Source organism: Pseudomonas sp. GW821-FHT11G12 (assembly GCF_058808055.1).
Window position 1 is genome coordinate 113,255 of the sequence record NZ_JBXARH010000010.1, and the last position, 114,384, is coordinate 227,638.

The 114,384-nt window shown below is 58.8% G+C and carries 103 protein-coding genes and 1 pseudogene (2 of these 104 only partly in view); 37 read left to right on the plus strand and 67 right to left on the minus strand.

Features of this window, described 5'->3' with window-relative positions; translation table 11 throughout:
- The 3 genes in view from AC1RR7_RS25275 to AC1RR7_RS25285 are tightly spaced (at most 31 nt apart) and all read right to left on the minus strand, a layout consistent with a single transcriptional unit that may run on beyond the window.
- Positions 1–430, minus strand: the beginning of a protein-coding gene (locus AC1RR7_RS25275) for a 5'-nucleotidase (RefSeq protein ID WP_096821066.1). 476 nt of this gene lie to the left of the window's left edge; the window shows 430 of its 906 coding nt (coding positions 1–430); it begins with the start codon at positions 428–430; its stop codon lies beyond the left edge, outside the window.
- Positions 431–461: 31 nt separating this feature from the next.
- A complete protein-coding gene (locus AC1RR7_RS25280; RefSeq protein ID WP_493066389.1) occupies positions 462–1,415 on the minus strand; it encodes a putative 2-dehydropantoate 2-reductase in 954 nt (317 codons plus the stop codon).
- Positions 1,415–1,801 carry a thioredoxin family protein gene (locus AC1RR7_RS25285; RefSeq protein ID WP_273535608.1) on the minus strand — a complete coding sequence of 129 codons (387 nt, stop codon included), beginning with the start codon at positions 1,799–1,801 and terminating at the stop codon, positions 1,415–1,417. Before AC1RR7_RS25285 ends, AC1RR7_RS25280 begins: the two co-directional genes overlap by 1 nt.
- On the opposite strand from AC1RR7_RS25285, the gene AC1RR7_RS25290 reads away from it, so the two are divergent.
- On the plus strand, positions 1,800–2,228 hold the full coding sequence (locus tag AC1RR7_RS25290) for a PilZ domain-containing protein (protein WP_085730573.1): 429 nt from the start codon (positions 1,800–1,802) through the stop codon (positions 2,226–2,228). The genes AC1RR7_RS25285 and AC1RR7_RS25290 overlap by 2 nt on opposite strands.
- A 145-nt stretch (positions 2,229–2,373) precedes the next feature.
- Entirely contained in the window at positions 2,374–3,450 is a 1,077-nt protein-coding gene (locus tag AC1RR7_RS25295) for a 3-deoxy-7-phosphoheptulonate synthase (protein WP_042560279.1), read from the plus strand.
- Between the two features lie 70 nt (positions 3,451–3,520).
- On the opposite strand, the gene AC1RR7_RS25300 is transcribed toward AC1RR7_RS25295, so the two are convergent.
- The gene (locus AC1RR7_RS25300) at positions 3,521–3,802 is read right to left on the minus strand and encodes a GNAT family N-acetyltransferase (protein WP_007955658.1); all 282 of its coding nucleotides are present in this window, start codon (positions 3,800–3,802) and stop codon (positions 3,521–3,523) included.
- A 637-nt stretch (positions 3,803–4,439) separates the two neighbouring features.
- On the opposite strand from AC1RR7_RS25300, the gene oprI reads away from it, so the two are divergent.
- Positions 4,440–4,691, plus strand: coding sequence for an outer membrane lipoprotei OprI (gene oprI, locus AC1RR7_RS25305; protein WP_003183784.1), 252 nt, complete (start codon positions 4,440–4,442; stop codon positions 4,689–4,691).
- 123 nt (positions 4,692–4,814) lie between these two features.
- Here oprI and AC1RR7_RS25310 read toward each other — a convergent pair whose 3' ends face one another.
- From AC1RR7_RS25310 to AC1RR7_RS25320, 3 genes and pseudogenes are all read right to left on the minus strand, one after another.
- The gene (locus AC1RR7_RS25310; protein WP_096821063.1) at positions 4,815–5,786 is read right to left on the minus strand and encodes a L,D-transpeptidase family protein; all 972 of its coding nucleotides are present in this window, start codon (positions 5,784–5,786) and stop codon (positions 4,815–4,817) included.
- Between the two features lie 150 nt (positions 5,787–5,936).
- A complete protein-coding gene (locus tag AC1RR7_RS25315; protein ID WP_007955656.1) occupies positions 5,937–6,230 on the minus strand; it encodes a hypothetical protein in 294 nt (97 codons plus the stop codon).
- A 57-nt stretch (positions 6,231–6,287) separates the two neighbouring features.
- A pseudogene (locus AC1RR7_RS25320) lies at positions 6,288–6,434 on the minus strand (arylesterase); the annotation flags it as partial.
- Between the two features lie 150 nt (positions 6,435–6,584).
- Here AC1RR7_RS25320 and hxsA2 point away from each other — a divergent pair.
- The 4 genes from hxsA2 (at position 6,585) to hxsC (ending at position 9,780) form a co-directional block, all read left to right on the plus strand.
- A complete protein-coding gene (hxsA2, locus tag AC1RR7_RS25325; protein ID WP_081493573.1) occupies positions 6,585–6,869 on the plus strand; it encodes a His-Xaa-Ser repeat protein HxsA2 in 285 nt (94 codons plus the stop codon).
- A 1-nt stretch (position 6,870) separates the two neighbouring features.
- The gene (locus tag AC1RR7_RS25330; RefSeq protein WP_493158665.1) at positions 6,871–7,173 is read left to right on the plus strand and encodes a His-Xaa-Ser system protein HsxD; all 303 of its coding nucleotides are present in this window, start codon (positions 6,871–6,873) and stop codon (positions 7,171–7,173) included.
- A gap of 97 nt (positions 7,174–7,270) precedes the next feature.
- Positions 7,271–8,623, plus strand: a complete 1,353-nt coding sequence (hxsB, locus tag AC1RR7_RS25335) for a His-Xaa-Ser system radical SAM maturase HxsB (RefSeq protein WP_238553833.1) — start codon at positions 7,271–7,273, stop codon at positions 8,621–8,623.
- Positions 8,617–9,780 carry a His-Xaa-Ser system radical SAM maturase HxsC gene (gene hxsC, locus AC1RR7_RS25340; protein WP_493158666.1) on the plus strand — a complete coding sequence of 388 codons (1,164 nt, stop codon included), beginning with the start codon at positions 8,617–8,619 and terminating at the stop codon, positions 9,778–9,780. The genes hxsB and hxsC overlap by 7 nt, the downstream gene beginning before the upstream one ends.
- Positions 9,781–9,804: 24 nt before the next feature.
- Here hxsC and AC1RR7_RS25345 read toward each other — a convergent pair whose 3' ends face one another.
- On the minus strand, positions 9,805–10,410 hold the full coding sequence (locus tag AC1RR7_RS25345; protein WP_096821062.1) for an arylesterase: 606 nt from the start codon (positions 10,408–10,410) through the stop codon (positions 9,805–9,807).
- 10 nt (positions 10,411–10,420) lie between these two features.
- On the opposite strand from AC1RR7_RS25345, the gene AC1RR7_RS25350 reads away from it, so the two are divergent.
- The 3 genes from AC1RR7_RS25350 to greB are packed head-to-tail and all read left to right on the plus strand — an operon-like array spanning position 10,421 to position 14,140.
- The gene (locus AC1RR7_RS25350; protein ID WP_085710774.1) at positions 10,421–11,104 is read left to right on the plus strand and encodes an ABC transporter ATP-binding protein; all 684 of its coding nucleotides are present in this window, start codon (positions 10,421–10,423) and stop codon (positions 11,102–11,104) included.
- Entirely contained in the window at positions 11,104–13,608 is a 2,505-nt protein-coding gene (locus AC1RR7_RS25355; protein WP_493158667.1) for an ABC transporter permease, read from the plus strand. The genes AC1RR7_RS25350 and AC1RR7_RS25355 overlap by 1 nt, the downstream gene beginning before the upstream one ends.
- A gap of 34 nt (positions 13,609–13,642) precedes the next feature.
- Complete coding sequence (gene greB / locus AC1RR7_RS25360; protein ID WP_003226818.1) at positions 13,643–14,140, plus strand: transcription elongation factor GreB; 498 nt, start codon at positions 13,643–13,645, stop codon at positions 14,138–14,140.
- Between the two features lie 3 nt (positions 14,141–14,143).
- Here the strand turns inward: greB and AC1RR7_RS25365 are convergent, their stop codons facing one another.
- The 3 genes from AC1RR7_RS25365 to AC1RR7_RS25375 all read right to left on the minus strand — a co-directional run bounded on the left by AC1RR7_RS25365 (position 14,144) and on the right by AC1RR7_RS25375 (position 16,667).
- A complete protein-coding gene (locus AC1RR7_RS25365) occupies positions 14,144–14,452 on the minus strand; it encodes a hypothetical protein (protein WP_096821060.1) in 309 nt (102 codons plus the stop codon).
- Positions 14,453–14,703: 251 nt separating this feature from the next.
- Complete coding sequence (locus AC1RR7_RS25370; RefSeq protein ID WP_096821059.1) at positions 14,704–15,138, minus strand: DoxX family protein; 435 nt, start codon at positions 15,136–15,138, stop codon at positions 14,704–14,706.
- Positions 15,139–15,245: 107 nt separating this feature from the next.
- Positions 15,246–16,667 (minus strand): MltF family protein, encoded by a 1,422-nt coding sequence (locus tag AC1RR7_RS25375; protein WP_493158668.1) that lies wholly within the window; start codon positions 16,665–16,667, stop codon positions 15,246–15,248.
- A 236-nt stretch (positions 16,668–16,903) separates the two neighbouring features.
- On the opposite strand from AC1RR7_RS25375, the gene AC1RR7_RS25380 reads away from it, so the two are divergent.
- The 3 genes from AC1RR7_RS25380 (at position 16,904) to AC1RR7_RS25390 (ending at position 19,783) form a co-directional block, all read left to right on the plus strand.
- Positions 16,904–17,710, plus strand: coding sequence for a TatD family hydrolase (locus tag AC1RR7_RS25380; RefSeq protein ID WP_493158669.1), 807 nt, complete (start codon positions 16,904–16,906; stop codon positions 17,708–17,710).
- A 109-nt stretch (positions 17,711–17,819) separates the two neighbouring features.
- The gene (locus AC1RR7_RS25385) at positions 17,820–19,298 is read left to right on the plus strand and encodes a methyl-accepting chemotaxis protein (RefSeq protein WP_096821056.1); all 1,479 of its coding nucleotides are present in this window, start codon (positions 17,820–17,822) and stop codon (positions 19,296–19,298) included.
- A gap of 119 nt (positions 19,299–19,417) precedes the next feature.
- Entirely contained in the window at positions 19,418–19,783 is a 366-nt protein-coding gene (locus AC1RR7_RS25390; RefSeq protein ID WP_085730565.1) for an Mpo1-like protein, read from the plus strand.
- A 1-nt stretch (position 19,784) separates the two neighbouring features.
- Here the strand turns inward: AC1RR7_RS25390 and AC1RR7_RS25395 are convergent, their stop codons facing one another.
- The 3 genes from AC1RR7_RS25395 to AC1RR7_RS25405 form a co-directional block, all read right to left on the minus strand.
- Entirely contained in the window at positions 19,785–20,579 is a 795-nt protein-coding gene (locus AC1RR7_RS25395) for an acyl-CoA thioesterase (RefSeq protein ID WP_192558646.1), read from the minus strand.
- A gap of 120 nt (positions 20,580–20,699) precedes the next feature.
- A complete protein-coding gene (locus AC1RR7_RS25400; protein WP_493158670.1) occupies positions 20,700–21,467 on the minus strand; it encodes a CHAD domain-containing protein in 768 nt (255 codons plus the stop codon).
- Positions 21,468–21,544: 77 nt separating this feature from the next.
- Entirely contained in the window at positions 21,545–21,823 is a 279-nt protein-coding gene (locus AC1RR7_RS25405) for a hypothetical protein (protein WP_096821053.1), read from the minus strand.
- Between the two features lie 217 nt (positions 21,824–22,040).
- Here AC1RR7_RS25405 and AC1RR7_RS25410 point away from each other — a divergent pair, with 217 nt between their 5' ends.
- Positions 22,041–23,078: a patatin-like phospholipase family protein gene (locus AC1RR7_RS25410; RefSeq protein WP_096821052.1), complete on the plus strand. Its 1,038-nt coding sequence runs from the start codon at positions 22,041–22,043 to the stop codon at positions 23,076–23,078.
- On the opposite strand, the gene AC1RR7_RS25415 is transcribed toward AC1RR7_RS25410, so the two are convergent.
- The 6 genes from AC1RR7_RS25415 to kdpF are packed head-to-tail and all read right to left on the minus strand — an operon-like array spanning position 23,075 to position 30,974.
- Entirely contained in the window at positions 23,075–23,773 is a 699-nt protein-coding gene (locus AC1RR7_RS25415) for a response regulator (RefSeq protein WP_102620456.1), read from the minus strand. The genes AC1RR7_RS25410 and AC1RR7_RS25415 overlap by 4 nt on opposite strands.
- Positions 23,774–23,821: 48 nt before the next feature.
- Positions 23,822–26,473 carry a DUF4118 domain-containing protein gene (locus AC1RR7_RS25420; RefSeq protein WP_493158671.1) on the minus strand — a complete coding sequence of 884 codons (2,652 nt, stop codon included), beginning with the start codon at positions 26,471–26,473 and terminating at the stop codon, positions 23,822–23,824.
- Between the two features lie 28 nt (positions 26,474–26,501).
- Positions 26,502–27,047, minus strand: a complete 546-nt coding sequence (kdpC, locus tag AC1RR7_RS25425; RefSeq protein ID WP_096821049.1) for a potassium-transporting ATPase subunit KdpC — start codon at positions 27,045–27,047, stop codon at positions 26,502–26,504.
- Positions 27,048–27,104: 57 nt separating this feature from the next.
- A complete protein-coding gene (kdpB, locus tag AC1RR7_RS25430) occupies positions 27,105–29,171 on the minus strand; it encodes a potassium-transporting ATPase subunit KdpB (RefSeq protein WP_096821048.1) in 2,067 nt (688 codons plus the stop codon).
- A 10-nt stretch (positions 29,172–29,181) separates the two neighbouring features.
- Complete coding sequence (gene kdpA / locus AC1RR7_RS25435; protein WP_096821047.1) at positions 29,182–30,876, minus strand: potassium-transporting ATPase subunit KdpA; 1,695 nt, start codon at positions 30,874–30,876, stop codon at positions 29,182–29,184.
- 8 nt (positions 30,877–30,884) lie between these two features.
- Positions 30,885–30,974 (minus strand): K(+)-transporting ATPase subunit F, encoded by a 90-nt coding sequence (kdpF, locus tag AC1RR7_RS25440; protein WP_007899818.1) that lies wholly within the window; start codon positions 30,972–30,974, stop codon positions 30,885–30,887.
- A gap of 303 nt (positions 30,975–31,277) precedes the next feature.
- Between kdpF and eat the strand changes: the two genes are divergently transcribed.
- The gene (gene eat / locus AC1RR7_RS25445) at positions 31,278–32,642 is read left to right on the plus strand and encodes an ethanolamine permease (protein WP_102620459.1); all 1,365 of its coding nucleotides are present in this window, start codon (positions 31,278–31,280) and stop codon (positions 32,640–32,642) included.
- Between the two features lie 130 nt (positions 32,643–32,772).
- On the plus strand, positions 32,773–32,940 hold the full coding sequence (locus AC1RR7_RS25450) for a DUF2897 family protein (RefSeq protein ID WP_102620460.1): 168 nt from the start codon (positions 32,773–32,775) through the stop codon (positions 32,938–32,940).
- A 46-nt stretch (positions 32,941–32,986) separates the two neighbouring features.
- Here the strand turns inward: AC1RR7_RS25450 and AC1RR7_RS25455 are convergent, their stop codons facing one another.
- Entirely contained in the window at positions 32,987–33,838 is an 852-nt protein-coding gene (locus tag AC1RR7_RS25455) for an urea carboxylase-associated family protein (protein ID WP_493158672.1), read from the minus strand.
- 175 nt (positions 33,839–34,013) lie between these two features.
- On the opposite strand from AC1RR7_RS25455, the gene AC1RR7_RS25460 reads away from it, so the two are divergent.
- A complete protein-coding gene (locus AC1RR7_RS25460) occupies positions 34,014–34,571 on the plus strand; it encodes a TetR/AcrR family transcriptional regulator (protein WP_102620461.1) in 558 nt (185 codons plus the stop codon).
- Here AC1RR7_RS25460 and fabF read toward each other — a convergent pair.
- From fabF to AC1RR7_RS25485, 5 genes are all read right to left on the minus strand, one after another.
- The gene (gene fabF, locus AC1RR7_RS25465; protein ID WP_493158673.1) at positions 34,568–35,842 is read right to left on the minus strand and encodes a beta-ketoacyl-ACP synthase II; all 1,275 of its coding nucleotides are present in this window, start codon (positions 35,840–35,842) and stop codon (positions 34,568–34,570) included. The two genes, AC1RR7_RS25460 and fabF, sit on opposite strands and share 4 nt — an antisense overlap.
- 32 nt (positions 35,843–35,874) lie before the next feature.
- Positions 35,875–36,669: an SDR family NAD(P)-dependent oxidoreductase gene (locus AC1RR7_RS25470; RefSeq protein ID WP_102620463.1), complete on the minus strand. Its 795-nt coding sequence runs from the start codon at positions 36,667–36,669 to the stop codon at positions 35,875–35,877.
- Between the two features lie 217 nt (positions 36,670–36,886).
- Positions 36,887–37,222 carry a ComEA family DNA-binding protein gene (locus AC1RR7_RS25475; protein WP_493158674.1) on the minus strand — a complete coding sequence of 112 codons (336 nt, stop codon included), beginning with the start codon at positions 37,220–37,222 and terminating at the stop codon, positions 36,887–36,889.
- Positions 37,223–37,332: 110 nt separating this feature from the next.
- Positions 37,333–39,327: a polysaccharide biosynthesis protein gene (locus tag AC1RR7_RS25480; protein ID WP_102620465.1), complete on the minus strand. Its 1,995-nt coding sequence runs from the start codon at positions 39,325–39,327 to the stop codon at positions 37,333–37,335.
- An 88-nt stretch (positions 39,328–39,415) separates the two neighbouring features.
- Positions 39,416–40,444, minus strand: coding sequence for an MraY family glycosyltransferase (locus AC1RR7_RS25485; RefSeq protein ID WP_102620466.1), 1,029 nt, complete (start codon positions 40,442–40,444; stop codon positions 39,416–39,418).
- Between the two features lie 730 nt (positions 40,445–41,174).
- Between AC1RR7_RS25485 and AC1RR7_RS25490 the strand changes: the two genes are divergently transcribed.
- Genes AC1RR7_RS25490 through AC1RR7_RS25515 form a run of 6 tightly spaced genes read left to right on the plus strand, consistent with a single transcriptional unit; the run spans position 41,175 to position 46,385 of the window.
- Positions 41,175–41,954: an ABC transporter permease gene (locus AC1RR7_RS25490; protein WP_102620467.1), complete on the plus strand. Its 780-nt coding sequence runs from the start codon at positions 41,175–41,177 to the stop codon at positions 41,952–41,954.
- 5 nt (positions 41,955–41,959) lie between these two features.
- Complete coding sequence (locus AC1RR7_RS25495; protein ID WP_173861324.1) at positions 41,960–42,703, plus strand: ABC transporter ATP-binding protein; 744 nt, start codon at positions 41,960–41,962, stop codon at positions 42,701–42,703.
- Between the two features lie 4 nt (positions 42,704–42,707).
- Entirely contained in the window at positions 42,708–43,844 is a 1,137-nt protein-coding gene (locus tag AC1RR7_RS25500; RefSeq protein WP_102620469.1) for a DegT/DnrJ/EryC1/StrS family aminotransferase, read from the plus strand.
- A gap of 2 nt (positions 43,845–43,846) precedes the next feature.
- Positions 43,847–44,668, plus strand: a complete 822-nt coding sequence (locus tag AC1RR7_RS25505) for an NAD-dependent epimerase/dehydratase family protein (protein ID WP_493158675.1) — start codon at positions 43,847–43,849, stop codon at positions 44,666–44,668.
- 8 nt (positions 44,669–44,676) lie between these two features.
- Positions 44,677–45,657 (plus strand): ATP-grasp domain-containing protein, encoded by a 981-nt coding sequence (locus AC1RR7_RS25510; protein ID WP_493158676.1) that lies wholly within the window; start codon positions 44,677–44,679, stop codon positions 45,655–45,657.
- A 41-nt stretch (positions 45,658–45,698) separates the two neighbouring features.
- Positions 45,699–46,385 (plus strand): metallophosphoesterase family protein, encoded by a 687-nt coding sequence (locus AC1RR7_RS25515; protein WP_493158677.1) that lies wholly within the window; start codon positions 45,699–45,701, stop codon positions 46,383–46,385.
- 131 nt (positions 46,386–46,516) lie between these two features.
- Here AC1RR7_RS25515 and AC1RR7_RS25520 read toward each other — a convergent pair whose 3' ends face one another.
- From AC1RR7_RS25520 to mtnA, 21 genes are all read right to left on the minus strand, one after another.
- On the minus strand, positions 46,517–47,677 hold the full coding sequence (locus tag AC1RR7_RS25520; RefSeq protein WP_493158678.1) for an acyltransferase family protein: 1,161 nt from the start codon (positions 47,675–47,677) through the stop codon (positions 46,517–46,519).
- A gap of 336 nt (positions 47,678–48,013) precedes the next feature.
- On the minus strand, positions 48,014–48,865 hold the full coding sequence (locus tag AC1RR7_RS25525; protein WP_493158679.1) for a class I SAM-dependent methyltransferase: 852 nt from the start codon (positions 48,863–48,865) through the stop codon (positions 48,014–48,016).
- 107 nt (positions 48,866–48,972) lie between these two features.
- A complete protein-coding gene (locus AC1RR7_RS25530; RefSeq protein ID WP_493158680.1) occupies positions 48,973–49,893 on the minus strand; it encodes a glycosyltransferase family 2 protein in 921 nt (306 codons plus the stop codon).
- Between the two features lie 78 nt (positions 49,894–49,971).
- Complete coding sequence (locus AC1RR7_RS25535) at positions 49,972–51,306, minus strand: glycosyltransferase (protein WP_146013085.1); 1,335 nt, start codon at positions 51,304–51,306, stop codon at positions 49,972–49,974.
- The gene (locus AC1RR7_RS25540) at positions 51,303–52,559 is read right to left on the minus strand and encodes a glycosyltransferase family protein (RefSeq protein WP_102620476.1); all 1,257 of its coding nucleotides are present in this window, start codon (positions 52,557–52,559) and stop codon (positions 51,303–51,305) included. The genes AC1RR7_RS25535 and AC1RR7_RS25540 overlap by 4 nt, the downstream gene beginning before the upstream one ends.
- Before the next feature lie 180 nt (positions 52,560–52,739).
- Positions 52,740–53,711 carry a UDP-glucose 4-epimerase family protein gene (locus tag AC1RR7_RS25545; protein WP_102620477.1) on the minus strand — a complete coding sequence of 324 codons (972 nt, stop codon included), beginning with the start codon at positions 53,709–53,711 and terminating at the stop codon, positions 52,740–52,742.
- A gap of 5 nt (positions 53,712–53,716) precedes the next feature.
- Positions 53,717–54,637, minus strand: coding sequence for a glycosyltransferase (locus tag AC1RR7_RS25550; RefSeq protein ID WP_273538234.1), 921 nt, complete (start codon positions 54,635–54,637; stop codon positions 53,717–53,719).
- Between the two features lie 55 nt (positions 54,638–54,692).
- The gene (rfbA, locus tag AC1RR7_RS25555) at positions 54,693–55,583 is read right to left on the minus strand and encodes a glucose-1-phosphate thymidylyltransferase RfbA (RefSeq protein WP_102620479.1); all 891 of its coding nucleotides are present in this window, start codon (positions 55,581–55,583) and stop codon (positions 54,693–54,695) included.
- Positions 55,580–56,473: a dTDP-4-dehydrorhamnose reductase gene (gene rfbD, locus AC1RR7_RS25560; RefSeq protein WP_114884651.1), complete on the minus strand. Its 894-nt coding sequence runs from the start codon at positions 56,471–56,473 to the stop codon at positions 55,580–55,582. The genes rfbA and rfbD overlap by 4 nt, the downstream gene beginning before the upstream one ends.
- Positions 56,470–57,546, minus strand: coding sequence for a dTDP-glucose 4,6-dehydratase (rfbB, locus tag AC1RR7_RS25565; RefSeq protein WP_493158681.1), 1,077 nt, complete (start codon positions 57,544–57,546; stop codon positions 56,470–56,472). Before rfbB ends, rfbD begins: the two co-directional genes overlap by 4 nt.
- A 226-nt stretch (positions 57,547–57,772) precedes the next feature.
- Positions 57,773–58,012: a lipopolysaccharide assembly protein LapA domain-containing protein gene (locus AC1RR7_RS25570; RefSeq protein WP_102620482.1), complete on the minus strand. Its 240-nt coding sequence runs from the start codon at positions 58,010–58,012 to the stop codon at positions 57,773–57,775.
- A 27-nt stretch (positions 58,013–58,039) separates the two neighbouring features.
- Positions 58,040–58,336 (minus strand): integration host factor subunit beta, encoded by a 297-nt coding sequence (gene ihfB, locus AC1RR7_RS25575; RefSeq protein ID WP_003189779.1) that lies wholly within the window; start codon positions 58,334–58,336, stop codon positions 58,040–58,042.
- A gap of 153 nt (positions 58,337–58,489) precedes the next feature.
- A complete protein-coding gene (locus tag AC1RR7_RS25580) occupies positions 58,490–58,768 on the minus strand; it encodes a hypothetical protein (RefSeq protein WP_102620483.1) in 279 nt (92 codons plus the stop codon).
- A gap of 207 nt (positions 58,769–58,975) precedes the next feature.
- Complete coding sequence (rpsA, locus tag AC1RR7_RS25585; RefSeq protein WP_007950918.1) at positions 58,976–60,661, minus strand: 30S ribosomal protein S1; 1,686 nt, start codon at positions 60,659–60,661, stop codon at positions 58,976–58,978.
- A gap of 120 nt (positions 60,662–60,781) precedes the next feature.
- Positions 60,782–61,471 carry a (d)CMP kinase gene (gene cmk, locus AC1RR7_RS25590; protein ID WP_007950916.1) on the minus strand — a complete coding sequence of 230 codons (690 nt, stop codon included), beginning with the start codon at positions 61,469–61,471 and terminating at the stop codon, positions 60,782–60,784.
- Positions 61,468–63,675: a bifunctional prephenate dehydrogenase/3-phosphoshikimate 1-carboxyvinyltransferase gene (locus tag AC1RR7_RS25595; protein ID WP_493158719.1), complete on the minus strand. Its 2,208-nt coding sequence runs from the start codon at positions 63,673–63,675 to the stop codon at positions 61,468–61,470. Before AC1RR7_RS25595 ends, cmk begins: the two co-directional genes overlap by 4 nt.
- Before the next feature lie 28 nt (positions 63,676–63,703).
- A complete protein-coding gene (hisC, locus tag AC1RR7_RS25600) occupies positions 63,704–64,816 on the minus strand; it encodes a histidinol-phosphate transaminase (RefSeq protein ID WP_007950914.1) in 1,113 nt (370 codons plus the stop codon).
- 12 nt (positions 64,817–64,828) lie between these two features.
- Entirely contained in the window at positions 64,829–65,923 is a 1,095-nt protein-coding gene (pheA, locus tag AC1RR7_RS25605; protein WP_007950913.1) for a prephenate dehydratase, read from the minus strand.
- Positions 65,923–67,008: a 3-phosphoserine/phosphohydroxythreonine transaminase gene (gene serC, locus AC1RR7_RS25610; protein WP_096821019.1), complete on the minus strand. Its 1,086-nt coding sequence runs from the start codon at positions 67,006–67,008 to the stop codon at positions 65,923–65,925. The genes pheA and serC overlap by 1 nt, the downstream gene beginning before the upstream one ends.
- 64 nt (positions 67,009–67,072) lie before the next feature.
- The gene (gene gyrA, locus AC1RR7_RS25615; protein ID WP_096821018.1) at positions 67,073–69,856 is read right to left on the minus strand and encodes a DNA gyrase subunit A; all 2,784 of its coding nucleotides are present in this window, start codon (positions 69,854–69,856) and stop codon (positions 67,073–67,075) included.
- A gap of 424 nt (positions 69,857–70,280) precedes the next feature.
- Complete coding sequence (gene mtnA, locus AC1RR7_RS25620) at positions 70,281–71,357, minus strand: S-methyl-5-thioribose-1-phosphate isomerase (RefSeq protein WP_102620487.1); 1,077 nt, start codon at positions 71,355–71,357, stop codon at positions 70,281–70,283.
- A 108-nt stretch (positions 71,358–71,465) separates the two neighbouring features.
- Between mtnA and AC1RR7_RS25625 the strand changes: the two genes are divergently transcribed.
- The 5 genes from AC1RR7_RS25625 to AC1RR7_RS25645 all read left to right on the plus strand — a co-directional run bounded on the left by AC1RR7_RS25625 (position 71,466) and on the right by AC1RR7_RS25645 (position 76,329).
- Positions 71,466–72,800 (plus strand): TRZ/ATZ family hydrolase, encoded by a 1,335-nt coding sequence (locus tag AC1RR7_RS25625; RefSeq protein WP_493158682.1) that lies wholly within the window; start codon positions 71,466–71,468, stop codon positions 72,798–72,800.
- Between the two features lie 57 nt (positions 72,801–72,857).
- The gene (gene ubiG, locus AC1RR7_RS25630) at positions 72,858–73,556 is read left to right on the plus strand and encodes a bifunctional 2-polyprenyl-6-hydroxyphenol methylase/3-demethylubiquinol 3-O-methyltransferase UbiG (RefSeq protein WP_007950906.1); all 699 of its coding nucleotides are present in this window, start codon (positions 72,858–72,860) and stop codon (positions 73,554–73,556) included.
- Between the two features lie 4 nt (positions 73,557–73,560).
- Positions 73,561–74,232 (plus strand): N-acetylmuramic acid 6-phosphate phosphatase MupP, encoded by a 672-nt coding sequence (gene mupP, locus AC1RR7_RS25635; protein ID WP_169431383.1) that lies wholly within the window; start codon positions 73,561–73,563, stop codon positions 74,230–74,232.
- Between the two features lie 67 nt (positions 74,233–74,299).
- Positions 74,300–75,040, plus strand: a complete 741-nt coding sequence (locus tag AC1RR7_RS25640) for a YciK family oxidoreductase (protein WP_007950904.1) — start codon at positions 74,300–74,302, stop codon at positions 75,038–75,040.
- Between the two features lie 362 nt (positions 75,041–75,402).
- On the plus strand, positions 75,403–76,329 hold the full coding sequence (locus tag AC1RR7_RS25645; protein ID WP_096821014.1) for a GGDEF domain-containing protein: 927 nt from the start codon (positions 75,403–75,405) through the stop codon (positions 76,327–76,329).
- A 65-nt stretch (positions 76,330–76,394) separates the two neighbouring features.
- Here AC1RR7_RS25645 and AC1RR7_RS25650 read toward each other — a convergent pair whose 3' ends face one another.
- Positions 76,395–77,156 carry an iron-containing redox enzyme family protein gene (locus AC1RR7_RS25650; RefSeq protein WP_219737125.1) on the minus strand — a complete coding sequence of 254 codons (762 nt, stop codon included), beginning with the start codon at positions 77,154–77,156 and terminating at the stop codon, positions 76,395–76,397.
- A 79-nt stretch (positions 77,157–77,235) separates the two neighbouring features.
- Positions 77,236–79,698, minus strand: coding sequence for an EAL domain-containing protein (locus AC1RR7_RS25655; RefSeq protein WP_493158683.1), 2,463 nt, complete (start codon positions 79,696–79,698; stop codon positions 77,236–77,238).
- Between the two features lie 217 nt (positions 79,699–79,915).
- Here AC1RR7_RS25655 and AC1RR7_RS25660 point away from each other — a divergent pair, with 217 nt between their 5' ends.
- Entirely contained in the window at positions 79,916–84,064 is a 4,149-nt protein-coding gene (locus AC1RR7_RS25660) for a hypothetical protein (protein ID WP_493158684.1), read from the plus strand.
- A 4-nt stretch (positions 84,065–84,068) separates the two neighbouring features.
- Here the strand turns inward: AC1RR7_RS25660 and AC1RR7_RS25665 are convergent, their stop codons facing one another.
- The 5 genes from AC1RR7_RS25665 to AC1RR7_RS25685 form a co-directional block, all read right to left on the minus strand.
- Positions 84,069–85,886, minus strand: a complete 1,818-nt coding sequence (locus AC1RR7_RS25665) for an ABC transporter ATP-binding protein (protein ID WP_192558670.1) — start codon at positions 85,884–85,886, stop codon at positions 84,069–84,071.
- Complete coding sequence (locus AC1RR7_RS25670; RefSeq protein WP_172829544.1) at positions 85,879–86,481, minus strand: DsbA family protein; 603 nt, start codon at positions 86,479–86,481, stop codon at positions 85,879–85,881. Before AC1RR7_RS25670 ends, AC1RR7_RS25665 begins: the two co-directional genes overlap by 8 nt.
- 35 nt (positions 86,482–86,516) lie before the next feature.
- Complete coding sequence (gene trhO, locus AC1RR7_RS25675) at positions 86,517–87,458, minus strand: oxygen-dependent tRNA uridine(34) hydroxylase TrhO (protein ID WP_096821010.1); 942 nt, start codon at positions 87,456–87,458, stop codon at positions 86,517–86,519.
- Between the two features lie 102 nt (positions 87,459–87,560).
- Positions 87,561–87,860, minus strand: a complete 300-nt coding sequence (locus AC1RR7_RS25680) for a BolA family protein (protein ID WP_065257175.1) — start codon at positions 87,858–87,860, stop codon at positions 87,561–87,563.
- A 12-nt stretch (positions 87,861–87,872) separates the two neighbouring features.
- On the minus strand, positions 87,873–88,391 hold the full coding sequence (locus tag AC1RR7_RS25685) for a DUF2059 domain-containing protein (protein WP_096821008.1): 519 nt from the start codon (positions 88,389–88,391) through the stop codon (positions 87,873–87,875).
- Positions 88,392–88,584: 193 nt separating this feature from the next.
- Here AC1RR7_RS25685 and AC1RR7_RS25690 point away from each other — a divergent pair, with 193 nt between their 5' ends.
- Positions 88,585–89,979, plus strand: coding sequence for a class II fumarate hydratase (locus AC1RR7_RS25690; RefSeq protein ID WP_192558672.1), 1,395 nt, complete (start codon positions 88,585–88,587; stop codon positions 89,977–89,979).
- Positions 89,980–90,016: 37 nt separating this feature from the next.
- Here AC1RR7_RS25690 and AC1RR7_RS25695 read toward each other — a convergent pair whose 3' ends face one another.
- The gene (locus AC1RR7_RS25695; protein ID WP_096821006.1) at positions 90,017–90,976 is read right to left on the minus strand and encodes a DMT family transporter; all 960 of its coding nucleotides are present in this window, start codon (positions 90,974–90,976) and stop codon (positions 90,017–90,019) included.
- 210 nt (positions 90,977–91,186) lie between these two features.
- Here AC1RR7_RS25695 and AC1RR7_RS25700 point away from each other — a divergent pair, with 210 nt between their 5' ends.
- The gene (locus AC1RR7_RS25700; protein ID WP_493158685.1) at positions 91,187–91,387 is read left to right on the plus strand and encodes a DUF6316 family protein; all 201 of its coding nucleotides are present in this window, start codon (positions 91,187–91,189) and stop codon (positions 91,385–91,387) included.
- Here AC1RR7_RS25700 and AC1RR7_RS25705 read toward each other — a convergent pair.
- A complete protein-coding gene (locus AC1RR7_RS25705) occupies positions 91,384–92,568 on the minus strand; it encodes a thiolase family protein (RefSeq protein WP_493158686.1) in 1,185 nt (394 codons plus the stop codon). The two genes, AC1RR7_RS25700 and AC1RR7_RS25705, sit on opposite strands and share 4 nt — an antisense overlap.
- 101 nt (positions 92,569–92,669) lie before the next feature.
- Positions 92,670–94,184 (minus strand): polyphosphate:AMP phosphotransferase, encoded by a 1,515-nt coding sequence (pap, locus tag AC1RR7_RS25710; RefSeq protein ID WP_493158687.1) that lies wholly within the window; start codon positions 94,182–94,184, stop codon positions 92,670–92,672.
- Positions 94,185–94,357: 173 nt separating this feature from the next.
- Between pap and mnmC the strand changes: the two genes are divergently transcribed.
- Positions 94,358–96,337 (plus strand): bifunctional tRNA (5-methylaminomethyl-2-thiouridine)(34)-methyltransferase MnmC2/FAD-dependent 5-carboxymethylaminomethyl-2-thiouridine(34) oxidoreductase MnmC1, encoded by a 1,980-nt coding sequence (gene mnmC / locus AC1RR7_RS25715; protein WP_493158688.1) that lies wholly within the window; start codon positions 94,358–94,360, stop codon positions 96,335–96,337.
- A gap of 18 nt (positions 96,338–96,355) precedes the next feature.
- Here mnmC and AC1RR7_RS25720 read toward each other — a convergent pair whose 3' ends face one another.
- Entirely contained in the window at positions 96,356–101,188 is a 4,833-nt protein-coding gene (locus AC1RR7_RS25720; RefSeq protein ID WP_493158689.1) for an NEL-type E3 ubiquitin ligase domain-containing protein, read from the minus strand.
- A gap of 298 nt (positions 101,189–101,486) precedes the next feature.
- On the opposite strand from AC1RR7_RS25720, the gene AC1RR7_RS25725 reads away from it, so the two are divergent.
- From AC1RR7_RS25725 to AC1RR7_RS25740, 4 genes are all read left to right on the plus strand, one after another.
- Positions 101,487–103,259 carry an N-acetylglutaminylglutamine amidotransferase gene (locus AC1RR7_RS25725; protein ID WP_493158690.1) on the plus strand — a complete coding sequence of 591 codons (1,773 nt, stop codon included), beginning with the start codon at positions 101,487–101,489 and terminating at the stop codon, positions 103,257–103,259.
- 3 nt (positions 103,260–103,262) lie between these two features.
- Entirely contained in the window at positions 103,263–105,008 is a 1,746-nt protein-coding gene (ngg, locus tag AC1RR7_RS25730; RefSeq protein ID WP_493158691.1) for an N-acetylglutaminylglutamine synthetase, read from the plus strand.
- Positions 105,009–105,069: 61 nt separating this feature from the next.
- Entirely contained in the window at positions 105,070–106,260 is a 1,191-nt protein-coding gene (locus AC1RR7_RS25735) for an osmoprotectant NAGGN system M42 family peptidase (protein WP_096820998.1), read from the plus strand.
- Positions 106,261–106,319: 59 nt separating this feature from the next.
- Positions 106,320–106,547, plus strand: a complete 228-nt coding sequence (locus AC1RR7_RS25740; RefSeq protein ID WP_003236706.1) for a YheU family protein — start codon at positions 106,320–106,322, stop codon at positions 106,545–106,547.
- A 5-nt stretch (positions 106,548–106,552) separates the two neighbouring features.
- On the opposite strand, the gene csrA is transcribed toward AC1RR7_RS25740, so the two are convergent.
- The 3 genes from csrA to AC1RR7_RS25755 all read right to left on the minus strand — a co-directional run bounded on the left by csrA (position 106,553) and on the right by AC1RR7_RS25755 (position 108,086).
- Positions 106,553–106,738, minus strand: a complete 186-nt coding sequence (csrA, locus tag AC1RR7_RS25745; protein ID WP_102620500.1) for a carbon storage regulator CsrA — start codon at positions 106,736–106,738, stop codon at positions 106,553–106,555.
- A gap of 136 nt (positions 106,739–106,874) precedes the next feature.
- Entirely contained in the window at positions 106,875–107,207 is a 333-nt protein-coding gene (locus AC1RR7_RS25750) for a YnfA family protein (RefSeq protein ID WP_085710895.1), read from the minus strand.
- A gap of 63 nt (positions 107,208–107,270) precedes the next feature.
- Positions 107,271–108,086 (minus strand): SDR family oxidoreductase, encoded by an 816-nt coding sequence (locus AC1RR7_RS25755; protein ID WP_102620501.1) that lies wholly within the window; start codon positions 108,084–108,086, stop codon positions 107,271–107,273.
- A 256-nt stretch (positions 108,087–108,342) separates the two neighbouring features.
- Between AC1RR7_RS25755 and AC1RR7_RS25760 the strand changes: the two genes are divergently transcribed.
- A complete protein-coding gene (locus AC1RR7_RS25760; RefSeq protein ID WP_169432680.1) occupies positions 108,343–108,501 on the plus strand; it encodes a DUF3309 family protein in 159 nt (52 codons plus the stop codon).
- Positions 108,502–108,560: 59 nt separating this feature from the next.
- Here the strand turns inward: AC1RR7_RS25760 and AC1RR7_RS25765 are convergent, their stop codons facing one another.
- The 6 genes from AC1RR7_RS25765 to AC1RR7_RS25790 form a co-directional block, all read right to left on the minus strand.
- Positions 108,561–110,654: an LTA synthase family protein gene (locus AC1RR7_RS25765; RefSeq protein ID WP_102620503.1), complete on the minus strand. Its 2,094-nt coding sequence runs from the start codon at positions 110,652–110,654 to the stop codon at positions 108,561–108,563.
- Between the two features lie 314 nt (positions 110,655–110,968).
- Positions 110,969–111,574 carry an START domain-containing protein gene (locus AC1RR7_RS25770; protein WP_085704686.1) on the minus strand — a complete coding sequence of 202 codons (606 nt, stop codon included), beginning with the start codon at positions 111,572–111,574 and terminating at the stop codon, positions 110,969–110,971.
- Between the two features lie 41 nt (positions 111,575–111,615).
- Complete coding sequence (locus AC1RR7_RS25775) at positions 111,616–111,870, minus strand: YkgJ family cysteine cluster protein (RefSeq protein WP_102620504.1); 255 nt, start codon at positions 111,868–111,870, stop codon at positions 111,616–111,618.
- A gap of 166 nt (positions 111,871–112,036) precedes the next feature.
- Positions 112,037–112,513 carry a translation initiation factor 2 gene (locus tag AC1RR7_RS25780; protein ID WP_096820993.1) on the minus strand — a complete coding sequence of 159 codons (477 nt, stop codon included), beginning with the start codon at positions 112,511–112,513 and terminating at the stop codon, positions 112,037–112,039.
- 78 nt (positions 112,514–112,591) lie between these two features.
- A complete protein-coding gene (locus AC1RR7_RS25785) occupies positions 112,592–114,031 on the minus strand; it encodes an aminotransferase-like domain-containing protein (protein ID WP_096820992.1) in 1,440 nt (479 codons plus the stop codon).
- Between the two features lie 200 nt (positions 114,032–114,231).
- On the minus strand, positions 114,232–114,384 hold the final stretch of the coding sequence (locus AC1RR7_RS25790; protein WP_249482814.1) for an OmpA family protein. It continues 660 nt past the right edge of the window; 153 of the gene's 813 nt are visible here — the last part of the coding sequence; its start codon lies beyond the right edge, outside the window; its stop codon occupies positions 114,232–114,234.

A 114,384-nucleotide genomic window follows, 5' to 3' on the forward strand; every position in this document is an offset into this window, starting at 1 on the left:
GAATGGTCGCCGCCGCAAAGCCGTTATCCAGCGCCGAACGCACGTCTTCAGCATGGGTAGAAAGAAACAGGTCGCAACCGAACGCTTTGAGATAGGGATAAGGACTGCGCCCGCCGACAAATGCCGCGCGGGAAATCGCCAAGCCGTAATGATCGATCGAGTTGAACACCCGCAGGCCGGTGTCGGCACTGTTGCGCGACACCAGAATCACCTCGACCCGGGCACGGCCGAGGCGACTGTTGAGGTTGAGCAGTTTTTCCACCAGCGGAAAGGCATCGCCCGGCGCGAGGATTTCGTCTTCGTGCTCGATCTGATATTGCCGATAGGCTTCGACGCCGCTCGACAGATACACCTTGTGACTCTCGCTCAGGTCGAACAGGGCACGGGACGAAATCGCCAGCACCAGTTTGTCATCGATGTTCTTGGCCATGCCTTCCCCCAAATCCCCTCAAGAAACCGACTCAGGTGTTACGCCGGTCGATGAAACGCAAATTGCGGTACAACGCTTCGATGCGCGGCAGCTCGCAACCTGCCGCTTTTGCCGCTGCCAAGGGTCGAGCGTAGATGGCGTCCAGTTCCAGCGGTCGTTTGTGCAGAAAATCGTGGTACATGCTCGGCCAATAGTCGGGCATTTTCTCGGTCATCATGAACAGGTACTCGGCGTAACCGGGCGGCATGTCATGACCACAGGCTTTGGCGCCCTGCACCACTTCGGCCATCAACGCCTGAATCAGTATGCGGCTGTCGGCATCGGCCATCAGCGGCGTGGTGCTCGCACCGAGCAACACCGAAAGACCATTGTAGGGAATGTTCCAGACCAGTTTCTGCCAGCGCGCCTGATGCAGGTTCGGCATGGCCTGGGAGTCGATGCCCGCAGTGCGGAACAGTCCGACGCCCTCCTCGACGATCGCCATGCGCGCCGCATCATCGGCTGCCGGACCGCTGTGATAACCCACGTTCACCGCCCCCAGCGCCTGATGAGTGATGTGGCCCGGGCCTTCCCGGTGAACGCAGATCAGGCACAAGCCGCCCAGCAAGTGGAGTGAATCGGGCAGCAATGCGCGAAGACTGTCCTCGACGTCCAGGCCGTTCTGCAGCACCAGCACTTTCGCGTCGGGTTTGGCCGCTTGAATGATCGACGGCGCCAGCCCGGCATTGCTGGTGGTCTTGGCGCCGACCAGCAACCAGTCACAGGGCGGCATGTCTTCAGCCGAGGAATAGGCCTGCACCGGATTCAGCGTCAGCGTGCCGTGAACCGCACTGTCCACCTGCAAACCACGTTCGGCGACGGCGGAAAACTCGCTGCGCAGTAAAAAGTGCACATCGAACCCGGCCCGGGCCAGCATCAAGCCGTAAAACCCTCCAATTGCGCCGGTACCGATAATCCCCACGACCGGTCTGTTCACTGCTCCCATCACGGCAACTCCTCTGCAATTCGACCCAGCGCCTGGGCCACGGCTGCGTTCAGCTCCGTGGCATTCAAGCGCGCGTGTACTGCCCCAAAGAACTCGCCGTCGCGCACCACGAACAGCGCCGGCAAATGAAAGACCTGATAACGCTCGACCAGCCCGCCGTTGTTGCCAGCGTCGATCCAGCACACGCGATCGACCGCCAGATCGAACCCTGGCAACACCTCGCGGGCATAGCGGCAGCTGGCGCAGCCGACACTGGTGAAAATCACCAGCGAAATGCCGTTCATCGCCAGCAGCCGTTGGTCGGCGTCGAAATCGGTCAGTTCCGATTCGAACACTATACTGGGGGAAACAATGTCAAATGGCCGACACAGGGAGTCTGTGCTCATGGGACGGTTTATTCCTCATCCGGATGATGTGCCCGTCGAATTAACGTTGCTCAAACCTGAGTGCATTTCGCGGCAACAGCTGCACACTATCAGCCTCGGCGGCATCGCTTGCAATTACCACCGCGCCTGGCGTCATGGCACCGCGCTGCAAGTGCGCATGCCCACACTCAATGCCGACTTCGCCTATCCGGGCTATGTGGCCTGGTGCTTGCGCCGTAAAAAAGGTTATCTGGTGGGCATTGCGTTCACCGACGAACAGACGCTGTTCAGCGCGCGAATGGGTGAGCAGGTGTGTCAGATCGAGCGTTATTGCCGAATCAACGATGCCCACGATGACCTGCAGGATATCCAGGCGCGAGCGCTGCAATGGGTCGAGCAGCACGCCGAAGAGTTCTCCCACGACAGCGTTCGCAAGGCTTTTGCGTAACCAGAGCTGGACTGAACAGTTACTTGCCCATTGTCTAGCAGGCGTCTAACGCGATAAGGTTCGGCTCCCCGACGCGCTTAAATCTGCTGTGCTCCGCCGCGCGGGGATCGCTGGCGGCCGGCACCCGTGACCTGACGAGTAAACGATGGCTGATTTACCGATCAACGACCTAAACGTCGCCTCCAACGAGACACTGATCACTCCCGATCAGCTCAAGCGTGATATCCCTCTGAGCGACGCTGCCCTGCGCACCGTCACCAAGGGTCGCGAAGTCATCCGCAACATTCTCGATGGCACCGACCACCGTCTGTTCGTGGTCATCGGGCCTTGCTCGATCCACGACATCAAGGCTGCCCACGAGTACGCCGAGCGCCTGAAGGTGTTGGCGGCGGAAGTGTCGGACACCTTGTATCTGGTCATGCGCGTGTACTTCGAAAAACCGCGGACCACCGTCGGCTGGAAAGGCCTGATCAACGACCCGTACCTGGATGACTCGTTCAAGATCCAGGACGGTCTGCACATCGGTCGCCAGTTGCTGCTGGACCTGGCCGAGAAAGGCCTGCCGACCGCCACCGAAGCCCTCGACCCGATCTCCCCGCAGTACCTGCAGGATCTGATCAGTTGGTCGGCCATCGGCGCCCGCACCACCGAATCCCAGACCCACCGTGAGATGGCTTCCGGCCTGTCCTCGGCGGTCGGTTTCAAGAACGGCACCGACGGCGGCCTGACCGTGGCGATCAACGCCTTGCAGTCAGTCTCCAGCCCGCACCGTTTCCTGGGTATCAACCAGGAAGGTGGCGTGTCGATCGTCACCACCAAGGGCAACGCCTACGGTCACGTGGTATTGCGCGGCGGCAACGGCAAGCCGAACTACGACTCGGTCAGCGTTGCCCTGTGCGAACAGGCGCTGAACAAGGCGAAGATCAAGCCGAACATCATGGTCGATTGCAGCCACGCCAACTCCAACAAGGATCCGGCCCTGCAACCTCTGGTGATGGAGAACGTCGCCAACCAGATCCTCGAAGGCAACCAGTCGATCATCGGCCTGATGGTCGAGAGCCACCTGAACTGGGGTTGCCAGGCGATTCCGAAAGACCTCGCCGACCTGCAATACGGCGTCTCGATCACCGATGCCTGCATCGACTGGTCGGCCACCGAAAACACCTTGCGCAGCATGCACGCCAAGCTCAAGGATGTGCTGCCGAAACGTCAGCGCAGCTGATAGCCGTTTCGCAGGCATAAAAAAACGCCGGGCATTGCCCGGCGTTTTTGTGTGTGCGGTGTGAGGTCAGTCAGATCTTGGCGGTGCGCCGCTGATGACGCTCCATGTAGCGCTCCACGTAGGAGCACGACGGAATCACCGTGTAGCCCATTTCATCGGCGTACTGCAGCGCCCGTTCGGTCAGGGCTGCCGCGATGCCTCGGCCACGCAATGCGTTGGGCACGAAGGTGCGATAGATATCCAGGGTCTGTTTCCCCAGATCCATATAGGTCAGGTAGGCACGATGACCGTCCACATTGGTCTCGAACTGATGACCAGCCTGGTCATGGTGGATGGACAACGCCTCGCTCATCACTACTCCTCGCGGGTCTCGAATTCTGACCCCTACCTTACCGATGTTTTCCCGGCGAAGGAACATCTACGCCACCCCGTGCCTGATGGACACCGAGAAGAACTGCACCGATCTCGCGCAACCCGAGCACGTATCAAATAGTAGGCACCAATGGCGAAAATGCTCAAGGCGCACTCGTCATCGTGCTGATTGACGGGGCAGCTCCGGTGGACTCAGGGCCGGTTCGGGAGACGCTCGTCCCGAGCCGAAAGGCTGAACATCGCCGGATGTTGAGACTTAAGACGTGCCTGGTTTTTTAAAGTCACCTGAACATGGACAAAGATAGGTGAGACGCTGCACAAAAACGCAACAAAAGTGTGGACGAATCCATATAGACAGACTCTAGCCACTACCCGCAAAACAGCACCGGACCACGGGAACTTTTTCTCATTAACTCGCTCATCTCGGGCCTTGCAGCTGAATATTTTTTATACAACCCAGTTAAAAGTTGCTCGAAAAAGAATCAACGCCTACAATTTTTTTTGCTTCTTGCCTTACGTCAGTTTACTTACTACAAGTAATGGGTAGTATGTACGCCGGCTATTTCCTCAATCGGAGGAGACAGCCACTTAATTGAAAGTCCTTGAAGGGGAACACGATGAACAACGTTCTGAAATTCTCTGCTCTGGCTCTGGCCGCAGTTCTGGCTACCGGTTGCAGCAGCGCATCGAAAGAAACCGAAGCACGTCTGACCGCTACTGAAGACGCAGCTGCTCGCTCCCAGGCTCGTGCAGACGAAGCTTACCGTAAAGCTGATGAAGCTCTGGCTGCTGCTCAAAAAGCACAACAGACTGCTGACGAAGCTAACGAGCGTGCTCTGCGCATGCTGGAAAAAGCTAGCCGCAAGTAATAGTCCTTCGGGATTGTTATCAAGCCGACCCGTTTTTCGGGTCGGCTTTTTTTTGCCTGAAATTTTCTTCATGCAATAAAAAACCCGCCGACGCGCAAGCATCGGCGGGTTCTTTTTATCGGCTTACTGCTGCAAGTCGATCGGTGCGCTGGAGACGATCGGCGCCGAGGTGTTCGGCGTGCCGATTTCGGTTGGCAGGCCATCTTCGGCCGCGACTACATCACGGACGACATCCCAGTTCATGCGCAGGTTGTTGGTGATGTCTTCACGCTTGAGCATCGCGTTGATCACGGCGGTGTGCTTGTCGACCACCGACGGGTTGCCCTTGTCGTCGATCGGCGTGTGCGCTTCCAGGTAGACCTTGCCGCCACTGCGACCGAACTTGTACGCATCGTTGAGGATTCGCACCGACGTGCCCACCGGCACCATGCCGGCCATTTCCAGCACGTTATTGTTGAACATGCGGAAGCAGCCGTGACTGGTACGCATGCCGATGCCGAACTTCTTGTTCGAACCGTGGATCAGGTAGCCCGGTGTGCCCAGAGTGAACTTGAACGGACCCAGCGGGTTGTCCGGACCAGCCGGCACCACGTTTGGCAGCGGATCGCCATCGGCAGCGTGCTCGGCCTTGATCGAGGCTGGCGGTGTCCAGGTCGGATTCGGCGTCTTGGCAGTGATCGTGGTGTGGGCAATCGGCGAGCCCCAGCCTTCGCGACCGATACCCAGCGGGAACGTGTACACCACGTTCCGGCCTTTCGGGTAGTAGTAGAGGCGGTACTCGGCCAGGTTGATCACGATGCCTTCACGTGGACCCGGCGGCAGGATGAAACGGGTCGGCAGGACCACTTCGGTGCCCGCCCCCGGCAACCAGGCATCGACGCCCGGGTTGGCCGCGACCATTTCCGAATAGCCCAGATCGTAGGTGGTGCCCAGATCGGCAAAGGTGTCTTCGTACTTGGCCTTGATCACCTGCACCTGGCCGATGATGTCCTCACCAGGTGGTGGCAGGGGAAACTCCAATGCGGCAACGGGGCCGGCCACACACAGGGCGGCAAGAGACAGGCAGCGGGTGACGGCAGGGAAACGCGGCAACATCCGGAGAATCCTTCGCAAGATCGACAAGGGTATAAGAACGCGATTGTACACCGCGCCCAGGGAATTCGGGGAGATGCGCCGATGGGCAGGCAGAACTCTTCATAATTGAAGCCACCGCCAGGTCGGGCTGCGTTCGGAAGATGCTTGCGCTTAAAGCTCGAAACGCAGCTCAGGCCAGATCGGCGAGGTTCCACGCTTCTGCGATTCGAGAATCGCCCGGCACAGCGAGCACAGGCGCTGATCCTGAAACACCCGGCGATCCACGCTCGACCAGCGCGGTTGCGCCGGCAGCAGACTGCCGCACAGGGTTCGGTCAGCCGAGCCACCGAGCTCCAGTTGACGGGTCACCAGATGCACCCGCACTTCCTGGCAGGCGAACAGATCCAGCTGTTCGTCAGGCTCGATCAGTTGGTAGGCAAACAGGGACCAGGCAGAACGCGGCATCGGGGGCTCCATTTAGGGGGGCGCCACATTAGCCGAAAGCCTGCCGCTAGAAAAGCCTCATAGCAGCGGTTTTAGCGTAGGCCAGACATTTTCCAGCAACTTGCCCTGGGCCCCGACCGCCGGGTGCAGACCATCGGCCTGCATCAAGTCGGGATGTCCACCGATCCCGTCGAGGAAAAACGGCACCAGCGGGATCTTTTTCTGAGGAGATCCTGCCCAAAATTCTACCCCCCTTACTACGCCTGTCGGATTTTGACCATGGAACACATAGCAACGTTAATTTCATATTGACATCACGATTGTCCGACGGAGAGACTCAGAGAGTAACCACACCCCTGATAAGGAAATCCAATAATGAAAAATCGCTCCTTTTTGGTACCTATGGCGACTTTGGCAGCAGCAGTTGTTGCAGAGCATGCTTCTGCATCAGTACCTCACCAGATCATCGACCCCGCCACCGACCAAACAATCCCAACTCAATCGCCTCCTCAGAGCGAAAACCTTTCTGTTCGCGGCGGCAACGATTTGTTTACGTTTGTATTGAAGCGCGGGGACCAAGGTCAATTCATGGCCTACCACAGCTCTCACAGCTCCCACTCATCGCACAGTTCGCACAGCTCTCACCATTCGGGCTCCTGATATGAAGTACGAGGTGGTACTTGTATTTGATGAGCAGCTCTACGACGCACAAGTGCTGCAAAAAGCTGCTTATCGCGCGATGAACTCGCTGACGGCTGATATTGCGCGTGCTGATGGGAAATTCAGCTGCGTTCTGTCCTCAAATATCGGCATCGACGAACCCACATTTCTGCTCGCTACTCAAGAATTCAAGAAGGACGTAGTCGACTACCAGCTTCGCCTCCGGCTGAATGCTGAAACTCTGCAGATCAAAAATCTGATCCTTGGACTGGCCTTCTCAAAAACCGGGCTGATCAGTGAGTAAATTTCAGGCGCTTGACTTCTATCTACAGCATCGTCCTTACGAGCTGTTGCCATTCAAATTTGACCGTCTGAATGACTGTGAGTACGTCATTATCAATATGGCAGGCGAGTATCACGTTTTACCGATACCGCTGCTCGAGCCACTGATCAACAGGACGCTACCGCTTACATCGGAGCTGATACCAACGCTCCGCTCAAAGCAATTCATACGATTTCCAGATGAGCAGACACCTCTACAGCTACTAGCTCTCAAGATTCGCACTCGCTTGTCCAGACTGGCTCAATTCACCAATTTGCATATCTTTGTCGTCACCCTTCGCTGCGACCATAGCTGTCCCTATTGCCAAGTCTCCAGGCAGTCGGAAAGCAAAGGTGAATTCGACATGACTACAGAGATGGCTGACCGGTCATTGGATTTCGTTTTCATGTCCCCCAATCCAGCCATCAAAATTGAGTTTCAGGGCGGAGAGCCGTTGCTGAATTTTGAAATGGTGAGATACGTTGTCCTTAACGCCAAAAAACGCAACCTGAAAGAAGGTCGTGACCTTCAGTTCGTGATCGCAACCACGCTGTCGCTATTGACTGATGAGATGCTGGATTTCTGTAAGCAGCACAGCATAGTGCTTTCATCTTCCCTCGACGGACCAATGAGCATCCACAATGCCAATCGCCCGCGTCCTGGTCGGGATAGCCACCAGCGCTTCGAAGAAGGGTTAGCGAAAGCACGAGCAGTACTCGGTTACGATCAAGTGTCTGCGCTGATGACGACCACCGATAAGAGCCTACCGCATGTACGAGCCATCATTGATGAGTACTTACGTCTAGGCTTTGATGGGATTTTTCTCCGCACTCTCTCGCCATATGGCTTTGCGATCAAGACCAAGAAATTCCTGTCATATGACACTGAACGGTGGCTGGAATTTTACAAGGAAGGTCTTGAGTACATCATCCAGCTGAACAAGTCCGGCGTACGATTTGTAGAGCAGTACTCTTCGCTTGTACTGGCAAAAATGCTCACATCAACAGACCCAGGATTCGTTGATCTGATGAATCCAGCAGGGGTTGGAATTGCTGCCATCGTGTTCAATTATGATGGCTCGGTCTATGCCTCAGATGAAAGTCGTATGCTTGCAGAAATGGGCGACCATACCTTCAGATTAGGCAACATACTGGAACAATCCTATGAAGAGATCATCCTCTCCGATCAATTGCTTGATGCACTGGAAAACTCCTTTACGCTGAGTGCTCCCATGTGTTCTGACTGTGCATTTGAACCCTATTGCGGCTCGGAGCCCGTCTACCATCACGCCATGCACAAGGATCTGGTAGGCAGGAAACCAGAATCCTCGTTTTGTAAGCGAAACATGGCGATCTTTAAGCACCTCCTAGAGTTGATGGAAAACGACGAAGAAACGAAACGGATTTTTATGGGGTGGGCCAATCGATGCTGAAGCTCAGTGGAAAAATTATCCGTATCCACGCGGTTGATGTTTACAAGGATCTCACGCTAATCAAGGTCTCCACGAACCGGAACCTTCCCGAAATCCTCCGGAGAGAAATGGCCTATCTGGCTTCTGAACTCCCTGTCCCCATCGGATTCGCGCACTACCTTCTAACTGAGAAGCATCAGAATTTGGCTCAAGAACTACCACCAGATTCCGATTACTCGATTCTTCCGAACGATTACGACTACATTAGCAACAATGACATTGTCCGTCTTTCCGCTGACCGTCAAAGCATACGAGTTCTGTTTCGAGCCTCGTCGCCTAACAACAGCATCCTGCTGACCGAGCAATGCAACAACTACTGCCTCATGTGCTCTCAGCCTCCTAAAACGGCAGATGACTCATGGCTACTCGATGAGATCGAGAGCTTGATTCCGCTGATTCCTCGAGAGACCCGCGAATTAGGCTTCACGGGGGGGGAGCCGACGACCAACAAGGAGCGGTTTCTTAAAATTATTCGCCTGACAAAAAGCTATTTGCCAAGAACCGCTATCCATATCCTTTCGAACGGAAGAAGCTTCAAAGACCCATCGTTTGCCGAAGATTATGCAGCGATTGGATTACCAGATGCGATGGTCGGTATTCCTGTCTACTCAGACGATCCATCTCTGCATGATTACATCGTGCAGGCTCAAGGCGCATTCGAAGAGACCATACGAGGCATTCTGAATCTGAAGCGCTTGGGCCAGAGAGTGGAAATTCGAATCGTCATTCATAAGCTGTCAGTATCGCGACTTACTCAGCTATGTGAGTTCATTGCCCGCAACCTTCTGTTCGTCGATCAGGTCGCTTTGATGGGTCTTGAAATGATGGGGTTTACCCGCGCAAATCTTGACGAACTATGGATTGACCCCATCGAGTACAAAGACACGCTCAGCAAATCGGTGCAAATTCTTACCAAATATGGAATGAACGTATCGGTGTACAACCATCAGCTCTGTCTGGTTAACCCAGATATTCTTCCGTATTACCGAAAGTCGATCAGCGACTGGAAAAACGAGTTCGCGCCGGAGTGCGAAGGGTGCCGAAAACAAGGCGAATGCGGAGGCTTTTTCGCGTCTGGGGTCAAATTTGGATACAGCAAGCAACTATCTCCCTTCTGATCTACAACCTACCGCAAGGCCGATTTATAACAGCGGTTTTAGCGTAGGCCAGACATTTTCCAGCAACTTGCCCTGGGCCCCGACCGCCGGGTGCAGACCATCGGCCTGCATCAAGTCGGGATGTCCACCGATCCCGTCGAGGAAAAACGGCACCAGCGGGATCTTTTTCTCCTCGGCCAGTTGGCCGTACACCTGCGCGAACGCATCGGTGTAGCGCTTGCCGTAATTGGGCGGCAATTGCATGCCGAGCAACAGCACCCTGGCACCGCTTTGACGGGAGCTGTCGATCATCGCCGCAAGGTTTTGTTGCAATTGCGTCGGCGGCATTCCGCGCAGGCCATCGTTGCCGCCCAACTCGAGGATCACCAGCTCCGGCTTATGCTCTGCAAGCAGCGCCGGCAGGCGCGCCTGGCCTCCGGCACTGGTGTCGCCGCTGATGGAGGCATTGACCACTTTATCGTCAAAACCTTCGGCCTTGAGCCGCTGCTCAAGCAGCGACACCCACCCCAACCGGGTATCCAGTCCGAAACCGGCGCTGATACTATCGCCAACGATCAGGACTGTACCCGCCGCTGCGTTCTGGGCCATGCACATCAAGGCCAGGCCAGCACTCAAAAACCACACACGCATCGGATTCTCCATGGGCGCAAGCATTCTCACCGCGAAGAACCTTAGCAAAGTGGTTCCCAGCGCGGAAGGTGAACTGACCATCCTGCACGAACTCAGCCTGGAACTGAACAAGGGCGACAGCCTGGCCATCGTCGGCGCGTCCGGCTCCGGTAAATCCACCCTGCTCGGCCTGCTCGCCGGCCTCGACCTGCCAAGCAGCGGCGAAGTCGTTCTCGCCGGCCAGTCCCTGAGCAACCTCGACGAAGACCAGCGCGCACGCATTCGTGCCGAACACGTGGGTTTCGTCTTTCAGTCGTTCCAGTTGCTCGACAGTCTCAACGCCCTGGAAAACGTCATGCTGCCGCTGGAGCTCGACGGCCGCAAAGACGCCCGCGGCCGCGCCACCGAATTGCTGCAGCGGGTCGGCCTCGGTCAGCGCCTGACGCACTCGCCGCGCCAGCTCTCCGGTGGCGAACAGCAGCGTGTCGCCATTGCCCGAGCCTTCGCTGCCGAACCGGATGTGCTGTTCGCCGACGAACCCACCGGCAACCTCGACAGCCACACCGGCGAGCGCATCAGCGACTTGCTGTTCGAACTGAACAAGGAACGCGGCACCACCCTGGTGCTGGTGACCCACGATGAACGCCTGGCCCATCGCTGCCGGCGTCTGATTCGACTTGAAGCCGGCCTGCTGGTCGCCCCCCTGGAGCCTTGATGGCACGTCTGCCGCTGTTGCGTCTGTTCAGTCTTGCCCTGCGCCAACTTATGCGCGACGCCCGCGCCGGGGAGTTGCGGGTGCTGTTCTTTGCCTTGCTGGTAGCGGTTGCCGCCAGTACCGCCATCGGCTACTTCGGCGCTCGTCTGAATGGCGCCATGACCTTGCGCGCCACCGAGTTTCTTGGCGCGGACCTGGTGCTCGAAGGCAGCTCTCCCGCCCGAACGGAACAGATCAAGAGCGGCACCGAGCTGCGCCTCGACCATGCGCAGATCGTTGAATTCTCCAGCGTCATCGCCACCGATAACGGCATTCAGTTGTCGAGCATCAAGGCCGTGGACCGCACCTATCCGCTGCGTGGCGAATTGAAAAGTGCCCCGGCACCGTTTGCCGCCGAAACGTCGGGCGGCGAACCACAGCCGGGAGAAGCCTGGGTCGAATCGCGCCTGCTCACGGCGCTGGACCTTAAGATTGGCGACAGCATCGACGTCGGCATGAAGACCTTGAAGCTCACAAGGGTGCTGACCTACGAGCCGGATCGCGCCGGCAACTTCTACAGTCTGACGCCACGGGTGCTGATCAACCTCGACGACCTCGCCGCGACCGGCGTGGTCCAGCCTGGCAGCCGGGTGAGCTACCGCGAATTGTGGCGCGGTGAACCCAACGCGCTGGAAACCTATCGCCAACTGATCAAACCGGGCCTTGCCGCCAACCAGCGGATTCAGGATGCCCGCGACGGCAACCGGCAGATCGGCGGTGCATTGGGCAAGGCCGAGCGTTATCTGAACATGGCCAGTCTGGTCGCCGTACTGTTGGCTGGCGTGGCCGTGGCGTTGTCGGCGAATCGCTTCGCCAGCCGTCGCTTCGATGCCAGTGCCCTGCTGCGTTGCCTGGGTCTGTCTCGCCGGGAAACCATGGTGCTGTTCAGCCTGCAACTGGCGGTGCTCGGCCTGTTCGCCAGCCTCAGCGGCGCCCTGCTTGGCTGGCTTGCTCAGCTGGGATTGTTCGCGCTGCTGCATGATCTGCTGCCGACCGACGTACCGCCGGGTGGCTTGCTGCCGGCGCTGGCGGGGATCGGCACCGGGCTCGTTGCGCTGGCCGGTTTTGCCTTGCCGCCACTGGCCGCATTGGGCCGTGTTCCACCGCTGCGGGTTTTGCGCCGGGACATGCTGCCGATTCCGTCGAGCACATGGATGGTCTACGGCGCAGCGCTCGGTGCGCTCGGGTTGATCATGTGGCGCCTGAGCCTGGATCTGTTGCTGACCTTTGCCTTGCTTGGCGGTGGCGTGGTCGCCGCACTGGTGCTGGGTGGTTTGCTGTTGCTGCTGCTCAACAGCCTGCGTCGTCTACTGGCTCGTGCATCGCTGCCGTGGCGTCTCGGCTTGGGCCAGTTACTGCGTCACCCGCTGGCGGCGGCCGGACAGTCCCTGGCATTTGGTCTGATCTTGCTATCGATGGCGCTGATCGCTTTGCTGCGCGGTGAATTGCTCGACACCTGGCAAAACCAGCTGCCGAAAAACGCCCCCAACTATTTCGCCCTGAACATCCTGCCGGCGGGCAAGCAGGCCTTCACCGATCACCTGATCAATGTCTCGGCCCAGGCTGCGCCGTTGTATCCGGTGGTGCCGGGACGACTGATCAGCATCAACGGCGAAGCGGTGCAGCAGATCGTCAGCAAGGACTCGGCCGGTGACCGGGCGATCCAGCGCGACCTGAGCCTGACCTGGGCCGCTGACCTGCCGGCAGGCAACAAGCTCACTGCCGGTGAGTGGTGGAAAGCTCAGCCACAGGACGATGTGCCCGGCGTGTCGGTGGAAGGCAAAGTCGCCGAAAGCCTCAAGCTCAAACTCGGCGATCACCTGGTGTTCAGCGTTGGCGGAGTGAATCGCGAAGCGAAGGTCACCAGCCTGCGGGAGATCAACTGGGACAACTTCCAGCCGAACTTCTTCATGATCTTCCAGCCCGGCACTTTGAAAGATCTGCCCGCGACCTACTTGACCAGCTTCTATCTGGCGCCCGGTCACGACCAGCAGATTGTCGAGTTGTCACGAGCATTCCCGGCGGTGACCATCCTGCAAGTCGAAGCCTTGCTCGAACAGCTGCGCAGCATCCTCGCTCAGGTCACCCTGGCGGTAGAGTACGTGTTGTTGTTTGTATTGGCGGCCGGGATGGCGGTGCTGTTTTCCGGGTTGCAGGCAACCCTCGATGAACGCATTCGCCAGGGCGCATTGTTGCGTGCGCTGGGGGCGGAACGGCAGTTGCTGGTCAAGGCACGGCGGATCGAGTTCGGCCTGCTCGGTGCGGTCAGCGGGTTGCTGGCGGCCATCGGTTCGGAAGTGGTGAGTCTGGTGCTGTATCGCTTCGCGTTCGACCTGCCCTGGCACCCGCATCCATGGTTGCTGGTGCTGCCGTTGATCGGTGCGGCCCTGATCGGTGGCGCCGGTGTGTTCGGCACCCGTCGGGCACTGAATGCGAGCCCTCTGACAGTGTTGCGCGAGGGTTGATAGACTCCAGCCCTCATTACCACAAGAAGTTGCCATGAGCCGTTATCGCCCTCCCCGCACCGCCGGCACCGCGCTGATCACCCCCGAAGGTGAAGCGCGGATGCGCGCCGAATTCCATGAGCTGTGGCATGTGCGCCGCCCGCAGGTGACGCAGTCGGTCAGCGAAGCGGCGGCTCAGGGTGATCGTTCGGAGAATGCCGAATACACCTACGGCAAGAAGATGCTGCGCGAGATCGACAGCCGCGTGCGCTTTCTCACCAAACGCCTTGAAGCACTGAAGGTCGTCAGTGAAAAACCGAGCGACCCGAACAAGGTCTACTTCGGCGCCTGGGTGACCATCGAAGACGAAGACGGCAAACAGTCGCGCTACCGTATCGTCGGCCCGGACGAGCTGGATCTGAAACTGGGCCTGATCAGCATCGACTCGCCGCTGGCCCGCGCCCTGATCGGCAAGGCGCTGGACGCCGAAGTTCGGGTACAGACACCAACCGGCGAGCAATTCGTTTACATCGTGGCGATCGACTATCCCTGACACTCAGCGCCGGGCAATCAGCCCCTGGCGGGCAACGCGGGTCAGTTGACGGATCATTTCCGGGGCGTCTTCAGCGTTGGGCGACTGGATCACCGCCAGGTCGAAACTGTCATCGGCAAAACGCGCGAGCGACTCGCCGTCTTCGACAAACTGGATCAGGAAGGCGGCAGGACCGCCGCTGCGACGTGGCCAGCCATCGAGATAACGCAACAGCGTCGGCTGGTGTTTGCCGCCAAGCAGGATTTTTGGATTGCGCTGGGTGATATGTGCCGTGATCGGCGCGGGACGTGCTGGAGGGCGAAGTGCATTCATCGTGTCGTGTCTCTGCCTCAAAAGTCTGCATGGCAGGTGAGAGGCAACACCGAACCAGCGCTTTAGCGGTATTTCGAAGCCCTGTTCCGGCTTCTGACGGCAACTGAAGAATAGTCACCTGGCGCCCCGCAAGTAGCTGTTTAAATCGGCGCATGAGCGGCATCCTAGAGAACGTGACCAGCCAGTGTCAAGAATCAGCCGCAACAAAAAAAGGCCCGCACAATGCGGGCCTTTTGCTTGAACCAGAGCGGTCAACCGGCGATGGCGCGATCCACCGAGAGTTTGCCGGCGCCTTCGATCAGCACCGCGAGGCTGCCACCGAGCAGGGCCAGGGCGAACTCGTAACCGTTGTTGGCCATGAACAGACCGTTGTGGATATGCACCGAGAAGATCGCGACCAGCGACAGGAAGGTCAGCCCCAGTGCCGCCGGGCGAACCAGCAGACCGATGATCAGTGCCAGACCGGCGAAGAACTCGGTACCGCCCGCCAGAGTCGCCATCAGGTAACCCGGGGTCAGACCGATGCTTTCCATGTATTGCGCGGTGCCGGCCAGGCCGTAGCCACCAAACAGGCCGAAGAGTTTCTGCGAACCGTGGGCGGCGAAGATCACGCCGACGGCAATGCGCAGAATGGTCAGACCGTAGCCGGCGCGGGTGAACAGGACCTTGTTGATCAGAGAGCTCATGTTTCGATTCCTTGTTGTGAGAAGTGCTTGTTGGTTGGCCGCCATATTAATCAGTTAAATTTATGTTAAAAGCGCAAATATTCCGCCATAACAATCAATTTATTAGATCATTTGCGTGAGACAACTTTCTGTCCCCGGGGCTCCAACGACTCCCGCTCCCGGTCGAACGCCAAGTAATACTTGTTCACGCTATTAACATAGCTGACGGCGCCCATGCCCACCTGCTCCATCGCGATGCGCTCGACCTGAAAGAACCATTGGTTCGGGTTCAGCCCACGGCGCCGGGCCTCGGCGCGCATGCCCTGCACACGCTCCGGGCCGATGTTGTAGGCGGCGAGGGTGAACGCCATGCGCTCGCGCTCGTTGAGCTTGGGGCTGTTGAAGAACTTGCGACGGATCATCGCCAGGTACTTGGCCCCGGCCTGCACATTCGCATCGAGATTCTGGATGTTGTTGACGCCGACCCGCTGTGCGGCGGACGGTGTGATCTGCATCAGCCCGGTAGGGCCTCCGCCGCCGCGTGCACTGGGTTGCAGTGCCGATTCCTTGAACGCCAGCGCTGCCAGGTTCAGCCAGTCCATGTTCTGCGCTTCGGCATGTTTTTGCAGGGTCGGACGCAGTTTTTCCAGGCGCTGGCGGTCAGCCTTGGCCAATGGATAGTGCACTTGATAGAGGCGGCGGTAGATCCGCAGAAACGCTGCATCTTCGTTCGACGGCGTCTTGTAGCCGGTCAGGAAGCGGTCGATGCTCGCTCGCAGCATCGAGGCATCGCGCCGCACGAACCAGTACTCCTCGCCCGGCTCGCTGATCATCAACTGCCGGTCGAAGCGCAGTTTGGGCAGAATTTTCCCCCAGCGCTCGGCAATCGGTTGCTCGACGATGGTCAGGTGGAAGATCCCGCCCTGGACCATTTCCAGCACGTCCTCGACGGCCAACGTAGGATCGACCCATTCGATCTTGATCGGCGCCAGTTTGTGCAGCGCCAGTTTCTGGTTGAGCTGGCTGACCGCCTCCCCCGCCGCGCTGCCAGTGGGCAGCGCCAGGGTTTTGCCGGCGAGTTGCTCGACCTTGGTGTAGCGCTTCTCACCCTTGATGCCTACCAGCACCAGCGGCACATTGCTGGCGATCGGCTCGCTGCTGGCGACCGCGTGACCCGGTTGCAGATCGAGCAGCTCGCCCGGCGCTACCAGATCGCCTTCACCACGCTGCAACGCGCCGAGCAATTGATCCTTGGCTTTGGGAATGATCTTGAGGGTGATTTCCTGGCCGTCGCGGGCGTGGCCATTGAGGTACTGCTCGAAGGCGCGCAAACGGTGATATTCGACGCCGATGGTCTGGCCCTGAACTTCGCCGGAGCTGTTGCGGCTCTGGTTGACCAGCACCCGCAGCACGCGGCTGTTGCGGATTTCGGTCAGGTCGCGGACCTTGGTGGCCGGCACGGCTTGCAGCGGCCCGGGCAGGCGCGCGACCGCCGTCATCGGCAGCAGCAACGAACCACACAGCAGTAGCAAAACCGAGGGACGAACCATCCACTCTCCGGAAAGAATACGGGGTGTTTTCACCGCTGAGCGGTCGCAAAACACCGACGAAAACAGAGCGCCTGAAGCGCTGATAAAGTGCGAGAGACTGGCACAGTGATGGCAACTCTGTCACCCCATCCTGTCTCGCGGCCTCAACAGACAGCCATAAGCCGTTGTAGTTCTTGGCTTTTCTTTTAAATCTACCGCTCTGATATGCTTTCCGGCCTTCGGCCCGAGGTAGCACCATGCAACTCATCGATATCGGCGTCAACCTGACCAACCCCAGTTTCGCCGACAAACACCAGGCCGTGCTCGACCGCGCCTACGCTGCCGGGGTCTGCCAACTGGTGCTCACCGGCACCAGCGTCGAGGGCAGCGAACAGGCGCTGGAACTGTGCCAGCAACTGGATCCGGACGGGCAGCGACTGTTCGCCACCGCCGGTATTCACCCGCATTCGGCCAGTGACTGGAACGCCGACAGCGCACGGCGTCTGCGCAGTCTGCTGAAGGAATCGAACGTGGTGGCGGTGGGTGAATGCGGGCTGGATTTCAACCGTGATTTCTCGCCGCGCCCGCAGCAGGAAAAAGTCCTCGAAGAACATCTGGCCCTGGCCGTGGAACTGCAATTGCCGGTGTTCCTCCATGAGCGCGATGCGAGCCAGCGCCTGCTGGAAATCCTCCGTGATTTTCGTGATCAGTTGCCTGCCGCCGTGGTGCATTGCTTCACCGGCGAGCAGAAAGCGCTGTTCAGTTACCTCGACCTCGACCTGCACATCGGTATCACCGGGTGGATCTGTGACGAGCGTCGCGGCACCCATTTGCACCCGTTGGTGAAAGAGATCAAGCGGGGTCGGTTGATGCTGGAAAGCGATGCGCCTTACCTGTTGCCGCGCACACTACGGCCAAAACCGAAGAACGGACGAAACGAGCCGGCGTATCTGACCGAAGTGTTGCGTGAAGTGGCGCTGCATCGAGGTGAAAGCGAGGAAGACCTCGCGACCCACACCACCGCCTGCGCCCGGGCGTTCTACGGTTTGCCCTCCCTGCCCTAAATCCATGCGAACGCATCACTTGTTGATGCACATCAAGATCCGGACACCTGCGTAGCGGCACAATAATGGCACCTTGCCAAAACTGTTTCCGCTATCAGAGAAGACCTCCATGGGTGCCTGGCTTAGCAATATCTCGCTGAAATACAAATTCTGGGCGGTCAATGCGGTCGCCTTCGTCACCACCCTGTTGCTGGTCTTGTACGCGGTGCAGCTCGAACAGCAGGCCCGCAGCCATGCCGCGCAGGCCTCGGCGCAGGCACAAGCGCAATTGCTCAAGGCCTGGCCCGCAGGTCAGGCACTGCCCAAGAGCGATCAGGTGCTGACCTTCAAACGCGGTGAAGCACCGCGCCTCAACGATCAACCGCTGCTGGAAATCACCGACAGCAACGGCTGGGTCGACATCAGCCACTTGCCTCTGTTCGGCGAAAACCCGTTGCTCGGCGCCGAGGTGTTCAGCCGCGCCGATGGCCAGGTCGCCGTCATTGCTTTCGCACCAAGCCTGAGCCAGGTATTCAGTGAGCGCTTCGCCAACTATGCGGTGGCAGTGTTCATTTTGATGTTGGCGATGCTCGGCGCTTCGCAGTTGCTGATCCGCTTCCTGCTCAGCCAGCTCAACACGCTCAAAGACGTGATGCTGCACGTGGAAAAAACCGGCGATCTTTCGGCCCGGGTGCCGTTGGCCTGCAAGGACGAAGTCGGTCAGATGGCTAATGCCTTCAACGCGATGCAGGCCGGCTATCAGCGGGTGGTCACCACCGTGGCCAACACCGCGCGGCAACTGGACGTCGGTGCTGCGCGGCTGGCATCGAGCATGAACGAGGTGCGCCATGGCATGCTCGGCCAGCAAAGTGAAACCGATCAGGCTGCCACAGCGATCAATGAAATGACCGCCACCGTCTACCACATCGCCCAGCACGCTGGCGCCACTCGCGACCTGTCGCAGACCGCCGATGGTCTCGCCGGCAGCGGTCAGCAAGTGGTGACCCGCGTTCAGCATTCGATTGCCGGCCTGTCCAGCGGCGTGCAGCAGACCGCCGAAATGATCCAGCGTCTGGCTGAGGACAGCCAGAAGATCAACGGCGTGGTCAGCGTGATCCACAGCATCGCCGAACAGACCAATCTGCTGGCCCTCAATGCCGCCATCGAAGCGGCCCGCGCCGGGGAAATGGGCCGCGGGTTTGCAGTGGTCGCCGATGAGGTGCGTAACCTCGCCAAGCGCGTGCAGACCTCCACCGATGAAATCACCACCATGGTGTCGGCGCTGCAGGCCGGCACTCGCGATGCGGTGGACTTCATGCAGGAGAGTTCCTACAAGGCCGACGACTGCGTGCAACAAGCGCAAGAGGCAGGAGAAGCGCTGGCGGAGATCACCGGGGCGGTGGCACAGATGCGCGAGAGCAACACGCAGATTGCGGTAGCGGCAGAACAGCAGAGTCAGGTAGCCGAAGAGATGAACCGCGCCGTAGTGAGCATTCGTGATGTGACCGAGAACACGGTGCAGCAGACCGTGGATTCGGCGACCACCAGTAACGAGTTGGCGACGCTGGCCGGGGAATTGAACAAGGCGATCGGTCAGTTGAAGCTCTAGGGACAACATCAAGAATGGCCATTGTCCCTATCACTGCAATAGCCAACCTTGATTCGCCGCCCTGCCCGCCCGGGCCTATTCTTCAACCATGAATCGAACATGGATTGAGGAGCAACAACATGGGCAAACGTCACCCCAACCTTCCCGCGTGGCAATGGCGCGCATACCCGGCCAATCATCAGCACCCGACCAATCTGGTGTTGCACCTGATCGCCGTGCCGCTGTTCATCGTTGCGTTTCTGTTGATCGTCTCGGGCGTGTTCAGCCTGAGTCTGGCGAGCGTGGCGATTGGCGTGATCGGGATCGTCGCGGCGCTGGGTCTGCAGCGCCACGGCCACAGCCTGGAGGCGCAAGCCTCCGAGCCGTTCAGTGATCGCAAGGACGCCGTATCGCGCCTGCTGGTCGAGCAGTTTCTGACCTTCCCGCGGTTCTTTCTCAGTGGCGGCTGGTATCGCGCCTGGCGTGAACGCCATCGCCGTCATTGAGTCAGGCGAAGATCGTCACCGTTTGCCGGCTCATGGCGATCAGCTCACCCTGGGCGCTCCACAGCTTGGCAGCAACGTGGCCGTAGCCGTCGGCGGCATACTCGATGTCCGCCAGATATTGGCACCAGTCCAGCGTGCTCAAGTCGTGTAATGGCTGAACGAATTCGATGGTCCAGGTCAGCGTGCTGCCCGGTGCCGGTTTCTTCAGGTACGGCAACAGCGCGGGCGGCCAGGCATCGACCAGCGCCAGCAGATGCGCTTCGTTGACCGGTTCTTCCTTCACATCCCCACGCAAGCGCACCCAACCGCCCATCAGCCGCGACTGATTACCAGTGAACGGCATACCGCCGACACTCCAGCGCATCGCCAGATGGCGCATGAACTCCGGGGTCACACCTTTGATGTACGGCAACTCCTGGCAGTCGTCCCAATGCTTCATCTCGGGCGCCGGATAGGCTTCAACCGCCACTTCCGAGGGGCGCGAAGCACCGAAGCTGCCTTGCACCATCGTCACCACCTGGCCGTTCTGCACGGCGCGTCCCAGCACTTGAATGACCGCTTTGCCTTCGCGCAGCACCTCGACCTCGAAGCTCACCGGCACCTCGGGCTCGACCGGGCCGACAAAACTGATGGCCAGCGAACGCACCGGCCGATCGGTGGGTACCTTGGTGCGCATCACTTCAAATTGCAGCGCGGCAACCAATCCGCCAAAACTGGCCCGGCCCTGGCCCCACTCGGCCGGAATGGTGACCTCCGGTTGACGACGGACAGCATCGATCAGATCGCAAAAGCGCATGGGAACCTCGGACACGAAAAAGGGAATGACCGGATCTTAACCAGCGCGGCAGAGCGGCGCAGCGTCCATTCCGGTCAAAGAGACTGACAGATAAGACAGCGCGCCGAGCTGAAGAGGGTTTCAGGACTTGAAGCAGGCGGCGCTGAGTTTCTCCAGCACCCGGTCCGCCTTGCTTTCGGCCTTGATCATGGTTGCCTGCCAGGTGGCGACGCAGGGTTGCAGATCCGCCTCCTGTTCGGCCTTCGCCAGCCATTGCCAGCAATCGTGCCAGTCACCCAGCGCGCCCTGTGCGGACTTCAGACGCACCAACGCGGGTTTCGGCAGGCGATCGAGTTCGGGATAGGCCTCGATGCCGTAACGCACACGCTTGATCAGCAGGCGCAGGCGATGACGGTCGTGGGCCGGATCGTGCAGCGCCACGTCGAGATTCTTCCATTGTTTGCCCAGGCGTTTTTCGATGCGTTTGTCCAGGTCATTGAGCAATCCCTGACGCTGGGACGCCCGCAGGAAACGCGGAAACGCGTCGAGGATCATCAGCAGCGAAGCCACTTCCGCACTCGCCGCCAATGCCGGATAAGCCTCGGCCATCTGCGCCATGCGCCGCTGCGCGGCCTCAGGTTGACCATGTTCGAGCAGGTACGCCGCCAGCACCTCGCGGTCGCGCCATGGCGTGGTCAGTTGCCCGACGCCGGCCGCCGCGACTTCCAGTTGCTCGACACCGGGCAAACCGCGCAACGGCCGCAAAAGGCTGCGCAAGCGGCGCACGGTGGTTCGCAGATCATGCAGCGCCTCAGGGTCGGTCCGAGCGGTCAAACGTGCCTGACAGGCCAGCAGCCTGACTTCCAGGCTCAGGACATGAGCCACCAACCGATCAACCAACGCAGACATTACTTGCTCCTGAATTCAATGACGCTGCATGAGTGTGCACCTGCGCAAGGCACCCGCACTTGCGCTACGTCAGCAGCTTAGCGCCCGGCACGGGATTCGCGAATGTAGAAACGCGCCTTCTCGGCTTTTCTGCTGCAACCCTCGAATCCCTCGAATTGCTGCTGAGTCTTGGCCGCTGTCAGCAACGACAGGGCCTTGGAGTAACTGACCGTGCCGGCGAAACCTTCGGCCTTGGCCAGATCCAGTTCATGCCACGCCGCGTCGAGCTGGCTGCCGCAGCTGTCGCGGTAGGCGGTCTTGCCGGCGCAACCGGCCAATGCCAGGGCAATCAAGGGCACACAGATCCAGGCTTTCATCACTTACACCTCAAAGATAGGTCAACAGTCGTGCAGTTAAGACGGTTCGGCGGCGAAAAAGTGCCTTGTGCCCCGTGAATCCACCGCACTGCGAAAGATAACGCCAGCGGGTCATGAAGTATCGAAATAACGACGCAACTGCCACCCCGAGCGACCGTGACGATTGTAGCCCGGCCCTCGATGGGTGCATTGTGGAAACCTGTCGGGAGGAAGTCTGATGAAAAAGCGTGTCGCACTGGTGCTGGGCTCCGGTGGCGCCCGGGGCTATGCCCATATCGGGGTCATCGAAGAGATTGAACGGCGTGGTTACGACATCGCCTGTATTGCCGGTTGTTCGATGGGCGCCGTGGTCGGCGGGATCTATGCCGCCGGCAAACTCGACGAGTACCGCAACTGGATCGAAAGCCTGGATTATCTCGACGTGCTGCGTCTGGTGGACGTGAGTTTCCGACTCGGCGCGATCCGTGGCGAAAAGGTCTTCGGCCAGATCCGCAAGATCGTCGGCGAGATCAACATCGAAGACCTGCGCATCCCCTACACGGCGGTGGCCGCCGACCTCACCAATCAACAGGAAATCTGGTTTCAGGAAGGTTGCCTGCATCAGGCGATGCGCGCCTCGGCGGCGATTCCCAGCCTGTTCACGCCCGTCATGCAAGGCAACCGGATGCTGGTGGATGGCGGGATTCTCAACCCGCTGCCGATCGTGCCGGTGGTGTCGAGCCACTGCGATCTGATCATCGCGGTCAACCTCAACTCGACCAACCAGCGTCATTACAAATTGCCGGTGATACAGCGTCCCGCGGCGTTTCGCACACGCTTCGACAGCCTGATCAGTTCGCTGGGATCGAAGATGCCGTTCCGCCGCAAACAGGCCGAGCAATTGCTGTTGCTGGAACAGGAAGCACTGCGCGCCGAAGCGGCGGAAATCAATCCGTGGGTCGAAGGCGCGGAGCCTGAAACCCAGCAACCGGCCGCCGCCCCCGAACGCGACGGCGCCCCGAAATCCGCCACCGGTTCGTTCATCATCGATAACGTCGGGCCGGCGTCATTGCTGGACTTGATCAACCAGAGTTTCGAGGTGATGCAGACCTCGCTGGCGCAGTACAAGATCGCCGGGTATCCGCCGGACATCCTGATCAACGTGCCGAAGCGGGTCTGCCGGTTCTTCGAGTTCTACAAGGCGCCGGAGCTGATCGCATTGGGCCGCGAGATCGCCCGGGACACCCTCGACCGCTACGAGAGTGAACAGAACTAAAGGCTGTTCTCGTTCAACAACCGATAACCAACGCCGGCCTCGGTCACGATGAATCGTGGCCGGGTCGGATCGTCCGCCAGTTTCTGCCGCAGATGCCCTACCACGATCCGCAGATAGTGACTGTCCTCGGTGTGGGTCGGGCCCCAGATGTCCTTGAGCAATTGCTGCTGGGTGATCACCCGTCCCGGGTGCCGTGCCAGTTGCGCCAGCACGGCGTACTCCTTGCGGGTCAGGGCGACTTCGACGCCGTCGAGCAGCACCCGGCGGTAGGCCAGGTCCACCGTCAGCGGGCCAAACACCAGCGCCGCTTGCTGCGCTTCTCCGGCCGGCGCCTGGCGCAACAACGCGCGGACCCGAGCGAGAAACTCCTGAATACCGAACGGTTTGGTCACGTAGTCATTGGCGCCGCCATCCAGCGCCTGGACCTTTTGCCCCTCACTGGCGCGCACCGACAGCACCAGCACCGGCGCCGTAGCCCACTCGCGAAACTCGCGCAAAACTTGTTGGCCGTCCATGTCCGGCAGGCCGAGGTCGAGCACCAACAGGTCAGGTTTGTTCAGCGCAGCCTGAGCCAGGCCTTCGGCACCGGTGCCGGCCTCCAGCACTTTGTAGCCTTGGGAAACGAGGCTGATGCGCAGGAACTTGCGGATCTGCGGTTCATCATCGATGACCAAAATGGTCGCGGTCTGAGTCATGAGTTCACATCAACACAAAAGAGTGGCAAAAGAGTAGCGCAGCGCGGATCAGGCTTCACCGTCCATCCCCGGTTGCGCCTGCAAAGGCAGGTGCAGGGTGATGCAGGTGCCGTGTCCGTCGATACCGTCGCCGACACTGATCCGCCCGCCATGGGCACCGACCATGCCCTGACAGATCGCCAGCCCCAGGCCGGTTCCCTGCCCGCCACGATCCCCCCGGGCGGCGGTGTAGAACATGTCGAAAATCTTCGCCCGCTCATCGACCGGAATCCCCGGCCCTTCATCGCTGACCGAGAAAAACACTTCGCTGTCATCCGCCCCGGCACGCAATTGCAGACGGCCGTGGGACGGCGAAAACCGCGCGGCGTTTTCCAGCACGTTGACCAGCGCCTGTTCGATCAACGCGGCATGGACGAACAGCAGCGGCAACTCGGCCGGCACATCCGTGCTCACTTGCAACGATGACAGCACCGCCCGCAGACGATTGAGCGCGCTGCCGACGATGTCCGCTGGCGACACCCAGTCCCGCGCCAGTTTCAGGGCACCGTGACCGAGGCGAGTCATGTCCAGCAGGTTCTGAATGTAACGGTCGAGACGCTCGGCTTCATCGCGAGTGCCTTCGAGCAACTCGCGGCGATCCTCCAGCGGGATCGCTTCGCCGAGGGCCAGCAGGCTGTCGATACTGCCGCGCATCGACGTCAGCGGCGTGCGCAGATCGTGTGACACCGAGGCCAGCAAGGCACTGCGCAATTGTTCGGTTTCGCCGTGCAGACGCGCGGCTTCCAGGTCATCGGCCAGTTGCGCCCGGGCCAATGCCTGGGCCAGCGGCTGGCTCAGCGCGGTCAACAAGCGGCGGCGTTGCCCACTCAAGGTCTGGCCTTCTTTGGCACACACACCGAGCAGCGCCAGCGGCCCGTCTTCCACCGACAGCGGCCACCACCACCAGCGACCGAACGGCAACGTGCCGGTGCCCATGCCCGCCGGTTGATCGTGTTGCCAGGCCCAGTCGGCGGCGGCGCGTTCCGCTTCGGTGAATTGCAACGGCCCGCCGGTCTCGACTTTCCAGCCGCCCTGACCATCACGATTGAGCAGGCACAATTGCAGATCGCTCCAGCCATTGAGGTGCTGGGCGGCTGCGCTGACCACGGCCTGACGGTCGGTGGCGGCAGTGAGTTTGCGCGACAGGTCGAGCAACTCGGTGGTCTCTTCCTGGGTATCGCGCAACGCCTGCAATTGCCGACGCTGACGCGCCGCCAGATTGCCGGTGAGCGCCGCCATCAGCAGGAAGAACAGCAAAGTCAGTACGTCTTCTTCGCGCTGGATAGCGAAGGAAAAATTCGGCGGGATGAACAGAAAGTCATAGGTCAGAAACGACAGTGCCGCACAAGCCAGCGACGGCCCAAGGCTGCTGCGCACCGCCACCAGCAATACTGCGGCGAGGAACACCAGCGAGATGTTCGGCAACGGCAATACGCTGGACACCGCCCACGCCAGCGCACTGGCCAGAATGGTCGCCACCAGCGCCAGCGCATAGTCGAACCACACCAGATCCGGCGCCGTCCGCAGGCGTGCCGAATGTTGTTTGTGATCGCTGTCCAGCACGTTGATTTCCAGACCGTGGGACTGACGCAACAAACGCGCCGCCAGACCACCGCCAAACAAACGCCGGCGCAGGCTCGGCCGCGACTGGCCGACCAGCACCAGACTTGCCCGGCGCTCGGTGGCGTGCTGGATCAAGGTCTTCGCCACTTCGCCGGCCCGCAACAACACCACTTCGCCGCCAAGCCGCTCGGCCAGTTGCTGGGCGCTTTGCAGGCGCAGGCGTGTTTGTTCATCGCGCACGCTGCCGTTATCGACGTGCACCAGACTCCACGGCAAATGCCGACGCTGGGCGACGCGACTGGCATGACGCACCAGCCGTTCGGCATCGGCATTGCCGTCGACCCCGACCAGCAAACGTCCGCGCACCGCCGGCGCAGCCTGGCCGAGCTGGCGATAGCCCTGGGCAAGATCGTTATCGACCTGCGCCGCGGCGGTCTGCATCGCCAGTTCACGCAGTGCGGTGAGGTTGGTCTGGGTAAAAAACGCATCGATCGCGGCCCGTGCCTGTTCCGGCACGTAGACCTTGCCCTCGCGCAAGCGCTCGAGCAGCTCCCGAGGCGGCAGGTCGATCAGCAGCAGTTCGTAGGCTTCCTGCAGCACCCAGTCCGGCAGGGTTTCGCGCACCTGCACACCGGTGATGCCGCGCACCTGATCGTTGAGGCTTTCCAGGTGCTGGACGTTGACCGTGGTGTAGACGTCTATGCCGGCGGCGAGCAATTCCTGAATGTCCTGCCAGCGTTTGGCGTGACGGCTGCCGGGGGCGTTGCTGTGGGCCAGTTCATCGACCAGCACCAGTTTCGGTTTTGCTGCGAGCAGGCCGTCGAGGTCCATTTCCTCCAGCGTCACGCCACGATATTCCGAACGCACAAGCGGCAGTTGCGGCAAGCCGCCGAGCAGCGCTTCGGTTTCGGCGCGGCCGTGGGTTTCGACCACGCCGGCGATGACTTTCACGCCCTGACGCAACTGGCTGTGAGCCGCCTGCAACATCGCGTAGGTCTTGCCCACGCCCGGCGCGGCGCCGAGAAAAACCTTGAGCCGGCCACGGCCGTCGCGGGGCAGGTCTGCTAACAGCGCATCGGCGCGGCCGGAGTCACTCATGCTTGAAGGTCTCTTCCTGATTGATTCATTACAACTTTTCCAGCGCCATGTTCAGCGCCAGCACATTCACCACCGGCGGGCCCACCAGCGGCTGTTCGATGTGTGCGTCCAGCAACTGCTGCAGAGTCGCCACCGGCACATTGCGCGCTGCCGCAACACGCGCCAGTTGATAGGCAATCGCGGCCGGTGGCAAGTGCGGATCGAGACCGCTGCCGGACGTGGTCAACAGCGCCAATGGCACCGGGCCCTGACCGGGCACCTGCAACTTGTTGGCGTCATCGATCACCCGGGTGGCCAACGCCGGATTGCTCGGCGCCAGGTTACTCGCGCTGCTCGAAACGGTGGCAAAGGCACCGGCCGAAGGACGTGGATGGAACCACGCATCGCCGACAAAGTCCTGGGCAATCAGTGATGAGCCGCGTACCTTGCCTTCGGCGTCGTGCACCAGACTGCCGTTGGCCTGCTCGGGGAATGCGACTTGTGCGACGCCGGTGACTACCAACGGATAGGCAACGCCGGTGACCAGGGTCATCAGCACCAGCAGGCTCAGGGCCGGACGGATCATTGTGGACATTTCAGACTCCTCGAATTCGTGCTTGAAGCGGTGTGCCCGGCACACCGCTGTTCAGGTTCAAACCAGATGCAACGCCGTCAACAGCATGTCGATCGCCTTGATCCCCACGAACGGCACCAGAATCCCGCCCAGGCCATAGATCAGCAGGTTGCGGCGCAGCAGCGCCGCCGCACTCGCGGCCTGCACCCGCACGCCGCGCAGGGCCAACGGAATCAGCACGACGATGATCAGAGCGTTAAAGACGATGGCCGACAGGATCGCGCTCTGCGGACTGCTCAGGTGCATGATGTTCAGCACACCCAGTTGCGGGTAGATCGCAGCGAACAGCGCCGGCAGGATCGCGAAGTACTTGGCCACGTCGTTGGCGATGGAAAAGGTCGTCAGCGCACCACGGGTCACCAGCAATTCCTTGCCGATCTGCACCACGTCCAGCAGCTTGGTCGGATCGCTGTCGAGGTCGACCATGTTGGCCGCTTCGCGCGCCGCCTGAGTGCCGTCGTTCATCGCCATGCCGACGTCAGCCTGGGCCAGCGCCGGGGCATCGTTGGCGCCGTCACCGCACATGGCGACCAGGCGACCGTCGTTCTGCTCGTGACGGATGCGCGCCAGTTTTTTCTCCGGTGTGGCTTCGGCCAGCACGTCGTCGACGCCTGCTTCAGCGGCAATCGCGGCAGCGGTCAGCGGGTTGTCGCCGGTGACCATCACCGTGCGAATCCCCAGCTTGCGCAGCTCGGCGAAACGCTCGCGGATACCCGGCTTGACCACGTCTTTCAGATGAATCGCACCGAGCAGTTTGCCGTCGGCGCAGACCAGCAACGGCGTGCCACCGCTCTGGGCGATCTTGTCGATTTCACGGGACAGGCTCGGGGCCAGATCCGAACGTTGTTGACCGATAAACCCCAGCAACGAATCCACTGCACCTTTGCGGAATACGCGGCCCTGATAGTCGACACCGGACAAGCGGGTTTCCGCGCTGAACGGCACGGCGGTCAATACCTCCAGCGCAGGTTCCGCTTGCGGATGCAGGCCACGCAGGTACTCGACGATGGACTTGCCTTCGGCGGTTTCATCGGCAAGCGATGCGAACAGCGCGCCTTCGGCCAACTCGCGGCCGCTTACGCCGGGAGCGGCATACACCGCGCTGCAACGACGGTTGCCGAAGGTGATGGTGCCGGTCTTGTCCAGCAGCAACACGTGCACGTCACCCGCCGCTTCCACTGCACGACCAGACTTGGCAATCACGTTCAGGCGCACCAGACGATCCATCCCGGCGATACCGATCGCCGACAGCAGACCGCCGATGGTGGTCGGAATCAGCGTGACCAACAGCGCCACCAGGAACACCAGCGGCAGGCTGCCATTGGCAAAGTGGGCGAACGGTTGCAGGGTCACGACCACCAGCAGGAAGATCAGGGTCAGGCCGATCAGCAGGATGTCCAGCGCCACTTCGTTCGGGGTCTTCTGGCGTTTGGCGCCTTCAACCAGCGCGATCATGCGATCCAGAGTCGACTCACCAGGGTTAGCGGTGATTTTCACCATCAGCCAGTCAGACACCAGACGCGTGTTGCCGGTGACGGCGGAACGGTCGCCACCGGACTCGCGGATCACTGGCGCCGATTCACCGGTAATCGCGGCTTCGTTGACCGCCGCGATGCCTTCGATGACCTCGCCGTCACCGGGGATCATTTCCCCGGCCTCGACGCGCACCACATCGCCCTTGCGCAGGCTGGCGGCCGGCACTACCTGGAAACTGCCGTTGGCCAGTTTGCGACGGGCGCTCAGGCCTTCGCTGCCGGCCTTGAGGCTGTCGGCGCGGGCCTTGCCACGACCTTCGGCCAGCGCTTCGGCGAAGTTGGCGAACAGCACGGTGAACCACAGCCACAGGGCAATTTGCGCCGCGACGAAGGTCGGCACGACGTTGTCCGGAATGAAGCACAACACGGTAGTGAAGATCGCCGTCAGTTCGACCACCAGCATCACTGGCGAGCGCACCAGTTGGCGCGGGTCGAGCTTGACGAACGCTTGCACCAGCGCCGGACGCCACAGGGCGCTGATCGCGGTTTTGGGCGCTTCTGCCGACTTGGCAGCTACCGCAGGTTTTGAAGCTGGAACATGCATATTCATGATGGATTCCTTAGAAGCCCATGCTCAGGTGTTCGGCAATCGGGCCGAGCGCCAGGGTCGGCAAGAAGGTCAGGCCGCCCACCAGCAAAATGGTCACGGTCAACAGGGTCACGAACAGCGGGCCGTGGGTCGGGAAGCTGTTCTGGCCGATAGGTGCGGTTTTCTTCATCGCCAGGCTGCCGGCCAGGGCCAGTACCGGGAGGATGTAACCGAAGCGACCGATCAACATGCCCAGACCCAGCATCAGGTTATGGAACGGTGTGTTGGCACTCAGGCCACCGAACGCCGAACCGTTGTTGGCGCTGGCCGAGGTGTAGGCGTACAGCAACTGGCTGAAACCATGGGGGCCAGGGTTGCTGATGGTCGCCGCCGGGCCAGGCAGTGCAGCGGCAATCGCGCCCAGCACCAGCACGCCGACCGGCATCACCAGCAAGGTCACGACCAGCAATTGCACTTCGCGGGCCTGGAGTTTCTTGCCGAGGTATTCCGGGGTGCGGCCGATCATCAGGCCGGCGAGGAATACCGCGATCAGCACGTTCAGCAACATGCCGTAGAGCCCGGCACCGACACCGCCGAAGATCACCTCGCCGACCATCATGTTGACCAGCGCGACCATGCCGCTAAGCGGGTTGAGGCTGTCATGCATGCCGTTGACCGAACCGTTCGAGGCCGCGGTGGTGGTCACCGACCACAGCACGGTGGCGGTGGTGCCGAAGCGCGATTCCTTGCCTTCCAGCGGCGCGGTCTGTTCGACGGCCACGTTGTTCAGCGCAGGGTTCGGCTGATACTCGGCCCACAGCGAAGTGGCGCCGCCGATCAGGAACAGCGCGAGCATGCAACCGATGATGGCGCGGCTCTGACGCAGGTCCTTCACGTAATGGCCGAAGGTGAACACCAGCGCGACCGGGATCAGGATGATCGAGGTGACTTCAAACAGGTTGCTCCACGCGGTCGGGTTCTCGAACGGATGCGCCGAGTTGACGCCGAAGAAACCACCGCCGTTGGTGCCCAGTTGCTTGATTGCAATCTGGCTGGCCGCCGGGCCGAGCGGGATCACTTGATCGACGCCTTGCATCGTCACCGCATTCACATATTGCGCGAAGGTCTGCGGGACGCCCTGCCACACCAGGTACAGCGCCAGCAGCAGGCACAGCGGCAGCAGGCCGTAGAGAGTGGCGCGGGTCATGTCGGCCCAGAAGTTGCCCAAGGTCTTGGTCGATTTGCGACCGATGCCACGGCACAGCGCAACCAGTACCGCGAGGCCGGTGGCGGCGCTGACGAAGTTCTGCACGGTGAGGCCGACCATCTGGCTCAGGTAGCTGAGGGTCGCTTCACCGCTGTAGGACTGCCAGTTGGTGTTGGTCATGAAACTGACGGCGGTGTTGAACGCTTGCGTCCACTCCTGGCCCGGCAGGTTTTGCGGGTTCAGCGGCAGGTGATCCTGGAACAACAGGATCGCGAACAGCAGCAGGAAACCCGCGAGGTTGAACGCCAGCAGCGCCAGCGTGTACTTCTGCCAGCTCTGTTCGTCCTGCGGATTGACCCCGGCCACGCGATAACAGCCGCGCTCGACCGGGCCGAGAATCGGCGTCAGCCAAGTGCGCTGACCTTCCATTACCTTGTAGTAGAAGCGCCCGAGGAACGGCGCCGGCAGCAACACCAACGCGAAAAACGCGAGGATCTGCCAATAGTCATAACTGTGCATAGCCGCTCCTAGTTCCGGTCCGCGCGCAACAGCGCAACCAACAGATAAATGAACAGCCCCACTGCCAGCAGCAGGGACACCCCGTCCAGAACGCTCATGGAAGATCTCCGTGTTACGGCGTATTGCCGCGTGTGGAGGCATTGTCGGAAAGGAGGCTGTAAAGGAACGAGACCGAGGGTGCGCGCGGGGCATAAAGAAAGCGTAAAGAGTGGGTTTATGCCTTCTTTACGACGGTATCCGGTGGGCGGCGCACCTGCCTGGCGCACAGAAATGTGCGCTATCGAGTCGCGAACATCCCCGATACGACAGCTTTCAACGCATTACGACCCGCCAATACAAAATGGCACGCCCACTGCACACGCCCTCCCCCGAGCTTTCCAAACCGTTCAGGGAGCAAAGGCATGAACACACAACTCAAACCCACGCTGGGCACGTTGCATCTGTGGGGTATCGCGGTGGGGCTGGTGATTTCCGGGGAGTACTTCGGCTGGAGTTACGGCTGGGGCGTTGCGGGAACACTGGGCTTTCTGGTGACGTCATTCATGGTCGCGACCATGTACACCTGCTTCATTTTCAGCTTCACCGAACTGACCACAGCGATTCCTCACGCGGGCGGGCCGTTCGCCTACAGTCGCCGGGCGTTCGGTGAAAAAGGCGGATTGATCGCAGGCCTGGCGACGCTGATCGAATTCGTCTTCGCCCCGCCCGCGATTGCGTTGGCAATCGGTGCCTATCTGAACGTGCAGTTTCCGGCCCTCGATCCGAAACACGCAGCGGTCGGCGCTTACATCGTCTTCATGGGGCTGAACATCCTCGGTGTGAAACTGGCAGCGACCTTCGAGTTGATCGTCTGCGTGCTGGCCGTCGCCGAGTTGCTGGTGTTCATGGGCGTGGTTGCACCGGCCTTCAGCTTCAGCAACTTCGCGCTCAATGGCTGGGCCGGCTCGGACGTTTTCGGCGCACCGGCAATTGCCGGGATGTTCGCGGCGATTCCGTTTGCGATCTGGTTCTTCCTTGCCATCGAAGGCGCGGCCATGGCCGCCGAAGAAGCCAAGGATCCGAAACGCACGATTCCCAAGGCCTACATCAGCGGCATTCTGACCCTGGTGCTGCTGGCGATGGGCGTGATGTTCTTTGCCGGCGGCGTCGGCGACTGGCGCACCCTGTCGAACATCAACGATCCGTTGCCGCAGGCGATGAAAGCGGTGGTCGGCGACAATTCCGGCTGGTTGCACATGCTGGTGTGGATCGGCCTGTTCGGTCTGGTGGCGAGTTTCCACGGGATCATTCTTGGTTACTCGCGGCAGTTTTTCGCCCTCGCCCGCGCCGGTTACCTGCCAGCCTCGCTGGCGAAGCTGTCGCGTTTCCAGACGCCGCACCGGGCGATCATCGCCGGCGGAATCATCGGCATTGCCGCCATTTACAGCGACGGCCTGATCAACCTCGGCGGCATGACCCTCACTGCCGCAATGATCACCATGGCCGTGTTCGGCGCCATCGTGATGTACATCATGAGCATGCTCAGTCTGTTCAAGCTGCGCAAAACCGAACCGAATCTGGAGCGGACTTTCCGTGCGCCGTGCTACCCGCTGATCCCGTTCATCGCGCTGGTGCTGGCGGTGGTGTGCCTGGTGGCGATGGCCTGGTTCAACGCACTGATCGGACTGATCTTCCTCGGTTTCATGGCGGTCGGATTCGGCTATTTCCTGCTCACTGGCCAGTTGCGCGCGAACGCGCCGGCCGATGCGATGCTGACCGGTCAATAGAAGCTGTGCGGGTGTACCGGGCATAACCGGCCTAGAATGGAACCACTGCGATTTTCCATCGCTCAAACGTGGTAAGCAGCATCGCCCGGCGAAATCCTCGCCCGGCGACCTGCCATTAAGGAGAGCCGCTATGCCCTGGTATGCCTGGTTGATTCTGGTCGTTGCAATCGGCTCGATCGTGGGGGGTCTGATGATGCTGCGTGACACCGCCAACAAGGTCGAACTGACCGAGGAACAACGTCAACGCGTCGCGCAACGCAATGCCGAAGCGGACGTCAAGGACGCGCAGGACCGCTGAACGAAAAACCCCGCCTGAATCGGCGGGGTTTGTTTTTCTATTGCGGTTACTTTTCCCAGTCAGCCTTGGCAATGTGCAAGCCATGCAGGCCTTTGTACGCCGCACGTTCTGGCTGGCTCCAGCCTTCGAGCAGCGAATCCTCCAGGCGATAGATTTCCACACCCAGCGGACGGCACACACTCAACGGATCCTGCGCATCCGGCCCCCACATCGCCAGCGACAGATCACCGCCAGGACAGGTCGATAACGCACACAGCAAGTCGATTTCCGCAAAGAACTCCAGATAGTCACCCTTCTGCGCCGGACAAGCTTTCATGAAGTACAGGTCATCGTGGTTAAGGCCCGTGCACTGGAAGATATTGAGCACGTCATGCACGTCGAACTCGGTCAGACCGTGCGGTAGCACGGCGCGGGTCAGGTTGGAGTGGCAGTGATGATGAAAGTCTTCGCCGGTGAGCATTTTGTTCACATAGGGATCGCAGCGCGTACCGAGCAAATCGTGCAGGCGCCCGCCGTGCTCGTCGATGCCATAACCGGCCAGGCTGTCATCGGTGATGGTGACCATTGGCCGCAGAAAAGGCAGGTTCGACCAGAGGCGATCGTGGGTGCTGACATGGGCGCCCTGCAGTTGCCGGGTCCGGGCCGCCCACATCCGTTCGCGCGGATCGTGGGCATTCCACACATTGAAGTCGCCCACCTGCGGCCCCAACGGTGTGGTGACACGAAACACATGCCCCGCCGGAACGTGCCAGGCGCGGCCGGTACGGATCGGCACTTCGAATTGCTCGATCAGGGTCCGCGCAGCCTTCTGGTCGCGAATCCGCTCGTAAAACGGCGCATTGACCTGCAAGGCCGAGCCCTTACTGACTTGATAGGCGGCCGGATAGTCTTTGTACATGGTTCTCCTGCTCCTTCGGTGATGGCAACTTCGTGAGCTGCAACCACTATCCGTGCCAACCGTTAATGGCTGTTACGAACATGTTGGATTCATCGGCAGGCTTTTTAGAAGTAGAAGTACAGTCACCATTCAATTCTCATTGGTTAAGATGGTGCTCTTGTTGCGGAGAGTTTAAATGCGTTACTCGCAAGATCATAAAGCCCAGACCCATCAGCGCATCATCAAGGAAGCGTCCGAACGGTTTCGCAAGGACGGCATCAGCGCGACCGGACTGCAACCGTTGATGAAAGCGCTGGGCCTGACCCACGGCGGCTTTTATTCGCATTTCAAATCCAAGGACGACCTGGTCGAAAAAGCCCTGCAAGCCGCCGGCGATCAGGTCGCAGGCTTGTGCGAGGAACTGTTCGCCCAGGAAAAACCGCTGGAAGCCTTCATCGATACGTACCTGTCCGAATGGCACCAGACCTCGCCTCATGAAGGCTGCCCGCTGCTGACCATTTCTTCGGAACTGGGATTGCGCGGCCAACCGAGCCCGACCAGCGACGCCGTGCTGAAAGCGCGTCTGGATCAGATCCAGAACACCCTCGAAGGCGAGGACGCGGCCGAACGCAGCATCGTCATCATGGCCACACTGGCGGGCGCGCTCCTGCTCTCACGCAGCGTCGCGGATGCCGGGCTTGCCCAACAGATCCTCGACGTCACCCGCGAACACCTCAAACGCTCCGAAGATTAATCCCGCCAACGCTTGAACAACACGCTCGCATTGACCCCACCGAATCCGAACCCGTTGGACAGCGCGTACTCGATCGGCATCGACCGCGCCTGACCGTGGACAATGTCCACGCCTTCGCTGGCCGGATCGGGATTGTCCAGGTTGAGGGTCGGCGGAACGACCTGGTCGCGGATCGCCAGCAGCGTGAAGATCGCCTCAAGGCCGCCGGCAGCACCCAGCAAATGCCCGGTGGCGGACTTGGTCGAGGTCACGGCGATTTTGTTCTGCGTTCCAAACACCGACTTGATTGCAGCCAGTTCACCCAGGTCGCCAACCGGCGTCGAGGTCGCATGCGCATTCAGATGCTGCACCTGATCCGGCGCGATACCGGCCTGAGCCAGCGCCAACGTCATGGCTCGTCGAGCTCCGCTGCCGTCTTCCGGTCCAGCAGTCAGGTGATAGGCGTCGGCGCTGGTGCCGTAGCCGACCAGTTCGGCCAGTGGCCTGGCACCACGGGCCAATGCGTGATCCAGCGATTCGATCACCAGCAGCCCTGCGCCTTCACCCATCACAAAACCGTCCCGGCCACTGTCGAACGGCCGCGAGGCTCGTTCGGGTGTTTCGTTGTAGCCGCTGGACAACGCCCGCGCCGCTGCGAAACCGGCAAGACTGACTCGATCGATAGACGCTTCAGCACCACCGCACACCGCAATATCGGCCTCACCGGCGCGAATCAGCCGAGCGGCGTCACCGATCGCCTGGACACCCGCGGCACACGCGGTGACCGGTGCACCAATCGGACCTTTGAGCCCATGCTGAATCGAGACATGGCCTGCCGCGAGGTTGACCAGAAACGATGGAATGGTGAACGGTGACAAACGCCGTGGACCACGACTGTCGGTGGTACGCACGGCATCGGCAATCGCACCGAAGCCACCGACACCCGAACCGATGATGGTGGCCGTGCGTTCCTGAGCATTGGCGTCCGAAGGTTGCCATCCAGCTTGCTCCAGCGCCTGACGGGCAGCCTCCATGGCGAACAGAATGAAACGGTCCATCTTCTTCTGTTCTTTGGGCGGCGTCGCCCGATCCGGATCGAAACCGGCTTCGGCGTCTTCTTCCGTCGTCGGCACCACACCACCGACCCGGGCCGGCAGATCGGCAACCACCGCTTCCGGCAACTGGCGCAAGCCCGAGCGCCCGGCAAGCAGACGCTGCCAGACGACTTCGACACCACTGCCCAAGGGCGATACCAGGCCCATACCCGTGACAACTACTCGACGCTGATCCATATCGGGTTGACCTCTCACGACTCAAAAGTTTTTTACTTGTAACGGCTGGCCGCCGAACTGTGGGACAGGTTGGGCGCCATCACATGACGTGCGGCAACGAAGGCTTGCCACTCTGCGGCATCGGGCAGCGAAGGAATGGTGACGAGCTCACCCTGATCCAGCCCCGACAGCGCGGCATCCACCATCTCGCCCGCCTCCATGACCATCTCCGCCGGAATACCACTGGCATCAAAACCGGAACGCTCCCAGATTTCAGTGCGGGTCACACCCGGCAATACCGCTTGCACCTTGACCCCGGTGCCTTCGAGCTCCGTATTGAGCGACTGAGTGAGGCTCAACACGTAGGCCTTGCTGGCACTGTAGGTGGCATTGAAACGTTCGGGGAACAAGGCGACCACTGACGCGATATTGATGATCGTGCCGCGCCCGGCCTTGGTAAACGCAGCGGCTGCGGCGGCTGCTAATCGGGTCAGTGTGGTGACGTTCAATTGAATCAGTTGTTCCAGCACCTCGGGATCGGCATTGGCCAGCAATCCATTGACCGCCACCCCTGCATTGTTCACCAGCAGGCTGATGCTGGAATCGCTGCGCAGGCGCTGCTCAAGCTTGAGCACTTCGTCCTTTTGCGTCAGATCAGCCTTCAATACTTCGACCTGGACACCGTGAGCGTCCCGCAGCCTGCCTGCAGCAGACTCCAGGCGCTCCTGATCGCGAGCCACCAGCAACAGATCAAAACCACGCGCCGCCAACCGCTCGGCATACACCGCACCAATGCCGGAAGACGCGCCCGTGACAAGCGCCGTACCTTGGGATTTCGGGGAATTCATGACGATACTCCTGGAATGCGTGAGGAATGAGCAGCCTCTGAAAGCAGGAAAGCTTCCGGGGAGGGCGAAATTATTATAGGCATAATCTCATCGCAATATGATAGCCATAATTTTACATGTTCCGACGAAAAGGCCCTCAGCCCTCTTCACAGTCCTTCAGAACCGGAAAGCAAAAAGGGCCGGTCAATGACCGGCCCCTTGGCGTTGAACAATCAGCTTAGTTCACTTCCAGTTTGTCGCGATTGCGATCCAGGATCGCTTTGCCGATGCCTTTCACTTCCAGCAACTCATCGACGGATGCAAACGGCCCGTTTGTTTCACGATATGCAACAATTGCCTTGGCCTTGGCCTCTCCAACACCCGCCAGCTCCTTTTGAAGGGTGGCTGCATCGGCCCCGTTGAGATCGACTTTGTGGACGTCGGAAGTGGCTGACGAATCCATCACCAGTGGGACCTTGTTCGCATCGGACGGCGCCACAGGCGCAGCGATGGCGGCAATCGAGGCGCTGGTCAGCAGGGCAAAAATCAGGGAGTAGAAATAACCGGTACGCATATGTGACGCTCCATCATCAATTGAGAAAGCAGCTTTTCCGAAGCTGCTCCTCAAAGTTAGGCGATGATCGGGACAAGTCAAAAATGCGTCCGTTACAGGATGTGAAACAATCAGGGCTCGAGGCGGCGTTGCTGGTGGATCCAGTCGACAATCTCGCCGTCCGGCGTGTAGCCGCTGACCGTTTCGCGCAGAAGCTGGCGGACGCGGGAGTAGTCATCCGCTTCGACAGCCGCGAGCAGTTCACTCAGCCGGGACTTCAGAACGTCCCAGGGCAAGTGGTCCTCATTGGCCGTCATGATCATCGGATGCGGCGTGGCGGCAACATTGTCGCCGATCAGCAATTCTTCGTAGAGCTTTTCACCCGGGCGCAAACCTGTGAACTCGATGGAAATGTCGCCCTGAGGATTGCGCTCGGAACGAATACTCAAACCCGACAGGTGAATCATTTTCTCGGCGAGTTCGACAATCCTGACCGGCTCGCCCATATCCAGCACGAACACATCACCGCCCTGCCCCATGGAACCTGCCTGAATCACCAGTTGTGCCGCCTCCGGGATCGTCATGAAGTAGCGGGTGATCTTCGGATGAGTCACGGTCAGCGGCCCGCCGGACTTGATCTGGCTGTGAAACAGCGGGATCACGGAACCGGACGAACCCAGCACGTTGCCAAAACGCACCATGGTGAAGCGGGTCTTGTTGACACGGGAAACATTGGCCTTGTCGCCGAACAGCACCGGGGCCACTTCCCGACTCAGAGCCTGGAGGGTCAACTCTGCCAGACGCTTGGTACTGCCCATGACGTTGGTCGGGCGAACAGCCTTGTCGGTCGAGATCAGTACAAAGTTCGAAACACCGGACTGCAACGCCGCTTGCGCCGTGTTGAGCGTACCGATCACGTTGTTCAACACACCCTCGGCAATGTTGTGTTCAACCATCGGTACATGCTTGTAGGCCGCCGCGTGGTAAACGGTGTCGACCTTCCAGGTTTTCATTACGTCGAGCAACTTTTCCGGCTGACGGATCGAACCGAGGATGGGCAGCAACCGCACCCGCACCGCCTCCCGGCATCCCCGTTGCTCAAGTTCGGACAGAATGCTGTAAAGATTGAATTCGCTGTGTTCGAACAGCAACAGGGTGGTCGGCCCCAACACAAAGATTTGCCGGCACAACTCCGAACCGATCGATCCACCCGCCCCGGTGACCATCACGGTCTTGCCCCGGATGCAGCGCTCGAGCAGGTCCGGCTGAGCCGGCACCGAGTCACGCCCCAGCAGGTCGGCGATATCGACCTCCTGGATATCCTCGACCTTGACCCGGCCACTGGCCAGATCCGTGAAATTGGGCACGCTGCGCACATGAAGGGGGAAACCCTCCAGCAGATTGAGGATTTCCCTGCGACGCGCCCGAGTCGATGAAGGCAGCGCCAGGAGAATTTCCTGCGCCCCGGTGACATCGATCATCTGTTGAATGTGTTTTGGCTTGTAGACCTGCAGACCCGAGATAGACCGGTCGGCAATACTGGAATCATCGTCGATGAACGCGACAGGACGCATGACCCGCCCCATGCGCAATGCCGCGACAAGCTGGTTGCCCGCGACACCCGCCCCGTAGATCGCCACTTTGGTCAGGCCATCATCCCGGCTGGCGAACGGTACATGTTGCGCTGCGGTGAACCAGTCACCCATGAAGTACTGGCGCATGCACAGGCGCAGCCCACCGATGATCACAAGGCTCAGCCACCAGTAGTTGAAAATGATCGAGCGCGGGACGACAGCTTCATGATTGCTGTACCAGAAAACCACAAGTGCCAGGATCAAGGCAGAAAGGCTGACGGCCTTGATGATCGCAATCAGCGCATCGTTGCCGAAATAGCGCATCACGGCACGGTACATACCGAATCGTATGAAAAGAGGAACGGCGATGACGGGAGCGCAAGCGAATAGCCAGAAATGAATGCGCAGCGGGTTGTACATATCGTCAATCCCGAGACGAACGATGAACGCCAGCCACAAAGCCATCCAGACCAGAAAAATGTCCGTAGCGACCTGGATGAGGCGCTTCTGCCGCCTCGGTAACCCCAACAAAAACGCTCGTATCTTATCCATAAACCTCAACCGGATGGCCCTTTCCCTGACGACGATGTGTTGGCATTTTACGGGAATTCATGACGGCCGGACCCAAATGTATTGTGCGCTACGCTGTAGGGACGGGACGCTCCAGCTCACCCGCGCGATACTTGATGGCAATCAGTAACAGGGGCACATAGGCAATCGTCAGAGCCGCTGCACCATCGACATCAAGATACACAACCGAAAAAGCCACGGGCAGCAACCAGAATACATTGATCAACAAGACCCCAAGCGTCACCGGGAGATGCTTGCCGTAGAGGCGAGAGGCGTACTGGTAAGCATGACTTCGATGAGCCTCATAAACTTTGTCCCCCCGCACCAATCGGCGCAACAGCGTAAATGTCGCATCAACGATGAAAACGCCCAGCAGAATGTTCCAGACCCAGAACCACCTGGAATCAACACTAGCAGCCGCCAGCGAAATACCACCCAGAATGATGCCAAGGAACCCGCTGCCTGCATCGCCCATGAAAATTCTGGCGGGCGGAAAGTTCCAGATCAGAAAACCTGCGACCGCCAGGGATAACAATAGCGGAACCCAGATCAACACCGGCTGACCATCAAGCGCGTACAGCAGGCATGCCCCTGCGCAGGCGCTGATCGCCTCGACGCTGGCAATGCCATCGATACCGTCCATGAAGTTGTAGAGGTTGAGCATCCACACCAGATAGATCGCCGCAATGACGGCACCGCTCCAGCCCAGATGAACGGTCAGCCCGAACAGCTTGATCGTCTCGAAACCGTTGAGCCAGAAAACCATCCAGGCTGCCGCACAGAAATGCCCGGCAAGCCGCCAGCGAGCGGCAATGTGGCCGTGATCATCCATAAACCCGATAACCGCTATGACGACTCCCGCCGCCGCCATCCCGAGAAAGGTGGCAAGGCTTGTCAGCGATTGTCCATAGAGAACGCAAAGCCCTAGAAGAAACACGATCACAATCGAAACGCCGCCGCCCCTCGGTGTCGCAACCGAGTGCGAACTGCGGGCATTGGGAATATCCATCAGACTGCGTGCGAGCGCATATTGGCGCAAAAGGGCCGTGAGCACGAACGATGCGACACCCGCGCCAATAAAAAACCACCAGAAACTCATACTCGACCGGGCTCCGAAAAAGTCGGCTAATTTGATACAACACTGCGCTCGGACAACCCCAGGAGAATGCTCTGTCAGGCTTCAACCTGATCTTGCCGGAGTACTCTCTTCCTTTGGAAGGTGGCCGCAACAGCGCAGGTGTTATTGATCAGTGCCACCGGCACATGATTGCCTTTCGTGAACGGTCAGCCGCTCCTTCAACGACAGCCAAGGATAATGCCCCCTCGAGAGAACCTCCACACCTTCACATCAAGCACATCGAACCTGGCTGCTGCGCAAGACAAGTCCACAGAGCACCTGCCCGAATACACACGGACCACCCATTGACCGTACACCGGCCAAACCTGGCCAATCGCTCGCACAGCGTGGCTTTCACCGCTCGTCGCCCCTCGCCTAAATGGGTGGCTGGCTTCATTCGACCGATGCATGCTGGTATGCTGTCGCGCGGTCCAGGCAGGCTGATTCGGAATTCCGAAAGAAATGGAGGTGCAAGCATGTGTAAAGCCGAAAAAGCGATTATCAGCGAACGGCTGAAACAATCAAACTCAACTGCATCATGCACCACGCTTTCGGAGCATGATTATTTTGCGGACATGGATATGTTTTCCTGATACCCGGGCAACGTTCAACACAACGGTATCAATAAAACACTTGGCAGGCCGTCCACATGCAAGGGCGACCTCTTTTTGAGAAACATGCAATCTGGCCTTTCGCCTCGGAATAAAACATTGTGTTCAGCATTTTTTTTAAAGAGCTATTCCAATACAAATTAGTGCTCAAGCAGTTGATTTGGCAACAGTTGACAATGCGTTACAGAAGAACCGCTCTCGGTTTTTTCTGGACATTGTTAAACCCGCTACTGACCATGGTCGTGACCTCTATCGTATTCTCGATGATCATGAGATGGCCACTCAAGACGTTTGCAATCTTTCTGTTCTCGGGACTCGTACCCTTCACGCTATTCTCGAACTGCCTGGCCCAAGGCATGCAGGCATTGCTGAACAACGAGTCATTAATCAAGAAAATCCACATACCGAAACAGATTTTCGTCATTTCCACCTCGATAAGCCTGCTGGTCGACGCTATTTTCAGCACGATCTGCCTGTTCATCATCGCCCTTGCCATCGGCGCTCCTTTTACTGCTTCGCTCTTTATCCTGCCAATAAACTTCCTGTTGCTGTTCGCCTTTGCAGTAGGCCTGGGACTGGCATTGAGCATCGCGACCGTTTCGTTCCGTGACCTGCCCAACATCGTGGGCGTGGTGCTGCAAGCCCTTTACTATCTGACGCCGATCATCTACCCGCTCTCTTTCGTTCCGGAGACCTACAGATGGATCTTTGCGTTGAACCCGTTGACCCTGTTCATCGAAATCTTCCGACTGCCTATCTATGAAGGCTCCCTCGCCGGACCCGATGTTTATGCAAAGGTTGTGACACTGGCAATTCTCAGCTTGCTTTTTGGTATGTACATATTCAAAAAGCATGATCGATACATAGTATTCAAGTTGTGATCGATATGAACTCAAGTATCTCGATAAAAGATCTAAATCTAAACTTCCGCCTGTACCATGATAAAGGTCAGTCGCTGAAGGAATTTTTTGCTGGGCTGCTGAAGCGCCACAACAAAAGCAAATACACGGAATTCCGCGCACTGAAAAACCTCAATCTCGAGATCGTTCATGGCGACCGGATCGGGATTGTGGGTCACAACGGAGCAGGAAAAAGTACGCTGCTGAAAGCCATTTGCGGCATTTACTGCGCGACAGAGGGATCTGTAACGGTCAATGGCCGAATTGCCCCTCTGCTGGAAATTGGAGCAGGCTTCAACGTTGAGCTGAGCGGCCGTGAGAACATCTACCTCAACGGCGCGATTCTCGGCTACAGCAAGTCCATGCTCAAAAAGATCGAACCCGAAATCATTGAATTCACGGGTTTGGCCGAGTTCATTGACACCCCTGTGAAGTACTACTCCACAGGGATGTACATGCGCCTGGCTTTTGCTATCGCCACCGCCGTTCATCCAGACATTCTTATTCTCGATGAACTTTTTGCCGGTGGTGATGCAGAATTCATCGATAAGGCACTGGCACGCATGCATGATTTCATTGATAGCTCTAGCATCATGGTATTCGTATCCCATCAGCCCGACTTGCTGCGCAAGCTGTGCAATAGAGTTATCTGGATCGATCACGGCAGCATCGTCGAAGATGGTGAGCCAGATGTCGTTATTAACAAATATTTGAATAATCACGCGGGGTGATACTGTGGCAACGCAACTTTTTGTTCCAAACTTCCGAGTCGACGAATGCCTTGAAGGCATCCGCGAATGCCTGGAAAAAGGCTGGACCGGTCTGGGCTTCAAGACAGTCGAAATGGAAGAGGCCTGGAAAGCCTACACAGGCCTGCCGCATGCGCACTTCCTGAGCTCCAACACGGTTGGTCTGCACCTGGCATTCCACATGATGAAGACGAAGTATGGCTGGGGCGACGATGCCGAAGTCATCACTACGGCGCTGACCTTCGTATCGACCAACCACGCGATCATCCAAGCCGAACTCACCCCGGTTTTCGCTGATGTCGACCAATACCTCTGCCTTGACCCGGTCGATGTAGAGCGCAAGATCACCGACAAGACCAAGGCGATCATCTTCGTCGGCCTGGGCGGTAACGTCGGCCAGTACGAAAAAGTGCTCAAGCTGTGCAAGGATCGCGACATCAAGGTCGTTCTGGACGCCGCTCACATGGCGGGTACCCGTGTTGACGGCAAGCACGTTGGCCACGACGCAGACGTCACCGTATTCAGCTTCCAGGCCGTAAAAAACCTGGCAACTGCCGACTCCGGGATGATCTGCTTCCGCGACAAGGAAGACGACGAACGTGCACGCAAGCTGGCATGGCTCGGGATCAACAAGGACACATTTGCACGCACCGCCAGTCAGGGTGCCTACAAATGGAAGTACGACGTGGAAGAGCTGGGTTTCAAATATCACGGCAACTCCATCATGGCCGCCATCGGCCTGGTCTCGCTGAAGTACCTTGACCGCGACAACGCCTATCGCCGCCAGCTGGCCGACTGGTACCTGGAAGCCCTGGAAGGCGAAACACTGATCGAGCCGGTTCTGGTTTCGCCAGGCTGCGAATCGTCCCGCCACCTGTTCCAGGTTCGTGTTGCAAAACGCGATGAAGTACTGATGGCCATGAATGAGCACGAGATCTACCCAGGCGTGCACTATCGCGACAACACCGAATACCGCTTGTACAGCTCGGGCGCCGGCAAATGCCCTGCCGCACACAAGGCCAGCAATGAGCTGATCTCTCTGCCGATGCACATGGGCGTTACCAAGAATGACGTAGAGTTCATCGTAGAGACTCTGAAGAAAGTAGTCAGAACGGGTCTCTGACCATGAATCTCCGATGCAAATATTCAGCCGGTTACCGCATTGCGGTAACCGGATCAACCGGATATGTCGGAAGCAAATTTCTGGAGTCTTTCGAGACTCCAGATTTTGTTGAGACTGACTTTACTCAACTTCCAGCTGGCTCATTGATTGTTCATCTTGCGGCAAACATGAACAATACAAGCAGCGCACTTTCTGAAAACACCCTTATCGACACGCTGGTACTGGAACAGGTCAACGAAAAACATCGTGGCTTGATCTACGCTTCCACCAACAACGTCTACCCCTACGCCTTGAACTGCCGCACTGGCGATAAGCTGCGCTGCAACGATTACTACTCTGCCTCCAAGGTTTTCGGCGAAAAACTGTTCGAAGATCTGATCAGAGTCCCCTTTGTCTCGGTAAGAATTGCCGATGTCTTTGGCGTAGGCCAGAAACACGGAAACTTCTTCAAGGCGATCGAGCAAGGCATCCGCCAGAAGAGCAGTCTCGCTCAGTACGGTGCAGGCCTCAAAAGACGCACGTATGTCCACATCACTGAACTGATCCAATTACTGAAATGGATTGCGACAGACGGATTTGATCTGGCATCGACAACACGCGTTCTGAACACTGGCTACCCGGACTCTGCCAGCATTGCTGAAATCGTGGCGCTGGCAGCCGAAATGACCGGGCTGGAAGTCATCAACAAACACATAGAAAATGATCTGTCGGCTTTTGATGTCAGAACCATGCAGCCGACAATCCTGCCAGGCTATGCCCCTCAGTGGAACTCTTTCAAAAGTGCTTTCGCTGGCTATGTCGAAGAAATCAATTTACAGGTTTAACATAGAACATGAATATTCTGATTACCGGTGCGGGCTCTGTAATGGGACAGAGCATTTACAAGGCCTTGGCATTTCACGACTTTGGCGAGCCCCTGAACATCCACTTCGCCAACAGTGAAGAGCTGGGTGCCGGGCGCTTTTTTTCCCTGCCCTCAGCACCTGTAGTCAAGACGCCTATCTTTCCTCTGGCGGCATCCCCTGAGTATCACAGCCACCTGCGAAACTATGTAAAAGAGCACGACATTCAAATTGTGTTCTCCGGCACACAGCACGAGCTGGCGGCGGTAGCCAACTATCGCGATGAAACACTGCGAGCCGCAACGCTCTCCTCAAGCATCACTGACATCTGCATGGACAAGGTCTCCACGTCAGCCGTGCTGGAGCGACATGGCATCAGAGTTCCAAAGACCAGCTCGCTGAGTGAGTACCTGGAGTCCGGCAACATCTCCGGCCCGATTGTAATCAAACCGAACCATAGCTCCTCTTCTCGCAGCATCTATAAGGTTTCCGGGCTCGCTGAAGCCAAGAAGCTGATCGCGGAAGAAAACATCAAAGTTGACTCCTTCCTGGTTCAAGAACTGTTGACAGGCAACGAGTACACTTGCGGTTGCTACGTTGACCGTTACACCAAAGAAATCAACCATATCATTTTCAAGAGAACACTGACGCCGGACGGCGCCACCTCCTATGGTGAAATCGTCCTGGATGAAAGCATTTCCTCTTATCTGAATAATATCGGCAAGGCACTGATTGAAGAAGGCTTGGACTTTGGCCACTTCAACGTTCAGTTGATTCAGACCGAAACCGGTCCCGTTTTGTTTGAAATCAATGGTCGTTTGAGTTCAACCGAGGCCTCCAAGGCATACTACGGCTACAACTCGTGCGCAGCCTTTGTATACAACATCGTCAAACAAGAACCTTTCAATGGCTGGAAGATTGCACAGACTGGCCGATTCCTGCGTTACTACGAAGAGCTGTACTTCGAATAATGAGCAGCCTCCCCTTGCTGTTACCTTATCGTGGAGCGCCCGTGTACATCATTGCCGATGTACACGCCAACCTCCCCGCCCTGCAAGCGGTATTGGACTCAATACCGCCCTCGGCGGATATCGTTTGCGCTGGCGACCTCCTGGGCTACTACACCGAGCCGAACGAGGTTTGCCAGTTACTGCGAGAACGCAAAGTACATTGCATAAAAGGCAATCATGACAAATACGTACTGGGCGAGCTCAGCTATTCCGATAGCCGAGAATCGAAGTACAGAATACAGAGCACACGAGAATCGCTGACCGACGAGAACCTGAAGTGGCTTTCATCACTTCCGGACGCTCTGGAGCTGCGCTTTTCGACCGATGAAAAAAGCACGCCTGTCGATACAGCCCTGTATGTAGCGCACGGAAGCCCACATAACGCTGAAGAGTACATCTATAAGGATACGGAGATAGGCTTTGCCTGGCCCGACGCAATGGACTACCTGGTGCTCGGACACACGCACCATCCAATGCAACGGCGAGCCGGAGCCGGAATCATCGTCAACCCGGGTTCTGTAGGCCAGGCCCGGGACAGAATTCCCGGAGCGTGTTACGCGTCTATCGATGCGCACTCAAGAACTGTAGAGTTCTTCAGAGCAAATTATGATATCGATGCCTATAAAAACAGACTTCGAGAAGCAGGCATTCAAGAAGCGATGATCGAAATCCTGTCAAGAACCGCGTAAACACTTAGCATCTCAGGATAGCTTGGCCGAGGAGGAAGTTCTTCCTTCCCGGCCAGGTTTCCCATACAAGTCGCGATCCTCTTCGACCACACACTGCCCCACGAGCAGAATGTCAAAGACGAGAAACCGGCTTACACGGGAGCCACTTCCATCCCCTCCTTGCTTACCCTCTTGTTATCTTTCCTCTTGTACATCCTGATAAATGGATATTCCACCAGCAAGGAAACAAGATAAGAAAGAAAAACACAGATTGCTATCCGGATTATAGACAAGCCGTGTTCGGTAAATGTATCAGCCAACCACTTGAGCAAACCGCCACCGATGTACCTATTGGTGATCTCAAGAAACAATATATGAACCAGGTAAAGCGGGTACGACAACCTGGCAAGCAACACAATGGGTTTTACTTGTAGAGGCATCCAGTAAGCACCGAGCACAAAACAAGCACCTATCGCCCCCAAGAGTGTTGGCAGCCAAAGGGTGTCTCGCGTTATCAGGAACGGCTTCGCAAGAAACTCAGGCTTTCCATAGATATAAACAAGAAAAAGAAAACTCAGAATAATTGCCGCCGAAATCCACCACGCGGATTGAGATCTTACATCACGGGTAAACCTTAAGTAAGCCGCCGCCAGGACACCGACTGCCAGTTCATCATATCGAGAATGGAACTGAATAAAACTTGCGAAGTACCAACTGGAATCATCGGGTGCAAAACCTGATGTCATTGCGGCCCGTACTGCAATACCTGAAAGATAAGCAACCATCAGCGCGACCAGCATCGGCCATGGCTTTTTACCCGAAAGGTAAGAAACCAGGACAATCACCAATGGGGCAATCAGGTAGAACATCTCCTCAATGACCAGACTCCACGAGCCGCCAGGGATGTAAGCCTCATTGATATTGAAATAGCCCGGAAAGAAGTAAGGCCCCGTTGTCTGCAGAAACAACATCCCCGAAAGCATGCTTTTTACAGCTATAAAATCGAACACCCCACCCGCTTTCAATACAAAACACAAAAGCATTATAAAATAATAAATTGGAAGTATTCGTAAAGCTCTCTTCTTGTAAAACTCCACAAAATCGAAACGCCCCGATGTTGTTTTATCGAGAATAATTCCACCGATCAAAAAACCACTCAGTACAAAAAATATGTCTACGCCTATCCAACCGACAGGAAACAAATGGAAGTGGTAGAGAACTACAAGCGCAACCGCCAGCGCCCTTAAGCAATCGACGCCCGGATACGCACCTGCACCGGTCAAATAGCCCCAGTGCTCCTTGATATAACCCATTGCAGACAATCCTCTGGCTTGGCTAAATAGTTTCTGAATTGTACCGTCGTGCAGGGCGCCGGGTGAACAAAACCGTCCGCCTTCCGACAAGGCTCTGTCTCTGCTTGCCCTGTACGAAGGAGTGGTTGGGAGGGGACGCAGTAACACCGCCACGCCCCCTATCCTGAATCCAGACAAAAGGCGGCCACCTACCCACCGGCGAGATACTCGGCGAGCGTTTCATTCGGTCTAATACAAACGGAATCAAAAAATCCCGGCATCTTGCTCACTAAAAACAGTAAGCATTCTGTCGGGACTTAGAGGTGCGAGACAGATGATCGTAGCGTCTTGGCTCGACTACCCCAGAGCATCAATCTTGCGACGAAGATCCTGAATGACGGCATCAAGCTCATAAACCAGGAAGTTGACTGGCGTCAGAACCCCGTCAACACTGAAAATACTTCCGTCTTTTCTCGTAGTCGTCACTACACACTTCGCAGTAAGGAGTTCTGACTCTTCCACCTCTCTAGCTTCAAGATAGGCGATCTGATTATTGATGTGCTGGAGCTGCTGCTCAACAAATGCAAACGGGTCATCCTTGGTCCCGACAGGACCTGTTTCAGGACGCACAGGACACGGCTTGACCGCTTCCAGGGAATAGGCGATCTGATCCACCACATTCATTTTCGAGGAGCGTGCCAAAAATTTCTCCTCGTCAGAAGAGTCCACATATTCTGGAAAGTAGAAATAGGATACTGACAAGGTCTTGAACTCAATACCGATTTCACTGTTCGCAGAGTATCTCAGCCCCCAATGCGGGCAACTGGGTGATGCATACTCGTGCTTCGCCATTGCATCTGTTTCCGAATCAGAGGAAAAGAACCGAAACGTATGCTCGTTGAAACAGATGTTGTTATTGTGAAATGGATTGGCCAGGTTAGCCGTGGTTGTAAAATAGGGAACAACGATCTTGAGTTGACCAGCCGGCTTCAAAACCCGATAGCACTCCTCCATGACATGAAGAAAGCCCTCGATCGTCAAATGTTCTAGAGTATGCGATGAAAAAATGAAATCAACACTGCTGTCCTCAAACGGGAGGCGTTCCTTATTGAGATCAAGCGTGATATCGGCATCGCTCATCGCAGAAAAATCAATGCCGATTGCCCCGGTGATTTTTTTCCTTCCACAGCCAATATCAAGAACTACCATAAATAAAACCTACTCATATTTGATATGACTCTAAGCGCTATACACGTAGATCACGATGCAAGCCACTTACCTTACACACCCGAATCACCGGGCGCCCCTGACAGCGTTCATTTCATCTTTCCAGTAACACCGGCTATTCCATCTCGCGTACCACGGAGCATCATCTTAACGCACGCCATTCGATCCGAAGAAAAAACACCAAAAAAAACCAGCGCCCTCAGGCATCGTGCAAGGTCGGCTATTTTCCAACGAAGCGGCATATAGGATCTTTGCTGAAGCAGAATGCTATTACGGAACATATAGTAATAACGGAAAGGTGAATGGTACGGAACGGTTCGCCAACGAAGAAACCAGAATCTGGCTCTGCGATCACCCAACGAATGCAGCATGATTGCGTCGTTTACGCCAAATAGCTTGAGTCCCATAGACTTCGCGCGCAAGCACCATTCAGTGTCGACGTGATCGATAAACAGGCTCGCATCCACGCCCCCGACCTTGGCGATTGCCGAAAGGGGAATCAGCGATCCGGAGGAAATTAGAAAGTCTGCCTCGACGACTCCGCTGTCAGGGGCGCAGTCTATTCGAGAAAAACCGAAATACCCGATACGTACAAAACTGGACAATTTGCCGCCGTCGAAGTCTTTGTAACCTGGCGCAACCGCTGCCAAGGGAACTCCAGATGACTCCAGCTCCCTCGCTGCCGAAAGCAGCTTCACAACCATATTCTTCTCGGGACAGCTATCCTGATCAAACAGTACGACGTAGGCTGCGTCGGAAGTCTTGGCATATTCAATACCAACGTTCTGTGCGTGACCGATACCCAGGTTTTCACCAAGACTGAGAACAACAGGTCTGTTTTCAATACTTAACTTGCTGACAAAAAGCTCCATCGAATCCGACGACCCATTGTCCACAATAACGATGCCATCGACCTGCGCGCTTAAAGACTCGATCAAATTCCTCAAATTGCCCAGATCTGGAAAGAAGGTAATGATCACTGCACATACAGATGGGACTTGATTTTTCATATAAAACTCGACTGCTCATGCCCATTTATATAGTTACGGAACGTCAAACTACGCGACCTCAATCCTGGAACTCCTCATTTAACGTAAACGTCTCCACACAGCCGCGAGAATCGATAGAATCCCGCCTGAAGCATAGCGACGTCGCAAACGAAAGAAAAAACCCGTTGATTGATTGGCACTCACGTAGTGCGACCGGACCAGTGATCGATCAGGCGCAACAGTCATTGTCCCAAGCCTTTCAAGCAAAGGATGTACTACAGAGTCCCAGCGGAAGCCTTTTGAATAGTTGCGAACGTTTTCCTGGTATCTTTTATGCTCGCTTTTATCAGTCATCAAGACCGTTATAGCCTGAACCCAGCCCTCAAGGTCTTCAAAGCCGACGGATATACCCGTCCCCTCGGGAATCAGAGAATCACCAAACACATCACCTTGTGTTGCGATGATCGGCAAGTCACACCAGAGATAATCCAGCATCCGGGTTCGAAACGAGAAGCGCGTTTCAGGGTTATCAAAGTGAGAACTTATACCGGCATCTGCATCAAGCAGAAAATTATGGCGATCGTCATAGTCCACCCAGCCAAAATTAAAGTGGACAAATTTATCGATCAACCCGAGCTCGGTGGCCAGATCGACTGCGCAAGCACACATATCATGCTGAGCAATGCTGGCATTTGGATGCTTGACCCCAATGAACACGAGATGCACTCGTGCACCTTCCGAAACCAGGCGGTGGACGGCCTTGATAGGCGTCAATGGATCAAACCATTGATACAACCCACCTCCCCATACAAGAACAAAATCATCTGCAGGGATATTAAAGGTTGAGCGTATCGCTCGCCTGGTCAGCGCCGGCCGCTGCGACGACAATCCAAATGGCAGCAGCGATATCAGGTCGGAAACATCGGCGTGACTCGCCTGCGGCCAACGATCTGCGTTGACTCGTCCGGCCAACGTCAGTGCACCCAGCCAGAATTCTCGCTGTTTTTCACTGGCACAAAGGAAATGATCTCCGTACACGAGTTGCTCAAGCAGCACATCGCATAAAAAATTGCTGGTCATTCCTCTTACATCAAGGCTTACACCCTCGGAGGCCTGATGATATTCAAGTGGAACCGGGCAATAAAGGTCTACCACAAGGCAACCTTTTGATTCCTTTAAAAAAGGATGTGATCTTAAAGCGTCACCTTGAACTATCAGAAAATCCGCATTTTCTGCTGTCGACTTGAAATCCGCGTCCGAGAACTTTTTTGTTTCGAACAATACGTCAACCAACGGCTGAACTTTCGGTGCATATAGCTTAACGTCAAAGCTTTGTGAGAGAACCTTTGCCATTTCCACACATCTGATTGCCGGCCCGGCCATTTTTAGCCCGACGACATCATTACAGACGATCAAAACAGTTTTTTTCCTCACATTATGCCCGCCTTCAGGAGATACAAACCGGCAGCAATCAGTGCAACAAAAGCAAAGGTTTTTATCACTTTTCGAACAGGAGCCCTGTTCAAGAGCGACTTCAACTTTCCTTTCAATACGAATCCATATATCGAAGTCGCTGTCGCGCCTTCCATTCTCTTGGCGACGCGTGACATGCCGCTCAGATGGAAATGTTTTACATAGTTGAATCTAATTCTGGAAGACATCAAGCGTTCAGAATTATGAGAAATTCTGTCGAGTGCCTCGCGCCAGGTTGGAATAATCGACTCATGCGAATGGTTCAATTCGACATATTTGAAGGATTCTTCCTTTATCGTTTCGCGTAATTGAGGATTATCAACGAGACGCTTGATAGCCTCCACCCAATCGGCGACATTGTTATCAACCAACAGACCGGAGCGCTCCGACACTACGCACTCGACATAGGGCGTCGTATTGCTATAGATCGCGGATATCCCGCAGCCACCGTACTCTCTAAACTTATTATTCGTCTTGGAAGCGTTGAACTGGCTTTCCATCAACGGCGCCAACCCGACACTCCAGTTTCGCCCCATTTTGAACTCAAGAAATTTTGAATAGTCCGAAAATCCGGGGAACCACTGCACATTATTCAAGCTGCGTAATTCATCGGAAACACCACCGATGAACTCAAAGCGAATTTCCGGCCGCTCTTTCCCTAACTGCTCAACCACTTCCTGAAGCAGCGCAAACTCTTCTTCCTTATAGCCACCGGCGTACCCGACCACGGCGTCTCTTGCAGGTTTTACTGCAAGTTTTTTTGCAATCTTACGGATCAGCGAAGTGTCAAAAGGGACAGGTAACAACTCACACTTCACATCGGGAAATCTTCGATTGATAAATTCGGCAAATGTTTTGTTGTGCGTAATCACGAAACTGGCATTCTCAACAAAAGCGTCAAGCGACATGACGACTTCTGCCGATTTGTAATAGCGTGCCAACTCTCCCGAGCCGGTGATTTTCCAGAAATTGTCATCGAGATAATACGCATAGGGAATGCCATGCTCGCGCAAGTACGTCGGCAACCAGGCGTATCTTGGATCACAACTCCGGCAAAAGATGTTGACACCGCTGACGAGGGATGACCAGCCAACAGTGCTTAGCAGTCGGGTATCGCAACTACCTTCACCACTCACATCATTCAGCAGGCGCGATACAATCCTTGTGGTCGAAATATCACCTTCAATCCAGAAATTTATTTTGCTGAATGACATACATAATCCATAGTAGTAAAAATAGTCTAAACCGTTAATCCGAAGTATCCCGCCGCGCGCCGCGAGACTCAATCAAAGCTTCACATTCAAAACATTCCCGTCATCAATCGTGCGTTACATCTATAGAGCGCCATTCGCGCCTGCGGCACCGAAGAAAGAGAATTCAGAATCTTCAGGGTATCAGGCACGGTGCTTTACCAATGTTTCCTGATAGTGAATGGCCGTCTGACGCATGGCTCGATCTGAGTGTATCGGTGGAGTCCACCCCAGTAACTCATAGTTCTTGGAGATGTCAACCTGCAGAGAACCGCAGACCCGACTTGCAATCGCTTGTTTGCCCAGCAGCGTCGCCATAGAGAGTATCAGCCACTCTGGCAAGGCAATCAGCCGGGATCGCTTATCCAGAGCGTTCGCCAGGCTGTTCAATAACTGAGGCGTGGAGAGGTCCCGACCATCGCTAACCAGAAATGTCTGATTGGCTGCTGCAGGATGATTGATACACGTGACGATAAAATCCACCAGGTTGCCAAGCGCAACCAGACTTCGCTGGTTGCGTATGCCACCTAACGGCAGTGGAACCCCTCTGTCGAGCCAGCGCAACATGTTCAGAAAATTGGCTTTGACTCCAGGTCCATAGACCAGTGGAGGGCGAATGATCACAACCTCCATTGAAGTCTCGAGTGCCAGTTGCTTCAGTGCTTGCTCGGCCTCGTACTTGGAGACCCCATAAGGGTCTTGGGGAGCAGGCGCATCATCTGCGCTGAACGGTTTCCCCGGGAGCGTGCCTTCCCCATTGACCTTGATCGAACTGATGAAAATGAAGCGTCGCACTCCTGCTTCTGCTGCCTGTTTCGCCAGTCGCAAGGTTCCTTCCACATTGACCTTGCGAAACTCAGCGAGGGCGTCCTCGGCAAGTTCATTCATCACATGCACTCGCGCGGCCGTATGAACAACTACATCCACGCCATTCAAATCAGGCCGGTGACTCGGGTTATCCATGTCAAAAGACACAGTCGGGCATAATCCCTGCAATTGCGTAGCACGACGCGCGGCAGCGATAGGCGCGTATTTTTTATCGAGCAACAGGCGCATGACCAGCCGCTGCCCGACGAACCCGCTGGCACCGGACACAAAAATGCTCGGTTTTGGCATGATGCTCAAGACTTGTTCCCCAACAATGCGCTAGCCCAGCAGATAAAGAAGAAGAAGACCTTATCCCTTACCCGACGCCTGCATTGCCAGGCCCTGAAGGAAAGCTTGACCAGTTGCATCCCACGCAACTGCCCACCACTGACGACCGATGACGCCCGCTCCGGCTTCACCAACGTTGCAATGAGTTCAACCTGACTGAACCACCAGCCGTCATGGATGGTTTTATAGCGGGTAATCAATGGCCGAAGACCGGTATTGGCACCGACTTGATTACGCTCGTGCTGGCGATAATCCATAGATGCCCCTGGATCGATATACCAGCGATAGCCGTTGCTTCGTGCATAGGCATAGCAATACCAGTCGTGCAGGCTGACGCCTTGCAGTTGCTGCCAGTTCGCAAGCATTGAAGCCTTTAACGAGCCCGCCAGAGCGTTACTCATAACGTAAGTACAACCCGGCCCGGCAGCCTCGAACAAATAGTCCAGATCGACCTGTGGCTGCGCTTTGTCCAGAAGGACAGTCTTGCCATCAGGCCAGAATGCAGTGACGTTACTGGAGTACGCATCAACGCTTTGCTCTGCAATGCTTTGAGTTGCACGAAACAGCTTGTTCGAATGCCAGATGTCATCCTGATCCGAAAAAGCGATGAAGTCGAAGTGATCGAAGTCGACATCACGGATAAGTCTGAAGAAATTACGCGATGCGCCGCCAAATCGTCCGGATTCAGGGAGGATCACCACACCGGGATGCTCAACGGCGTATGCTCGGCACAGCGCTTCCGTACCGTCTGAAGAGGGATCAATACTGATGTAAACAGTTACATTAACTGCTGATTGATTGAGGATTGAGGAAAGCTGCTCCTCAATCCACGGTGTTCCATTATAGGCAGCCAGTAAAACTGCAACCTTCGGATGTTCTACTGGCATGCCGTTCCTGCTTGCACGGATTGAACGCTTTGTTTGAATGTCGAACTTTCCAGACTCAGAAAGAAGTCGAATCCAACAATTTTTTCAGGTATTGCCCGTAGCCTGTTTTCTTGAGGGCCTCTGCCTGCTCGCTCAACTGATCCGACGTAATCCAGCCATTGTTGTATGCAATTTCTTCAAGGCACGCCACCTTCAAACCCTGGCGGTGTTCGATGGTGTGCACGAAATGGCTCGCCTCAAGCAGCGAGTCGTGAGTACCGGTATCCAGCCATGCAAAGCCTCGACCGAGCATTTCGACATTGAGGGTTTGTTGCTCGAGATAGGCACGGTTAACGTCTGTAATTTCCAGCTCGCCTCGCTCGGACGGCTTGATGCCCTTGGCAATATCGACAACCTGGTTATCGTAGAAATAAAGACCGGTGACAGCGTAACTGGATTTAGGCTTGAGCGGTTTTTCTTCGATGCTCAATGCCCGACCAGTCGCATCGAACTCAACGACGCCGAAACGCTCAGGATCAGAAACGTGATAACCGAAGACCGTCGCGCCTTTTTCCTGAGTGCTGGCGGAACGCAAGTTATCGGAGAAGTGCTGACCGTAAAATATGTTGTCACCGAGGATCAAACAGCACGGATCCTTACCGATGAACTCCTCACCGATAATGAAGGCCTGAGCCAAACCATCAGGACTTGGTTGTTCGGCGTAGGTCAGCTGAATACCGTAGCGGCTGCCGTCACCGAGCAGCTTGCGAAAGTTTGGCAGATCTTCAGGGGTGGAAATGATCAGGATTTCTCGCATACCTGCGAGCATGAGCACGGACAACGGATAAAAAATCATCGGTTTGTCATAGATCGGCAACATTTGCTTGGAAACACCCAACGTCAACGGGTGCAAGCGTGTTCCCGAACCACCGGCCAGAATAATTCCCTTTCGATTTGTCTTGATCATTTATTAAAAACTTCCATCAGCATTCTGTTTACGCCGCTTTGCCATTCCGGCAGGCGAAGGGCAAAATTATTTCGCAGTTTCTGGGTGTTCAGGCGTGAATTCAAGGGACGACGGGCCGGAGTCGGGTAGGCCGCCGACTCGATCGGGTTTACTTCAGTCACCTTCAATTGCTCGCCAATCTTTCGCGCGAACTCTATGACATGGGAAGCATAGCCGTGCCAGGAAACTTCACCACCGGCAACCAGATGGTAGATGCCCGCCAAATCGGCACTTTGCTTCACTTTCAAAATGGCGTGGGCAGTGACATCGGCAATCAGGTCAGCACCGGTTGGCGCACCCACCTGATCGAAAATCACATTTAACGCCTCACGCTCCCTGGCCAGACGCAACATGGTTTTCGCGAAGTTGTTGCCTCTGACGGAATAGACCCAGCTCGTACGAAAGATCAAGTGCGAACAGCCGGAAGCAACAATTGCCTCTTCGCCAGCGCGCTTGCTGATTCCGTATTGATTAAGGGGCGCAACAGGGTCATCTTCCTTCCAGGGAACATCACCCTCACCACTGAACACATAATCAGTAGAGTAGTGAACCAGCAAGGCATTCAGAGCCAATGCTTCATCCGCCATGACGGCGACTGCCTGGGTATTGATCAGGGCAGCGAGTTCCTTTTCGGACTCTGCTTTATCGACAGCGTTGTAGGCGGCAGCGTTGACTATCACGTCCGGCTTCAGATGCCGGATCGTTGCGCGCAACGCCTCCGGATCCGACAGATCGCCCTGCAGGCCGTTGAGCAGGTGGCGATCCAGCGAGATGAGTTCACCTAGCGGCGCCAGGGAGCGCTGCAGCTCCCAACCCACCTGACCATTTTTTCCAAGAAGAAGGATTCTCATGCTTTATTGGAGCGATCGCTGTAGTTCTGATGAATCCACTGCTGATAGCTGCCGCTTTTCACATGCTCGACCCACTGCGCGTTGTTCAAATACCATTCCACCGTCTTGCGAATACCGGTCTCGAAGGTTTCTTCTGGCGCCCAGCCGAGTTCACGCTGAATCTTGCTCGCATCGATCGCATAACGCTGATCATGTCCCGGACGATCCTGAACATAAGTAATCAAGCTTGCGTGCGGGCGATGAGCTGAGTCCGGACGGAGCTCATCCAGCAGCGCGCAAAGGGTTTGAACCACTTCGATGTTCTGCTTTTCGTTGTGACCACCAATGTTGTACGTCTCACCGATGACACCCTCGGTGACGACTTTGTACAGCGCACGTGCATGATCTTCTACGTACAACCAGTCACGCACTTGATTGCCCTTGCCGTAAACCGGCAGTGGCTTGCCTTCCAGTGCATTGAGAATGATCAGCGGAATCAACTTCTCAGGGAAGTGGCACGGACCATAGTTGTTCGAGCAGTTGGTGACCAGTGTCGGCAGGCCGTAGGTACGGGCCCAGGCACGAACCAGGTGGTCGGAGCTGGCCTTGCTGGCAGAGTATGGCGAGCTTGGCTGATAAGGCGTGGTCTCGGTGAAGAGATCTTCAGGGCCTTCGAGGTCGCCGTACACTTCATCAGTGGAAATGTGATGAAAGCGAAACGCGGCTTTGCGGGTATCGTCCAGCGCAGACCAGTATTGGCGTGCAGCTTCCAGCAACGTGTAGGTGCCGATGATATTGGTCTGGATGAATTCGGACGGACCGGAAATCGAACGGTCAACATGGGATTCAGCAGCCAAATGCATGATTGCATCCGGTTGGTGTTCCCGAAGGACACGATCAATTTGATCACGATCGCAGATATCGACACGCTCAAAGGCATAACGTGAGTTTTGACTAACTTCACCCAACGACTCAAGGTTGCCAGCGTAAGTCAGCTTGTCAACGTTCACGACAGCGTCGTTAGTGTTGGAAATGATATGACGGATGACTGCCGAGCCGATAAACCCGGCGCCGCCGGTTACTAGAATTTTCACGCGAAACCATACCCTTGAGCTACGGACCGCGCCCACAACGAGCGCAGCCTAATCCATGAATGCGAAAGCCGTCATAACCCAGGCCTCCGTCAGAGTCAGTCTGAATCAATGTGGTAACGATGCCACTATCGAACAAGGGCTGCATTTTACAGCTTAATTAACGTTTTACTAATGGATATAGACAGGCAGCGCCGCAAATTCGATGGATGTCCCGCGCCTGTCGTTTTCAGACAAGGCGCTTGCGCACAGCGCGGGACGAGCGTCCCAGAAACCAGCCCAGAACAGGACCGACAAGCATCCCAAGGAGCAGCGCGAGAACCATCACCAGAGATACTGGAAGTTGCGGCCCCGCCCAGCCAAGGAACATCAGCGAGATGGACTGCTGATTCTCCAGCACAAACGCCAGGATCACCAACATCAGTAAAAGAATGAAAACGCCAAGAAGCATGCGTTTGAGGTTACGCATGGGCAACCCCCTGAAAGGTCGTGGCTGTCAAACCCCCTCCTCCTCTTCTTCGTTCACGCGATCACGCAACTCTTTGCCCGGCTTGAAATGCGGAACAAACTTGCCGTCAAGGCTGACAGACTGACCAGTCTTCGGATTGCGGCCGACCCGCGGCGCACGATAGTGCAAGGAAAAGCTGCCAAAACCACGGATCTCGATCCGATCACCAGTGGCCAGACATTGGGACATTTGTTCAAGCATGGTCTTGATGGCCAGCTCCACATCCTTGGATGAGAGCAGCCCTTGATGGGTGACAATTCGTTCGATCAACTCCGACTTCGTCATATTTTTCCCTTCTTTTTCAAGCAGCTAGATCAGCGCTTGAAAGGTTTTAGCATGCCCGGAAGATTTTGAACAGCCCAGGGATTGACATATCTTCTTCAGCGTCAAAACGCCCGTTTTCAGGGCGAAAAACCATACATCCACGCCAGCAGACACTCAGCGACACATCACCAGCATGGTCCGAGTCACGTAGCCTGCGGGATTGAAGCCAAAAGGGAATTCATCTTCATCTTTCGCTTCATCAGATCGGGTGAGCACCTTATAACCTGCCCCCTTGCACTCCTTCGCCGCACGCTTTTGACATTTTTCCCAGCCCGACCCCAACCCCGAACAGTCGATCTCTATACCGCTGACACCACGCACCGCGTGGGTTTTGGCACTTGTGGTGCAACCCGCCAAAACCAGCACAGCCACGAGGAGAATAAACTTGTTCATCCACTTCCTTATGCCAGGCAACAGCCCGACTACTACACACCTAAGACCAAGCTTAGTCGCGAATAGGCGATTGATCCGATTAAAGAAACAGACCACCAAGCGAAGACTTTGGTTTCACACACAAGGAGCAATAGGGAATCCAGTACACCAAATCGCAGGCACAAAAAAGGGCGACCGAAGTCGCCCTTTTTAATGATCAGACAGAACTCAGTTCTGTTTGGCCATTGCTTGACGCAGCAGTGCCGCCATAGTGGTGTCAGCTGCTTCACCTTCCGGAGCTGCTTTCAGGCTCTGGATGGCTTCTTTCTCTTCAGCATCGTCTTTCGATTTGATCGACAGCTGGATTACGCGGCTCTTACGATCAACGCTGATGATCTTGGCTTCTACTTGCTGGCCTTCTTTCAGAACGTTGCGCGCGTCTTCAACGCGGTCACGGCTGATTTCGGAGGCTTTCAGAGTCGCTTCGATATCGTCGGCCAGAACGATGATGGCGCCTTTGGCGTCAACTTCTTTCACGGTGCCAGTAACGATTGCGCCTTTGTCGTTAACCGAGACGTACTCGGAGAACGGATCGCTTTCCAGTTGCTTGATACCCAGGGAGATACGCTCGCGCTCTGGGTCAACCGACAGGATAACGGTGTCCAGCTCGTCGCCCTTCTTGAAACGACGTACGGCTTCTTCGCCCACTTCGTTCCAGGAGATGTCGGACAGGTGAACCAGACCGTCGATGCCGCCGTCCAGACCAATGAAGATACCGAAATCGGTGATCGACTTGATGGTGCCGGAGATTTTATCGCCCTTGTTGAACTGGCCAGAGAAGTCTTCCCATGGGTTCGACTTGCACTGCTTGATGCCCAGGGAGATACGACGACGCTCTTCGTCGATGTCCAGAACCATAACTTCCACTTCGTCGCCGACTTGTACGACTTTCGAAGGGTGGATGTTCTTGTTGGTCCAGTCCATTTCCGAAACGTGTACCAGACCTTCAACGCCTTCTTCCAGCTCAGCGAAGCAGCCGTAGTCGGTCAGGTTGGTTACACGAGCGGTAACGCGAGTGCTTTCTGGGTAACGGGCTTTGATAGCAACCCATGGATCTTCGCCCAGTTGCTTCAGGCCCAGGGAAACACGATTGCGCTCGCGATCGTACTTCAGAACCTTGACGTCGATCTCGTCGCCAACATTGACGATTTCGGAAGGGTGCTTGATACGCTTCCACGCCATGTCGGTGATGTGCAGCAGGCCGTCCACGCCACCCAGATCGACGAATGCGCCGTAATCGGTGAGGTTTTTGACGATACCTTTGACTTGCTGGCCTTCTTGCAGGGATTCCAGCAGAGCTTCACGCTCGGCGGAGTTCTCGGCTTCCAGGACGCTGCGACGGGAAACGACAACGTTGTTGCGCTTCTGGTCCAGCTTGATGACCTTGAATTCCAGCTCTTTGCCTTCCAGGTGCGTGGTGTCGCGCACTGGACGGACGTCAACCAGGGAACCTGGCAGGAACGCACGGATGCCGTTAACGTCGACAGTGAAGCCGCCTTTAACCTTACCGTTGATAACGCCCTTGACCACTTCCTCAGCTGCGAAGGCTGCTTCCAGAACGATCCAGCATTCAGCGCGCTTGGCTTTTTCACGGGACAGCTTGGTTTCACCGAAACCGTCTTCAACCGAGTCCAGAGCAACGTGAACTTCGTCACCGACGTTGATGTTCAGTTCGCCAGCGTCGTTGTAGAACTGCTCCAGAGGGATCAGTGCTTCGGACTTCAGGCCAGCGTGAACGGTTACCCAGCGAGCTTGGTAATCGATATCAACGATAACACCGGTGATGATGGAGCCTGCCTGAAGGTTCAGGGTCTTTAGGCTTTCTTCAAAGAGTTCCGCAAAGCTTTCGCTCATTTTAATTCCTGTTGATTAGGGCGAAAAAGTACGCCCATCTCCACATCCCAGACGATGTGGGTTAGTTTCATTAAAAAGAAGCACCGCAGGACTATGACTGGTCCCCTGTGGCCTTCTTGGTCACCCGGCGATATCGCGAATGGCGATCTCGCTCATGATGCGTTCAAGCACCTGATCGATGGACAACTCCGTGGAATCCAGCTGTATCGCGTCGGCCGCCGGCTTGAGCGGGGCCACCGCTCGCTGGGTATCACGCTCATCGCGCGCACGAATCTCATCTAGCAGACTCGACAGACTAACACCCTCGACTTTGCCCTTCAACTGCAAATATCGACGGCGCGCCCGCTCCTCGGCACTGGCGGTCAGGAAAATCTTCAAGGGCGCATTCGGAAATACCACCGTTCCCATGTCGCGGCCATCGGCCACCAGGCCCGGCGTTTCCTGGAAAGCACGCTGGCGCTGCAGCAGCGCCTCACGCACGGCCGGCAATGCAGCCACCTGGGAAGCGCCGGAACCGACGCTCTCGGTGCGGATGACATCGCTGACTTCATCACCTTCCAGAATGATGCGTTGCAACTGACCGTCGGTCGCCGCGATGAACTGCACATCCAGATGAGCGGCCAGTTTCTTCAGCAGCTCTTCATTGGTCAGGTCGACACCATGGTTGTGCGCAGCAAACGCCAGCAAGCGATACAGCGCACCGGAATCCAGCAGGTTCCAGCCCAGACGCTTGGCCAGAATCCCGGCTACGGTGCCTTTGCCCGAGCCGCTTGGCCCATCGATGGTGATGACCGGAGCAATGTTGTTCACGACTGAGCCTCTTGCGCCACACGAATGCCGACCTGCGCGCACAGCGCCAGGAAGTTCGGGAACGATGTCGCGACGTTGGCGCAATCATGGATGCGGATCGGTGCAGTGGCGCGCAGCGAGGCCACGCTGAAAGCCATCGCGATACGGTGATCGCCATGACCATGCACTTCGCCGCCGCCAATCTGGCCGCCGTCGATGATGATGCCGTCCGGGGTCGGCTCGCACTTGACGCCCAGCGCCAGCAAACCGTCCGCCATGACCTGGATACGGTCCGATTCCTTGACCCGCAACTCTTCGGCGCCGGTCAGCACGGTGCGCCCTTCGGCACAGGCTGCCGCCACGAACAGTACCGGGAACTCGTCGATGGCCAGTGGAACCAGCGCTTCCGGAATCTCGATACCTTTGAGTTTAGCTGCTCGCACGCGCAGGTCTGCAACCGGCTCGCCGCCCACTTCACGCTGGTTTTCCAGGGTGATGTCGGCGCCCATCAAGCGCAGGATGTCGATCACACCGGTACGTGTCGGGTTGATACCGACGTGCTCGAGCACCAGCTCCGAACCTTCGGCGATCGACGCTGCCACCAGGAAGAACGCCGACGACGAGATGTCGCCCGGTACTTCGATGTGGGTCGCGGTCAGCTTGCCGCCGGACTCAACCGATGCCGTGGCACCATTGACACTTACCGGATAGCCGAAGCCGCGCAGCATGCGCTCGGTATGGTCACGGGTCGGCGCCGGCTCGGTCACGGTGGTCTTGCCTTCGGCGTACAGACCCGCCAGCAGCAGGCAGGATTTCACCTGGGCACTGGCCATCGGCATGGTGTAGGTCAGGCCTTTGAGCTTGTGACCGCCACGAATAGTCATCGGCGGACGACCTTCGGCAGCGGTTTCGATCACGGCGCCCATTTCCCGCAGCGGGTTGGCCACGCGATTCATCGGACGCTTGGACAGCGACGCATCACCGGTCAGAGTGCTGTCGAAATCCTGCGCGGCCAGCAGGCCGGACAGCAGACGCATCGAAGTGCCGGAGTTGCCCAGATAGATCGGGCCCGGCGCAGGTTTCAGGCCGTGCAGGCCGACACCGTGGATGGTCACGCGGCCGTGATGCGGGCCTTCGATGACCACGCCCATGTCGCGGAACGCCTGCAAGGTCGCCAGGGCATCTTCGCCCTCGAGGAAGCCTTCGACTTCAGTGACGCCTTCAGCCAGAGAACCGAGCATGATCGAACGGTGGGAAATCGATTTGTCACCTGGTACGCGAATCCGACCGGAGAGGCGGCCACCAGGTTGAGCCAGGAAAATCAGATCGTTGGAATTCATAGCGTCCACATAGGCCCTGCGGGCCAGGATTTTACTGAAATGCTCGCGGGCAACCCGGGCGCGCGTGAAGACGCCCAACAATTGGTGCCCATCCCCTGCATCGACCGCGTCGCGCAAGGCGTCGAGGTCGCTGCGAAATGTATCGAGTGTGCGCAGGACAGCCTCGCGGTTGGCGAGAAAGATGTCATGCCACATGACCGGGTCGCTTCCGGCGATTCTTGTGAAATCGCGAAAACCGCCCGCAGCGTAACGGAAGATCTCAAGGTTTTCATTGCGCTTGGCCAGCGAATCAACCAGACCGAAGGCCAGCAGGTGCGGCAGATGACTGGTCGCCGCCAGCACTTCATCGTGACGCTCGACCTGCATGTGCTCGACGTCGGCACCCAGCTCGCGCCACAAGCGATCAACCACTGCCAGCGCAGCCGGATCGGTCTGCTCCAGCGGGGTCAGAATCACCTTGTGACGACGAAACAGCTCTGAGTTGGAGGCTTCCACCCCGCTCTGCTCGGAACCGGCAATCGGATGACCCGGCACGAAACGCGCCGGCATGCCGCCGAACGCTTCGGTCGCCGCGCGCACCACATTGCCCTTGGCGCTGCCGACATCCGTCAGGATCGCCTGCCCCAGATCCATGCCAGCCAGACGGGCCAGCACTTTTTCCATGGCCAGGATCGGCACCGCCAACTGGATCACGTCCGCACCCTGGCAGACAGCCACCAGGTCTTCTTCGCAGCGATCCACCACACCCAACTCGACCGCCAGCTTGCGCGATTGCGGGTCGAGATCGACCCCGACCACTTCGCGGCACAGACCGCTCTCACGCAAGCCTTTGGCAAACGAACCACCGATCAACCCCAGACCGACCACCACCAGGCGCCCGATCATAGGTGCAGCAGATTGCAGCGCAGTGACATCACCCACGAGCCAGAACCTTGCGCAGCGCTTCGAGGAAGCGGCTGTTTTCCGCCGGCAGACCGATGGTCACCCGCAGATGGTTCGGCATGCCGTAGTTGGCCACCGGACGCACGATCACGCCTTCGCGCAGCAGGCCCTGGAACACCGGAGCCGCCACCTGACCGAGGTCGACGCAGATAAAGTTGCCCTTGGACGGAATCCAGCTCAGGCCCAGCTCGCGGAAACCCGCTTCCAGCTGTTGCATGCCGGACTCGTTGAGCTGACGGCTCTGCGCCAGATATTCCTCGTCCTTCAGCGCCGCACACGCCGCGGCCAAGGCCAGGCTGTTGACGTTGAACGGCTGACGTACGCGATTCAGCACATCCGCCACCACTGGCGTGGACAAACCGTAGCCAACCCGCAGGGCCGCCAGACCATAGGCCTTGGAGAAGGTGCGCGAGACCAGCAGGTTCGGGTAAGCCGCGAGGAAATCCAGACCATCCGGCAGATCGCTGCCTTCGGCGTATTCGATGTAAGCCTCGTCCAGCACCACCAGCACGTGCTCCGGCACGTCCTGCAGGAACTCGTCCAGCGCCTCGGCGCCGAACCAGGTACCGGTCGGGTTATTCGGGTTGGCGATGAACACGACGCGAGTGTTGGCGTCGATGGCGGCCAGCATCGCTGGCAGGTCATGCCCCCAATCCTTGGCCGGAACGACTTTGGCCTGAGCACCGACCGCCTGGGTCGCAATCGGATAGACCGCGAACGCGTGCTCACTGAACACGGCATTCAGGCCCGGCGCCAGGTAGGCGCGCGCCACCAGCTCGAGAATGTCATTGGAGCCGTTGCCCAGGGTGACCTGGTTCAGCTCGACACGGCACTGCTCGGCCAGCAGGGATTTCAGTGCGAAACCGTTACCGTCCGGATAGCGGGTCAGTTCGTCCAGCGCTTCGCGGATCGCGGCCAGCGCCTTCGGGCTGGCGCCCAGCGGGTTTTCGTTGCTCGCCAGTTTGACGATGCTCGCCGGATCCAGATCCAGTTCGCGAGCCAGTTCGTCCACGGGCTTGCCCGGAACGTATGGCGAAAGTTGTTGCACGCCCGGCTGTGCCAGAGCGAGGAAGTTGCCACTCATTGCTACCACCCCTTAAAGAACTGCTTTCGGGTAGGAACCCAGCACCTTGAGTGCTACTGCTTCCTGACTGATCTTTTCCAGCACACCCTTGATCAGCGGATCACGGTGATGGCCGACGAAGTCGATGAAGAACACGTAGGTCCATTTACCGCTGCGCGACGGACGGGTTTCGATCCGGGTCAGGTCGATCCCGTTGTCATGGAACGGCACCAGCAGCTCATGGAGCGCGCCGGGCTTGTTGCTCATGGACACGATGATCGACGTCTTGTCGTCGCCGGTCGGCGGCACTTCCTGGTTACCGATCATCAGGAAGCGCGTGGAGTTGTCCGGACGATCCTCGATCTTCTCGGCCAGACGGGTCAGGCCATACAGCCCGGCCGCCATGTCACCGGCGATCGCCGCCGAGTTCCACTCACCCTTGACCCGCTTGGCCGCTTCGGCGTTGCTGGACACCGCCACGCGCTCGACATTCGGGTAATGGGCGTCCAGCCACTTGCGGCACTGGGCCAGCGACTGGGCGTGGGAATAAATGCGGCTGATGCTGTCGGTCTTGGTGTTTTCACCTACCAGCAGATGGTGGTGAATCCGCAGCTCGACTTCGCCACAGATGACCATGTCGTGCTCGAGGAAGCTGTCGAGGGTGTGGTTGACCGCACCTTCGGTGGAGTTCTCCACCGGCACCACGCCAAAATTCACCGCACCGGCCGCCACTTCGCGGAACACTTCGTCGATCGCTGCCATCGGCTTGCTGATCACCGCGTGACCGAAGTGCTTCATGGCCGCCGCTTGCGTGAAGGTGCCTTCCGGACCGAGGTAGGCTACTTTCAGCGGGTTCTCGAGGGCGAGGCACGAGGACATGATTTCGCGGAACAGCCGCGCCATCTCTTCGTTGCCCAGCGGCCCCTTGTTGCGTTCCATCACGCGCTTGAGGACCTGCGCCTCGCGCTCCGGACGATAGAACACCGGCTGCTCGCCTTCGGCCAGACTGGCCATCTTGACCCGTGCAACCTCTTCGGCACAGCGTGCACGATCGCTGATCAGCTGGAGGATCTTCTCATCGAGGTTGTCGATGCGAACGCGCAGCGCCTTGAGCTCCTGCTCGGACATCAGGAATGCTCCTTCTCGAATTCAGCCATGTAACCAACCAGAGCCTCAACCGCATCCAGGCCCAGGGCGTTATAGATCGAGGCACGCATGCCGCCGACCGAACGATGCCCCTTGAGGTTGAGCAGGCCGCGAGCATCGGCGCCGGCCAGGAACGCCTTGTCCAGACGCTCGTCAGCCAGGCGGAACGGCACGTTCATCCACGAGCGGGCGTTGATGCTGATCGGGTTGGTGTAGAAATCGCTGTTGTCGATGAAGCCGTACAGGCGATCTTTCTTCGCCTTGTTGCGCTGCTCCATCGCGGCGACACCGCCCTGCTCCTTCAGCCACTCGAAAACGAGGCCCGAGAGGTACCAGGAATAGGTGGCCGGGGTGTTGTACATCGAACCGTTGTCGGCCGAGACCTTGTAGTCGAGCATGGTCGGGCACGAACTGCGGGCGCGGCCCAACAGGTCCTCACGGACGATCACCACCACCAGACCGCTCGGGCCGATGTTCTTCTGCGCACCGGCGTAGATCAGACCGTACTGCGACACATCGATCGGGCGCGAGAGGATATCGGAGGACATGTCGACCACCAGCGGAACGTCACCGGCCTCGGGAACCCAGTCAAACTGCAGGCCACCGATGGTTTCGTTGGACGCATAGTGCAGATAGGCCGCACCCGGGGTCAGCTTCCACTCGTTCTGACCAGGAATGGCCAGGTAGTCATAAGGCTTGGCGCTGGCGGCAACGTTGATGTTGCCGAAGCGACGCGCTTCCTCGATGGCTTTCTTCGACCAGATGCCGGTTTCGACATAGTCGGCAGTGCCGTTCTCGGGCAGCAGGTTCAGCGGAATCTCGGCGAACTGCTGGCTCGCGCCGCCCTGCAGGAACAGCACTTTGTAATTGGAGGGGATGGACAGCAGGTCGCGCAGGTCCTGTTCGGCTTTCTCGGCAATGGCCACGTAGTCATCACTACGATGGCTCATTTCCATGACCGACAGACCCTTGCCGTGCCAGTCGAGCAGCTCGGACTGGGCACGCAACAGGACAGCTTCAGGCAGCGCAGCGGGACCTGCGCAGAAGTTAAAGGCTCGTTTGCTCACATCCACTCTCGCTATGCAATCACGGTAGCGGACAGAGCAAACACTCTGCCCTGCTACGGTTTGGTTAGTCTTGCGACTCTTCTTCGTCTGCGGCGTCCGCCTGCAGGTTGTCGACGGCATCGTCCGGTTCGGCGCCGATCACGCCTTCTTCCAGCTCGACACCTTCTTCACCCTCAAACTCTTCACCCTCGACTTCCGAAGGTTCCTGGACCCGCTCCAGACCAACCAGGGTTTCATCCTTGGCCAGCTTGATCAGGGTCACGCCCTGGGTGTTACGACCCAGACTGGAGACTTCGTCGACACGGGTACGCACCAGCGTGCCCTGGTCGGAAATCAGCATGATCTCTTCACCATCCTGCACCTGAACCGCGCCGACCAGACGGCCGTTACGTTCGTTGCTGACCATGGCGATAACGCCCTGACCGCCACGCTTGTATTCAGGGAACTCGGTGATCGCCGTGCGCTTGCCGTAGCCGCGCTCGGAAGCCGTCAGGATTTCGCTGCCTTCTTCCGGGATCAGCATGGAAATCAGCTTCTGCCCTTCCGGCAGACGCATGCCACGCACACCGCGAGCGGTACGACCCATGGCGCGGACTTCGGATTCCTTGAAGCGCGTCACCTTGCCGCCGTCGGAGAACAGCATGATTTCCTGCTCGCCATCGGTGATGGCAGCGGAGATCAGGATGTCGCCTTCGTCCAGCTCCAGCGCGATCAGACCGACGCTGCGCTGACGGCTGAAGGCCACCAGCGGGGTCTTCTTGACGGTACCGTTGGCGGTCGACATGAAGATGAACGGTGCCTTCTTGCGGTCGGCAGCCTTGATACGTGCCTTGCGCTCTTCTTCGGTTTCGTTGCTGTTTTCGATTTCTTCTACATCAGCCTCGGCGCCTTCGGCTTCTTCTTCATCAGCCTGACGCTTCATGGCTTCGAGATCGACCGGCAGCATGGTGGTGATGTATTCACCGTCATCCAGCGGCAGCAGGTTGACCAGCGGACGACCACGGGCGGCGCGGGACGCTTCCGGAATCTCGTAGGTCTTGAGCCAGTACACCTTGCCCTTGCTGGAGAACAGCAACAGCGTGGTGTGGCTGTTGGCAACCAGCAGGTGAGCGATGTAGTCCTCATCTTTCACGCCGGTAGCCGATTTGCCTTTACCGCCACGACGCTGGGCCTGGTACGCAGCCAGCGGCTGGGTCTTGGCATAGCCGCCGTGGGAAATGGTCACGACGCGCTCTTCTTCCGGGATCATGTCACCCAGGGTCAGGTCGAGGCGCGCATCGAGAATCTCGGTGCGGCGCACGTCGCCGTATTCGGCGCGGATCACTTCCAGTTCTTCGCGGATCACTTCCATCAGGCGCACGGCGCTGTTGAGGATGCGGATCAGCTCGCCGATCTGGTTGAGGATCTCTTGATACTCGGCCAGCAGCTTTTCGTGCTCCAGGCCGGTCAGGCGGTGCAGACGCAGTTCCAGAATGGCTTGCGCCTGTTCCGGCGACAGGAAGTACTTGCCTTCACGCAGACCGTATTGCGGATCGAGGTTTTCCGGACGGCACGAATCGGCACCGGCACGCTCGACCATCGCGACCACCGCCGAGGACTCCCACGGCGTGCTGACCAGCGCTTCCTTGGCTTCCGACGGCGTCGGCGAAGCCTTGATCAGCGCGATCACCGGGTCGATGTTCGACAGGGCTACCGCCTGACCTTCGAGGATGTGGCCACGCTCACGAGCCTTGCGCAGTTCGAACACGGTACGGCGGGTAACGACTTCGCGACGGTGACGGACGAAGGCTTCCAGCAGATCCTTGAGGTTCAGGATGCGTGGACGACCGTCGATCAGCGCAACGATGTTGATGCCGAATACCGATTGCAGCTGGGTCTGGGCGTAGAGGTTGTTGAGGATCACCTCAGGCACTTCGCCGCGACGCAGCTCGATCACGACGCGCATACCGTCCTTGTCGGACTCGTCGCGCAGTTCGGTGATGCCTTCGAGTTTCTTCTCTTTTACCAGCTCGGCGATCTTCTCGATCAGACGCGCCTTGTTCAGCTGGTAAGGCAGCTCGGTGATGACGATCTGCTGACGGCCACCGACCTTGTCGATGTCTTCGATGATCGAACGGGCGCGCATGTAAATGCGGCCACGGCCGGTGCGGTAGGCTTCGATGATGCCGGCGCGACCGTTGATGATCGCGGCGGTCGGGAAGTCCGGACCGGGAATGTATTGCATCAGCTCATCGACGGTCAGCTCGGGATTGTCGATGAGGGCCAGGCAACCGTCGATGACTTCACCGAGGTTGTGCGGCGGAATGTTGGTCGCCATACCCACGGCGATACCACTGGAACCGTTGACCAGCAGGTTCGGAACGCGGGTCGGCATGACCGCCGGGATCAGTTCGGTGCCGTCGTAGTTCGGCACCCAGTCCACGGTTTCCTTGTGCAGGTCGGCCAGCAGCTCGTGCGCCAGCTTGGTCATGCGCACTTCGGTGTATCGCATGGCCGCGGCGTTGTCGCCGTCCACCGAACCGAAGTTGCCCTGACCGTCCACCAGCAGATAACGCAGCGAGAATGGCTGCGCCATACGAACGATGGTGTCGTACACCGCGGTATCACCGTGCGGGTGATACTTACCGATCACGTCACCGACGACACGGGCAGATTTCTTGTACGGCTTGTTGAAGTCGTTGCCCAGCTCGCTCATCGCGAACAGCACGCGACGGTGCACGGGCTTCAAGCCATCGCGCGCATCCGGCAGTGCACGGCCGACGATCACGCTCATCGCGTAATCGAGATAGGACTGTTTCAGCTCGTCTTCGATATTGACCGGGAGGATTTCTTTGGCCAGTTCGCCCATGAGAAGCCTGATTCCTTTTTCTGGTGAAACTTCGCCATATCCATAGGGGACGCACGAAGCTCGTCGATGCAGGCTGAGTGCCATGCGCCGACTTACGACAAATCAACAAGTTGACCCTGGATTTGCGCAGTGAAGACAACCCCGTGGGACTGCCTCGGAAAACGCCGGATGTTATCACAAGAGCCGCCACGCACCTATCCCCCAGATGCGCATGGAGCATAGTTAGATGACCGATGACAGGCTTAACGGGGACGAGAGAGGCTCAGAGCTTCTCCGAATGCAAATTTCGAGACGAAATTGCGGATGTTTATTGACTTTCAAGGCCCCATCGCTGGCAAGCCGGCTCCCACAGGATCCGTATCGGACACAAAACCTGTAGGAGCCAGCCTGCTGGCGATGGCCATTTAGCGGGCAGTGAACACCCTTAATGCAGGCGCTTGCGGCACATCAACTGGGCCATTTTCGCGGTGTCCGGGCGCTCGACGATGCCCTTTTCGGTGACGATCGCATCGATCAGGTCCGCCGGCGTCACGTCAAATACCGGGTTGAACGCTTCGACATCCGCCCCGACGCGCTTGCCGCCGACTTCCAGCAACTCGGCGCCGTCGCGCTCCTCGATCGGAATGTCATCACCGCTGGCCAGATTCATGTCGATGGTCGAACTCGGTGCCACCACCATGAAACGCACGCCGTGGTGCATGGCGTTGACCGCCAGTTGATAGGTACCGATCTTGTTCGCCACGTCGCCGTTGGCGGTGATCCGGTCGGCGCCGACGATGACCCAGGTCACGCCTTTGGTTTTCATGATGTGCGCGGCAGCCGAGTCGGCATTGAGCGTTACCGGAATGCCTTCGTTGGCCAGCTCCCACGCGGTCAGGCGCGAGCCCTGCAGCCACGGCCGGGTTTCGTCGGCGTAGACGCGCTCGACCATACCCTCGATGAACGCTGCGCGGATCACCCCGAGCGCCGTGCCGAAACCGCCGGTGGCCAGGGCGCCGGTGTTGCAGTGGGTCAGGATCGCCTGAGCATTGCCCTGATGTTTGCGGATCAGGTCGACGCCGAGCTGAGCCATGGTCAGGTTGGCTTCACGATCGCTTTCATGAATGGCGATGGCTTCGGCTTCGAGCGCCGCCAGCGGATCGGCGTTGTCCTTCAGGCGATCCAGCCGGTCATGCATGCGGTTCAACGCCCAGAACAGGTTGACCGCGGTCGGACGGGAATCGGCCAACAGCATGAAATCCTCTTCCAGCGCCGCATACCAGTCGCCACCTTCGGCAATCCGGGTACGGGCCGCCAGCACGATGCCGTACGCAGCACTGATGCCGATCGCCGGCGCACCGCGCACCACCATCGAGCGAATCGCTTCGGCCACGCCGGCGGCGCTGGTGTAGGCGATCCAGTTTTCCTCGAATGGCAAAACGCGCTGATCCAGCAGGTAGAGCGCGCCATCACGCCAATCGATGGCCTTCACTTTCTCCGCAGCCAACAGTCGATCGCGCATCCCTCACCCCGCACTCATGAACAAAAGCCGCCGATTATAGCGATCCCCCCGCGAAGACGCTCGGGTATACTTCGCCATCCTTTACAAAAGCACTGGAACCGACCCTCGATGCCGAAACCTGCCATTGCGCTCGACTTATTATTGCTGCCGACCTGGCTGGTACCCGTCGAACCCGCAGGCGTTGTGCTCAAGGAGCATGGCCTGGGCATCCGCGACGGCCGCATCGTGTTCATCGGCCCGCGCGCCGAAGCCTTGAAGTGTAACGCCGCCGAAGTCCGCGAATTGCCGGACGTGCTGCTCAGCCCCGGCCTGATCAACGCTCATGGCCATGCCGCCATGACCCTGTTCCGCGGCCTCGCTGACGATCTGCCGTTGATGACCTGGCTGGAAAACCATATCTGGCCCGCCGAAGGCAAATGGGTCGATGAAGATTTCGTGCGTGACGGCACTGACCTGGCCATCGCCGAGCAGATAAAAGGTGGCATCACCTGTTTCTCGGACATGTATTTCTTCCCGAAGGTTGCCAGTGAGCGCGTGCACAACAGCGGAATCCGTGCGCAGATCGCCATTCCGATCCTCGATTTCCCGATTCCGGGCGCTGCCAGCGCCGATGAAGCCATTCGTCAGGGCGTCGAACTGTTCGGCGATCTGAAGCATCACGAACGTATCAAGATTACCTTTGGCCCTCACGCACCCTACACCGTCGGCGATGAGAACCTGGAAAAAATCCGCGTGATCGCCGAAGAGCTGGACGCCTCGATCCACATGCATGTTCACGAAACCGCCTTCGAAGTGCAGCAAGCGGTCGAACAGCGCGGCGAACGCCCGCTGGCCCGCCTCGGCCGACTTGGCCTGCTCGGGCCGCGCTTCCAGGCCGTGCACATGACCCAGATCAGCGATGACGACCTGGCGTTGCTGGTAGAAAGCAACACCAATGTGATCCATTGCCCGGAGTCGAACCTGAAACTGGCCAGCGGCTTCTGCCCGGTCGAGCGCCTGTGGCAGGCCGGGGTCAACGTCGCGATCGGCACCGATGGCGCGGCGAGCAACAATGATCTGGACCTGCTGGGCGAAACCCGCACGGCTGCACTGTTGGCCAAGGCTGTTGCTGGCTCGGCCACCGCGCTGGACGCCCATCGGGCGCTGCGCATGGCCACGCTGAACGGCGCGCGGGCCTTGGGGATCGAAGCCGAGACCGGCTCCCTGGAACTCGGCAAAGCCGCGGACATTGTCGCGTTCGACCTGTCCGGCCTGGCACAACAACCGGTCTATGACCCGGTCTCGCAGCTCATATACGCCACCGGCCGGGACTGCGTGAAACACCTGTGGGTCGCCGGCAAGCAATTACTCGACGACCGGCGCCTGACGCGCCTGGACGAACAGCAGCTGGGCGAAACCGCCCGGGCCTGGGGCCGTCGCATCAGCGGCCACACCGAATCGTAAACACCCCGGGGCAAACTCCGGGGCTACAGCCTTTTTCAAGTTTTAGAGGATTGAATCATGAGCAACGTCGACCACGCCGAAATCGCCAAATTCGAAGCACTGGCCCATCGCTGGTGGGACCGCGAAAGCGAGTTCAAACCGCTGCACGACATCAACCCGCTGCGGGTCAACTGGATTGACGAGCGCGTCAACCTGGCTGGCAAGAAAGTCCTCGACGTCGGTTGCGGCGGCGGCATCCTCAGCGAAGCCATGGCCCAACGCGGCGCGACCGTGACCGGCATCGACATGGGCGAAGCGCCGCTGGCGGTCGCACAACTGCATCAGCTGGAATCCGGCGTGAACGTCGAATACCGGCAGATCACCGCCGAAGCCCTGGCCGAAGAAATGCCCGAGCAGTTCGACGTTGTCACCTGCCTGGAAATGCTCGAACACGTGCCGGACCCATCGTCGGTGATCCGCGCCTGCTTCCGCATGGTCAAGCCTGGTGGCCAGGTGTTCTTCTCCACCATCAACCGCAACCCGAAGGCGTACCTGTTCGCCATCGTCGGCGCCGAGTACATCATGAAGTTGCTGCCACGCGGCACCCACGACTTCAAGAAATTCATCCGCCCATCCGAGCTGGGTGCGTGGAGCCGCATGGCCGGCCTCACCGTCAAGGACATCATCGGTCTGACCTACAACCCGCTGACCAAGCACTACAAGCTGGCGGCGGACGTTGACGTCAACTACATGATCCAGACCCTGCGCGAGGAGTAAGCCGATGGCCATCAGAGCAGTCCTTTTCGACATGGACGGCACGCTGCTCGACACCGCGCCGGATTTCATCGCCATTTGCCAGGCGATGCGCGCGGATCGCGGTTTGCCGCCAATGAACGACAAGCACATCCGCGACGAAATCTCCGGCGGCGCCAAGGCCATGGTCGCAGTGACGTTTTCGATGGATCCGGAATCACCGGGCTTCGAGGAGTTACGCCTTGAGTTCCTCGAACGCTACCTCGCCGGCTGCGCCGTGCACAGCAAGCTGTTCGACGGCATGGGCGAATTGCTGGCCGACATCGAAAAAGCCAATCTGGTCTGGGGCGTGGTCACCAACAAGCCATTGCGCTTCGCCGAACCGATCATGCAGCAACTGGGGCTGGCCGAGCGCTCGGCCCTGCTGATCTGCCCGGATCACGTGAAGAACAGCAAACCGGATCCCGAGATGCTGATCCTCGCCTGCAAGATGCTTGATCTGGATCCATCGAGCGTTCTGTTTATCGGCGATGATCTGCGCGATATCGAATCCGGCCGTGACGCGGGCACCAGGACCGCTGCCGTGACCTACGGCTACATTCACCCGGACGACAACCCGCGGCACTGGGGCGCGGACGTGGTGGTGGATCATCCGCTGGAGTTGCGCAAGGTGCTGGATAACGCACTCTGCAGTTGCTGAATCGTGTCCACTGCATTCCCATGCCGGTCGTGGGACTGATCAGAAGTTAATGGATTAGAGGTTTTATATGTTTGATTACTCCGCTCGCCCCGAATTGCTCAAGGATCGGGTCATTCTGGTCACCGGTGCCGGTCGCGGCATCGGTGCGGCGGCCGCCAAGACCTACGCGGCCCACGGTGCGACCGTGTTGCTGCTGGGCAAGACCGAAGCCAACCTGACCCAGGTCTACGACGAGATCGAAGCGGCCGGGCATCCGCAGCCGGCGGTGATCCCGTTCAACCTCGAAACCGCCCTGCCCCATCAATACGATGAGCTGGCGGCGATGATCGAGACCGAGTTCGGCCACCTCGACGGTCTGCTGCACAACGCCTCGATCATCGGCCCGCGCACGCCGATCGAACAGCTGTCCGGTGAAAACTTCATGCGCGTCATGCAGGTCAACGTCAACGCGATGTTCATGCTGACCAGCACCCTGCTGCCGCTGCTCAAACTGTCCCAGGATGCCTCGGTGGTGTTCACCTCCAGCAGCGTCGGGCGCAAGGGCCGCGCGTACTGGGGCGCCTATGGCGTGTCCAAGTTCGCCACCGAAGGGCTGATGCAAACCCTGGCCGACGAAGTCGAAAACGTCGCCCCGGTGCGTTCCAACAGCATCAACCCGGGCGCCACCCGCACCAGCATGCGCGCTCAGGCTTACCCGGGCGAAAACCCGCTGAACAACCCGACTCCGGAAGAGATCATGCCGGTCTATCTGTACCTGATGGGCCCGGACAGCACGGGTATCAACGGCCAGGCATTCAACGCTCAGTAGTGCCATACGTCGCATTTGTTGCCGCGGCGGATTCCCGTCGCGGCAGGCATTTGCCGCTTTGCGCAGGCCAGTTTCAGTCAAATAACCACCACCTCTCTCCTCACACAAAACTCAAGCCTTTGATTCGCAACGGTTTTAATAAAACCTGAACTGAATGGCACGACTTTCGCTCTACATTCCCTGAAAGCACGCCGAGTGAAGGCAGTCGGGCAAGGCCTGATTCGATAGCTGACTAATCGTCATCGGGCAGACTAAACTTACGCCAAATGTCCTACGGGACTGATGGATCAGTATGACGCGCAGCCCATAGCCGCTCTCACCCAGCCTGTAAGACAGACTTACTGCTTAGGGGCTCACGCCATATGAAATCACCCTCCCAGACCACTGCAATTGACTTCGATAGTGCCAAATTGCAACGCCTGGGCTTTGGTCAGCTGCCTCCGCTTCTGGAGCGACCTGTCAGCCTGGCGCAATTGCGCCAGCAAATGAGCCTGCAACTGCAAACCAGCCTTGAGCCCCAACGTATCCTGGGTCTGTTCTTCCGCGAAGTTCAGCGTCTGGTGCCGCTCGATGCCTTGAGCTATGTGCACAGCGGTAGCGACTTGCGCCTGGAATTCGGTGCCCGTGGTCATCATTCCGCCAGCTACAGCCTCAGCCACGACGGCGAGCACATGGGCGAACTGGTGTTTCGCCGCAACCAGCGTTTCAGCGAGCAGGAACTGGGCAATCTGGAATCGCTCCTGTCGTCCCTGCTGTACCCGATGCGCAATGCGTTGCTCTATCGTGTCGCGACGCAAACCGCGCTGCGTGATCCATTGACCGGCGCCGGCAACCGCATCGCCATGGAGCAGACCCTGCAGCGGGAAATCGAGATGTCGCGTCGACACCTGCAACCGTTGTCGCTGCTGATGCTGGACATCGACCATTTCAAACAGGTCAACGACAGCCATGGCCACACGGCCGGCGATGAAGTGCTCAAAGCCGTCGCGGCATCGATCAAGGACCAGTTGCGCAACGTCGACATGGTATTTCGCTATGGCGGGGAAGAGTTCCTGATCCTGCTGTCCAACACCAGCCGCGAAGCCGCCGCGATGGTTGGCGAACGCCTGCGCTATGCAGCACAAGCCCAGGACTACTACGCCGATGGCCAGTTGATCGAACTGACCGTGAGCCTCGGTTGTTCGACCCTGCTGCCGGGCGAGTCCGCCGACAGCCTGCTGCGCCGCGCCGACAGCGCGCTGTACGTGGCCAAGCGCGAGGGGCGCAATCGCCTGACAATGGCCGGCTGAGCCTTATCAGGCCAATAAAAAACGGGAGCACACAGGCTCCCGTTTTTTTATGGATGTCGCCGAAACTAGCTCTCGACCAGCGCCCGTCGCTCGCGCCCGACCAGCACCCGCTCCGTCAACTCGAGCTGCATGCAGCGCTCGAGGAACAGGTACATGTAGTCATAGCTCTTGCACACGGCCTGGCGCAGTTCCGCCTGCAAGGCCCGACTCGGGTTCATCCCGGCCAGGGTGCAGATGATTTCCAGCGCTTCCCACGGGTGGGCATCATCGTACTGGGCGTGCATCTTCAGCCACTTCATCGCCCGCTTTCGGTCCTCTTCAGGGAAGGCGGCGGCGTACACACCGGTCGAACAGACCAGCGCCGACCACTCCCCGGTCGCGCCTTCGATGGCATAGTTGGTGGCGGCGATGGCCACGATCAGCGAATCCGCCGAACTGGTGTGCCAGCACCAGTGACTCAGGGCGTGCAATTCCGGCGGCACTTGCTGGGCCTGCAGGTCTTCCAGGCTCACGCCGTGGGCCCGACTCCAGTTCACCCAGTAATCGGCATGGTTGAGTTCGACGCGGATGTTGCGCATCAGCCAGCGCCGCGCCATGTCTTCACCCGGGTGACGGGCGAACTTGGTCTTGGTGAGATTCTGCGCCATGTACAACGCGAACTGCTCAACGACGGGCCAGCCCCCGATCAGGTACTGGCGCATGGTCTTGGCGCTGAGCTTGTTATCACGCATGCGCAGGTAAAGTTCATGTTCGACAACCCGGCGTTTGCTCTCGCTGCAATCCTGAATCAACTGTTGTGCCCAGGCAGGATAACTTGCAGCTTCCATGAGTGGTCCGGTTCGGTTGAATGTGTCGATCACTGTTCGGCTCCTTTTGATTTGTGATTGTAAGGATCGGCGAGAGACTTCAACGGAACGTGCCAGGCGCCTTGAACAACAGCGGCTGCGGTCTGGCGGGCCGACTTTGCAAACTGTCGCAGGTAAACAATTGCGGGCGTTCGATGACATAACCCTGAGCGTAATCGACGCCGATTTCAAGCAATGCCTGCTCGATCTGGGCTGTTTCGACAAACTCGGCAATTGTCTGCTTACCCATGACATGCCCGATGTGGTTGATCACTTCGACCATAGCGCGGTTAATCGGGTCGTCCAGCATATCCTTTACGAAACTCCCGTCGATCTTCAGGAAGTCTACAGGCAAATGTTTCAAATAAGCGAATGAAGACATTCCGGCGCAAAAGTCGTCCAATGAGAAGTAACAACCCAAGCCTTTGAGTTCATTAATAAATCGGATAGCACTGCCGAGATTTGCAATGGCGCTGGTTTCTGTAATTTCAAAACAAATCATTTCAGGCGGAACGGAATAGTTATCAAACTGTTCGCGCAGAAAGTGCAAGAACGCGTCATCTCCGATAGTAATGCCTGAAAGATTAATCGCACACATTGCCAGAGGCCGTTCGCACTCTTCGTTAATACATTGAGCAATTACCTTAAATACATTCTGCACAACCCAGCGATCGAGTGACGTCATCAAACCGTAACGCTCGGCCGCCGGTATGAAACTGTCCGGCAGAATCATCCGACCCGCCTCGTCATGCAGGCGCAACAGAATTTCAATGTGCCCGCCCGCGCCACCGGCAACCGAACCCAACGGGGCGATTTCCTGGGCATAGAGACAGAAGCGGTTTTCCTCCAGGGCCATGTGCAGGCGCTGTACCCAGGCCATCTCGCCGAAACGCAGGGACAGCTCCGAGTCGTCGGCATGGTAGACCTGCACCCGGTTGCGGCCCTTTTCCTTGGCCATGTAGCAGGCCATGTCGGCCGCCCGCAGCGAGGCTTCAAGAGTGGTCGGTGTTTGCGCGACATGCACCAGACCAATGCTGACAGTGGTCAGGAACGGCCGCCCCTTCCAGACGAAATGCAGGTTCTGTACGGTCTGGCGAAGGCTCTCGGCGATCTTCTCGGCCGCCTCCGGTGCGCAGTTCTCCAGCAAGATGCCGAACTCGTCGCCGCCCAGTCGCGCCAGTGTGTCGCCCTCGCGCAGGCCTGATTGCAGCAACGCACAGATATGTCGCAGCAACTCATCGCCCGCCGCATGCCCGCAGGTGTCATTGACCAGTTTGAACTGATCGAGATCGAGGAACATCAGCGCATGTCGCCCGGGCTGCCGGGTCAGATTGTGCAAGGCCTGCTCGAGGCGATACTCGAACTCGCGGCGGTTGGCCAGGCCGGTCAACGCATCGTGAGTGGCCTGCCATGAAAGATTGGCGATGTATTGCCGCTCCTGCGTCATGTCGTGCAACACCAGCACCGTCCCGCTGACCTTGCCCGCATTGCGGATCGGCGCGCCGACCAGAGTCACCGAAACGGTGCTGCCGTCCAGTCGCTGGATCAGCTTCGAGTGTTCGCTGCCGCCGGTGAGCTGACCACTGAGAATGTGCTCGATCAGGGTCAGCCCTTCGGTCTGGGCATTGTCATCCAGCAAATTGAACAACGCCGCCAGCGGCAGACCGGCAGCCTGCTCGGCCTTCCAGTGTGTCAACGCCTCGGCGGCCGGGTTCATGTAGTCGATCGCACCGCTCACATCGGTGGTGATTACCCCATCGCCAATCGAATGCAGCGTGACATGCGCGCGATCCTTTTCCAGTTGCAGTGCTTCGGCGAAGGCATGCCGCTGCTTCAGCAGTTTGCGGGTGCGCAGCAGCGCCAGCACGATCAGGCCCAGCGCCGTGGCGAGGTTGGTGAATAACAGCAGACGCAGGATTACCCGCGAACCCTCACCCAACGCATCACTGAAAGCCTTGGCGGCAGGCGTCACGCCATCGTTGATCGCAAAGATCCGGTCTTTCCAGCGCCGGATATCGGCATCAGTGGCGGCATTGGCGGTGATGCCTCGGTGCATCTCCTGCGCCACGTCATCGAGCTCCACCAGGTAGGCATCGCCCAGCGTCCAGCGGTCGATGGCGGTTTCCAGATAACTGAAGTGACGGAAATTCAGGTACAGCCAGATCAGGCTGGAGACATCGTCCGGGTGGTTGCCGCCCTTGAGGATGCCCTCGCGCGCCGCTTGCAGGTCGGGCGGTTGCTTGTCCAGTGCCAGGCGCAACTGATGGCCGCCCTGAGGCACGGCGATTGCGTTCTGGTATTTGAGATAAATCGCCTCGTCGCGGCTGTCCGCGTAGAGGTTGAGGTAATAGATTGCGTCTTTCTGACCCTTGGACCAGAGGCTCTCGCCCGCGACATACCCGCGAACGGCCGACAGGACGTAGAGACTCACGCCTCCCAGCAAGGCTTGAAACAACACGACGGCGATGAATGGCCAGACGATGCCCAGCAACCGAGGCGTTCCGAGAGTCCGCTTTTGCTTCATGGAGTTCCTTGCGTGGTCACTGCCTGATTGTCCGTCTCTATCAGACCAACCTCCAAAGACTAGGAGGCGTTCGGGGTTCCGGCAAGCGGCGGATCCGCCTCAGTTCAGGACAAACGCCGGATAGACATATGTACAGCCACGGCCACCGGCGGGATCGATTTACTGGGCACTTCAGGCCTCCCCCACTGTGGCGGGAATGCCTCACAAGGAGTGTGACATGCCCTCGACGTCTTCAGCTTCAACCAACCTGTCGACAACCGCCGAATCCAGCGCCAGAAAGGCGCTTGGACTGGACACCGGCCCGGATATCGATTCCCTGGTTCCCCAACCGACCGGCCGGGACAGGAAAAAGTTCAGGGCCGCGCAGCTCGCGACACCGCCCCTTGCGCCCTCCACGACGCTGGAACAGTACAAGGCAAAACGCATCAATGAGCGAATGATCGACACGGTCAGGATGTTTCTGATCGGCAAACCTTCGCTGATCCGTCATTTGAGTGGCGATATCCTGCGTCTTGCGGATACGGAAGAACTGCGCGCAACCCCCTCGGTTTTCCTCCAGCGAATACTCAGTTCCCCAGAATCGCTGGACCTGACCGAGCGGCTGCTGAAAAAGCTCAAATGGTACGGCGCATCCGCTGGCGAACAGACGTCGGCGTCCGTTCGTCATCAATTGATATGCAAAGCCATCTGCCTCTATCTGCATTCGCCTTCAGCCGATGAGCAGCAGGAACTCGCCGGTTTCCGCTGGCAGGACTCGATCCACTGGGGCAAAAGCTACTCGACCCTGCGCAGCGATTTCGAACAGCATTTACTGCGCACGCGTCGGGCTGCCAACACCAAGGAGTCGATCCTTCTGGCCCGAATATTCCAGACTCGGCTGTCGAAAGACTTTGCCGTGCCCGATATCCCGCCCGAGCTTCGCTACAAGAGTTCGGTGGTGTGGGTGAACTTCATGCACGGTGTATTGCTGGCCGAGACGCTCGGGCTGGATCAGTCGCAGCCGTTGTCCTTCCAGCAACTCGTCGACCTGCCCATTGAGCGTACTGCTGGCGCCTCAGCTGCAGAACTGGAGGCAATTGCCCGACTGCGGATAAGTCCCGCCCTTGAATGGGCGGTCTGCACGGGCGTCGTTCAGGCGCGACCGGCCTTCGATTATGACCAGGATGATATCGAGCGGGCGCTAACGGCGCTGGAAGCACAAAGTCAACGCTTGAACAGCGCCGTGATGACTTTGGAGCTGGCCCCGCCCGATCGACTGAAAATGGCCAGGGAGATTTTGGCGGATCGATTCGGCGGTTTTACGTTCAAGCGGGACGGGCGCAAATTGCTGACAGCCGATGGCAGCTACAGCGGATTCCGGTCAACCCCGGATCTGAAGTTGATCGGCCATGACCTGCTGGACCTCTACGCAGACGGTCAGCTCGATGGCGGCAAACGATGGATTGTCTCGCTGTCCGATGGCACTACCCGATCCACGACAGCACTCAGACTGGATAAGCAACGCGTCCTCTACGCCGAGCGCGAAAACTCGCGAGGTGGTTATGACCGGGTGAATTCAGGTGACTACAGCTGGGCTGGAAAGGCTTTGCCGGATATCAATGCGCAGTTTGAAAGCGCCTTCAACCAATATCTGGCGACTATCAGGCCGCCTTATCAGACCTTGATTGCCAGCTTGCTGACTTCACTGCCAGCGAGCGACCGCCAGGCATTGGCAATGGGTGAAATCGAGTTGTTGGGGCTGCGTCGAAAATCAGCACCCAACGAACCGTCTGATCTGACGCGGGCCAGGAAGGGTTTCATTATAAAAGTGACCCACCAGGGGAATATTGCCTACCACGAGTTGATCCCGAGTGCCGGTGTCATTCGCCTTCGACCCACCTTGAGGTTTTCAACCGTCAATGGCGTTCGGACCGAGTTTCCATTGCACGCCACCATCCCCGGACAAATCTATTCCCCCGAGCGCGACATCAGCACTTCGTTGCTGCTCGATTGGTCGGCCCATGTCCACGGCAGGGCACCAGCCGCCCGGGCGTACTACGTCGGTTATCTCGACACCGTAGGCAATATAGCCGCAGCCTCCAGTGATGCCGGGACCGATGCCGCGACGCTGACATCACGACTGGGCGCACTGGCCCATTACATCGCGACAAACTTCCTTTATGTCGATGAAGAACACCTGCGCCTGCAAGCCCGGGGGATGACGATCTTCGACACCATCCGGGCCAAAACCGAGAGGCGTCTGGAAATATTCGTGACAATCGTCAAAGGGTTCGTCCCCTTCTGGGGTAGCATCGAGGACCTGCTCTCGGGCGATGTCAAAAGCAAAGTCCTGGGCGGGGTCGGACTGCTGTTCGACCTGACTTCTTTCCTCTGCCCGATCGGCAAATTCATCTCCGGCTCGGTTCGCCTGATCCGTGCCGCTGTCGGCACCACTCGCCTGGCGGTCCAGGCGACGTTGCCGTCCTTCTCGATACTGGCCCGCAAACTGCTGACCACCTCACTGGCAAACTTCAATCCGCTGGACGGTGTGCCGTCACTCCTCAAAGGTCTGGTGAGCGGAGTCGGCAAAGGACTGTTCTTTGTCGGCCGCGCCGGAATCGGCGGTATCAAGAAGCTTACGGGAACGGCCGAGCACTACCGACTGATCCAGGACCTGCCCCAGGTCATCGATCCCGGGCACTGGAAGCCGCTGACAAACGGCGACCGACTGGCGACGGTCAACGGCATTGATGACGTCCTGATACGTCATACAAGCGCGTCCGGCCTGGAGCGCTTTCATCTGGTCGACCCGATGACAGCCCTGCCCTACGGCCCGCGTCTACGCCACAACGGCAAAAACCTCGAACAGGGCCGATCGGCCTTCAAGACCCTGCCCCCGACCGAATCCCACGTGATAGCGCGAGTTCCGGAACAGGCGCGTATCCGGGAAGTGCTTGAGGTCGATGGACGCACCACACTGCTGATTGATGACATCCCTTATCGGCTGGACGGCGATCAATTGCGCCGCGCCGACCTGATTGATGACCCGTCGATCTTTAAAACCGTACCCTGCAGGGTGCGGCGTATGCCGGGCAAAGCCACGTGCAAAACCAGTTACGTCACCCGCGATCCGGCACCGACGCCCGCCAATGGCAGCTTTGACACGGAAAAAGGCTGGGCACCGTGGTTCGGGGACAGCCGTTATACGCCGGCCTTTCCAGGTCGGGCGATGCTGCTCAAGACCCTGAAGCGCAAGACCCGGCACCAGGGGACGATAGCCTTTCAAAAAGGGATTTATGGCCGAATCAAGGTTGATGTCCCCTACGGCACACGGAATCAGTTCGACAGGTTCGAAGCCGGCGCCACTATCGTCCCGGCCATGGATGGCTCAAAGCACTACGTGTTCACCCGACTGGACGCCGCAGCCTTCTACGTCGCCGAAGTGCCCAAGGGACAGAGCCTCGCGACACCGCTGACTTTGCGCAAGGCCAATACCCTGCCTGCCGATCTGAAGGATGAGTTGATGACGGTTTATACCGGATCGCTCAATGCCAATAACATGGCGAGGATCCACGGCACTGCTGCGGTCGAACGTGCCATGGAAACCATGGAGAAAATTGCCATTCGCATAGGCGGTCACACGAACCCACCCGATACGCTCAAGCTGCTCAAGGTCGATACCAGCCCGGGCGAAGCGGTGATGTTCGACCATTCGACGCGCATGATTGTCAGACGGCGGAAGGACGGCGCCGCGTCCTGGTCGAGCAGTCAGGGCGCTTCGGATACGTTTCGCCAACGAACTGCCGACATCTTCGATACGCTGTTTGCCGAGAAGACCATCGATATCCAACAGAGCGCCGACTTGAACATCAATCAGACGATGATCAAGCTTCAGGCGCTGCTCCCGCCTCATTTCCAGGGACAGAAATTGCGCAACATCGCCTACGCCGACATCGTGACATCGACCGGCACCCGTGAGGTGTACGTCAGCGTTTCCGGTGCACAGGGACTGACCTCGGAACTGCCACTGTTCAAGCATCCGTTCGCGCCGGATAAAGTGATTGTCGGCGATACCACCTACTTCAACATCGACTTTGGCAAGACCTTCAACATAACCTCACTGGAAGTCTCGAGCGAAGGGCAATTGGTGGCGATTCCCCGTACGATAAAGGACATCGACACCTACACGCCTGCGGTGACCCGCCGGCCGACCTCTCTGGACAGCGAGGCCAAACTGATCAGCGTGCTTCGCCAGAAGTATCCCGAAAAACACATGATCGCTTCGGTCGACGTGGCCACGACCATGCCCCCATGCACCAGTTGTTCGGTGATCGTCAAAGAGTTTGGCTACGACGGCACGGCCAACGCGCTGGAGGTGCTGTGGTAATAACCTACAAACGCTGCAAATGCCCATAAAGCTTGGCGTACAACCCGCCATCGGCAATCAGTTGCTGATGGTCGCCATCCTCGGCCACTTGCCCGCCGTCGAACACCAGCACCCGGTCCGCCTGCTTCACCGCCGACAAGCGGTGGGCGATGATCAGCGTGGTGCGGCCATGGAGAAAGCGCGCCATGGCCTGATGCAGGTTGTATTCGGTGGCGGCGTCGAGGGCTGACGTCGCCTCGTCGAGGATCACCACTTTGGGTTCGGCGAGGATCATCCGGGCGATGGCCAGCCGTTGTCGCTGGCCGCCGGACAGGCGCACGCCGGAGCGGCCGACGATGCTGTCGAGTCCATCCGGCAAGGCGCGGATAGTCGCTTCAAGCTGGGCAATTTCCAGTGCCTGCCAGCACGCTTCGTCACTGCGGGTACGGCCCATGGTCAGGTTGGCTCGCACGGTGTCGTTGAACAGCGCCGGATGCTGCAGCACCACCGCGACATTTTCCCGAACCGTTTCCAGGCCGATTTCCTGCTGGGTCGATCCGCCGAAACGAATGGTGCCGGCCAGCGGTGTGTACAGACCCAGCAGCAGTTGCACGAGGGTGCTTTTGCCGCCGCCGCTGGCGCCGACAATCGCCACTTTCTCGCCCGGTGCGATGGACAGGTTCATCTGATCCAGCACCAGCTCATCGCCATAACCGAAGCTCAGGCCTTGCACCTCGATGCCGACGGTATCGCGGCCCTTGAACGGATCGACGCCACCGGGGTATTGCGGCTCGTCGGCACGGGCCAGCAGCTCGTTGATCCGGGTCAACGCACCGCCGGCGGCGTAATAGGCGTATTGCAGGTTCAGCAGTTGTTCGACCGGGCCGATCATGAACCACAGGTAGCTGAACACCGCGAGCATCTGGCCGATCGAGAGGTCGGAGAACAGCACCGTGAGCATCGCCGCCGCGCGGAAAATGTCGATGCCGAACTGGAACAGCAGACCGCTGGCACGGTTGGAGGCGTCGGTCTTCCATTGCGAATTGACCGCATAGTTGCGCACTTCCTGGGCTCGCAGGCCGAGGCGCCCGAGGAAAAAGCCCTGTCGGTTGCCGGCGCGCACTTCCTGGATCGCATCGAGGGTTTCGCTCAGCGCCTGGGTGAAACGCGAGGTGCTGTCGTTCTCCAGTTTCTTCAGATGCTTGACCCGTTTGCCCAACTGCACCGTGGCGTAGATCACCAGCGGGTTGAACAACAGGATCAGCAGCGCCAGTTTCCAGTGCATCCACATCAGGATGCTGGCCGTGCCGACCAGCGTCAGCATCGCCACCAGGAAACGACTGAGGGTTTCGCCGACAAACTTGTCGAGGGTGTCGAGGTCGGTGACCAGGTGCGTGGTGACCGTGCCGCTGCCCAGGCTTTCGTATTCACCCAGGGAGATCCGTTTCAGACGCTCGATCAGCCGCACGCGGATGCGATAAACGATGTCCTTGGCCAGTCGCGCAAACAACCGCGCCTGCAACACGCCAAAACACAGGGCACTGCAGCGCAGGGTCAACGTCACCACCAGCATCAGGCCGATGTAGCCTGCCGCCTGCTGCCACATCGTGGGCAGCGCATGGTTCATGACTTTCAGTGCGGCATCGCCATGGCCAAGCAGGACTTCGTCCACCAGCAACGGCAGCAGCAACGGAATCGGCACGCTGCACAGCGTCGCCAGTACGGCCACGCCGTTGGCGATCCACAGGGATTTTTTGTGATGAAGTGCCAGACGCCGGACTTCAGCCCAGCTCAGCCGGTCGACACGCTTGACGGCTGGCGTGTCATCGGCCGGGTCAGACACAGGCCGCGCGCTCCAGCCATCGACCGAGCAACGGCGACAGTTCACTGAGCGGCTGGTAGCCGTTGGTCAGCAACGCCAGCTGGCCATTGCGCTCGGCGAGCAGGGTCGGAAATCCGGCGATTCCCAGGTCCTGAACCCAACTGAAATCGGCTTGGGTCGCCTTGTGTTGATCGGCATGATCAAACAGGGCAGCAAATTCGATGCGGGGGACGCCGGCCTTCTCTGCCAGCTCCACCAGAACGCTGGCCTGGGTGACATCGCGACCTTCAGCGTAAAACGCGTGCTGGATCAACCCGACCAGTTTCCACGCGCAATCCGGCGCCAGGCTGCGCGCGGTGACAATGGCCCGGCAGGCAGGCTCGGTGTCGTAGACAAAACCGTCCGGCAGCGCGCCTTCGAACTTGAACGGCTGGCCGGTGGCCTCGGTGACCGCCTGCCAGTGCTCGAGAATGTAGCGCCGGGTGGTCGGCTCCAGCGCCGCACCGCTGCCGGTGCGCAACCCGCCGACCACCAGGTGCAGCTCCACCCCGGCTGCCTGCGCCTGCTCCACCAATGCCTTGGCCACCGGGGCAAATCCCCAGCACCACGAACACATCGGATCCATCACATAGAGCAGGCGTGCAGACATGATTAAGCCTCGGTGGATGCTTGCTTATAGTTGTAGCCGATCGGGTGCGGCATGTTGCGCGCTTTTGCCAGTTCGATCTGTTTCTGACGGTCGATGGCGCTGCGGCGAGTCTTCTCGCTCAGGGTGTCCCAGCAGTGCGGGCAGCTGATGCCAGCCACGTAATGCTCAGAAGCGCGATCTTCAACGCTGACCGGGGTACGGCAGGCATGGCACTGATCGTAGTCGCCTTCGCTCAGGTCATGGCGCACGGTCACGCGGTTGTCGAACACAAAGCAGTCGCCCTGCCATTTGGTCTCTTCCTGCGGCACCTCTTCGAGGTACTTCAGGATGCCGCCCTTGAGGTGGTAAACCTCTTCAAAGCCTTCGCCCAGCATGTAGCTCGACGCCTTCTCGCAGCGGATGCCGCCGGTGCAGAACATCGCGACCTTCTTGTGCACGGCCGGGTCGAAGTGTTCTTTGATGTAGTCGGGGAATTCGCGAAAACTGGTGGTTTTCGGATCGATGGCGCCTTCGAAGGTGCCAATCGAGACTTCGTAATCGTTGCGGGTGTCGATCAGCAGCACTTCCGGGTCGCTGATCAGCGCGTTCCAGTCCTGCGGTTCGACGTATGTGCCGACTTTCTTGTTCGGGTCGACGCCTTCGACACCCAGGGTCACGATCTCTTTCTTGAGCTTGACCTTGGTGCGATAGAACGGCTGCTCGTCGCAGTACGATTCCTTGTGATCGATATCGATCATGCGCGGATCGTTGCGCAGCCAGGCCAGCAGGCCGTCGATGCCTTCACGGCTGCCGGAAACCGTGCCGTTGATGCCTTCTTCGGCGATCAGCAGGGTGCCTTTGATGCCGTTGTCGACCATCGCTTGCAGCAAAGGCTCGCGCAGGTTGACGTAATCTTCGAGGGTGACGAACTTGTACAGTGCCGCCACGACAATCGGTTGTGTCATGGGTATTTCTCCAGGTGGCTACCCTCGTAAAGGGTGAACCGGATGCGAAAAAAAACGCGCCGGGTGAGCGGCGCGTTGCGGATTCTAGCAAAAAACCGACGTTTAATGCTTGCTGCCGCCGGCACAGGTCGGCGACGCCGGAGCGGCGCCCACCTCTGCCCATTCCTGCGGGGTGTAGGTGTGCAGCGCCAACGCATGGAACTCGCCCATCAGCTCGCCGAGCGTGCCGTAGACTTTCTGGTGGCGCTTGACCCGGTTCAGACCTTCGAACTGCGCGCTGACCACCACTGCCTTGAAGTGGGTCTGCAACCCGCGACTGTGCATGTGGCTTTCGTCCAGCACCTGCAGATGCTCAGGCTGAAGCAGCGCCAGCGTCGATTCGATGCGTTGTTGCATGGTCATCACGAACTCCGCTTACTTCTTCTTGGCCGGAGCAGCGCCTTTCGGTGCCAGCTCGTTGGTCATGTCGTCCAGCAATTTGTTGACGACCGGTACTGCGCTTTCCAGTTTGGCCTGAGTCATCTGGGCCGATTGCTGAGTCAGCTGCGGCATTTTTTCCAGAACTTTCTTGCCCAGTGGCGACTGGTAGAACGCGACCAGATCTTTCAATTCCTGTTCGCTGAAGGTGCTGGTGTAGAGCTTGACCATGTCCGGCTTCAGCTTGTTCCAGCCGATGGCCTGGTCCAGGGCGGCGTTGGCCTTGGCCTGGTAGGTATCCAGTACGGTTTTCTTGGATTCCGGCGCCTTGGTCTGTTCAAAACGCTGGGCAAACATCTGCTGCACTTGCATGTACACCGGAGTGCCCAGCTTGTCAGCGTGCGCCAGGGTCAGGAAAGTTTCGGCACTGGCGTTGTGGCTGGCGGTATCGGCGAACACCTGGCCGCTGGCGCAAACCAGGGCAACCGCGGTGCAGATGGCACGAAGACGAGTCATCGAGTTTCCTTTTCAGCTAGGCGAGGTAAAACCCCAAGGGCGACCATTCTGCGCCTGAATAACGCTGCGGCTCAACCCCCGAGCCTTGCCGCGCTTGATTGGCGGAGCCTGGCGGGGCAACAATCGAGCGGATGGAACCACTTGGGCCACACCGGGCCTAAACTGCGCAAACAGACCAACAGGAGTGTGCACGATGAGCCGTATCGAAACCGACAGCCTGGGCCAGATCGAAGTCCCGGACGACGCTTACTGGGGCGCTCAGACGCAACGCTCGCTGATCAACTTTGCCATCGGTCAGGAACGCATGCCCTTGCCGGTGCTGCACGCCCTGGCACTGATCAAGAAAGCCGCGGCCCGGGTCAATGACCGCAACGGCGATCTGCCCGCCGACATCGCCCGCCTGATCGAACAGGCCGCCGACGAAGTGCTCGAAGGCCAGCACGACGACCAGTTCCCGCTGGTGGTCTGGCAGACCGGCAGCGGCACCCAGAGCAACATGAACGCCAACGAAGTGATTGCCGGCCGCGCCAACGAACTGGCCGGCAACCCGCGCGGCGGCAAGTCGCCGGTGCATCCCAACGATCACGTCAACCGCTCGCAGAGTTCCAACGACTGCTTCCCCACCGCCATGAGCATCGCCACCGCACAGGCTGTGCAGACCCAACTGCTGCCGGCCATCGCCGAGCTGTCGGGTGGCCTGGCCGAGCTGTCGGCGCGGCACATGAAGCTGGTGAAGACCGGTCGCACTCATATGATGGACGCCACGCCGATCACCTTCGGCCAGGAGATCTCCGGCTTCATCGCGCAGCTGGATTACGCCGAACGGGCGATTCGCGCGGCGTTGCCGGCGGTCTGCGAACTGGCTCAAGGCGGCACCGCCGTCGGTACCGGGCTCAACTCGCCCCACGGTTTCGGCGAAGCGATTGCCGCGGAACTCGCGGCGTTGTCCGGCCTGCCGTTCGTCACCGCGCCGAACAAGTTCGCCGCCCTCGCCGGCCACGAGCCGCTGACCACGCTTTCCGGCGCCCTGAAAACCCTCGCCGTGGCGCTGATGAAGATAGCCAACGACTTGCGCCTGCTGGGCTCCGGCCCACGTGCAGGTTTTGCCGAAGTGCGGCTGCCGGCCAACGAGCCGGGCAGTTCGATCATGCCCGGCAAGGTCAACCCGACCCAGTGCGAGGCGCTGTCGATGCTGGCCTGCCAGGTGCTGGGCAACGATGTGACGATCGGTATCGCCGCCAGTCAGGGTCACTTGCAGTTGAACGTGTTCAAACCGGTGATCATCCACAACCTGCTGCAATCGATCCGCCTGCTGGCCGATGGCTGCAGCAACTTCCAGCAGCACTGCATCGCCGGACTGGAGCCGGATGCCAAGGTCATGGCGCAACATCTGGAACGCGGCCTGATGCTGGTGACGGCGCTCAACCCGCACATCGGTTACGACAAGTCGGCAGAAATCGCCAAGAAGGCCTACAGCGAAGGCAAAACCTTGCGCGAGGCAGCGCTGGAACTGGGGTATCTGACCGATGAAGAGTTCGATGCCTGGGTGCGGCCGGAGAACATGATCGAGGCCGGCGCCAAGGGCTGAGTCATCCCGATCCTTCCCACGCCTGGCGCGGGAAGGATCATCCGACCAACAGTTTCGCCCGCCGGGCCTTGAGCCCGGCAATCAGCGAAGGCCCGAGCGCCACCAGCGCCGACCCCAGCACCACCAGCACCGCCCCGCCATACGCCAGCAAATTGATTTGCTCGGCATGCACATATTCCGGCCACACCCCAGCCGCCACCGCCACCGCGCCAAACGTCACCAACGGCGTGATCGCAAGCGTCGCACTGACCCGCGAGGCCTCCCAATGCGCCAGCGCCTCGGCAAACGCGCCGTAGGCGATCAGGGTGTTCATGCAGCACGCCAGCAGCAACCAGCCCTGCAACGGGCTCAGCTCCAGCGCTTCGAGCGGATGAACCCACGGCGTCAGCAACAAGGCGCAGAACAGGTAGATCACCATCATCACCTGCAACGAATTCCATACCGTCAGCAATTGCTTCTGGCCCAGCGCATAGAACGTCCAGACCGTCGATGCCAGCAGCACCAGTAACACACCGGCGGTGTAGTCAGACAACGATGTGAGCAACTCCGCCAGACGCTGATTGAAGAACAGCGCGAAGCCGATCAGCAGCACCGCCAGCCCCATGCCCTGACCCATACTGAAGCGTTCCTTGAACACGAACAGACTGGCGATCAACAACATGATCGGCCCCATCTGCACCACCAACTGAGCGGTGCCGGGGCTGAGCAGGTTCAGGCCCATCAGGTACAGCACGTAGTTGCCCACCAGCCCGAGCACCGCCATCAGCACCAGCCAGCCGCCCTTGGGCCCGAGCACCTTGCGGCTCGGTAAACGCTTGGTCGCCGCCAGATAAATGAACAGACAGCCGCCGGACACCGTCAGGCGAAACCAGGTCACCGTGATCGGGTCCATCACCTGCAGCACCTGCTTGAGCTTGATCGGCAGGATTCCCCACAGAAACGCGGTCAACAAGGCCAGGAACATGCCGTACACCCAGCGACCCGACGAAACGTGCATGAGAACCCCGAAAGCCAATGACAGGAGCGCTCATTCTAGGCGCAGAGCTCCGGCCGACACAGGAACAGTTGCGCTCAAGCCGCTAATGAAACTGTGCAGGTCGCAGCATTAAATTGACGCGTTGCCGTTGATCGGCTGACGAAGCGCTGCAAGTGGTTCAGGCATAAGCTCTTTGGATCCCATCCAGCGCAGCGCTCAAGGAGATCGATCATGTTCGGAATGCGCGCCCAAGACACCGTCCCCGCCACGCACTTTCGCAGCGACCGGGTGTGCCGGGTCAACGGCGAACTGTTTTTCAGCACCCGGGAGAACACCCTCGAAGGGCCGTTCGACAGCCCCGAGAAAGCCGAGCAGGAAATCCGCGCGTACATCGCGCGGATGCAAATGATGGATTCCGGCAGACCGTTTTAGCGCACCGCTTCAAACAACCCGGTCGCGCCCATCCCACCGCCCACGCACATGGTCACGATCCCGTAACGCAGGTTGCGTCGCTGCAACTCGCGCACCAGATGCCCGACCTGCCGCGATCCGGTCATGCCGAACGGATGGCCGATGGAAATCGATCCGCCGTTGACGTTGTACTTCTCGTTGTCGATTTCCAGCCGATCACGGGCGTACAGGCACTGCGAGGCAAACGCTTCGTTCAGCTCCCACAGATCAATGTCCGCTACCTGCAAACCTTTGGCCTTGAGCAGCTTCGGCACCGAGAATACCGGGCCAATGCCCATTTCGTCCGGCTCGCAACCGGCCACGGTGAAACCGCGGAAAAACGCCTTCGGCTTGAGCCCCAGTTGCAGGGCTTTTTCCAGGCTCATCACCAGCGTCATCGAGGCACCATCGGACAACTGCGACGAGTTGCCGGCGGTCACTGAACCGTCCTCGGAAAACACCGGTTTCAATCCGGCAAGGCTTTCATAGGTGGTGTCCGGGCGGTTGCAATCATCGTGATCGACGAGGCCATCGAGGATCTGCACCTCGCCACTGTTCTTGTCTTCAACCCGGTACTTCACCGCCATCGGCACGATTTCATCGTTGAACAGGCCGGCTGCCTGCGCCTGGGCGGTGCGGATCTGACTTTGCAGCGAGTAGCGATCCTGGGCCTCGCGGCTGACACCATAACGACGCGCCACCACTTCGGCGGTCTGGCCCATGGTGTAGTAGATGCCGGGCGTCTGCTGCTTGAGCAACGGGTTGATCAGGTGGTCGGTGTTGACGCTTTTCAGGGTCAGGCTGATCGACTCGACACCGCCGGCGACGATGATGTCGCTGCAACCCGAAGCGATCTGGTTGGCGGCAATCGCAATCGCCTGCAAGCCCGAAGAGCAGAAACGGTTGAGGGTCATGCCCGCCGTGCCGGTGCCCAGTCGCGAAAGCACCGCCACGTTACGGCCGATGTTATAGCCCTGGGCGCCTTCGTTGGAGCCGGCACCGACGATGCAATCCTCGACGCTGGCCGGGTCGACGTCGTTGCGCGACAGCAAGGCGTTTACACAATGGGCCGCCATGTCATCGGGACGGGTCTGGTTGAACTTGCCGCGAAAGGACTTGGCCAGGCCGGTCCGCACGCTGTCGACGATCACCACTTCACGCATGGCATACCTCATTGTTGTAGTCGGTTGAGAGTGGACCGAGCATAAGTCCACCCAATCGCCGACCGCGACAATCATTCACCTCGCGTATGCGTGCACATCGGTCAGTCCTTGTGTTTCTTGGCGTGCCTGTCGGACTTCTCGAAGGCCTCTTCCAGTGCACGGTTGATCGTGCGCAGCACCTTGACCCGGGCCCAGCGCTTGTCGTTGGCCTCGACCAGCGTCCACGGCGAGATTTCGGTACTGGTGCGGTCGACCATGTCGCCCACGGCTCCACGGTACGCGTCCCACTTGTCGCGGTTGCGCCAGTCGTCTTCGGTGATCTTGAAGCGCTTGAACGGGATCTCTTCGCGCTCCTGGAAACGCTCCATCTGCGTGTCCTTGTCGATCGCCAGCCAGAACTTGACCACGATCACGCCGGCGTCGGCGAGTTGCTCCTCGAAGTCGTTGATTTCGCCGTAGGCGCGCATCCAGTCGGCGGTGCTGCAAAAACCCTCGACCCGCTCCACCAGCACCCGGCCGTACCAGGATCGGTCGAACACAGTGAACTTGCCCCGGGCCGGAATGTGCCGCCAGAAGCGCCACAGATACGGCTGCGCCCGTTCCTCTTCGGTCGGCGCGGCAATCGGCACGATGTTGTACTGACGCGGGTCGAGCGCCGCCGCGACCCGACGGATCGCCCCGCCCTTGCCCGCCGCATCGTTGCCTTCGAACACCGCCACCAACGCATGCCGGCGCATGCGTTTGTCACGCATCAGCCCGGACAGTCGCGCCTGCTCGGTGATCAGTTGTTCTTCATAGTCTTTCTTTTCCAGGCGCTGGGTCAGGTTGAGGCTGTCGAGCAGGTTCAACTGATCCACCGAGGCGCCCAGCGGCTGGGCGTTGACATCGTGCGGGTGGACGTCGGGGCGCTTCAGCGCATTCTGCAGGCCTTCGAGCAGAATCTTGCCGACCGTCAGGCTGCGGTAATGCGCGTCCATCCCTTCGATGACATGCCACGGCGCGTAATCGCGGCTGGTGCGACGCAACACGCGCTCGCCGTATTTGACGAACTTGTCGTAGGTCTCCGATTGCTGCCAGTCCAGCGGGCTGATCCGCCAACTGTGCAACGGGTCGTCGGCCAGGGCCTTGAGGCGCGCCTTCATCTGTTTCTTGGACAGGTGAAACCAGAACTTGAAGATCAGCGCGCCTTCATCGCACAGCATCTTTTCCAGACGCTCGGCGCCGGCAATCGCCTGATCAAGTCGCGGGTCCTTGAACAAGCCGTGCACCCTGCCCTGCAGCATCTGGCTGTACCAGTTGCCGAAGAAAATCCCCATCCGCCCCTTGGCCGGCAGCATCCGCCAGTAACGCCAGGCCGGTGGTCGTGCCAGTTCTTCGTCGGTCTGCTGGTCGAACGTGCGCACTTCGATCAGGCGCGGGTCCATCCATTCGTTGAGCAGCTTCACTGTCTCGCCCTTACCGGCGCCTTCGATGCCGTTGATCAAAATGATCACCGGAAAGCGCTTTTGCTGCTGCAATTCGAACTGGACTTCAAGCAGTGCTTCACGCAGGGCGGGCACAGCGGCTTCGTAGGTTTCTTTGTCGATGGCGTGACCGATTTCAGCGGATTCGAACATAGGGACGGCTCCTTCCAGGATTCAGCAAGACTAGCGGATTGGGCACAGACACGGCACAGAAATTCCCGCCGGCGGCGGATTGTCCTTGAGTCATCAGCGGCAAGGCTTGCCATGGATCAAGCGCCGCCCGCGTGATCGGCTAGAATGGCCGCCTTGCCGTTGCCGAGCCTGCCATGAAACCTGTAATGCCCCACGCCCAACTCGACTGGGATGACCAGGGACGCCCGCGTTCGCGAGTGTTCGACGATGTGTATTTTTCCGATCAGTCAGGGCTGGATGAAACCCGCTACGTGTTCCTCGAACAGAACCGTCTGGCCGAGCGCTTTGCCGCGTTGCCGGCGGGCGGGCGACTGGTGATCGGTGAAACCGGGTTTGGCACCGGGCTGAATTTTCTCTGCGCCTGGCAGTTGTTCGAACAGCACGCGGTGGCCGGTGCGCGGCTGCATTTCGTCAGCGTCGAAAAGTTTCCGCTGAGCCCCGCCGACCTGCAGCGGGCGCTGGCGCTGTGGCCGGACCTCAAGCCACTGTCCGATCAACTGCTCAAGCATTACGTGGCAATCCATCAGGGTTTCCAGCGCATTGTTCTGGATCACGGTCGAGTGACTCTGACGCTGTTGATCGGTGATGCGCTGGAGCAGTTGCCGCAACTGGACGGCCAGATCGACGCGTGGTTTCTCGACGGTTTCGCCCCGGCGAAAAACCCGGAGATGTGGACTGCCGAACTGTTCGCCGAACTGGCACGGCTGGCGGCGCCCGGCTCGACCATCAGCACCTTCACCAGCACCGGTTGGGTGCGACGACTGCTCAACGCCGCCGGCTTCAAGATGAAGCGCACGCCGGGCATCGGTCACAAATGGGAGATTTTGCGCGGCGAGTTTCTCGGCTGGCCAGAGGAGGCTCCACCACCGGCGGCAGACAAACCCTGGTTCGCCCGCCCGACTCCGTTGAGCAGTGAGCGTCGCGCCTTGGTGATCGGTGCCGGTCTGGCGGGTTGCGCCACGGCGGCCAGCCTCGCGGCGCGGGGTTGGCAGGTCAGTCTGCTGGAACGGCATGCGGCGGTGGCGCAGGAAGCCTCGGGTAACCCGCAAGGCGTGCTGTATCTGAAATTGTCTGCACACGGCACAGCGCTGTCGCAGTTGATCGTCAGCGGTTTCGGCTACACCCGCCGCCTGTTGGAAACCCTGCAACGTGGCACCGACTGGGATGACTGCGGCGTGCTGCAACTGGCGTTCAATGAAAAGGAACGCGAACGGCAGGCGCAACTGGCGGCCGCGTTTCCCGAAGACCTTCTGCAATGGCTCGATCAACCCGAGGCTCAGGCCCGCGCCGGGATCGGTCTGGCGCACGGCGGTTTGTATTATCCCGAGGGCGGCTGGGTGCATCCGCCGGCCCTGTGTCAGGCACAATCCGCACAGCCTGGCGTCACGCTGCTCACCCATCAGGAAGCCGTGGAGCTGCGCAAGGTCGAAGGTCAGTGGCAAGCCTTCGACGGTGAACGATTGATCGCAACAGCGCCCGTCGTGGTGCTGGCCGGTGCCGCCGAGATCAAGCGTTTCCCCCAGAGTGCCGACCTGCCCCTCAAGCGTATTCGCGGGCAGATCACCCGACTGGTGCAGACCGCGCAAAGCCAGGCGCTGGCCACGGTGGTCTGCGCCGAAGGCTATGTGGCACCGGCACGGTTGGGCGAACACACCCTCGGTGCCAGTTTCGATTTCAACAGCGACGACCTGACCCCGACCACCGCCGAACATCTGGGCAATCTGGCGATGCTCGAAGAGATCTCCACGGATCTGGTCAGCCGTCTGCACATCAGCGAGCTCGATGCTGACAGCCTTCAGGGCCGCGCAGCCTTCCGCTGCACCAGCCCTGACTACCTGCCGATTGTCGGTCCACTGGCCGACCGCGAAGCCTTCACCGAGGCTTATCGCGCCTTGAGCAAGGATGCCCGGCAAGTGCCGGACACTCCCTGCCCGTGGCTGGACGGTCTGTACGTCAACAGTGGCCATGGTTCACGCGGGTTGATTACCGCGCCACTGTCTGGAGAGTTGCTCGCGGCATGGCTGGACAACGAACCGCTGCCGCTGCCCAGAGCCGTGGCCGAAGCCTGTCATCCCAACCGCTTTGCCCTGCGCCGACTGATTCGTGGCAAATGACGCCCTCTGCGAAGGCAATCAGTCACCGGGCGCAATGCAGGTCCCCCTCTCGATCAACTCCGTCACCTGCAGGGTCAACCGTTGCAGCAAGGCATTTTCGGTCTGTTCCAGCCGGGTGGCGCAGAGGTTCATTTCACTGAGGTAATCGGCAGAGCTGAGTTCTTCAGCCCTGTCGAACAATGCCTGAACCTCCACTTGATGAGGCACCCGGGCATCGTCGAACTGCTGCGCAAAACTGTTCTTCACGTAGTTGCTCCAGAACGGCTGGCGAACCAGAAAATCCAGCCATTTGGGGGACAGTTCAGCCGTCTGGATTTGATTGATAGCCGTTACCAGATCATCACTCGTCACATCGGCGAGTTCAGCGTATCGCATGTGCGAGGGCTGCCCCGGCAGATCGAATGCCCGCGCCAGCCCCGTGCGATAGGCAAGGGTCACTTCCAGCGGGTCGGGTGATCCTTGATCCCGGGCGTGCTCCGCGGCGATCAGGTCGATTTGCTCAAGCTGGAACAAGCCTCGCGCAAGCCTCATCAGCACTGCCGCCGACACCTGCCGCCCCCCGGAAACGCGCAACACATTGCGTACATGCACGGCGACCTCCAGATGACTGAAGTTCAACGCCGCGTTATCCGTGCAATTGATCGGGTTGGCCGCCAGATCGAAAATCTGCTCGCGCAATTCGGCATCGGCCTGCGTCGCCTCCAGTACCGTCCAGACCCGCCGGGACATATCCTCGCGCACATATTCGGAGTCGGCGGTATTGCCCAGCTCGGCCAGCAAATGAAACAAGCCTTCGGCCATCGGGTCGTCGTTGATCGCAGTCCATGTTTGCAGGCGTCTGGCGCCTACGGTTCCTCCCGTTTCGGTCAGCCAGATCGAACGTGCCTGATGCTCGTCAAGGCGCGCGATATCGTTTTCCAGATAGCCCATGCCGACGCCAACTTTCTTGCGATAGTTGTCCAGATGAGTGCTGCTGAGTTCGGAAATCGGGTTGTTGCGCAGATTGATCGTTTCACTGAAGCGCCGGGGTGTTTCAAACAGCCATTGCGGCAAATCACGAATGTCGTTGTCACGCAGGTCTACCCGATCCAGATGGGGCAAGCGCTGCAAACCTTTAGGCAACTCCGTGGTGCGGGTGTTACGCACGCTGAGGTCAGTCAGCTCAAACATCTCGCTGACATCCAGCGTGGCCCCAAGGGGATTTTCGCTCAGGTCCAGGCTTTGCAGACTGCGCATCCGCGACAGTTTCACCAGGGCCTGCTCAGTCAACTGAATCCGGTTTTGCCCCAGGCCCTGACGCCTGAGATTCGGCATGAGCGAGATCACCTCCGGCAATTGCGTAAGCCTGTTGCGACCCAGTTCAAGCGTCTCGAGGTTCTTGAAGGCTTTGAGGAAATAGACGACATCGTTGTCCAGATGCATGTTTTGCAGAGACAGATGCCTGACATGGTCAAAGGTCAGCCCGGGGGGCAGGATCGGCAGCTTTCCGAACCGCATGCCATCGAGCTTCAGGCCATACGCCGAACGATGGAATTCGTCGGGCAGGAAGATCAGTCGGCGAAAACTGTCCTCGATCTCGTACGCGACAAGATGCCGACATTCGCGCACCTCGCTCAGCACCCCGCCCTGTGCCCTGATAGCCGCCACATCATCCATCCAGGTGTCGAGCACATTGCGCAGTCGCTCCAGATCATCCTGCAATTGCCTGACCCGAAGTGCCCGAGTCAGATGGTCGCTGCCCAACTGATCAAGAAACTCCCGGGCCTGCATATCGGAAAACAGCGGGAAGAGTTTTTTCACCTTGCGTAACAAACGCTGTGGATGACTCGTCGCCTCCCCGGATGGGTTGGCGAGCGTACACACGGGTTCACGATTCATCGGTTCAAACCGGTCACCGTTCAGCAACCGGTTACAACCTTCACGCTCATCCAGTGCGCTACTCAATAATCGGTTGCGCAGGCGCCAGCCGTCTTCTGGCCTGACTCCTGACAGTCCAATCGCCTTGGTCTGGCGAGGCGAGAGTCCTTTGAGGATTGCCTGATACAGGCTGTCCGGCCCGAACATTTTGCCGAGTGATCGGGTCTGGCTATCGAACACCTCGTAACCGTTGTCGAGCCTGACCAGCGTGAGCGAGTTTCCGGGTGCGAGGGGTTTCTTGCCAAGGATCTCCAGCAGATTTCCCCTGAGTGACTGCGCCCGCAGTTCCACGTAAAGCTGCGGATCCCAACCGCTGTGTTGCGGCAACAGCCCGATGGCCAGCTTCTCGGTATCGGCATTGGCGACTTCAGCCAGGTAGAACCCTGTCAACGCCCGATCCAGGCGAACATTGCTCGTCGCCTCACTCAACCGTTGCGCAACGCCCATGGGCACTCGCCCGGTGGTTCGCAGAAGCGAGCGTTCGACACTCGAAGCCTGTCGGATCAGTTCCTGAGCATAACGCGCCGGCACATCGGGAAATGCTTGCCTTGCCTTGAGCACCGCACTGTCCAGGGTCTGGTCATAGCGCCGGTACAGGTGGTCGAACATCGAGCGACGATCGGCCTTGACCGCCGCCCCGATCAGTTTTGCCAGCGTCACCCCTCGATCGGCCGGCGCAACGTTCGCTCCGACCAAAGCGTCCACTTCTTTGGGATACAGGCCGTCGATGACGGTCTGCAGCAATTCACCCTTTTCCAGTTGGGCGTTGCTGACAATAACGCTCAGAGTGTCATCGTCAATCGAGCCGGGTGGAAAGGTCGCGGTAATGCCTCCGTCTTCGTCAACGACCTTGATGTAGCGATCCTGTGGCCAGTTGGAAAGTCCGGGTAAAGCCTGCAGCTGTTCCTGGACATGACGAGGATCAGTCGCCTCGCCACGCTCCATGGCGGCAATGAAGTCACGCACCCTGCGCTCAAGGCCGAACCGTTCGATCACATCTCGCAAACGGGGGGGCAGTGGCAGGCTGTCGTCGCTCAGCCGATGCAGTTCATCGAAGCGAGTGTCGGACAGACGCCGGATCATCTCCAGACGACTGTCATCGAGTCGCGCCAACAGCGGATCGATGCGTTTGAGTGTGTAAGCCCCGGACCATTGCTCGCTCGGCTCCGAGGCATGACGCCAGCCCCCGTGCTGATTGCGCTTGAGTATCGGGGCATAAGCCTCCGGGCGGACAGGATGCTGAATGCGCCAGGTCCTGGAAAGCGGATCCGACACCACGGCGTAGGCTCGATCGTCGACACGGGCAAAGACCTTGCCGTCAGCCTGATACAAGCCTGTCGCGTCAGATTCAGTCCCTGCCCCTGCCGGTAAAGGTTGCTCATAGGCACTCAGTTGCGGCTTCCACAATCGGGACTGTCCATTGCGGTCAAGAATGGCGGTGAAAGGCTGGAAGAAATCCGGGTGTTTTTGAACCGTCTTGATCGCCAGGGATTTCAGGGCCTTGACGCCGGCACCCACGGCGGCCATCAAGGCAAGGTTTTCCGCCACGCTGAGCAGGTGTGAAAAGGCTTCCTGACGGTCACCCCGATTCCAGTCCTCGATCCCTTCGTACACCTCGGCGAGCATTTGTCCGATCGCGACGCCCATCATCAATTGCCCCAGTACCGGCACGACGAACCCCGCCACGTTGGCGATCGTCATGCCGATTTCCAGGTACTGGATCAATCGTTTCTTGCGCTCTTCTTCATCGACATCGGCCGTCGGCACGGCGAGCGCACGGGCATCGAGTTGCAACTTGCCGACATGGCTCTTGAGCATGAAGTCGAACAGCGGACCGTTCATCTCCAATTGTTTGATATGCCCCAGGCTCTCGGTGTCGGCAAACGTCTTGAAAAAGTCGACCTTGTCGACCTCTCCAATGCAGTGGGTGAAGTAACTTTTGTAACTGCCCACCCCCAGTTTGAACTCCAGGTACGCGACGAACGCCGTGAAGCTGGTGTACTCATAGAGTGGCTGGCCGGGTTCGCCGGGCATGTACACCACACACCATTGATCGGGATCCAGCTCGATCGATTTTTCAGAGAACACCACGACACCCCAGAGGCAGCTGTCGAGCGCTTCAATGCCCTGCATGATCAGCGGCCGGCCCTTGAACTGAAGGCTTTGGGCATCGACGACGCCACCGGCATCAATCAAGCGCTGAATCGTCTGAAAACCGTCCCGGGAAACGTGTTCCTTCATCAACGCCAGGTGCAGATCCAGTTGCAGCATCTGCTTTTTCATCACCGAGATATTGCGAACCATCGGGCCGGTAGCGACCCGACTGCCATTGACCTCCCTGACACCGAACACCTGCTGGAAATGTTCCTGGTATAGCCGGCCCAGATCCAGCTCCCGGCAGAGTGCGGCGAACGCCGTCGGTGTCAGACCGGGAATGCCATCAGGTTTGCTGGCAATCCGCACGACGCTGCCTTCAGGGAAATAATCGGCTTGCACCTCGTCTCCCGTGAAGTTCTGCATGGCCGCTTCGAGCAGCGTCGGGGTCGCCGGCGGAATGACTTTCTCCCCACCTCCAGACGGGGTCACCGCTTCACAACCGCAATAGCTTCCCGGCAACTCCAGATGGTCTTTCTCGACATCGAACACAGCCAGCCAGCGCGCAGTCAGGGCGCGATTCAACTGTTCGATGCAAAAATGCTTGAGAGATTGCAACCGGCTCAAGTCCGTCTCGACTTGAGCCTGGGTTGTGTGCAAGTCACGCGCGGTCTTGTCCAGTGCCGCCAAGGTGTCGGCACTGGCCTTGAGCAGCACAGGGGGGAAGCTTTTCTGCAATGCCCTGGCGGTGTCCAGATCGCCTGTGGCCTCCAGCAAAAAGCTCAGTTTCTGTTTTTCCGTGAGGGTGATCGGTGTGACCGACACTGGTGTAGTGGACATGGGCAATATTCCTTTATTGCTGTTGAGTCCCTTCACCCTAGCGATCCCGTCATCAAATAAAAAACACGAATAACTGCCCGATCGGGCCTGCAAACAAGCAGCAATCCGTATGTTTCGAATACTTATCTACTACCTGACAGTTCAGCCAGACTGGTAACGGCCCACCGGTCAGGCCAACGCACTTATAACTGATCGTTCTAAAACTCCCACATCCGAGCCGGGTCAGTTTCTGGGTACCGGCCATTTCGGCGCGGTTCAGCGACACCCTCTCCCCAACGGAAAAACCGGTAAGGACTTTATGTGCGGATTAGCTGGCGAGTTACGTTTTGATCAACAACCTGCAGACCTTGCAGCCATCGAGCGAGTCACCCATCACCTGGCGCCTCGCGGCCCTGATGCGTGGGGGTTCCATGCCCAGGGGCCGATTGCCCTGGGCCATCGGCGCCTGAAAATCATGGACCTGTCGGACGGCTCGGCGCAGCCGATGATCGACAGCCAACTGGGCTTGTCCCTGGCCTTCAATGGCGCGATCTACAACTTCCCGGAACTGCGCGCCGAACTCGAAGCGCTCGGTTATGCGTTCTACTCCGGCGGCGACACCGAAGTGCTGCTCAAGGGCTATCACGCCTGGGGCGAAGCGCTGCTGCCGAAACTCAACGGCATGTTTGCCTTCGCCATCTGGGAGCGCGATGCCCAGCGCCTGTTCATCGCCCGCGACCGCCTCGGCGTCAAACCGCTGTACCTGTCGCGCACCGGCCAGCGCCTGCGCTTTGCCTCGTCCCTGCCGGCGCTGCTCAAGGGTGGCGACATCAAACCGATCCTTGATCCGGTGGCGCTCAACCATTACCTGAATTTTCACGCCGTGGTGCCAGCGCCGCGCACCTTGCTGGCCGGCATCGAAAAGCTGCCGCCAGCAAGCTGGATGCGCATTGAAGCGGACGGCACCACCGAACAGAAAACCTGGTGGACGCTGCCCTACGGCCCACACGACGACGAGAAAAATCTGACTCTCGAAGACTGGCGTGATCGGGTACTCGACAGCACCCGCGAAGCCGTGGCGATCCGCCAACGGGCGGCGGTGGATGTCGGCGTATTGCTTTCCGGCGGTGTCGATTCGAGCATGCTGGTCGGCCTGTTGCGCGAAGTCGGCGTGGAAAACCTGTCGACCTTTTCCATCGGTTTCCAGGATGCCGGCGGCGAACGCGGTGATGAATTTCAATATTCGGATTTGATCGCCAGACACTACGGCACCCAGCACCATCAACTGCGCTTCGACGAAAAGGAAATCATCGAGCAACTGCCCGCCGCCTTCCGTGCCATGAGCGAGCCGATGGTCAGCCACGACTGCATCGCCTTCTATCTGCTGTCCCGCGAAGTGGCCAAGCATTGCAAAGTGGTACAGAGCGGCCAGGGCGCCGACGAATTGTTCGCCGGTTATCACTGGTATCCGCAAGTGGACGGCGCGGCCGATCCATACGCGGCCTATCGCGAGGCGTTTTTCGACCGCAGCTACGACGATTACGCCGCCACGGTGCAGCCTAAATGGCTGACAGCGAATGACGCTGCCGGCGACTTCGTGAAGGAACATTTCGCACAGCCCGGCGCCGATGCGGCGGTCGACAAGGCCCTGCGTCTGGACAGCACGGTGATGCTGGTGGACGACCCGGTCAAACGCGTCGACAACATGACCATGGCCTGGGGCCTGGAAGCGCGCACGCCGTTTCTCGACTATCGCCTGGTGGAATTGTCGGCCCGTGTTCCGGGCAAATTCAAACTGCCCGACGGCGGTAAGCAAGTGTTGAAAGAGGCCGCGCGACTGGTCATCCCAAGCGAAGTGATCGATCGCAAGAAGGGTTACTTCCCGGTGCCGGGTCTCAAGCATCTGCAGGGTGACACCCTGAACTGGGTACGCGAACTGCTGCTCGATCCGAGTCAGGATCGCGGCCTGTTCAACCCCGCCATGCTCGACAAACTGCTGACCGATCCACAAGGCCAGTTGACCCCGTTGCGCGGCTCCAAGCTGTGGCAACTGGCGGCTCTGAATCTGTGGCTCAGCGAACAAGGAATCTGATCGATGAAACCTCACGCCACGGCTTACAGCCAACGGCTGCTGCGCGGTCAGACACCGTCCTACGAACGATTGCAGGCGCGTCTGGCCGAGGATGGCAATCAACCGAGCGCCGAGCCGATTGCCGTGCATTGCGGCTGGGGCCGCTTGCTGATCGGCCACACCTTTCCCGACCCGGCCAGCCTCGCCCAAGAGTTGCTCAACGAGCACCCGGGCGAACGCGATATTGCGCTGTACGTGGCCGCGCCGCAGCAGGTTCTCGGCCTGGAGCCGACTCAACTGTTTCTCGATCCGTCCGACACGTTGCGCCTGTGGTTCAGCGATTACCGTCAGGCAACACGGGTGTTTCGCGGCTTCCGCATCCGTCGCGCGCAAAGCGAGGAGGACTGGCAGTCGATCAACCAGTTGTATCAGGCGCGCGGCATGTTGCCGATCGATGCCACCCTGCTCACTCCGCATCATCAGGGCGGACCGGTGTACTGGCTGGCCGAGGACGAGGACAGCGGCGCGGTGATCGGCAGCGTGATGGGCGTCAATCATCAGAAGGCTTACAACGACCCGGAAAACGGCAGCAGCCTGTGGTGCCTGGCGGTCGATCCGCAGTGCTCGCGTCCCGGAGTCGGTGAAGTGCTGGTGCGGCATCTGATCGAACACTTCATGAGTCGGGGCCTGAGCTACCTCGACCTGTCGGTGCTGCACGATAACCGCCAGGCGAAAAACCTCTACGCCAAACTCGGCTTCCGTAATCTCTCGACCTTCGCCATCAAGCGCAAGAACGGCATCAACCAGCCGCTGTTTCTCGGGCCGGGGCCGGAGGCCGAGTTCAATCCCTATGCACGGATCATTGTCGAGGAAGCCCATCGGCGTGGCATCGATGTGCAAGTGGATGATGCCGACACCGGGCTGTTCACCCTCAGCCATGGCGGTCGCCGGGTGCGTTGCCGCGAGTCACTGAGCGACCTGACCAGCGCCATCAGCATGAATCTGTGCCAGGACAAGAGCCTGACCCATAAAGTGCTGAAAAACGCCGGGTTGAATGTGCCGGCACAGCAACTGGCAGCGAATGCGGACGACAATCTGGCGTTTCTCGACGAGCATCAGCGGGTGGTGGTCAAACCGCTCGACGGTGAACAAGGCCAGGGTGTGGCGGTGGATCTGCAAAGCATCGAAGAGGTGCAGCAAGCCATCGAAACGGCGAAGCAGTTTGACAGCCGCGTGTTGCTCGAAAGCTTCCACGAAGGCCTCGACCTGCGGATTCTGGTAATCGGTTTCGATGTGGTCGCGGCGGCGATCCGGCGTCCTGCCGAAGTGGTCGGCGACGGCCATCACTCCATCGGCGCGCTGATCGAAGCCCAGAGCCGACGCCGGCAAGCGGCCACCGGCGGCGAAAGCAAAATCCCGCTGGACCACGAAACCCAACGCACCTTGCACGCGGCAGGTTACGACTACAGCAGCATCCTGCCGGCCGGCGAGCATCTGTTCGTGCGGCGTACGGCGAACCTTCACACCGGCGGCACCCTAGAAGACGTCACGGCGATTCTGCATCCGACTCTGGTCGATGCCGCCGTGCGTGCGGCGCGAGCACTGGACATTCCGATGGTCGGGCTCGACCTGATGGTGCCCGCCGCCGATCAGCCGGAGTACGTGTTCATCGAAGCCAACGAACGGGCGGGCCTGGCCAACCATGAACCGCAGCCGACGGCCGAGCGGTTTGTCGATCTGCTGTTTCCGCACAGTCAGCCGGCCGTTTGATCTCTCTTCAGCGTCATTCCCGTGTCGAACGCGGGAATGACGCCCCGCAACAGGAGTTTCCATGACCACCCACATTCCCGAACCGGATCTGAACTACCTGCAAAAAGTCCTGCTGGAAATGCTCGCCATTCCCAGCCCTACCGGGTTCACCGACACCATCGTGCGTTATGTCGCCGAGCGGCTGGAAGAGCTCGGCATCCCCTTCGAAATGACCCGTCGCGGCACCATCCGCGCCACACTGAAGGGCAAAAAAAACAGCCCCGACCGTGCAGTGTCAGCGCACCTGGACACCATCGGTGCCGCCGTGCGCGCGGTGAAAGACAACGGGCGCCTGACCCTGGCGCCGGTCGGTTGCTGGTCGAGCCGTTTCGCCGAAGGCAGCCGCGTCAGCCTGTTCACCGACAACGGTGTGATCCGTGGCAGCGTGTTGCCGCTGATGGCTTCCGGGCACGCCTTCAACACCGCCGTCGACGAAATGCCGATCAGTTGGGATCACGTCGAACTGCGCCTGGACGCCTACTGCGCGACCCGCGCCGATTGCGATTCGCTGGGCATCAGTGTTGGCGATGTGGTGGCGTTCGATCCACTGCCGGAGTTCACCGAAAGCGGCCACATCAGCGCCCGACATCTGGATGACAAGGCCGGGGTCGCGGCGCTGCTCGCAGCACTGAAAGCCATCGTCGACAGCGGTCAGGAGTTGATGATCGATTGCCATCCGCTGTTCACCATCACCGAGGAAACCGGCAGCGGCGCGGCGGCGGCGTTGCCGTGGGATGTCAGCGAATTTGTCGGGATCGACATCGCGCCAGTTGCGCCCGGCCAGCATTCCAGCGAACACGCAGTCAGCGTGGCGATGCAGGATTCCGGCGGGCCTTACGACTATCACTTGTCGCGACACCTGCTGCGTCTGGCCGGTGAGCATGAGTTGCCGGTGCGCCGTGACCTGTTCCGCTATTACTTCAGCGACGCCCATTCGGCCGTCACCGCCGGCCACGACATTCGTACCGCCCTGCTCGCCTTTGGTTGCGATGCGACCCACGGCTACGAACGCACGCACATCGACAGCCTCGCCGCGCTGAGTCGTCTGCTGGGGGCGTACATCCTGAGTCCGCCGGTGTTCGCCAGCGATGCGCAACCGGCCAACGCGTCACTGGATCGCTTCAGTCACCAGATCGAGCACGAGACGCAAATGGAAAGCGACACCCGGGTGCCCTCGGTGGACAGCCTGGTGGGGCAACGCTCGGACAGTTGAGTCTGGCCCTCGGCGGTCATTCGCCGTAGCATCCCGACATTGATTTAGCCGAGGTGCCCATGCTGATTCCCTACGACGCGCTCGAAGTCGACACCCTCACCCGCCTGATCGAGGACTTCGTCACTCGCGACGGCACCGACAACGGTGACGACACCCCACTGGAAACCCGCGTATTGCGGGTTCGCCAGGCCCTGACCAAAGGTCAGGCGCTGATCGTCTTCGATCCGGACAGCGAGCAGTGCCAGTTGATGCTCAAGCACGACGTGCCCAAGCACCTGTTTGACTGAAACGGTCAGTGGCCCTTGCCGTTGGCCTGTTTGCGCTGGATCCGCTCGTAGACTTCGGCGCGGTGTACGTTGACCTGCTTTGGCGCCTCGACGCCGAACCGCACGCTGGAGCCGTTGACCGCCAGAACGCGCAAAGTGATGTTATCGCCGATGGAAATCAGCTCACCGACAACACGGCTGAGTACAAGCATGAGGGTTGTCCTTCAAGGTTTTCGAGCCTTGAAGATGCGCGGCTTTCGAGCGCCCTACAATGCGCTGCGGGCAAATCAGTCAAACCCTACGCGCCCGGGTGCTTTGGCCTTCAGACGTTTCCTTCAAGTCGGTGTTTCAGGTCGCCGAAAACCGTGGCCCGAACAGAATCACGCTGGCACCGATCACGCACAAGGCGACACCGATCCAGTCCGACCCCAGCGGACGGATGCGCTCGACCACCGCCAGCCAGCCAATCGAAGCAATGATGTAGATGCCGCCGTAAGCGGCGTAGGCGCGACCGGCGTAGGTCGCTTCAACGCGCGTCAACAACAGTGCAAACAAGGTCAGGCTGAGCAGCGCCGGGATCACCCACAAGGCGCTCTTGCCCTGGCGCAACCACATCCAGAATGCGAAACAACCGGCGATTTCGAACAGCGCGGCGAGGAAAAACCACAAGTAGTTGAGCATGCAGATGACTCGTCAGGGTGACTGTGGCGGTCACCCTAACGACGGGGCTTTGGCGGTGCAAGTTCAGCTGTTGTTCTGTTTGGCCTTGGCGCGCATCTTTTCGGCCATCGCGGTCATTTCGTTGTAGAGCAACTGCGGGTTCTTCTGCTTGATCGCCCAGGCCATGCGGCCTTGTTCGTGGGGCAGGATCATGAACTCGCCGGCGGCGACCTGTCTGTAGATGTAGTCGGCAATATCGGTGGCAGTGATCGGCGAACTTTCCAGCAACTTGCCGACCTGTGCTTTCATCGCCGGCGTCGGGCCACGGAAGGAGTCCAGCAGATTGGTCTGGAAGAACGACGGGCACACCACGTGGACACCGACTTCCTGTTGGGCCAGTTCGATCAGCAGGCTTTCGGACAACGCCACCACACCGGCCTTGGCCACGTTGTAGTTGCTCATCGCCGGGCCTTGCATCAGAGCCGCCATCGAGGCGATGTTGATGATCTTGCCCTTGCTCTGTTCCAGCAGCGGCAGGAACGCCTTGCAGCCCTTGACCACGCCCATCAGGTTGATCGCGATCTGCCAGTCCCAGTCTTCCAGCGACAACTCGCTGAAGAATCCGCCCGACGCCACGCCCGCGTTGTTGACGATGATGTCGATGCCGCCGAATTTCACTTCACAGGCCTGGGCGAACGCGGTGAGCTGGCTGTAATCACGCACGTCGCAACGCTGGATGAAGCCGTCGCCACCGGCCTCGCGAACGAGTTTGAGGGTCTCCTGCAGACCGGGCTCACTGACGTCCGACAAGGCCAGTTGCCAGCCTTCACGCGCCCAGCGCAGCGCGATTTCGCGACCCAGGCCGGAGCCCGCGCCAGTGATCATCATGCGATTTTGCATAGCAAACAGCCTTGTTGTTCCGGGGAAGATGCGCGGAGTGTAGCGAAGGATCCGGAGCGACCCACGCTCCATCAGATTGCTGAATGGCTGGAGCAAACCGTGGCATCAAACGAAATAAGACCGTGAACCAAATACACTGAAAAAACATTGAATTTTCTTTCACGCGCGCCAGTCGGAATTTGTAAGCCGTCTGGATTTAGTTCAACTTCCAGCCGCCCTTGAACACCAAGACTTCCCAGACACTATCAACAAGGAAATCGACATGGGCACAATTCTTATCATTATCCTGATCCTGTTGCTGATCGGTGGTCTGCCGGTCTTCCCACACTCCAGAAGTTGGGGTTACGGTCCTTCGGGCATTATCGGTGTAGTGCTGGTGGTACTGTTGGTTCTGCTGTTGCTCGGTCGGATATGACCTTTTGACCGACAAAAAAAGAGGCCCTGAAAAGGGCCTCTTTTTATTGCGCCAGATGATCAGTCCGGCTTGCCGTTAATCACACCGGCAGTGTTGTCGAGCAGGCTCTTGGTGGCCGTTTGCAGGAACGCTTCGAGTTTGAGTTTCAACTCGGCGGTGCGCGGTGCGTCCGGAATGATTTCGGCGGAAGGATTCGCGCCCAGTTGGTACTGGTAGATCTTCGGCGCCATTTCCTTCTCTTTCGGCAGTACAAGGATCTGGTCAGCGGTGACGATGGCGGTGGTCTGCTCGCTGCCCGACGGCTTGATCACACCGAAACCGGTGTCGCCTGCCGGCAGGTTCAGCAAGTCACGACCCCAGCACTGATGACGCACTTCGCCACCCAGGCGACCCATGATGGTCGGCACGATGTCGATCTGCGTACCCACGGTGTGGTCACGAGTACCGAATTTTTCCTGGATGCCCGGTGCGATCATCAGCATCGGCACGTTGAAGCGGCCCAGGTCCATTTCGGTGATCTGACGCTCGTTGCCAAAGCCGTGGTCGCCGACGATGACAAACAGGGTTTCCTTGAAGTAAGGCTCCTTGCGGGCCTTTTCAAAGAACTGGCCCAGTGCCCAGTCCGCATAACGCATGGCGGTCAGGTGCTCGTTGAGCGTGCCACGATCCGTCACGCGCTCGACCGGCAATGGCGTCGGCAAGGCGTAAGGCGTGTGGTTGGACAGGGTCTGCAGCAGCGCGTAGAACGGCTTGCCGTTTTCACGTGCCTTGAGCTCCACCAGACCACGGTCGAACATGTCCTGGTCGGACACGCCCCAGGTCGGATCGGAGAACACCGGGTTGACGAAGTCATTGCGGCCAACGAAGTTGGTCATGCCCTGGTTGCTGAAGAAACCGGACTGGTTGTCCCAGGCGAAGTCGCCGTTGTAGACATAGACGTCGTCATACTTGCGCGCGCTGAGCAGCTGCGGCAGGCCGGACAGTTTGTGGCTGCCTTCCGGGGTCTGCATCAGGTATTCGAAACCCGGCAGGTTCGGGAAGCAGGCCATGGTGGCGAACATACCCTGGTGGGTGTGGGTGCCGTTGGAGAAGAAACGGTCGAACAGCAGGCCTTCCTTCGACAGTTTGTCGAGGTACGGCGTGATATTGCCCGGCGCGCCCAGAGCGCCCACCGAGTGACCGGCCATGCTTTCCATGAGGATCACGACAACGTTCTTGATCGGCAGGGTCTTGTCGGCTGGCGGCGTGTAGTCACGACGCACGGCGGCGATGTCGGCATCGACCAGTTTGTCGTCCGGCATGACCAGCATCTCGCGCACGACTTTCTGCGCCTGATCCTGCGGGAGCGTGGCTTTCCAGATGTTGTTGCGGTCTTCGCCCATGCGGTCCTTGGCGGCCGCGATCAGCGACAGGGTGCCATTGAGGCCGAGCTGGTTGGCGAAATTCGATTCGGTGGTGTACACGTCACCCCAACGCAGCGGCGGGCCTTGACGCAGGGTGCCACGCACGGCGACCACACAGATCAGCAGGCACACCACGAACACCGCCAGACGCGCATACCATGGCGCTACCTGACGAGTGCCGACGTTGCCGCCACTGAACGGGCCACGCGGACGGGTCAGACGGTCGGCGCCCTTGAACGCCAGGGTCAGGATCACAGTGCCCACGGCCCAGGCCAGCAGGTAGCGCACCACCGGGAAACCGTACCAGAGCATGCTCATCACGGTTTTCGGGTCTTCCTTCACGTACTGGAACACCAGGCCGTTGAGGCGCTGGTGGAACTCGCGGTAGAAGTCCATTTCCATCAGGCCGAGGAACAGCGCGATGCTGGAGGTCACCGTCAGCCATAGACGGAAGAACCCGCGCGCGGCCATCGCCCGGGCACTGAACAGCGCCAGCACCATCGGAACGCAGAGGTAGACCACCAGGCGCAGGTCGAAACGCAGGCCGTTGGCGAAGGCTTCGAGGAACGTCGAAGCCGGGGTGTCGAGGATCATCTCGCGGTTGTAGACCAGCAGCGCGAGGCGCAGCACGGAAAACATCACCATCATGACCAGTGCGCACAAAAGCGTGTAGGCCAGATGCGATTTGACGGTCGGTTGCAGCAGGCGACTGGAAGATCGCTGCTGATTCAGGGCGTCCGGGTTTGCCATGTCGTTTTAGGACCCATTGGAAGTTGAAGTTGCAAAAATACAGCTGCGCCCTGCCCTCTGTTGGCCATTCCAGGCCCCGGGGCTTGCGCGGTGCGCAAATGTTGCACGATCACCGGCGGCATTGCCATTGATTACTGCCCCGCTGCCGGACTCTTTCATTAAAGGCACGGCATACCCGGACAGCTGCAAACAGCGCGGGCGAATTGTCTTGAAGACTTTGTGAAAATTTCGTTCAACGCATATCCGGAAACACAATAAACCTACAAAACAAAACGCCCCGAGTTCTTCGGGGCGTTTGCAGAGGAACGCGATACTTACTTCTCGGCGCGCTCTTTCAGGGCTTTCAAGGTATTGAACGGTGCGTCGACCACAAACTTGTTGGCAATCATCGACGGCACGCTGCCACCTGGCTCGGTGTGGACCTGATAGGTCACTTCGACCTGATCGCCTTTTGGCACGAACTTCCAGAAGCCTTTGACCTGAGCTACGCGCACAAAGCCTTTTTCTTCCGGCAGGTACTTCGGCAGGCCTTCGAGGTTGCGGGTCAGGCTGCCATCGGCGCCTTCAACGGTGGTGACATGCAGGATCGAGTCGCGCGGGGTCACTGGCCACGGCGTGTTGAACTGGGTGTAGGTCCAGCTCTGGTCGCCTTCGTGCTTGAGCAGTTTCTGGGTCTTGCACTCGTGAATCCAGGCACAGGCGCCGGAGACGTCTTCCTGCAATGCGCGCAGTTTGGCGACGGTGGTCTTCATCAAGGTCACGCCCTGATAAGACTTGTAGTCCGAACCCGGCACTTCGCTCAGGGAGACCTTGATGCCATCTTCGTTCTTGGCCACTTTCCAGTCTTCAGCCTGGGCAGCCGAAGTGGCCAGCACGGCAGTCAAACCACACAACACAGCGATACGATGCAGCGAACCCATAGTCTTATTCCTTATTGTTGAAGTTCCGTTCGTTTGACACATCACGCCGCCGTCATCTGCTCCCACCAGCCGAGCAGTCTGATCGCGTCTTCCTGACTGCTTCCGCAGACTTCGACATCGGCCTTGAACCCTGAACAGACCGCTGGACGTTCCGGTTGGCCGAAAATGCTGCACAGGTTTTCGACCGAGAGCTGAACGCAACGTTCGCCGGCAGGTTTGCCATCGGGCATGCCCGGAATCGGCGAGCTGATGGAAGGGGCAATGCAACAGGCGCCACAACCTTCACGGCAGTTCATGACGACGAGTTCCTCGCGACGGGCAATGTGTTAAAGGGACGCGGAACAGGGTAACCGCTAAAACGGCTGTTTTAAATTCCCTGAACCGGGGTTTTTACGCAGAAACGAAAGTGACTGACCAGTCTCCGACAAAGCGTCTGGTCTGCGGGTCACGGATCGATTGAATTTACTGCTTGAATTCGAAATCCAGCGCAGCGCCTTCGACTTCGCGGCGCTCTTCATTGCGCAGCTGCAACTGCATTTCATTGCTCAGCAAACGACCGTTGAGCTGGAAGCCGCTGTTCTTCTCGCCAAACATCTGCGGCAGGATCGCTTCGCGCTTGGGCAGCGGCACGGTGCCAACCGGCTTCAACTGCTGAACCATGTCCTTGGGCAGGCTCAAGTCGAGTCTGGCCGGGGGTAATGGCGTCTTGGCCACTTCACTGGCGGATTTCGACTTGGAAGCGATCGGTGCACGTTTCTTGGCGGGAGCGGCTTTCTGCTGCTTTTCTTTCGCAGGAGCGGCTTTCTTGCTGGCAACCGGCTTTTTCACCGTGGACGCTGCTGTCGGTTTTTCCGAAACGGCAGCGGCCATGACAGCTGGCGCGTGACCGATCATCAACAGACAAAGCAAAACCCAGGCAGCAGGAAAAATCGCTTTCATGGAACCTACAACGCTAACGGCAGAGGGCCATATGCTCGCTTGTTGAACGCCACATGACAAGCGCGCCGCGCTGTCTGTTCAGAAACCGCCGGCCATTTCCTGACACAGTTGAGTCGCCAGCAGACCAAGCGTCATCAGCGCCCGCTCCGCCTCGCGATTCCACGGCGTGCCGCAGTTCAGCCGAATGCAGTGGTTGAACTGCTCGGTATTACTGAAAATCAGCCCCGGCGCGATACTGATGCCCTGCTGTAATGCGCGGACATGCAATTCCTGTGTGTTGACCCGCCCCGGCAGGCTCACCCAGAGAATGAAACCGCCCGTGGGTCGGGTCATTTGCGTGCCTTCGGGGAAGTACTGCTGCACCGCCAGCTGGAATGCGCTGAGGTTTTTTCGGTATTCCTGGCGGATGTACCGCAAATGCCGGTCATAACCGCCATTTTCCAGATAAGCGGCGATCGCCATTTGCGTGACGCTGCAAGCCGAATGCGTGGTGAAGGTCTGCAGACGCTGGATTTCCTGTTGATACTTGCCGGCAATCATCCAGCCGACGCGCACACCGGGTGACAAGGTCTTGGAAAAACTCGAACAGTAAATGACCCGATCCAGCCGGTCGTAGGCCTTGAGCGCCTTGGTGCGACCTTGCTCGAACATCAATTCGCCATAGATGTCGTCTTCGACGATCTGGATATCGAAGTCCGAGGCCAGGCGCAGCAATTGTTTTTGCCGCTCTTCGGGCATGGTGCCACCCAGCGGGTTACTCAGCCGGGTCGTCAGCACCAGCGCTTTGATCGACCATTGGTTGGCCGCCAGTTGCAGGGCTTCCAGACTCATGCCGGTGGCCGGGTCGCTGGGAATTTCGATGACTTTCAGGCCCAGCAGGTCGGCCAGTTGCAGCAATCCGTAATAGGTCGGTGATTCGGCGGCGATCAGATCGCCCGGGCGCGTCAGCACCCGCAGCGACATCTGCAAGGCATCGACACAACCGTGGGTGATCACCACTTCCGACGGGTCGACCACCACACCGGCGTCGCGCATGCGGATCGCCACTTGTCGGCGCAACGGCTCGAAACCGGGGCTGAACATGTAGCTGAAGGCGCGCGGGCTATGGAATCGGGTGACCTTGGCCAATTGCTGATGCAGTGCGCGCACCGGTAAATAATCGACACTGGGCACCGCTGCACCCAGCGGGAACACGCCTTCGCGGCGCGACTCGACCAACACTTGCTGAATGATGCTGGCGCGGGTGACCAGGCCAGGTCGTTCGACCCGGGCAATGTCCGGGGTCGGTGCGGTCAGTGCCGGGGTCTGGTGCACGTAGTAGCCAGACTGCGGCCGTGCACGGATCAGCCCCTGATCCTCGAGGTTGGCGTAAGCCTGCAACACCGTGGCATGGCTGACGTTGAGCTGCGAACTCATCTTGCGCACCGAGGGCACGCGCTCGCCCGGCTGATAGACGCCGCGGCGGATGTCTTCGGCCAGTTGTTGAGCAATACGTTGGTAGAGCAAGAGATTGGTCATGACGCAGCACTCGATATCACGGGCGTTTTATTTTTGTGTGAACAATACCGGAACAGTCTGGAAGTGTACTGGGACAGTTGCCATATTAGTCAACCATACAGTGCAGTGTCGGATAAATCTGTACTGCTTTGTGAGGTAATCGACAGACGTAAAAAAGCCCGGCGCTGCATGACAGGCCGGGCTTTCCAGTAACGCCACCCTCAGCGGGCGGCGCCGAGCTGGCCTTTTTCGTCGGAGAACACGATTTCCACGCGACGGTTCTGCGCACGCCCACGCTCGGAAGCGTTGGCGTCCACCGGGTATTCGTCGCCGTAGCCTTCGACCTGAATGCGTTTTTCGTCGATGCCCAGGTC

Excerpts from the sequence above, each read along its gene's own strand:
- AC1RR7_RS25280 (WP_493066389.1), bottom strand. The coding sequence starts at position 1,415 with ATGGGAGCAGTGAACAGACCGGTCGTGGGGATTATCGGTACCGGCGCA.
- AC1RR7_RS25290 (WP_085730573.1), top strand. The coding sequence starts at position 1,800 with ATGGGACGGTTTATTCCTCATCCGGATGATGTGCCCGTCGAATTAACG.
- AC1RR7_RS25285 (WP_273535608.1), bottom strand. The coding sequence starts at position 1,801 with ATGAGCACAGACTCCCTGTGTCGGCCATTTGACATTGTTTCCCCCAGT.
- AC1RR7_RS25295 (WP_042560279.1), top strand. The coding sequence starts at position 2,374 with ATGGCTGATTTACCGATCAACGACCTAAACGTCGCCTCCAACGAGACA.
- AC1RR7_RS25300 (WP_007955658.1), bottom strand. The coding sequence starts at position 3,802 with ATGAGCGAGGCGTTGTCCATCCACCATGACCAGGCTGGTCATCAGTTC.
- oprI (WP_003183784.1), top strand. The coding sequence starts at position 4,440 with ATGAACAACGTTCTGAAATTCTCTGCTCTGGCTCTGGCCGCAGTTCTG.
- AC1RR7_RS25310 (WP_096821063.1), bottom strand. The coding sequence starts at position 5,786 with ATGTTGCCGCGTTTCCCTGCCGTCACCCGCTGCCTGTCTCTTGCCGCC.
- AC1RR7_RS25315 (WP_007955656.1), bottom strand. The coding sequence starts at position 6,230 with ATGCCGCGTTCTGCCTGGTCCCTGTTTGCCTACCAACTGATCGAGCCT.
- hxsA2 (WP_081493573.1), top strand. The coding sequence starts at position 6,585 with ATGAAAAATCGCTCCTTTTTGGTACCTATGGCGACTTTGGCAGCAGCA.
- AC1RR7_RS25330 (WP_493158665.1), top strand. The coding sequence starts at position 6,871 with ATGAAGTACGAGGTGGTACTTGTATTTGATGAGCAGCTCTACGACGCA.
- hxsB (WP_238553833.1), top strand. The coding sequence starts at position 7,271 with ATGGCAGGCGAGTATCACGTTTTACCGATACCGCTGCTCGAGCCACTG.
- hxsC (WP_493158666.1), top strand. The coding sequence starts at position 8,617 with ATGCTGAAGCTCAGTGGAAAAATTATCCGTATCCACGCGGTTGATGTT.
- AC1RR7_RS25345 (WP_096821062.1), bottom strand. The coding sequence starts at position 10,410 with ATGCGTGTGTGGTTTTTGAGTGCTGGCCTGGCCTTGATGTGCATGGCC.
- AC1RR7_RS25350 (WP_085710774.1), top strand. The coding sequence starts at position 10,421 with ATGGGCGCAAGCATTCTCACCGCGAAGAACCTTAGCAAAGTGGTTCCC.
- AC1RR7_RS25355 (WP_493158667.1), top strand. The coding sequence starts at position 11,104 with ATGGCACGTCTGCCGCTGTTGCGTCTGTTCAGTCTTGCCCTGCGCCAA.
- greB (WP_003226818.1), top strand. The coding sequence starts at position 13,643 with ATGAGCCGTTATCGCCCTCCCCGCACCGCCGGCACCGCGCTGATCACC.
- AC1RR7_RS25365 (WP_096821060.1), bottom strand. The coding sequence starts at position 14,452 with ATGAATGCACTTCGCCCTCCAGCACGTCCCGCGCCGATCACGGCACAT.
- AC1RR7_RS25370 (WP_096821059.1), bottom strand. The coding sequence starts at position 15,138 with ATGAGCTCTCTGATCAACAAGGTCCTGTTCACCCGCGCCGGCTACGGT.
- AC1RR7_RS25375 (WP_493158668.1), bottom strand. The coding sequence starts at position 16,667 with ATGGTTCGTCCCTCGGTTTTGCTACTGCTGTGTGGTTCGTTGCTGCTG.
- AC1RR7_RS25380 (WP_493158669.1), top strand. The coding sequence starts at position 16,904 with ATGCAACTCATCGATATCGGCGTCAACCTGACCAACCCCAGTTTCGCC.
- AC1RR7_RS25385 (WP_096821056.1), top strand. The coding sequence starts at position 17,820 with ATGGGTGCCTGGCTTAGCAATATCTCGCTGAAATACAAATTCTGGGCG.
- AC1RR7_RS25390 (WP_085730565.1), top strand. The coding sequence starts at position 19,418 with ATGGGCAAACGTCACCCCAACCTTCCCGCGTGGCAATGGCGCGCATAC.
- AC1RR7_RS25395 (WP_192558646.1), bottom strand. The coding sequence starts at position 20,579 with ATGCGCTTTTGCGATCTGATCGATGCTGTCCGTCGTCAACCGGAGGTC.
- AC1RR7_RS25400 (WP_493158670.1), bottom strand. The coding sequence starts at position 21,467 with ATGTCTGCGTTGGTTGATCGGTTGGTGGCTCATGTCCTGAGCCTGGAA.
- AC1RR7_RS25405 (WP_096821053.1), bottom strand. The coding sequence starts at position 21,823 with ATGAAAGCCTGGATCTGTGTGCCCTTGATTGCCCTGGCATTGGCCGGT.
- AC1RR7_RS25410 (WP_096821052.1), top strand. The coding sequence starts at position 22,041 with ATGAAAAAGCGTGTCGCACTGGTGCTGGGCTCCGGTGGCGCCCGGGGC.
- AC1RR7_RS25415 (WP_102620456.1), bottom strand. The coding sequence starts at position 23,773 with ATGACTCAGACCGCGACCATTTTGGTCATCGATGATGAACCGCAGATC.
- AC1RR7_RS25420 (WP_493158671.1), bottom strand. The coding sequence starts at position 26,473 with ATGAGTGACTCCGGCCGCGCCGATGCGCTGTTAGCAGACCTGCCCCGC.
- kdpC (WP_096821049.1), bottom strand. The coding sequence starts at position 27,047 with ATGTCCACAATGATCCGTCCGGCCCTGAGCCTGCTGGTGCTGATGACC.
- kdpB (WP_096821048.1), bottom strand. The coding sequence starts at position 29,171 with ATGAATATGCATGTTCCAGCTTCAAAACCTGCGGTAGCTGCCAAGTCG.
- kdpA (WP_096821047.1), bottom strand. The coding sequence starts at position 30,876 with ATGCACAGTTATGACTATTGGCAGATCCTCGCGTTTTTCGCGTTGGTG.
- kdpF (WP_007899818.1), bottom strand. The coding sequence starts at position 30,974 with ATGAGCGTTCTGGACGGGGTGTCCCTGCTGCTGGCAGTGGGGCTGTTC.
- eat (WP_102620459.1), top strand. The coding sequence starts at position 31,278 with ATGAACACACAACTCAAACCCACGCTGGGCACGTTGCATCTGTGGGGT.
- AC1RR7_RS25450 (WP_102620460.1), top strand. The coding sequence starts at position 32,773 with ATGCCCTGGTATGCCTGGTTGATTCTGGTCGTTGCAATCGGCTCGATC.
- AC1RR7_RS25455 (WP_493158672.1), bottom strand. The coding sequence starts at position 33,838 with ATGTACAAAGACTATCCGGCCGCCTATCAAGTCAGTAAGGGCTCGGCC.
- AC1RR7_RS25460 (WP_102620461.1), top strand. The coding sequence starts at position 34,014 with ATGCGTTACTCGCAAGATCATAAAGCCCAGACCCATCAGCGCATCATC.
- fabF (WP_493158673.1), bottom strand. The coding sequence starts at position 35,842 with ATGGATCAGCGTCGAGTAGTTGTCACGGGTATGGGCCTGGTATCGCCC.
- AC1RR7_RS25470 (WP_102620463.1), bottom strand. The coding sequence starts at position 36,669 with ATGAATTCCCCGAAATCCCAAGGTACGGCGCTTGTCACGGGCGCGTCT.
- AC1RR7_RS25475 (WP_493158674.1), bottom strand. The coding sequence starts at position 37,222 with ATGCGTACCGGTTATTTCTACTCCCTGATTTTTGCCCTGCTGACCAGC.
- AC1RR7_RS25480 (WP_102620465.1), bottom strand. The coding sequence starts at position 39,327 with ATGGATAAGATACGAGCGTTTTTGTTGGGGTTACCGAGGCGGCAGAAG.
- AC1RR7_RS25485 (WP_102620466.1), bottom strand. The coding sequence starts at position 40,444 with ATGAGTTTCTGGTGGTTTTTTATTGGCGCGGGTGTCGCATCGTTCGTG.
- AC1RR7_RS25495 (WP_173861324.1), top strand. The coding sequence starts at position 41,960 with ATGAACTCAAGTATCTCGATAAAAGATCTAAATCTAAACTTCCGCCTG.
- AC1RR7_RS25505 (WP_493158675.1), top strand. The coding sequence starts at position 43,847 with ATGAATCTCCGATGCAAATATTCAGCCGGTTACCGCATTGCGGTAACC.
- AC1RR7_RS25510 (WP_493158676.1), top strand. The coding sequence starts at position 44,677 with ATGAATATTCTGATTACCGGTGCGGGCTCTGTAATGGGACAGAGCATT.
- AC1RR7_RS25520 (WP_493158678.1), bottom strand. The coding sequence starts at position 47,677 with ATGGGTTATATCAAGGAGCACTGGGGCTATTTGACCGGTGCAGGTGCG.
- AC1RR7_RS25525 (WP_493158679.1), bottom strand. The coding sequence starts at position 48,865 with ATGGTAGTTCTTGATATTGGCTGTGGAAGGAAAAAAATCACCGGGGCA.
- AC1RR7_RS25530 (WP_493158680.1), bottom strand. The coding sequence starts at position 49,893 with ATGAAAAATCAAGTCCCATCTGTATGTGCAGTGATCATTACCTTCTTT.
- AC1RR7_RS25540 (WP_102620476.1), bottom strand. The coding sequence starts at position 52,559 with ATGTCATTCAGCAAAATAAATTTCTGGATTGAAGGTGATATTTCGACC.
- AC1RR7_RS25545 (WP_102620477.1), bottom strand. The coding sequence starts at position 53,711 with ATGCCAAAACCGAGCATTTTTGTGTCCGGTGCCAGCGGGTTCGTCGGG.
- AC1RR7_RS25550 (WP_273538234.1), bottom strand. The coding sequence starts at position 54,637 with ATGCCAGTAGAACATCCGAAGGTTGCAGTTTTACTGGCTGCCTATAAT.
- rfbA (WP_102620479.1), bottom strand. The coding sequence starts at position 55,583 with ATGATCAAGACAAATCGAAAGGGAATTATTCTGGCCGGTGGTTCGGGA.
- rfbD (WP_114884651.1), bottom strand. The coding sequence starts at position 56,473 with ATGAGAATCCTTCTTCTTGGAAAAAATGGTCAGGTGGGTTGGGAGCTG.
- AC1RR7_RS25570 (WP_102620482.1), bottom strand. The coding sequence starts at position 58,012 with ATGCGTAACCTCAAACGCATGCTTCTTGGCGTTTTCATTCTTTTACTG.
- ihfB (WP_003189779.1), bottom strand. The coding sequence starts at position 58,336 with ATGACGAAGTCGGAGTTGATCGAACGAATTGTCACCCATCAAGGGCTG.
- AC1RR7_RS25580 (WP_102620483.1), bottom strand. The coding sequence starts at position 58,768 with ATGAACAAGTTTATTCTCCTCGTGGCTGTGCTGGTTTTGGCGGGTTGC.
- rpsA (WP_007950918.1), bottom strand. The coding sequence starts at position 60,661 with ATGAGCGAAAGCTTTGCGGAACTCTTTGAAGAAAGCCTAAAGACCCTG.
- AC1RR7_RS25595 (WP_493158719.1), bottom strand. The coding sequence starts at position 63,675 with ATGATCGGGCGCCTGGTGGTGGTCGGTCTGGGGTTGATCGGTGGTTCG.
- hisC (WP_007950914.1), bottom strand. The coding sequence starts at position 64,816 with ATGAGTGGCAACTTCCTCGCTCTGGCACAGCCGGGCGTGCAACAACTT.
- pheA (WP_007950913.1), bottom strand. The coding sequence starts at position 65,923 with ATGTCCGAGCAGGAGCTCAAGGCGCTGCGCGTTCGCATCGACAACCTC.
- gyrA (WP_096821018.1), bottom strand. The coding sequence starts at position 69,856 with ATGGGCGAACTGGCCAAAGAAATCCTCCCGGTCAATATCGAAGACGAG.
- mtnA (WP_102620487.1), bottom strand. The coding sequence starts at position 71,357 with ATGCGCGATCGACTGTTGGCTGCGGAGAAAGTGAAGGCCATCGATTGG.
- AC1RR7_RS25625 (WP_493158682.1), top strand. The coding sequence starts at position 71,466 with ATGCCGAAACCTGCCATTGCGCTCGACTTATTATTGCTGCCGACCTGG.
- ubiG (WP_007950906.1), top strand. The coding sequence starts at position 72,858 with ATGAGCAACGTCGACCACGCCGAAATCGCCAAATTCGAAGCACTGGCC.
- mupP (WP_169431383.1), top strand. The coding sequence starts at position 73,561 with ATGGCCATCAGAGCAGTCCTTTTCGACATGGACGGCACGCTGCTCGAC.
- AC1RR7_RS25640 (WP_007950904.1), top strand. The coding sequence starts at position 74,300 with ATGTTTGATTACTCCGCTCGCCCCGAATTGCTCAAGGATCGGGTCATT.
- AC1RR7_RS25645 (WP_096821014.1), top strand. The coding sequence starts at position 75,403 with ATGAAATCACCCTCCCAGACCACTGCAATTGACTTCGATAGTGCCAAA.
- AC1RR7_RS25650 (WP_219737125.1), bottom strand. The coding sequence starts at position 77,156 with ATGGAAGCTGCAAGTTATCCTGCCTGGGCACAACAGTTGATTCAGGAT.
- AC1RR7_RS25655 (WP_493158683.1), bottom strand. The coding sequence starts at position 79,698 with ATGAAGCAAAAGCGGACTCTCGGAACGCCTCGGTTGCTGGGCATCGTC.
- AC1RR7_RS25660 (WP_493158684.1), top strand. The coding sequence starts at position 79,916 with ATGCCCTCGACGTCTTCAGCTTCAACCAACCTGTCGACAACCGCCGAA.
- AC1RR7_RS25670 (WP_172829544.1), bottom strand. The coding sequence starts at position 86,481 with ATGTGTTCGTGGTGCTGGGGATTTGCCCCGGTGGCCAAGGCATTGGTG.
- trhO (WP_096821010.1), bottom strand. The coding sequence starts at position 87,458 with ATGACACAACCGATTGTCGTGGCGGCACTGTACAAGTTCGTCACCCTC.
- AC1RR7_RS25680 (WP_065257175.1), bottom strand. The coding sequence starts at position 87,860 with ATGACCATGCAACAACGCATCGAATCGACGCTGGCGCTGCTTCAGCCT.
- AC1RR7_RS25685 (WP_096821008.1), bottom strand. The coding sequence starts at position 88,391 with ATGACTCGTCTTCGTGCCATCTGCACCGCGGTTGCCCTGGTTTGCGCC.
- AC1RR7_RS25690 (WP_192558672.1), top strand. The coding sequence starts at position 88,585 with ATGAGCCGTATCGAAACCGACAGCCTGGGCCAGATCGAAGTCCCGGAC.
- AC1RR7_RS25695 (WP_096821006.1), bottom strand. The coding sequence starts at position 90,976 with ATGCACGTTTCGTCGGGTCGCTGGGTGTACGGCATGTTCCTGGCCTTG.
- AC1RR7_RS25700 (WP_493158685.1), top strand. The coding sequence starts at position 91,187 with ATGTTCGGAATGCGCGCCCAAGACACCGTCCCCGCCACGCACTTTCGC.
- AC1RR7_RS25705 (WP_493158686.1), bottom strand. The coding sequence starts at position 92,568 with ATGCGTGAAGTGGTGATCGTCGACAGCGTGCGGACCGGCCTGGCCAAG.
- pap (WP_493158687.1), bottom strand. The coding sequence starts at position 94,184 with ATGTTCGAATCCGCTGAAATCGGTCACGCCATCGACAAAGAAACCTAC.
- mnmC (WP_493158688.1), top strand. The coding sequence starts at position 94,358 with ATGAAACCTGTAATGCCCCACGCCCAACTCGACTGGGATGACCAGGGA.
- AC1RR7_RS25720 (WP_493158689.1), bottom strand. The coding sequence starts at position 101,188 with ATGTCCACTACACCAGTGTCGGTCACACCGATCACCCTCACGGAAAAA.
- AC1RR7_RS25725 (WP_493158690.1), top strand. The coding sequence starts at position 101,487 with ATGTGCGGATTAGCTGGCGAGTTACGTTTTGATCAACAACCTGCAGAC.
- ngg (WP_493158691.1), top strand. The coding sequence starts at position 103,263 with ATGAAACCTCACGCCACGGCTTACAGCCAACGGCTGCTGCGCGGTCAG.
- AC1RR7_RS25735 (WP_096820998.1), top strand. The coding sequence starts at position 105,070 with ATGACCACCCACATTCCCGAACCGGATCTGAACTACCTGCAAAAAGTC.
- AC1RR7_RS25740 (WP_003236706.1), top strand. The coding sequence starts at position 106,320 with ATGCTGATTCCCTACGACGCGCTCGAAGTCGACACCCTCACCCGCCTG.
- csrA (WP_102620500.1), bottom strand. The coding sequence starts at position 106,738 with ATGCTTGTACTCAGCCGTGTTGTCGGTGAGCTGATTTCCATCGGCGAT.
- AC1RR7_RS25750 (WP_085710895.1), bottom strand. The coding sequence starts at position 107,207 with ATGCTCAACTACTTGTGGTTTTTCCTCGCCGCGCTGTTCGAAATCGCC.
- AC1RR7_RS25755 (WP_102620501.1), bottom strand. The coding sequence starts at position 108,086 with ATGCAAAATCGCATGATGATCACTGGCGCGGGCTCCGGCCTGGGTCGC.
- AC1RR7_RS25765 (WP_102620503.1), bottom strand. The coding sequence starts at position 110,654 with ATGGCAAACCCGGACGCCCTGAATCAGCAGCGATCTTCCAGTCGCCTG.
- AC1RR7_RS25770 (WP_085704686.1), bottom strand. The coding sequence starts at position 111,574 with ATGGGTTCGCTGCATCGTATCGCTGTGTTGTGTGGTTTGACTGCCGTG.
- AC1RR7_RS25775 (WP_102620504.1), bottom strand. The coding sequence starts at position 111,870 with ATGAACTGCCGTGAAGGTTGTGGCGCCTGTTGCATTGCCCCTTCCATC.
- AC1RR7_RS25780 (WP_096820993.1), bottom strand. The coding sequence starts at position 112,513 with ATGAAAGCGATTTTTCCTGCTGCCTGGGTTTTGCTTTGTCTGTTGATG.
- AC1RR7_RS25785 (WP_096820992.1), bottom strand. The coding sequence starts at position 114,031 with ATGACCAATCTCTTGCTCTACCAACGTATTGCTCAACAACTGGCCGAA.